At 71.6% G+C, this 102,665-nt stretch carries 92 protein-coding genes and 2 pseudogenes (1 of these 94 running past the window's edge); 53 read left to right on the forward strand and 41 right to left on the reverse strand.

Going from position 1 to position 102,665, the window contains the following annotated elements:
• On the forward strand, nt 1-244 hold the end of the coding sequence (proP, locus tag ACZ69I_RS24410; RefSeq protein WP_470834549.1) for a glycine betaine/L-proline transporter ProP. 1,226 nt of this gene lie to the left of the window's left edge; 244 of the gene's 1,470 nt are visible here — the last part of the coding sequence; its start codon lies off the left edge, out of view; its stop codon occupies nt 242-244.
• Nucleotides 245-275: 31 nt separating this feature from the next.
• Here the strand turns inward: proP and ACZ69I_RS24415 are convergent, their stop codons facing one another.
• The 5 genes from ACZ69I_RS24415 to ACZ69I_RS24435 all read right to left on the reverse strand — a co-directional run bounded on the left by ACZ69I_RS24415 (nt 276) and on the right by ACZ69I_RS24435 (nt 2,740).
• Nucleotides 276-452 (reverse strand): hypothetical protein, encoded by a 177-nt coding sequence (locus ACZ69I_RS24415; RefSeq protein ID WP_470834550.1) that lies wholly within the window; start codon nt 450-452, stop codon nt 276-278.
• Nucleotides 449-784, reverse strand: coding sequence for a hypothetical protein (locus tag ACZ69I_RS24420; protein ID WP_470834551.1), 336 nt, complete (start codon nt 782-784; stop codon nt 449-451). Before ACZ69I_RS24420 ends, ACZ69I_RS24415 begins: the two co-directional genes overlap by 4 nt.
• Nucleotides 785-920: 136 nt before the next feature.
• Complete coding sequence (locus tag ACZ69I_RS24425) at nt 921-1,610, reverse strand: response regulator transcription factor (RefSeq protein ID WP_470834552.1); 690 nt, start codon at nt 1,608-1,610, stop codon at nt 921-923.
• Nucleotides 1,611-1,661: 51 nt separating this feature from the next.
• Nucleotides 1,662-1,910 carry a DUF397 domain-containing protein gene (locus ACZ69I_RS24430; RefSeq protein ID WP_470834554.1) on the reverse strand — a complete coding sequence of 83 codons (249 nt, stop codon included), beginning with the start codon at nt 1,908-1,910 and terminating at the stop codon, nt 1,662-1,664.
• Entirely contained in the window at nt 1,910-2,740 is an 831-nt protein-coding gene (locus ACZ69I_RS24435) for a helix-turn-helix domain-containing protein (protein WP_470834556.1), read from the reverse strand. Before ACZ69I_RS24435 ends, ACZ69I_RS24430 begins: the two co-directional genes overlap by 1 nt.
• A gap of 155 nt (nt 2,741-2,895) precedes the next feature.
• Here ACZ69I_RS24435 and ACZ69I_RS24440 point away from each other — a divergent pair, with 155 nt between their 5' ends.
• Both ACZ69I_RS24440 and ACZ69I_RS24445 read left to right on the forward strand, forming a co-directional pair.
• Nucleotides 2,896-3,360 (forward strand): ATP-binding protein, encoded by a 465-nt coding sequence (locus ACZ69I_RS24440; RefSeq protein WP_470834557.1) that lies wholly within the window; start codon nt 2,896-2,898, stop codon nt 3,358-3,360.
• Between the two features lie 133 nt (nt 3,361-3,493).
• Nucleotides 3,494-4,798, forward strand: coding sequence for a phytase (locus ACZ69I_RS24445; protein ID WP_470834558.1), 1,305 nt, complete (start codon nt 3,494-3,496; stop codon nt 4,796-4,798).
• Between the two features lie 16 nt (nt 4,799-4,814).
• Here ACZ69I_RS24445 and ACZ69I_RS24450 read toward each other — a convergent pair whose 3' ends face one another.
• Nucleotides 4,815-6,266 (reverse strand): MFS transporter, encoded by a 1,452-nt coding sequence (locus ACZ69I_RS24450; RefSeq protein WP_470834560.1) that lies wholly within the window; start codon nt 6,264-6,266, stop codon nt 4,815-4,817.
• Between the two features lie 104 nt (nt 6,267-6,370).
• On the opposite strand from ACZ69I_RS24450, the gene ACZ69I_RS24455 reads away from it, so the two are divergent.
• The 5 genes from ACZ69I_RS24455 (at nt 6,371) to ACZ69I_RS24475 (ending at nt 12,232) form a co-directional block, all read left to right on the forward strand.
• Nucleotides 6,371-6,766: a winged helix-turn-helix transcriptional regulator gene (locus tag ACZ69I_RS24455; RefSeq protein ID WP_470834562.1), complete on the forward strand. Its 396-nt coding sequence runs from the start codon at nt 6,371-6,373 to the stop codon at nt 6,764-6,766.
• Between the two features lie 107 nt (nt 6,767-6,873).
• Nucleotides 6,874-7,188 carry a hypothetical protein gene (locus ACZ69I_RS24460; protein ID WP_467678460.1) on the forward strand — a complete coding sequence of 105 codons (315 nt, stop codon included), beginning with the start codon at nt 6,874-6,876 and terminating at the stop codon, nt 7,186-7,188.
• A gap of 5 nt (nt 7,189-7,193) precedes the next feature.
• Nucleotides 7,194-11,519, forward strand: a complete 4,326-nt coding sequence (locus ACZ69I_RS24465) for a DUF6531 domain-containing protein (protein WP_470834564.1) — start codon at nt 7,194-7,196, stop codon at nt 11,517-11,519.
• A 41-nt stretch (nt 11,520-11,560) separates the two neighbouring features.
• The gene (locus tag ACZ69I_RS24470; protein WP_470834565.1) at nt 11,561-11,791 is read left to right on the forward strand and encodes a hypothetical protein; all 231 of its coding nucleotides are present in this window, start codon (nt 11,561-11,563) and stop codon (nt 11,789-11,791) included.
• Entirely contained in the window at nt 11,792-12,232 is a 441-nt protein-coding gene (locus ACZ69I_RS24475) for a contact-dependent growth inhibition system immunity protein (protein ID WP_470834567.1), read from the forward strand.
• Nucleotides 12,233-12,579: 347 nt separating this feature from the next.
• On the opposite strand, the gene ACZ69I_RS24480 is transcribed toward ACZ69I_RS24475, so the two are convergent.
• A complete protein-coding gene (locus tag ACZ69I_RS24480) occupies nt 12,580-13,278 on the reverse strand; it encodes a DNA-binding response regulator (RefSeq protein WP_470834568.1) in 699 nt (232 codons plus the stop codon).
• A 97-nt stretch (nt 13,279-13,375) separates the two neighbouring features.
• Here ACZ69I_RS24480 and ACZ69I_RS24485 point away from each other — a divergent pair, with 97 nt between their 5' ends.
• Nucleotides 13,376-14,296 (forward strand): aldo/keto reductase, encoded by a 921-nt coding sequence (locus ACZ69I_RS24485; RefSeq protein ID WP_470834570.1) that lies wholly within the window; start codon nt 13,376-13,378, stop codon nt 14,294-14,296.
• Here ACZ69I_RS24485 and ACZ69I_RS24490 read toward each other — a convergent pair.
• On the reverse strand, nt 14,259-15,071 hold the full coding sequence (locus ACZ69I_RS24490; protein ID WP_470834571.1) for an endonuclease I family protein: 813 nt from the start codon (nt 15,069-15,071) through the stop codon (nt 14,259-14,261). The two genes, ACZ69I_RS24485 and ACZ69I_RS24490, sit on opposite strands and share 38 nt — an antisense overlap.
• A 310-nt stretch (nt 15,072-15,381) precedes the next feature.
• Here ACZ69I_RS24490 and ACZ69I_RS24495 point away from each other — a divergent pair, with 310 nt between their 5' ends.
• From ACZ69I_RS24495 to ACZ69I_RS24505, 3 genes are read left to right on the forward strand one after another with little or no spacing between them, the layout of a single operon-like run.
• A complete protein-coding gene (locus tag ACZ69I_RS24495; protein WP_470834573.1) occupies nt 15,382-16,941 on the forward strand; it encodes a sodium:solute symporter family protein in 1,560 nt (519 codons plus the stop codon).
• Between the two features lie 28 nt (nt 16,942-16,969).
• On the forward strand, nt 16,970-17,563 hold the full coding sequence (locus ACZ69I_RS24500; RefSeq protein WP_470834574.1) for a SigE family RNA polymerase sigma factor: 594 nt from the start codon (nt 16,970-16,972) through the stop codon (nt 17,561-17,563).
• The gene (locus ACZ69I_RS24505; RefSeq protein ID WP_470834575.1) at nt 17,560-17,829 is read left to right on the forward strand and encodes a hypothetical protein; all 270 of its coding nucleotides are present in this window, start codon (nt 17,560-17,562) and stop codon (nt 17,827-17,829) included. Before ACZ69I_RS24500 ends, ACZ69I_RS24505 begins: the two co-directional genes overlap by 4 nt.
• A gap of 3 nt (nt 17,830-17,832) precedes the next feature.
• Here ACZ69I_RS24505 and ACZ69I_RS24510 read toward each other — a convergent pair whose 3' ends face one another.
• A complete protein-coding gene (locus ACZ69I_RS24510) occupies nt 17,833-19,758 on the reverse strand; it encodes a LuxR C-terminal-related transcriptional regulator (protein WP_470834576.1) in 1,926 nt (641 codons plus the stop codon).
• Nucleotides 19,759-20,096: 338 nt separating this feature from the next.
• Between ACZ69I_RS24510 and ACZ69I_RS24515 the strand changes: the two genes are divergently transcribed.
• The 6 genes from ACZ69I_RS24515 to ACZ69I_RS24540 all read left to right on the forward strand — a co-directional run bounded on the left by ACZ69I_RS24515 (nt 20,097) and on the right by ACZ69I_RS24540 (nt 28,024).
• Nucleotides 20,097-21,551, forward strand: coding sequence for an MFS transporter (locus tag ACZ69I_RS24515; RefSeq protein ID WP_470834577.1), 1,455 nt, complete (start codon nt 20,097-20,099; stop codon nt 21,549-21,551).
• 129 nt (nt 21,552-21,680) lie between these two features.
• Nucleotides 21,681-22,862 (forward strand): 3-deoxy-7-phosphoheptulonate synthase, encoded by a 1,182-nt coding sequence (locus tag ACZ69I_RS24520; RefSeq protein ID WP_470834578.1) that lies wholly within the window; start codon nt 21,681-21,683, stop codon nt 22,860-22,862.
• A gap of 32 nt (nt 22,863-22,894) precedes the next feature.
• On the forward strand, nt 22,895-23,665 hold the full coding sequence (locus ACZ69I_RS24525) for a 2,3-dihydro-2,3-dihydroxybenzoate dehydrogenase (protein ID WP_470834580.1): 771 nt from the start codon (nt 22,895-22,897) through the stop codon (nt 23,663-23,665).
• 49 nt (nt 23,666-23,714) lie between these two features.
• Nucleotides 23,715-24,338 carry an isochorismatase family protein gene (locus tag ACZ69I_RS24530; RefSeq protein WP_470834581.1) on the forward strand — a complete coding sequence of 208 codons (624 nt, stop codon included), beginning with the start codon at nt 23,715-23,717 and terminating at the stop codon, nt 24,336-24,338.
• The gene (locus tag ACZ69I_RS24535) at nt 24,335-26,227 is read left to right on the forward strand and encodes an anthranilate synthase family protein (protein WP_470834583.1); all 1,893 of its coding nucleotides are present in this window, start codon (nt 24,335-24,337) and stop codon (nt 26,225-26,227) included. Before ACZ69I_RS24530 ends, ACZ69I_RS24535 begins: the two co-directional genes overlap by 4 nt.
• 78 nt (nt 26,228-26,305) lie before the next feature.
• Entirely contained in the window at nt 26,306-28,024 is a 1,719-nt protein-coding gene (locus ACZ69I_RS24540) for a class I adenylate-forming enzyme family protein (RefSeq protein ID WP_470834584.1), read from the forward strand.
• 7 nt (nt 28,025-28,031) lie between these two features.
• On the opposite strand, the gene ACZ69I_RS24545 is transcribed toward ACZ69I_RS24540, so the two are convergent.
• The 8 genes from ACZ69I_RS24545 to ACZ69I_RS24580 form a co-directional block, all read right to left on the reverse strand.
• Entirely contained in the window at nt 28,032-28,664 is a 633-nt protein-coding gene (locus tag ACZ69I_RS24545) for a hypothetical protein (protein ID WP_470834586.1), read from the reverse strand.
• A 66-nt stretch (nt 28,665-28,730) separates the two neighbouring features.
• Nucleotides 28,731-29,624, reverse strand: coding sequence for a TIGR03619 family F420-dependent LLM class oxidoreductase (locus ACZ69I_RS24550; RefSeq protein ID WP_470834589.1), 894 nt, complete (start codon nt 29,622-29,624; stop codon nt 28,731-28,733).
• Between the two features lie 55 nt (nt 29,625-29,679).
• Nucleotides 29,680-30,285 carry a histidine phosphatase family protein gene (locus ACZ69I_RS24555; protein ID WP_467678501.1) on the reverse strand — a complete coding sequence of 202 codons (606 nt, stop codon included), beginning with the start codon at nt 30,283-30,285 and terminating at the stop codon, nt 29,680-29,682.
• Nucleotides 30,286-30,395: 110 nt separating this feature from the next.
• A complete protein-coding gene (locus ACZ69I_RS24560) occupies nt 30,396-31,184 on the reverse strand; it encodes a hypothetical protein (RefSeq protein WP_470834592.1) in 789 nt (262 codons plus the stop codon).
• The gene (locus tag ACZ69I_RS24565; RefSeq protein WP_470834593.1) at nt 31,184-32,485 is read right to left on the reverse strand and encodes a VWA domain-containing protein; all 1,302 of its coding nucleotides are present in this window, start codon (nt 32,483-32,485) and stop codon (nt 31,184-31,186) included. The genes ACZ69I_RS24560 and ACZ69I_RS24565 overlap by 1 nt, the downstream gene beginning before the upstream one ends.
• A gap of 102 nt (nt 32,486-32,587) precedes the next feature.
• Nucleotides 32,588-33,814 carry an FAD-dependent monooxygenase gene (locus tag ACZ69I_RS24570; RefSeq protein WP_470834670.1) on the reverse strand — a complete coding sequence of 409 codons (1,227 nt, stop codon included), beginning with the start codon at nt 33,812-33,814 and terminating at the stop codon, nt 32,588-32,590.
• A gap of 35 nt (nt 33,815-33,849) precedes the next feature.
• Nucleotides 33,850-34,455 carry a peptidase gene (locus ACZ69I_RS24575; protein ID WP_470834671.1) on the reverse strand — a complete coding sequence of 202 codons (606 nt, stop codon included), beginning with the start codon at nt 34,453-34,455 and terminating at the stop codon, nt 33,850-33,852.
• A 53-nt stretch (nt 34,456-34,508) separates the two neighbouring features.
• Nucleotides 34,509-35,720 carry a pyridoxal phosphate-dependent aminotransferase gene (locus tag ACZ69I_RS24580; RefSeq protein WP_467678509.1) on the reverse strand — a complete coding sequence of 404 codons (1,212 nt, stop codon included), beginning with the start codon at nt 35,718-35,720 and terminating at the stop codon, nt 34,509-34,511.
• Nucleotides 35,721-35,804: 84 nt separating this feature from the next.
• Between ACZ69I_RS24580 and ACZ69I_RS24585 the strand changes: the two genes are divergently transcribed.
• Nucleotides 35,805-36,437 (forward strand): winged helix-turn-helix transcriptional regulator, encoded by a 633-nt coding sequence (locus tag ACZ69I_RS24585; RefSeq protein ID WP_470834595.1) that lies wholly within the window; start codon nt 35,805-35,807, stop codon nt 36,435-36,437.
• 27 nt (nt 36,438-36,464) lie between these two features.
• Here ACZ69I_RS24585 and ACZ69I_RS24590 read toward each other — a convergent pair whose 3' ends face one another.
• From ACZ69I_RS24590 to ACZ69I_RS24610, 5 genes are all read right to left on the reverse strand, one after another.
• Nucleotides 36,465-37,409 (reverse strand): aldo/keto reductase, encoded by a 945-nt coding sequence (locus ACZ69I_RS24590; RefSeq protein ID WP_470834596.1) that lies wholly within the window; start codon nt 37,407-37,409, stop codon nt 36,465-36,467.
• Between the two features lie 87 nt (nt 37,410-37,496).
• Complete coding sequence (locus ACZ69I_RS24595; protein WP_470834598.1) at nt 37,497-38,501, reverse strand: PI-PLC domain-containing protein; 1,005 nt, start codon at nt 38,499-38,501, stop codon at nt 37,497-37,499.
• A gap of 215 nt (nt 38,502-38,716) precedes the next feature.
• Nucleotides 38,717-39,529, reverse strand: coding sequence for a putative protein N(5)-glutamine methyltransferase (locus ACZ69I_RS24600; protein WP_470834600.1), 813 nt, complete (start codon nt 39,527-39,529; stop codon nt 38,717-38,719).
• A gap of 78 nt (nt 39,530-39,607) precedes the next feature.
• The gene (locus tag ACZ69I_RS24605; protein ID WP_470834602.1) at nt 39,608-42,028 is read right to left on the reverse strand and encodes a GMC oxidoreductase; all 2,421 of its coding nucleotides are present in this window, start codon (nt 42,026-42,028) and stop codon (nt 39,608-39,610) included.
• Nucleotides 42,025-43,155: an alpha/beta fold hydrolase gene (locus ACZ69I_RS24610; protein ID WP_470834604.1), complete on the reverse strand. Its 1,131-nt coding sequence runs from the start codon at nt 43,153-43,155 to the stop codon at nt 42,025-42,027. Before ACZ69I_RS24610 ends, ACZ69I_RS24605 begins: the two co-directional genes overlap by 4 nt.
• A gap of 259 nt (nt 43,156-43,414) precedes the next feature.
• Between ACZ69I_RS24610 and ACZ69I_RS24615 the strand changes: the two are divergent.
• From ACZ69I_RS24615 to ACZ69I_RS24635, 5 genes and pseudogenes are all read left to right on the forward strand, one after another.
• Nucleotides 43,415-43,591: pseudogene (locus ACZ69I_RS24615) on the forward strand (helix-turn-helix domain-containing protein); the annotation flags it as partial.
• 2 nt (nt 43,592-43,593) lie between these two features.
• Entirely contained in the window at nt 43,594-44,553 is a 960-nt protein-coding gene (locus ACZ69I_RS24620) for a WD40 repeat domain-containing protein (RefSeq protein WP_470834606.1), read from the forward strand.
• Nucleotides 44,550-45,416 carry a WD40 repeat domain-containing protein gene (locus ACZ69I_RS24625; RefSeq protein ID WP_470834607.1) on the forward strand — a complete coding sequence of 289 codons (867 nt, stop codon included), beginning with the start codon at nt 44,550-44,552 and terminating at the stop codon, nt 45,414-45,416. Before ACZ69I_RS24620 ends, ACZ69I_RS24625 begins: the two co-directional genes overlap by 4 nt.
• 143 nt (nt 45,417-45,559) lie before the next feature.
• Nucleotides 45,560-46,441: an SDR family oxidoreductase gene (locus ACZ69I_RS24630; protein ID WP_470834608.1), complete on the forward strand. Its 882-nt coding sequence runs from the start codon at nt 45,560-45,562 to the stop codon at nt 46,439-46,441.
• Nucleotides 46,442-46,508: 67 nt separating this feature from the next.
• Nucleotides 46,509-47,987 carry an aminotransferase class I/II-fold pyridoxal phosphate-dependent enzyme gene (locus tag ACZ69I_RS24635; RefSeq protein WP_470834609.1) on the forward strand — a complete coding sequence of 493 codons (1,479 nt, stop codon included), beginning with the start codon at nt 46,509-46,511 and terminating at the stop codon, nt 47,985-47,987.
• 38 nt (nt 47,988-48,025) lie between these two features.
• Here ACZ69I_RS24635 and ACZ69I_RS24640 read toward each other — a convergent pair whose 3' ends face one another.
• The gene (locus ACZ69I_RS24640; RefSeq protein ID WP_470834673.1) at nt 48,026-49,279 is read right to left on the reverse strand and encodes an APC family permease; all 1,254 of its coding nucleotides are present in this window, start codon (nt 49,277-49,279) and stop codon (nt 48,026-48,028) included.
• A gap of 452 nt (nt 49,280-49,731) precedes the next feature.
• On the opposite strand from ACZ69I_RS24640, the gene ACZ69I_RS24645 reads away from it, so the two are divergent.
• Both ACZ69I_RS24645 and ACZ69I_RS24650 read left to right on the forward strand, forming a co-directional pair.
• The gene (locus tag ACZ69I_RS24645) at nt 49,732-50,277 is read left to right on the forward strand and encodes a DUF1360 domain-containing protein (protein ID WP_470834611.1); all 546 of its coding nucleotides are present in this window, start codon (nt 49,732-49,734) and stop codon (nt 50,275-50,277) included.
• 284 nt (nt 50,278-50,561) lie between these two features.
• Nucleotides 50,562-53,120 carry a catalase gene (locus ACZ69I_RS24650; protein ID WP_470834613.1) on the forward strand — a complete coding sequence of 853 codons (2,559 nt, stop codon included), beginning with the start codon at nt 50,562-50,564 and terminating at the stop codon, nt 53,118-53,120.
• Nucleotides 53,121-53,134: 14 nt separating this feature from the next.
• Here ACZ69I_RS24650 and ACZ69I_RS24655 read toward each other — a convergent pair whose 3' ends face one another.
• The 3 genes and pseudogenes from ACZ69I_RS24655 to ACZ69I_RS24665 form a co-directional block, all read right to left on the reverse strand.
• Nucleotides 53,135-54,763 carry an FAD-dependent oxidoreductase gene (locus tag ACZ69I_RS24655; protein WP_470834615.1) on the reverse strand — a complete coding sequence of 543 codons (1,629 nt, stop codon included), beginning with the start codon at nt 54,761-54,763 and terminating at the stop codon, nt 53,135-53,137.
• A gap of 120 nt (nt 54,764-54,883) precedes the next feature.
• On the reverse strand, nt 54,884-56,068 hold the full coding sequence (locus tag ACZ69I_RS24660; RefSeq protein ID WP_470834617.1) for an FUSC family protein: 1,185 nt from the start codon (nt 56,066-56,068) through the stop codon (nt 54,884-54,886).
• 176 nt (nt 56,069-56,244) lie between these two features.
• Nucleotides 56,245-56,724, reverse strand: a pseudogene (locus ACZ69I_RS24665) (SDR family NAD(P)-dependent oxidoreductase); the annotation flags it as partial.
• Between ACZ69I_RS24665 and ACZ69I_RS24670 the strand changes: the two are divergent.
• The 3 genes from ACZ69I_RS24670 to ACZ69I_RS24680 all read left to right on the forward strand — a co-directional run bounded on the left by ACZ69I_RS24670 (nt 56,717) and on the right by ACZ69I_RS24680 (nt 59,949).
• Nucleotides 56,717-57,094: a MerR family transcriptional regulator gene (locus ACZ69I_RS24670; RefSeq protein ID WP_470834618.1), complete on the forward strand. Its 378-nt coding sequence runs from the start codon at nt 56,717-56,719 to the stop codon at nt 57,092-57,094. The pseudogene ACZ69I_RS24665 and the gene ACZ69I_RS24670 overlap by 8 nt on opposite strands.
• A gap of 272 nt (nt 57,095-57,366) precedes the next feature.
• On the forward strand, nt 57,367-58,953 hold the full coding sequence (locus ACZ69I_RS24675; protein ID WP_470834620.1) for a M4 family metallopeptidase: 1,587 nt from the start codon (nt 57,367-57,369) through the stop codon (nt 58,951-58,953).
• 90 nt (nt 58,954-59,043) lie between these two features.
• A complete protein-coding gene (locus tag ACZ69I_RS24680) occupies nt 59,044-59,949 on the forward strand; it encodes a HipA family kinase (protein ID WP_467678548.1) in 906 nt (301 codons plus the stop codon).
• Between the two features lie 62 nt (nt 59,950-60,011).
• Here the strand turns inward: ACZ69I_RS24680 and aceB are convergent, their stop codons facing one another.
• Both aceB and ACZ69I_RS24690 read right to left on the reverse strand, forming a co-directional pair.
• Nucleotides 60,012-61,631 carry a malate synthase A gene (aceB, locus tag ACZ69I_RS24685; RefSeq protein WP_470834621.1) on the reverse strand — a complete coding sequence of 540 codons (1,620 nt, stop codon included), beginning with the start codon at nt 61,629-61,631 and terminating at the stop codon, nt 60,012-60,014.
• Between the two features lie 225 nt (nt 61,632-61,856).
• Nucleotides 61,857-62,534 carry a nucleotidyltransferase family protein gene (locus ACZ69I_RS24690; RefSeq protein ID WP_467678552.1) on the reverse strand — a complete coding sequence of 226 codons (678 nt, stop codon included), beginning with the start codon at nt 62,532-62,534 and terminating at the stop codon, nt 61,857-61,859.
• A gap of 219 nt (nt 62,535-62,753) precedes the next feature.
• On the opposite strand from ACZ69I_RS24690, the gene ACZ69I_RS24695 reads away from it, so the two are divergent.
• Nucleotides 62,754-63,047, forward strand: a complete 294-nt coding sequence (locus ACZ69I_RS24695) for a DUF5955 family protein (RefSeq protein WP_470834675.1) — start codon at nt 62,754-62,756, stop codon at nt 63,045-63,047.
• A gap of 23 nt (nt 63,048-63,070) precedes the next feature.
• On the opposite strand, the gene yczR is transcribed toward ACZ69I_RS24695, so the two are convergent.
• On the reverse strand, nt 63,071-64,558 hold the full coding sequence (gene yczR / locus ACZ69I_RS24700; RefSeq protein ID WP_470834622.1) for a MocR-like transcription factor YczR: 1,488 nt from the start codon (nt 64,556-64,558) through the stop codon (nt 63,071-63,073).
• A 112-nt stretch (nt 64,559-64,670) separates the two neighbouring features.
• On the opposite strand from yczR, the gene ACZ69I_RS24705 reads away from it, so the two are divergent.
• Nucleotides 64,671-65,237, forward strand: coding sequence for a universal stress protein (locus ACZ69I_RS24705; RefSeq protein WP_470834624.1), 567 nt, complete (start codon nt 64,671-64,673; stop codon nt 65,235-65,237).
• A gap of 56 nt (nt 65,238-65,293) precedes the next feature.
• Here the strand turns inward: ACZ69I_RS24705 and ACZ69I_RS24710 are convergent, their stop codons facing one another.
• Nucleotides 65,294-66,109 (reverse strand): IclR family transcriptional regulator, encoded by an 816-nt coding sequence (locus ACZ69I_RS24710; protein ID WP_467678559.1) that lies wholly within the window; start codon nt 66,107-66,109, stop codon nt 65,294-65,296.
• Between the two features lie 360 nt (nt 66,110-66,469).
• Between ACZ69I_RS24710 and allB the strand changes: the two genes are divergently transcribed.
• Nucleotides 66,470-67,843 carry an allantoinase AllB gene (allB, locus tag ACZ69I_RS24715; RefSeq protein WP_470834626.1) on the forward strand — a complete coding sequence of 458 codons (1,374 nt, stop codon included), beginning with the start codon at nt 66,470-66,472 and terminating at the stop codon, nt 67,841-67,843.
• 2 nt (nt 67,844-67,845) lie between these two features.
• Entirely contained in the window at nt 67,846-68,961 is a 1,116-nt protein-coding gene (gene alc, locus ACZ69I_RS24720) for an allantoicase (RefSeq protein WP_467678563.1), read from the forward strand.
• A 71-nt stretch (nt 68,962-69,032) separates the two neighbouring features.
• Here the strand turns inward: alc and ACZ69I_RS24725 are convergent, their stop codons facing one another.
• Nucleotides 69,033-69,773 carry an SDR family oxidoreductase gene (locus tag ACZ69I_RS24725; RefSeq protein WP_470834627.1) on the reverse strand — a complete coding sequence of 247 codons (741 nt, stop codon included), beginning with the start codon at nt 69,771-69,773 and terminating at the stop codon, nt 69,033-69,035.
• Nucleotides 69,774-70,033: 260 nt separating this feature from the next.
• On the opposite strand from ACZ69I_RS24725, the gene ACZ69I_RS24730 reads away from it, so the two are divergent.
• Entirely contained in the window at nt 70,034-70,447 is a 414-nt protein-coding gene (locus tag ACZ69I_RS24730; protein WP_467678567.1) for a guanyl-specific ribonuclease, read from the forward strand.
• A gap of 21 nt (nt 70,448-70,468) precedes the next feature.
• Here the strand turns inward: ACZ69I_RS24730 and ACZ69I_RS24735 are convergent, their stop codons facing one another.
• Complete coding sequence (locus ACZ69I_RS24735) at nt 70,469-70,675, reverse strand: hypothetical protein (RefSeq protein ID WP_467678569.1); 207 nt, start codon at nt 70,673-70,675, stop codon at nt 70,469-70,471.
• Between the two features lie 157 nt (nt 70,676-70,832).
• On the opposite strand from ACZ69I_RS24735, the gene ACZ69I_RS24740 reads away from it, so the two are divergent.
• The 4 genes from ACZ69I_RS24740 (at nt 70,833) to ACZ69I_RS24755 (ending at nt 74,507) form a co-directional block, all read left to right on the forward strand.
• Nucleotides 70,833-72,104, forward strand: a complete 1,272-nt coding sequence (locus tag ACZ69I_RS24740; protein WP_470834629.1) for a sensor histidine kinase — start codon at nt 70,833-70,835, stop codon at nt 72,102-72,104.
• On the forward strand, nt 72,101-72,772 hold the full coding sequence (locus tag ACZ69I_RS24745; protein WP_467678573.1) for a response regulator: 672 nt from the start codon (nt 72,101-72,103) through the stop codon (nt 72,770-72,772). The genes ACZ69I_RS24740 and ACZ69I_RS24745 overlap by 4 nt, the downstream gene beginning before the upstream one ends.
• Before the next feature lie 81 nt (nt 72,773-72,853).
• On the forward strand, nt 72,854-74,056 hold the full coding sequence (locus ACZ69I_RS24750; protein ID WP_470834631.1) for a cytochrome P450 family protein: 1,203 nt from the start codon (nt 72,854-72,856) through the stop codon (nt 74,054-74,056).
• A gap of 10 nt (nt 74,057-74,066) precedes the next feature.
• Entirely contained in the window at nt 74,067-74,507 is a 441-nt protein-coding gene (locus tag ACZ69I_RS24755; protein WP_467678577.1) for a PaaI family thioesterase, read from the forward strand.
• Nucleotides 74,508-74,609: 102 nt separating this feature from the next.
• Here the strand turns inward: ACZ69I_RS24755 and ACZ69I_RS24760 are convergent, their stop codons facing one another.
• A complete protein-coding gene (locus tag ACZ69I_RS24760) occupies nt 74,610-75,632 on the reverse strand; it encodes a Gfo/Idh/MocA family protein (RefSeq protein ID WP_470834633.1) in 1,023 nt (340 codons plus the stop codon).
• 154 nt (nt 75,633-75,786) lie between these two features.
• Between ACZ69I_RS24760 and ACZ69I_RS24765 the strand changes: the two genes are divergently transcribed.
• The 8 genes from ACZ69I_RS24765 to ACZ69I_RS24800 all read left to right on the forward strand — a co-directional run bounded on the left by ACZ69I_RS24765 (nt 75,787) and on the right by ACZ69I_RS24800 (nt 84,178).
• Nucleotides 75,787-76,524 carry a GntR family transcriptional regulator gene (locus ACZ69I_RS24765; RefSeq protein WP_470834677.1) on the forward strand — a complete coding sequence of 246 codons (738 nt, stop codon included), beginning with the start codon at nt 75,787-75,789 and terminating at the stop codon, nt 76,522-76,524.
• A 120-nt stretch (nt 76,525-76,644) separates the two neighbouring features.
• The gene (locus tag ACZ69I_RS24770) at nt 76,645-77,646 is read left to right on the forward strand and encodes a sugar ABC transporter substrate-binding protein (protein WP_470834634.1); all 1,002 of its coding nucleotides are present in this window, start codon (nt 76,645-76,647) and stop codon (nt 77,644-77,646) included.
• 95 nt (nt 77,647-77,741) lie between these two features.
• Nucleotides 77,742-78,761, forward strand: coding sequence for a sugar ABC transporter substrate-binding protein (locus ACZ69I_RS24775; RefSeq protein ID WP_467678583.1), 1,020 nt, complete (start codon nt 77,742-77,744; stop codon nt 78,759-78,761).
• Nucleotides 78,758-79,813, forward strand: a complete 1,056-nt coding sequence (locus tag ACZ69I_RS24780) for an ABC transporter permease (protein ID WP_467678585.1) — start codon at nt 78,758-78,760, stop codon at nt 79,811-79,813. Before ACZ69I_RS24775 ends, ACZ69I_RS24780 begins: the two co-directional genes overlap by 4 nt.
• A gap of 8 nt (nt 79,814-79,821) precedes the next feature.
• Nucleotides 79,822-80,643, forward strand: coding sequence for an ATP-binding cassette domain-containing protein (locus ACZ69I_RS24785; protein ID WP_470834636.1), 822 nt, complete (start codon nt 79,822-79,824; stop codon nt 80,641-80,643).
• Nucleotides 80,644-81,049: 406 nt separating this feature from the next.
• Nucleotides 81,050-82,207: an ROK family glucokinase gene (locus ACZ69I_RS24790; protein ID WP_467678589.1), complete on the forward strand. Its 1,158-nt coding sequence runs from the start codon at nt 81,050-81,052 to the stop codon at nt 82,205-82,207.
• On the forward strand, nt 82,208-82,816 hold the full coding sequence (locus ACZ69I_RS24795; RefSeq protein ID WP_467678591.1) for a sugar kinase: 609 nt from the start codon (nt 82,208-82,210) through the stop codon (nt 82,814-82,816). It abuts the gene before it with no gap.
• An 81-nt stretch (nt 82,817-82,897) separates the two neighbouring features.
• Nucleotides 82,898-84,178 (forward strand): sulfite oxidase, encoded by a 1,281-nt coding sequence (locus ACZ69I_RS24800; RefSeq protein ID WP_470834639.1) that lies wholly within the window; start codon nt 82,898-82,900, stop codon nt 84,176-84,178.
• Nucleotides 84,179-84,183: 5 nt separating this feature from the next.
• Here the strand turns inward: ACZ69I_RS24800 and ACZ69I_RS24805 are convergent, their stop codons facing one another.
• On the reverse strand, nt 84,184-85,149 hold the full coding sequence (locus tag ACZ69I_RS24805; RefSeq protein WP_470834640.1) for an ornithine cyclodeaminase family protein: 966 nt from the start codon (nt 85,147-85,149) through the stop codon (nt 84,184-84,186).
• Nucleotides 85,150-85,253: 104 nt separating this feature from the next.
• Between ACZ69I_RS24805 and ACZ69I_RS24810 the strand changes: the two genes are divergently transcribed.
• Nucleotides 85,254-85,706 (forward strand): SRPBCC family protein, encoded by a 453-nt coding sequence (locus ACZ69I_RS24810; RefSeq protein WP_467678597.1) that lies wholly within the window; start codon nt 85,254-85,256, stop codon nt 85,704-85,706.
• 294 nt (nt 85,707-86,000) lie between these two features.
• Here the strand turns inward: ACZ69I_RS24810 and ACZ69I_RS24815 are convergent, their stop codons facing one another.
• Entirely contained in the window at nt 86,001-86,933 is a 933-nt protein-coding gene (locus ACZ69I_RS24815; protein ID WP_470834641.1) for a LysR family transcriptional regulator, read from the reverse strand.
• A gap of 407 nt (nt 86,934-87,340) precedes the next feature.
• Here ACZ69I_RS24815 and ACZ69I_RS24820 point away from each other — a divergent pair, with 407 nt between their 5' ends.
• Nucleotides 87,341-87,832, forward strand: a complete 492-nt coding sequence (locus tag ACZ69I_RS24820) for an ATP-binding protein (protein WP_470834643.1) — start codon at nt 87,341-87,343, stop codon at nt 87,830-87,832.
• A gap of 216 nt (nt 87,833-88,048) precedes the next feature.
• Here the strand turns inward: ACZ69I_RS24820 and ACZ69I_RS24825 are convergent, their stop codons facing one another.
• From ACZ69I_RS24825 to ACZ69I_RS24845, 5 genes are all read right to left on the reverse strand, one after another.
• Nucleotides 88,049-89,212, reverse strand: coding sequence for an LLM class flavin-dependent oxidoreductase (locus ACZ69I_RS24825; protein ID WP_470834644.1), 1,164 nt, complete (start codon nt 89,210-89,212; stop codon nt 88,049-88,051).
• 85 nt (nt 89,213-89,297) lie between these two features.
• Complete coding sequence (locus ACZ69I_RS24830; RefSeq protein ID WP_470834646.1) at nt 89,298-90,554, reverse strand: SfnB family sulfur acquisition oxidoreductase; 1,257 nt, start codon at nt 90,552-90,554, stop codon at nt 89,298-89,300.
• A gap of 40 nt (nt 90,555-90,594) precedes the next feature.
• Entirely contained in the window at nt 90,595-91,149 is a 555-nt protein-coding gene (gene ssuE, locus ACZ69I_RS24835; protein ID WP_470834647.1) for an NADPH-dependent FMN reductase, read from the reverse strand.
• A gap of 66 nt (nt 91,150-91,215) precedes the next feature.
• Nucleotides 91,216-92,352, reverse strand: coding sequence for a dimethylsulfone monooxygenase SfnG (gene sfnG, locus ACZ69I_RS24840; RefSeq protein WP_470834648.1), 1,137 nt, complete (start codon nt 92,350-92,352; stop codon nt 91,216-91,218).
• Between the two features lie 277 nt (nt 92,353-92,629).
• On the reverse strand, nt 92,630-92,716 hold the full coding sequence (locus ACZ69I_RS24845) for a putative leader peptide (protein ID WP_470834678.1): 87 nt from the start codon (nt 92,714-92,716) through the stop codon (nt 92,630-92,632).
• A gap of 369 nt (nt 92,717-93,085) precedes the next feature.
• Here ACZ69I_RS24845 and ACZ69I_RS24850 point away from each other — a divergent pair, with 369 nt between their 5' ends.
• From ACZ69I_RS24850 to ACZ69I_RS24870, 5 genes are all read left to right on the forward strand, one after another.
• Nucleotides 93,086-94,627 carry a sigma-70 family RNA polymerase sigma factor gene (locus ACZ69I_RS24850; RefSeq protein WP_470834650.1) on the forward strand — a complete coding sequence of 514 codons (1,542 nt, stop codon included), beginning with the start codon at nt 93,086-93,088 and terminating at the stop codon, nt 94,625-94,627.
• Between the two features lie 179 nt (nt 94,628-94,806).
• Complete coding sequence (locus tag ACZ69I_RS24855; protein ID WP_470834651.1) at nt 94,807-97,188, forward strand: non-reducing end alpha-L-arabinofuranosidase family hydrolase; 2,382 nt, start codon at nt 94,807-94,809, stop codon at nt 97,186-97,188.
• Between the two features lie 42 nt (nt 97,189-97,230).
• Nucleotides 97,231-99,420, forward strand: a complete 2,190-nt coding sequence (locus ACZ69I_RS24860; protein ID WP_470834653.1) for a WD40/YVTN/BNR-like repeat-containing protein — start codon at nt 97,231-97,233, stop codon at nt 99,418-99,420.
• Nucleotides 99,421-100,055: 635 nt separating this feature from the next.
• Nucleotides 100,056-100,634, forward strand: a complete 579-nt coding sequence (locus ACZ69I_RS24865; RefSeq protein WP_470834654.1) for a hypothetical protein — start codon at nt 100,056-100,058, stop codon at nt 100,632-100,634.
• Between the two features lie 24 nt (nt 100,635-100,658).
• On the forward strand, nt 100,659-101,030 hold the full coding sequence (locus tag ACZ69I_RS24870) for a hypothetical protein (protein ID WP_470834656.1): 372 nt from the start codon (nt 100,659-100,661) through the stop codon (nt 101,028-101,030).
• Nucleotides 101,031-101,333: 303 nt separating this feature from the next.
• Here ACZ69I_RS24870 and ACZ69I_RS24875 read toward each other — a convergent pair whose 3' ends face one another.
• Nucleotides 101,334-101,675 (reverse strand): hypothetical protein, encoded by a 342-nt coding sequence (locus ACZ69I_RS24875; protein WP_470834657.1) that lies wholly within the window; start codon nt 101,673-101,675, stop codon nt 101,334-101,336.
• Nucleotides 101,676-102,665: the final 990 nt, after the last annotated feature.

Raw genomic sequence — 102,665 nt, forward strand, 5'->3', positions numbered from 1 at the left:
CATCGGCTTCAACATCTCCGTCTCCCTCTTCGGCGGTACGACGCCGCTGGTCGTGGCGGGCCTGATCAGCGCCACCGGCAACGACCTGATGCCCGCGTTCTACACGATGCTGGCGGGCCTCGTCGGCATCATCGCCGTCGCCGCGATGAAGGAGACGGCCCGCCAGCCGCTGGAGGGCTCCCCGCCGTCGGTGGGTTCGGACGAGGAGGCGCGGGAGCTGGTGGAGTCCCAGCGGCTGGCGTAGGGCCTTTCGTTCGGATCAGGCCCGACGACGGTCAGTCGCCGTCCCGCGAGCCCGCTCTGTCCAGGGCGACGGCCATCGCGACGGCGGTGACGACGGTGAACAACAACCGCGCCCAGCCCGGCGCGGAGACCAGCCGGTCGAACCCGACGAGCACCGCCGTCCACGTGGCCAGCACCATGACCTTCTTGGCGTTCACGAGGCCGCTCACTTCAGCATGCTGGTCAGACACCCGGCGGCCCCGGCCCCGGCGATGTTCACGGCGATCTCCTTGGCCGCCTTCTTGTTCACCTTGCCGACGACCAGGGCGGTGGCGCCGCCGATCCCGGCACGGACCAGGCAGTCCTTGGCGGCCTTGGTCATCGGCTTGCCTTCGAGCGCCTTGCAGTGCTTCTCCTTCGCCTTGGCCGACTTCGACTTGTCGAAGTAGCAGTTGGCGATGTGGTGCTCCTGTATGGGGTCCACCGCATGGGCGGCGGCGGGTGCGCCCACGCCCAGCGCGAGCGAAACGAGCACGGCGGCGGAAACAGACTTGATCTTCACTTGGAACCCTGTGGTCTCGTCAGGCCGGTTCACCGGGCTCTCGTCGTCCCGGCCCCGTCACCTGATCAGGGCGCTCATCAAATCCCTGAGCCGGTGCGATGCACATCCCGCCGACCGGCGGGGTGGACAGGGGCCGCTATGGGTGCTTCTGAGGGCCCCGGCCCGGGGACAGCCACGTGCTGGGCCCACCCTGCGCGAGCAGGCCCGCGCGGTCGGCCAGGACGGCTGCCTGGACGCGGCTGGTCGCGCCGAGTTTCGCCAGTACCGAGCTGACGTAGTCCTTCACCGTCGGGACGCTGAGATCCATGCGTGCGGCGATGGCCGCGTCGGACCGCCCCGTGGCCAGGTGGGCGAGGACCTCGCGCTCGCGCGCGGTCAGGACGTCCAGCGACACGGCCGCCATCCTGCGGACGCCCCCGGCCCGCAGGCCGTCGACCAGGTGGCCGCGCGCGTGGGGACCGACCGCCGACCAGCCCTGGTCGAGGAGTCTGACCAGGGGGACGATCACTTCGGACGGCGCTTCTTTCGGCACGAAGCCGCGCGCTCCCGCGGACAGCGCGAGCTCCACGTGCTCCGGCGCCGTCGAGCGGGACAGGACGCACACCACCGGCGGCTCCGGCACGGCCCCGAAGCCCGCGGCCAGGATCTCGGCGTCACCCGTGCACGCGTCCAGGAGCACCACCCGCGGCCCGGCGTCGCCAACCGCGTGAACGGCATCCGCGACCGGCACGGCCCCGGCGACCGTGAGGTCATCCGCCTGCCCGAGGGCGGAACGGAGCCTTTCGCGCATCGGAAGCTCGTCGTCGACCACCAGCACACGGACCACAGCGCATCACCTTTGTCCGGTATGCGCCAATGGTAACTCTGAAACAGCGGGTCAGCGCGGTCTGGGTGCGGCGACGACGAACGCGGCCCAGGCGGCGGGCGTCAAGGCGAGCTGGGGGCCTTCGGGGCGTTTGGAGTCGCGGATGTGGATGGTGGTGGGGCAGGGGGCGATCTCTAGGCAGTCGTCGCCGGAGCCGCCGCTGTAGCTGGACTTGCGCCAGGTGAGGGCGACCTCGACGCAGTCACCGTCACCACTGCTGCTGAAGCTGCTCTTGAACCAGGCCAGTTCGGGGGTGCCCATTACGCTCCTCGCATCCGCTCCAGCAGGCTCACCGAGTCCTCGAACGAGAGAGCCTGTGCGCGCATCCTGACATACCGCATCTGGAGCATGCTGACCACTTTCGGGTCGGAGATGAACTGGCCGCTCTCCTGCCCCTCGGCGTACGCGAACCACTTGTTCTCCGATGTCTCCAGCAGTCGGATGGGACCGTCCAGCCCCGCATGGCTCTCCCGCACCACCGGCATGATCTGAATCTCGATGTTCCGGCGCTTGGCGAGCCCCAGAACATGGTCGATGAGTTCCATGGTGACGTCATGCCCGCCCATGCGACGCAGGAACAGATGTTCCTCAAGGATGAAGCTGAATGCGGTGTTCGGCCGCTCGGTAAGCAGCCGTTGACGTGTGACTCGTGCCTCCAGCTGCGCCTCGATCTGCTCGTCGCCCATCGGGGGGAGCTGATTGACGAACAGCGTCCGCGCGTAGGCGGCCGTCTGCAACAAACCCGGAATCAACCGGCATTCGTACGTGCAGAGAGCCACCGCCTCCTGCTCCAGCTGGGCCCACCGCCGAAACCAAGAAGCCAACCCCCGCTGCCGCGACAACTGCGTCACGGTCACCCGCAACGTCCCGAACGCGTCCAGCGACGCCTCGCACCGGTCGACGAAACGGGGCGGCGGGAAGCGTCTGCCCTGCTCGATCGAGGCGAGGAAATGGGCCGAGTAGCCGATCTCCGGGGCCAGGGACTCCTGCGTGTACCCGGCGTGTTTGCGGAAGCTCTTCAGGACCGCGCCGAAGGCCTTGAGCCCATCGGTCGGTTCTGGCTCGTTACTGCTCGACGTACTTGACGACATCACGGGTATCCCCTGACGCTCGCTTACCGGTCCCCGCCAACTCGCCCATGGTCACGTTCGGTTACCCGTACTGTCCACCGTTCGCACTCGTACAATTACGGAGCGTACGAGTTTTGTACCTGGTGGCCCCCGGTGCGTGCGGCCACCGTGGGTGCATGCCGACCGAAGCCCAACCCGCCGCCGCGCTCCGCGAGGCCACCGAACGCCTGAGCGCCACCCCGCGAGGGGCCCGCCTCGCCCGCAGGCTGGCCAGGTATCACCTGGACGGCTGGGGGATTCCGTACGACAGCGAACTCTCGGACGCCGCGGAGGCGGTCGTCGCCGAGCTCGCCGCGAACGCCGTGACCCACGGCCGCGTGCCGGGCCGCGACTTCGAGCTGCGCGTGACGCTCCACGCGGCCACGCTCCGTATCGAGGTCGCCGACACCCGTGCCGAACGCAGGCCGCCGGACGTGCCCGAACTCCCGGAGGCCGAAGGGGAGTCGGGCCGGGGGCTCGTGATCGTGGCGGCGCTGGCCGCGGAGTGGGGCGTGGAGGGGCGGGGCGTCGGCAAGACGGTCTGGGCGAGGCTGGCCGTCGCGGAGGGGGAGAGGCGGCTCGCGGAAACCCAACACGACTGAGCCGCACGGGGGTTGGTTCACCGTGTGTACATTCGGGTGGGGTGTTACCGGACGTGTGGCGTATGCCTGGCCGACACGGAGGAGCCCCAGTCTCACGCAAGATCCATCCGTTCCCGGAACGAGGAGCCACCGCGTGACCAGACATTGTCCGACCCGTCGAACGATCGGTTCGGTCGTCCTCGCCCTGACGACCGTCCTCGCGGGGGCCTCCGCCACCACGGCGGCGGCCGCCGGCCCGCTGCCGGGGATAGCCCCTCGGTCCGAGACCCCCGTCCTGCACGACGACGACGCCGGCGGCAACGCCGATGCCGACGACCCGGCGATCTGGCGTGACGCCACCGACCCGGCGCGCAGTCTGGTGATCGCCACCGCCAAGGAGGGCGGCCTGCGCGCGTACGACCTGGACGCGCGCCCCGTGCAGTCGGTCGCGGCGCCGCCCGCCACCGGCCCCGACAACGCGCCGGGCCGCTTCAACAACGTCGACCTCGTGCACGGTCTGAAGCTGTCGTCGGGCCGCGCCGACCTCGCCGTCACCAGCGACCGGGGCAACGACCGGCTCCGCTTCTACCGCATCGACCGCGACCGCCCGGGCGGCCCGCTCACCGACGTCACGGACCCGGCGGCCCCGCCCGTGTTCTCCGCCGACCAGGCCGAGATCAACGAGCAGCGCACGGCGTACGGCCTCGCGACCTGGCAGGACAAGGCGAGCGGCCGCTCGTACGCCCTGGTCAGCCGCCGCGAGCGGACCAGGGTGGCGCTCCTCGAACTGATCCCGGGGAGTGGCGGCAAGGTCTCGTACCGCACGGTCCGCACGCTGGACCTGCCGTCCTCGTTCCGGCTGCCGAACGGCACGTCGTGGAGCCCGTGCGCCGAGCCGGGTGAGCTCCCGCAGGTCGAGGGCATGGTCGTCGATCCGTCCAACGGCACGCTGTACGCCGGACAGGAGGACGTCGGCATCTGGCGTCTTCGCGCGGATCTGACCGGCACGCCCCAACTCGTCGACAAGGTGCGGGAGTACGGCGTCCCCGGCGTCTACGACGAGGAGACGGAGGAGTGCACGCCGGGCGCCGACCCCGGCTACGGCGGCAAGCGGATCGCGTCCGACGTGGAGGGTCTGACCCTGGTCGCCGAGGCGGACGGCGACGGCTACCTGCTCGCCTCCAGCCAGGGCGACAACACCTTCGCCGCGTACGACCGCGAGCTGAGCGACCACAACGAGTACGAGGGCGGCTTCCGCGTCACCCCGGCGGGCGGCGCCCTCGACGGCTCCGAGGAGTGCGACGGGGCGGCGGCCCTGAACGAGCCGCTCGGTCCGCGGTACCCGCACGGCCTGCTGGTCGTCCAGGACGGTCACGACGCGCCCGGCGACGGTGACCGCCCGGCGACGAACTTCAAGTTCGTGGACCTGGGGAAGGTCGTGAAGGCGCTGGACGACTGACCGGATCAGCACCGTGTCAGGGGCGTCGCGGGCCGGGCCGCAGGACCGTCGCCGCCAGGGCGAGGCCCGCCGCCGCGATGCCCGCGGCGACCCAGAAGGCGAGTCGGTAGCCGTCGGCGGCGGCGGTGACGGCGTCCGTGCCCCGCCCGGCGAGCGACTCCGTGCGGCTCGCCGCGAGGGTCGTCAGGACCGCGAGGCCGAGTGAACCGCCCACCACCTGGGTGGTGTTGAAGAGACCGGACGCGAGCCCGGCGTCCTCATCGGACGCGCCGCCCATGGCGAGCCCCGTCACCGCGGGCATCGCGGCCGCGAATCCGGCGCTGATCAGCAGCATCCCGGGCAGCACGTCGACGGCGTACGAACCGTCGGCGGGCAGCCGCCCGAGGAGCGCGAGGCCCGCCGTGATCAGGGTGAGGCCCGTGAGGAGCGTGCGATGGGCGCCGAAGCGGCCGATGACCCGCGCGGAGAGCCCCAGCATCAGGACCCCGATGACGACGGGCGCGGGCAGGAACGCCGTACCCGTCTTCAACTCGCCGAATCCCAGAACGCGTTGGAGGTAGAGCGCCCCGATGTACTGGAAGCCGTACATCCCGGCGATCATCGCCATCTGCACGGCGTTGGCGCCGGTCAGGACGCGGGAGCGGAAGAGGCGGAGCCGCAGGAGTGGCCGGGCCGCGCGGGCCTGGCGGACGGTGAAGGCGACGTGGAGGAGGAGGGAGGCGGCGGCGAGGAGGACGGTCGTCGCCGCGCCGTGCTCGGCGGCGGTGACGATGGTGTAGACGGTCAGCATCAGCGCGCCGGTGATCAGGGCCGCGCCGGGATAGTCCGCGCCGCCGCCGAGGCCCGTACCGCGATCGGCGTCGAGCACGCGCACCGCGGCGACGAGCGCGACGACCCCGATGGGCAGATTGATCAGGAAGATCCAGTGCCAGTTCAGGGTCTCGGTCAGCGCCCCGCCGAGGAAGGTGCCGATCGCCCCGCCCGCCGCGCCGACCGCGCTGAACACGGCGATGGCCCCGGCCCGCTCGCGCGCCTCGGGAAAGAGGGCGACGAGCATGCCGAGCACCACCGCGGACGTCATCGCGCCGCCGACGCCCTGCAGCGCACGGGCCGCGACCAGCAGCGTCCGATCGGTGGCGATCCCGCACAGCACGGAGGCGGCGGTGAAGACCGCGAGCCCCGACACGAACATCCTCTTGCGCCCGACGAGGTCGCCGAGCCGTCCGACGAGCAGCAGCAGCCCGCCGAAGGCGATGAGGTAGGCGTTGACCACCCAGGCGACCCCGGCCGCGGAGAACCCCAGATCGCTCTGGATGGACGGCATCGCGACGGTGACGATGTTGCCGTCGATGATCGTCATCAGCGCACCGGACGACAGCACCGCGAGCGAGGCCCAGGGCGACGCGGGCCGGCGGGCCGACGGCCGGGGCGGCGCCGGGGTGTTGACCTCGTACACGGTCTGGGACATGGTGACGACCTCCGTATGCGGCGCCTTTGACCTGCAAAGGTGCATGACTTGTAACGGGGCTCATCGTGGATGCCCGCGAGGGCGGGACGTAAGGAGGCACTTTGATGTCCCAGGGGAACACCGGTGTTACCTCGCAGGTGGTGAACGCGGAGGCGTGCCCGGTCCGCGAAGTCATTGACAGGGTCGTCGGCAAATGGAGCGTCCCGATCATCATCGCGGCCGCGCACGGCCCGATCCGCTTCACCGAACTGGAGCGCGCCATCGAGGGCATCAGCCGCCGCATGCTGACGCTCACCCTGCGCAACCTGGAACGCGACGGGCTCCTGCAGCGCACCGTCCACCCCACGGTCCCGCCGAAGGTCGAGTACGAACTGACACCCGTCGCCCGCTCGTTGCACGGCACGCTCCTGCAACTCACCGGATGGGCGGAACAGCATCGCGTGACGATCGCGGAGTCGCGGGCGGCGTACGACGCGGAGAGGGGGCTGGTGGAGCCGTAGGCTTTGCTTGTACATGACCGTACGGAGTCGCTCCGGTTACGCGGAGCGGCTACTGTCACGCGTTGGCTTGTGCACATTGCAACGTGAGGTATCGGGGGACGTCGGACATGGGGGATCTGGGCAAGGACTCGGAGTCGATCGCGAAGGCGGCGCCGTTGTTGCGCAAGGCGCCGCACCACATCGCGAAGCCGCTGCACGACTTCAAGGCGGCCTCGCACGACCTGTCCGCCCTGGGCGCGCTGGGTGCGTTGATGAGCGCGACCGATGACGTGCGCGAGGGCATGGAGACGCTCGCGGAGGTCGCGGACGACCTCGTGGACGAGTGGCACGGCGAGGCGAAGCTGATGACCGACCTGTCCGAGGCGTTCGACGTCCTGGACGTGCTGCTCGAAGCCGCGGCGCGCGGCAAGAAGCAGGGCTGAGCCCCGTGGTCGACCTCAACCCCCTGCACTACATCAACAAGTTCAACCACATGGCCGGCGACAACATGGCCTCCATGATGGAGTTCCTGGGCATCTCCGACCCGGCCGTCGACCCGGACGGCGTGCGCGAGATCGCCAAGAAGTGGCGCAGCCTGGCCAAGGCCGTGGACGCCTCGGTCAAGGACGCCGAGTCCGCCCTGAGGGACGTCACCTGGGAGGGCAAGACCGCCACGGCGTTCAACAAGCGGGCCAAGAAGACCCGCACGCAGGCCACGCAGATGGCCGACTCGCTGCGTGACGGCGCCGACGCGCTGGACAAGTACGCCGACGAGGCGCACGAGCTCCTCACCGAGCTCAACGTCATCATCGTGGAGATCATCGAGGTGGAGATGGCGGGCCTGGCCCTGTCCGTCCTCACCGGCGGTGCCTCGGCCGTGGTCAGCAGCCTGGCCGCGGGCGCCCGCTTCGCCAAGGTCATGGCCCTGATCGGCCGGATCGAGCACGCGGGCACGGCGATGGCCCGCACCATCCGCGCGGTTCTGGAGGTCATCCGGGGTCTGCGCCGGGCGCTGAAGGCGCTCAAGGAGATCAAGACGATCGCGCGGGTGGGGAAGATGGCGGGCGAGGGCGCCAAGTTCGCCGCGCTGGACACCCTGTTGAAGGACCCAGCCACCTTCAAGGACCCCGAAAAGCTCGCCGAGACCCTCGCGCTCGGCGCGGCCCTCGGCGTCGGTCTTGGCGGTCTGGGCACCCTGCTCGGCAAGGGCCTGGGCAAGCTCAAGCCCAAGGACCTGGCCAGGCTGCGCGGCGCCATGAAGCTCAACTGCGCCTCCTTCCAGCGCCTTTCGATGCGGCCCGGCTTCGACAAGCTGCCCGCCTCGGTGCGCAACGCGCTCAAGAAGTTCGTCCGCGACCCGATCGACGTGGCCACCGGCGACATGGCGCTGTCGCGCACGGACGTCCAACTCCCCGGCGTGCTCCCCCTCATCCTGGAGCGCACCCACCTCTCCTCCTACCGTTTCGGCGGCTGGTTCGGCCCGTCCTGGGCCTCGACGCTGGACCAGCGGGTGCAGGCGGACGAGGACGGTTTCGTCTACGCGGCCGCCGACGGCGCCCGCCTCTGCTTTCCGATACCGGACCCGGAGAGCGGGGTGGCGGCCCGCCCCGACACCCCCGGCTCCCGCCTGACCCTGTCCTGGGTGGACGGCTTCGACGGCGCGATATGCGTGAGCGACCCCGACAGCGGCCTGACCCAGGTCTTCCACAGCCCCGTCCCCGCCGCCGCGGGCGAGGCGGTCGACCTCCCGCTGCAGTACGTTCAGGACCGCAACGGCAACCGGATCACCATCGAGTACGCCGAGGGCGACCTCCCCACGGCGGTCACCCACACCGGCGGCTACCGCATCGCACTGGACCGCGACGACGCGGGCTCCCGCATCACCGGCCTGCGTCTGCTGGACCCCGATGCTCCCTCGGGCCCCGGCACGACCCTGCTCACCTTCGCCTACGACGCGTCCGGCCACCTCAGCGAGGAGACCAACTCCTCGGGCCTGCCCATGCGGTACACCTACGACGCGGACGGCCGCATCACCTCCTGGACCGACCGCAACGACACGACGTACTGGTACGCCTACGACGAGCGCGGCCGCGTCACCGCCACCGGCGGCACCGGGGACGCACTGGCCTCCACCCTCACCTACGAGGACGCGACGCGCATCACACGGGTGACGGATTCGCTGGGGTACGTGCGGGTGTACGAGCACAACCAGGCGTACCGGCTGGTGCGGGAGACGGACCCGCTGGGGCACGTCACGGAGCAGGAGTGGGACGAGGAGCTGCGGCTGACCGCGGTGGTCGATCCGCTGGGCCGGGCAACCCGTTACACGTACGACGGGGAGGGGCGCGTCTCACGGGTGGTGCGTCCGGATGGAAGCGAGATCAGCTACGCGCACAATGAGTTGGGTCTGCCCACGCTGGCTGTGTTTCCGGACGGATCGCGTTGGGCCCGGGAGTACGACGGGGCGGGTAACCCGGTGGCCGTCACCGATGCGGCGGGCCGTACCACTTGCTTCTCCTACGACAGGCGCGGCGGGCTCAGTCGCGTCACCGATGCCCTCGGGCACAGCACCGACATCCGCAGGGACAAGGCGGGCCTGCCCGTCCGGGTCACGGACGCGCTCGGCGCGACGCGCTCGTGCGAGCGCGACGCCTTCGGACGGCCCATCGTTCTGACGGACCCGTTGGGCGCGGTGACCCGCATGGAATGGACCGTCGAGGGCAAGCCCGCACGTCGCGTCGCCGCCGACGGCACGGAGGAGCGCTGGCTGTACGACGGGGAGGGGAACCGGACGCACCACACGGACGCCAACGGTGGCGTGTCCCGATTCGAATCCACCCACTTCGACCTGATGTCGGCACGCACCGGCGCCGACGGCGTGCGCTACGCGTTCACGTACGACACCGAGCTCCGGCTCGTCACCGTGACCAACCCCCTGGGCCTGACGTGGGATTACGACTACGACGCGGCGGGCCGACTGGTCGCGGAGTCGGATTTCGACGGCCGCGTCCAGCGCTACGCGTACGATGCGGCCGGCCGGCTGACCCGACGCACGACGCCCCTCGGCGAGGTGATCAGCTACCGGCGCGACGCGTTCGGACGACTGACCCAGAAGGACGCCGCGGGGCGGGTCACGGACTTCACGTATGACGCGGCGGGCCGCATGCGGCGTGTGTCGGGGCAGGACGCGGCCGTCGAGTTGCTCTGGGGCGAGGACGGCCTGCTGTACGCGGAGACCGTCGCTGGACGGGAACTGCGCTACGGCTACGACGAGTTGGGCCGACGCATCCGTCGTGTCACGCCGTCCGGAGCGGTGAGCACCTGGTCGTACGACGCCGTCGGCAACGGGAGCGAGTTGCTGACCGGCGGACGGAACCTGCGCTTCGAGCACGACGCGGCGGGGCAGGAAGTCACGCGCCACATCGGCGAGCACCTCACTCTCACGCATGCCTTCGATGAGATCGGCCGCCTGGAGCACCAGGTTGTCACGGGTTCCGAAGGCCGCCGGATCCAGCAGCGCTCCTATCGCTACCGAGCGGACGGGTACCTGACGAGTCTGGAGCAATCGGCGGGTGACACACGGGACTTCGAGCTCGACGCGGTCGGCCGGGTGACGGAGGTCCGGGCAGCGGAGTGGCGCGAGACGTACGCCTACGACGCGGTCGGCAATCAGACAGAGGCGTCGTGGCCCGCCACGCACCCCGGCGGGGAGGCGCGGGGACGGCGTGAGTACGACGGCACGAGAGTCCTGCGGGCCGGGAGCTTCCGTTACGAGTACGACCTCGCTGGGCGCACTGTGCTGCGCCAGAAGGTCCGCCTCTCGCGCAAGCCCGATACGTGGCGGTACACGTGGGATGCCGAGGACCGTCTCACGTCGGCCATCACCCCGGACGGCACGGAGTGGCGTTACCGGTACGACGGGCTCGGGAGGCGCATCGCCAAGGAGCGGATGACGGCCGACGGATCGGTCGCGGAACGAGTCGACTTCACCTGGGACGGCACGACGCTCTGCGAGCAGACCACCTCTGCTTCCGACCTCCCGCGGCGGACGACCCTCACGTGGGACTACGACGGGCCGCGCCCGATCGCACAGACCGAACGGGTCACCGTGGCGGACGCGTCGCGGGAAGAGATCGACTCCCGCTTCTTCGCGATCGTCACCGACCTGGTCGGGACCCCGGCCAGTCTTGTCGACGAGTTCGGCGAGGTCGCGTGGCGGAGCCGTGCCACGCTATGGGGGCTCGCGTCGGGGGAGGACTCCACGACGGCGTCCACGCCCCTGCGATTCCCGGGCCAGTACGCGGATCCGGAAACCGGCCTTCATTACAACTACTTCCGGTATTACGACCCGGCGACCGCACGCTACGTAACCCGCGACCCGCTCGGGCTCGCCGCGGCTCCCGACCCCGTCACCTACGTACACAACCCCTGCACCTGGACCGATCCGCTGGGCCTTGCGCCGGAATGCGAGACCGAGCACGCCGCGGTGACGGAAACGCGGGACAGGATGGGCGACGGGAGCATCGTCAGCCGGCATCCGATGAATGGGGACGAGGCGTTGGACGAGGCCGGGAAGTTCCTGGGCGACGGCTACAGGGAACTGGGCAAGAACCGTGGCGTGTTCCGAAGTGCGGACGGACAGCGACAGTTCCGGATGGACCCGGACTCCATGCAGGGAAACCACTGGCCCGACATTCCGCACGTACACTTCGAGATCTTCGCACCGGGCGGAAAGAAGGCCGTTGTCAATAATCACGTTCCCTTGGTGGAATGAGTGATGGGGCTCAGGCGTCGCGAGCATGTTTCGGAGGATCGGTGATCGAGTTCGAGAAGGTCGGGTGGATCCGTTCCGGGGACGACGCGGAAAAGTACGTCAAAATCCAGGAACTTCCCGACTCCCCGCCCAGCTACCTGATTCTGCTGGCCCATGACCGAGAGTTCGAGAGCGGCTGCGGCGACTACTGGGTCGAGGACTACGCGTCGCTGGAGGACTTCTTCCGCGAGGGGAACTGGGTCGTGGACTGGTCCGGGACGGGGGGCTCCTGAGTGCGCACCGCTCCCGAGGACTCGGACCCGCACGAGCCGTACCGCGGCAGAACCCTCGACGAACTGGAGGGCCGGGCCTGGCCGGATCCGCCCGCGGCCGCGACCTCCATGGTCAGGAACGTGCACGAGCTGCGGCGCCGCCCCGTCGGGTCCTTGGAGCCGCACGAGCTGGCTCGGCTCATCCGGCAGGACGTCGGATTGCCCTGGCTGCTTCCGCCGGCCGTGGAGATCCTGCGGGACACCGCGCCGAAGCAGGCTGAGGGCGACTGGTTCGACGACGACCTGCTGTACGCGGTCGTCACCAGCAAGCCGGAGGTCTGGGCCGCCGCCCCCGAGCTCGCCCGGGAACTCCGCGACACCGTGGCCGTCCTGACCGGCCTGTCGCGCTACGTCCAACAGGAGATCGAGGCGTTCCTCGCGGCGGTTCCCGGGGATGACTGAGACGAGTCTCGCCAAGGCCGACAGTCGGAGCATCCTCTCCGGTTCCGGCCACGGCCCAGGGTGTTTTCGGCGGGAGTGGCCGAGGACGGCTTCCTTCGGCTGAGGCCCTGGCCGGGCCGGCGGGACTCACCCGACGGGGAGTTCCTGATCGTGCTCCCCGACGGCACCGGGGCACTTCTCGTCAGCGGCAAGGGGTACGGGCTCTTCGCCGCGCCCTCGATGACTACGTCATCGACCCGGACCTGCGGGACGCGGACGATCTGACGAACGAGCAGCTCCGGTCGCGGGTCCGTGAAGGCCTCGCCGACCTCGACGCCTCCGTGCGCGGGCGATAGGGAGCCGCACATTCAACGCGCCGCCACCCCGCCCCCCTCCCCGTACTCCAACTCCCGCGCCCGCAACCCCGCCTGGAAGCGCGACGTCGCCCCGAGCGTCGTCATCAGGTCCGCCACCCGCCTGCGGTACGTGCGCAGGGACATGCCCAGTTCGCGTGCCGTCACCTCGTCCGTGTGGCCCGCGCCGAGCGCGCGGAGGATGCGGCGGGCCTCCTCGTCCAGTACGGGTGGCCGCGTGCGGCGGTAGTCCGCGAGGTCCGTGGCCGTTTCCCAGGCCGCGTACACCAGGGCCCTGACGCCCTCGACCGCGATCGGGGACTGGATCACCGTGAAGGTCCGTACGCCCCGGACCGGGGCCCCCGCGAGGATCGCCACGCGCCGGTCGATGACGATCGCCTCGTGGGCGAGCGGCGCCGCCGAGATGCGGACCTGCGCGCCCGACTCGGCGATCCGCAGCAGCCGCTCCTCGGACTCCTCGTCCGCGAGCGCCCGCGGCGTGTACAGCTTGCGCATCGTCAGGCCGCCGGGGGTGAGCGGAGGCCGCCTGCCCCCGGCGAACGCGGCGTTCACCCCGGGCGAGAACGTCACCAGGTCCGCCGCCGCGCACAGGAACTCCTCCCTGGCCCCGGTGAACAGGTCGCCCGCCCGGCGCACCAGTTCCCGCTCGCCCCGCAGGGACACGATCTGATCGTTGTTCGATGTGCTCGGCATGGTGGCGACAGTCTGCGCTGCCCCGCGCAAGGGGTCAACGCTGGCAGCAACTGGCCATGTGTTCGCGTACGAAACGCGTACGCCGGAGGATCTGGCCATGGCGATCACCGACAGCACCATCAGGAACACGGGCGGCACCGCCGCCCCCGCCGGGCACTTCCGCATCGGCGGCGACCTCACCGTCCACCGCATGGGATTCGGCGCGATGCGGCTGCCCGCCGCGCACTGGGACGGGCCCGCGCACGACCCGGACCGGAGCATCGCGGTGCTGCGCCGCGCCGTCGAGCTCGGCGTGAACCACATCGACACGGCGGCCTTCTACTTCTTCGAGGACATCGCGGCCAACGACCTGATCCGCAGGGCCCTGCACCCCTACTCCGACGACCTGGTCATCGCCACCAAGGTCGGGCCCGGCCGCAACCCGGACGGCAGCTGGATGAATCCCGCGGACCCGGCGGAGCTGCGCGCGGCCGTGCACCGGAACCTGCGCGAGCTCGGACGGGACCACCTCGACCTGGTCTACCTCCGGTTCCTGCGGAGCGACGGCCCCGGCGGTGACCGTTTCGCCACGCTGGCCGCGCTGCGCGAGGAGGGACTCATCCGGCACCTCGGCGTCAGCAACGCCACGCCGGAACAGCTCGCCGAGGCCCAGGAGATCGCGCCGGTCGCCGCCGTGCAGAACAGGTTCAGCCCACTGGCGCGCGAGCACGGGGAGCTGGTCGGGCTGTGCGAGCGGCAGGGCATCGCGTACGTCCCGTACTTTCCGTTCGGCGGCGCCGGAGCACCCGACCTGGAGGCGCTCCGACGCGTCGCCGACCGGCACGGGGCCACACCGGCCCAGCTCACGCTGGCGTGGCTGCTCGGCATCTCCCCGGCGATGGTGGTGATCCCCGGGACGTCGTCCCCGGACCACCTGGAGGAGAACGTGGCGGCGGCCGGGCTGCGGCTCGACGCCGCCGATCTGGCCGAGCTCGCCGCGACTACCAGACCTCTTCCACCCACTCCGGGTGATCGATGAACGGGTTCCGGTTGTGCTGGAACGTGTCGAATATGACCTGGTTCCGGTTCTTCTCGAACGCGTCCGGCGGGTCCTCGTCGCTCCACTGCTTCAGGACGGAGAGGCGGCCGATGGCGGGCGCGCTGCCGTTGTCCACCTTGTCGTTGGGCTCCAGGTCGGGGAAGCCGCCCTCGCCGTCGTACCGCACGGCCATGTAGAGGATCATGCGGGCCACGTCGCCCTTGACCGCGTCGCGCGGCTCGAAGGAGTCGCCGTCGGTGAGGTTGCCGGGGGCTCCGTCGACCGCGCCGCCGCCGTTGTCGAAGTCCTTGTTGCCACGGATGCTGTTGACCGTGACGTCCTCGGGGCGCAGGTGGTGGATGTCGGTGCCGGGCCCGGTGGCCGTGCCGAAGTCGCCGTGGGACTTGGCCCAGACGTGCTCGCGGTTCCAGTCGCCCTGGTCGCCGCCGCTCGCGCTCTTGCTCCGTGAGGTGCCGCTGTAGAGCAGGATCACGTTCGAGCTGTTGGCGGGGTCCTGGTCGGTGGTCTTGAGCGCGTCCCAGACCTGGTCGTACGTGAGCTTGGTCTGCTCGCTGATGATCGTGTGCAGCGCGGACTTGAGCTCGGGGCCCGTCTTGCCGAGCGCGTCCTTGTAGTACGTGTCGTCGTACGTCACGTGAGGGGCGGGTGCGGTGGAGGGCGTGGCCGTGGCGGTGGCCGGCAGGGTGATGCCGACGAGTACCGCGGCGGCGGTCAGGGCCAGTGGTTTCCAGCGGTGTACACGCGGGAGGGGCATGTGGGGGTGTGTCCTTTCCCGGAGGTCTCGCGCGCGCCGTGCGCCGGGCCGGGCGGCCAATCCGCAGGGGGTCTACGCGAGTTGACTAATCAACCATCGGGAGAGTGGCACGGATGAGTGGACGACCGCGTGAACGAGATGGGGTGGTTGGGTGACGATGTCATGGACACGGTCGTCTGCGTCGCGCGGAGGTTTTCCCCTCCATTCCGCATTGCGGAAACAATATTCCATAAAATAGTTGCGTGGGCCACGGAGTCGGTCTACCGTTCTGACCGTCCGCACGTGACGGGGAGGGGCGGTGGGAAGGCTGATGTCCGACAACGCTTCCCACGCTTCCTTCCTGGCCTTCGCCGCGCTCGTGACCGTCGCGGCCACCGCCGCTCGGGCCTTCGCGCGCCGAGCGGCCCCGCACGAGCTCCCGCACCCGAACGGCTGGGCCCTGGCCGGACGCGGGCTCGGTACGGGCGCGACGGCCGTGCTCCTCGGCGGCACCGTCTACACCGCCTACACGGTCACCGCCGCCCCCGGACTGGCCCACGCCACCGGCGGGTTCGGCCTCTACGCCCTGACCTACACCCTGCTGCTCGCCCCCATGGCGCTCGTCCTCCTGCCCCGCATGCGGGAGCTCGCGGACCGCGGGGACCTCGTGACGACCGCGGACTTCGCGCTGGCCAGGCACGGTTCGCACGCCCTGGCCCTCGCGGTCGCCCTCACCGGCGTCCTCGCCGCCATGCCCTACCTCGCGCTGCAGGCGCTGGGCCTCGAAGCGGCCGTACGGGCCATGGGCATCAGCCCGCGCGGCCTCGCCGGAGTGCTCGTCCTCGTCGCGGTCTTCGTCGTGCTCACCGCGGTCCTCCTGCCGGGCGGGCTGCGTGCCTGCGCCGAACTCGCGCGCCACAAAGCGGTGTTGCTGGCCGTCATGCTCGCCACGGCCCTCCTCCTCTCCGGCCGACGGGCGGGCTCGCCCCGGCAGGTCTTCGCCGCCGCCGGTCGCGCACTGGCGGACGAGCAGCTCTCCCTGCCGATGCCGCACGGGACGTACACCGCGTACATCACGCTCGCCCTCGGATCCGCCCTCGCGCAGCTGATGTATCCGCAGCTGCTCCTCACCGTGCTGGCGGCCCGCAGCCCCGACGTCGTGCGCCGCGCCGTCCTCGCGCTGCCGCTCTGGACGCTCGCGCTCGGCCTCTTCGGCTACCTCGGCTTCGTGTCGCTCGCCGCCGGGATCAGGACCCCGCCGGGCCACGCGGAACAGGCCGTCCCCCTCCTGCTCCAGGGGCTCGGCGCGCCCTGGCTCGGGGGGCTCCTGCTCGGCGCGCTCGCGGTCGCCGCGCTGCTGCCCACGGCGGTCATCGCCCTGGGGGCGGCGACCCTGGTGGCGCGCAACATCTACAGCGAGTACTTCAACCCCACGGCCACCCCGAAGCACGAGGTGCGCGTCGCCCGGTTCGCCGCGCTCGTGATCACGGTGGGCGCGCTCGTCTTCGCGCTCGACCTGCACCCGCAGGACGCGGTCAACCTCCATCTTCTCGGCGGTGTCTGGATCATCCAGACGCTGCCCGCGGTGGGGCTCTCGGCCTTCACCCGGTGGTTCCACCACAGGGCGCTGCTCGTGGGGTGGGGCGCGGGCATGGCCCTGGGGACGGCCCTGACCGTGAGCCGGGGATTCTCCTCCGTGGTCGACGTCGGGGCCGGGGCGCTCCACCTCCCCGTCTACGTCGCGCTCACCGCGCTCGTGGTCAATCTCCTCCTGGTCGTGACGCTCACGCCGCTGCTCGACCGGGCGGGGGTGCGCAGGAGAGGGGACGCCCTCGCCGGGCGTACCGCGGTGCCGCGCAGAGGCTCCCCGTTCTCCGTGCGCGTCGACTGAGGCCGGGACCCGAGCAGAGGGAGGGTGTGTGGAGGAGACGAAGGGCGTGCGTTCCGTGGCCGGGCCGCGGCGCGGCGCGGACGTGTCCGCGAGTGCCGATGCGCGGGGCGGCTCGGACCTGGAGCACGCCGACCGGGACGCCGCCATCGCCCATCTCTTCGCCGCGCACTACCAGGGCCTCCTGCGCCTCGCCTTCCTCCTGGGGGCGGACGGCGAAGCGGAGGACGTCGTGGCCGAGGCGTTCTATCAACTGCACCGCAAATGGGGGCGGTTGAGCACGCCGAACGCCGCGCTCGGCTATCTCAGAGGGACGGTGTGCAATCTGGCGCGGATGCGGTTACGTCATCTCAGGGTGGTCCGGCGCCACGCGCAGCGCCACGTCGGCGGCCTCGAACTCTCCGCCGAGCACCACGCCCTCCTGCGCGACGAACAGCGGTCGGTGGTCCGCGCGCTCCGCTCCCTGCCCGTCCGCCAGCACCAGGTGCTCGTCCTGCGCTACTGGCTCGACCTCAAGGAGTCCGAGATCGCCCGCACCATGGGCATCTCGACCGGCGCGGTGAAGTCGCACGCCTCCAGGGGGATGGCGAAGCTGAGCCGGGTCATGAAAGGGGGCGAGACGTGAACGTGGACACGTCCGCCGAGGACCGTCTGCGCTCCGCCCTCGCGGACGCGGCGGAGACCGTGACCGAAGCCCCCGATGCCTATCGGCGGGCCCAACGCCAGTGGCGGCGGCTGGAGTTGAGGCGCCGGGCCGTCATGGTCTCGCTCGTCCTCGTCCTGGTCGTCCTCGCTTGCGCGGCGGGGATCTGGGTCCTGTCCGGGGCCTCCCCGGCCGAGCACGTGGTCTTCGACGACCGGACGCACGGCACGCGAGGCATCGGCCCGTAGCTCTCACCGCGGCCGCGGTGCCGGGAAGGTCCGGGCCAGTTCCACCCGCGAGCTCACGCCGAGCTTCCGGAAGATCTGGCGCAGGTGGTAGTTGACGGTGTGCGGCGAGCGCCCCACCTGCTTGGCCACCTGCTGGTTGGTCAGCCCCGTGGCCACCAGCCGGGCGATGCGCGACTCCGCCTCCGTGAGCGCGGCCGCCGGGACGGGGGGTACTTCCGCCGGGGCGGCAGCCGGTACTCCCGCCGGTACTCCCACCGGGGCGGCAGCCGGTACTCCCACCGGGGGAGCGGCCCGTACGCCCGCCGTCGCACCCGGCGGAGCCGATGACGCCCCCGCCCCTGCTCCCGCCGCCCCGCCCAGCTCCCGCAGCCGCGTCTCGACCCGCTCGGCGTCCGCTCGCGCGCCGATGTCGGAGTACCGCTCCCAGGCGCCCCGCAGGCAGTCCCTGCCCGTGCCGCCGTCCCCCGCCCGGCCGCCCGCCAGGTGCAGCATCCCCAGATCCTCGCTGGCCATGGCGGCGGCCCAGGGATCGCCGTGCGTGCGGGCCGCGTGCTCCAGCGCCGCCGCGTCGCCGCGCAGCAGCCCCCGGGCGTGCTCGACCGTGGCGAGGAGGGACGGCTGCGCCGCGTTCCGTGCCGCGAGCCGTTCCACCTTTCGTACGACGGCGGCGGCCAGGGACGCGTGACCGGCGGCCCGGGCGAGGCGGACCAGCTGTGCGGCCGCGCCGTGGTCCCGCAGGAACAGCGAGGGTCTGATCAACGCGTCCTGCTGACCCGCGAGGAGCCTTCCGGCGCTCCGGGGGTCCGTCCCCGCGGTCGTCACCAGGAAGTCGACCCAGGCGTGCCGGAGGGAGGGGAACACGGCCTGCTCCGCGGCGAGTTCGGCCCGGGCGCGCCGCACGTGCCCCGCCGCCTCGTCCACCGCGCCGCGCCGCAGCGCCGTCACGGCGAGCAGCGACAACCCCTGCGAGACCGTCGTGGCGGTGCCGAGCCGGTCGGCCAGGGCGACCCCCACGGCCAGGTCGGTCTCGGCCTCCGTGATGCGGCCCGTGCCGAGCAGCAGCCGGCCGTGCTCGATCGTCGAGTCGGCGATCGCCTGCCGGTTGCCCTGCCGCTCCGCCTCCACCCGCAGCCGGGCCAGCTCCGCCCGCCCCTCACCGACGCGGCCGACCTGGATCAGCTTGACGGCCAGGGCGAGTTGGGGGTACGGGCGCCAGGCGGTCGGCAGCGATCCGTCCGTCATGCGCAGCGCCGTGCGGCCCCACAGCAGCCCCGCGTCCAGCCGGCCCGCCGCCCATTCGAGGTTCGACAGGACCGTCGCCGCGACCACCGCCGCGGGCCCGCGGTCGTAGTGGGCGAGGACGGCCCGCGCCTGCTCCCGCTCCCCGCGCTCGTCGTCCAGGCACAGCCCGAGGATCCGGGCCGCCTCGTCCTCGTGGCCCGGCAGTGCCGTGACGAGCGCGTCCCACAGCTGGGCCCGCGTCCGTGCGGGCAGCGGTCGGGAGAGGCTCTCCTGCGCCAGGAGGAGGGAGGCCACGAGGGGTGGGGTGCCGGGCGGGGAGGGCGCCGCGGGGGTGGGCGCGGCCGGGGCGGGGGGCGCCATCACGACGCGCCGCAGCATCTCCCGCAGTGGCGTGGGGATGTCCGCGCTGAGCCTGTGGCGTACGGCCGGGGACCGGAAGGCGAGCCGGTCCCCGTCGAACCGGATCAGGGAGGCGGCGACGGCTTCGTCGAGCGCGGGCAGCAGGGACAGGGTCGTCACCGAGAGCACCCGTGCCACGTCGTGCAGCACGAAGGTCTCGCCGACGAGGGCCGCGCCCCGTACGAACTGCCGGGCGGCTTCGGACAGTTCGCGGGGCCAGGCCGGTACGGCGGCCGCCGTCCGCTCCGCGGTGCGCCCTCGTGTCCCGCATGTTTCGTTCTTGAACATGAAGTACCCATCAGCGTCGGCTGGTCGAGGCCGGATGCCCGCGGGTCCCTCCCGTCGGTTCCGGCAGTCCCTATTGGTTGCCCGGCCCGGCCGCGCGGTTTACCTCGGATGCGGCCGGGTCGTGTGACCTGCGCCACGAGGGTGCCGGACTACTCGGTCGAGTAGGTGCTCCGGTGCCCGGCCTACCTCATCGAGTAGTTCCGCGGGCGGACGACGACCGATAGTTTCAAGCCGCCGGGAAGAAGATCGACTGGCGCTGTCAACCGATCCGGTGCACCGGGCAACTTGATGTACGAACGGAACGGAACGCGTACGGGAAATTGTTCTAAGGAGCCACGTTGATCGACCATCTCTCCGTCGCAGGACGCGGCAGGAAGTCGAAGTCGTCGGCGCCCGGCGGCGCACTTGTCGTCGGAGTGCTGCTTTCGGCGATGTTCATCGTCCAGTTCGACTTCTTCGTCGTCAATGTGGCCGCGCCCTCGCTGGAAAGCGACCTGCACGCCAGTGCGGGAATGCTCGAACTCGTCGTGGGCGGTTACGCCTTCGCCTTCGCCAGCGGAATGATCACGGGCGGCAGGCTCGGCGACATCTACGGACACCGCCGCCTCTTCGTCATCGGAATGGCCGCCTTCGGCGTCTCCTCCCTGCTGTGCGGCATCACGGCCACCCCCGGACAGCTCGTGGCGGCCCGGCTCGTGCAGGGCGCGGCGGGCGCCCTGATGGTTCCGCAGGTGCTCGCCGTGATCACCGCTCACCTCTCGGCCGCCGCCAGGCCGCGGGCCATCGCGGGCTACGGAATGGCCAGCGGACTCGGCTCCATCGCGGGCCAGGTACTCGGCGGCGGGCTCCTGGAACTCCACCTGTTCGTGCCCGGCTGGCGGTTGATCTTCCTGATCAACGTGCCGGTCTGCGCGGTCGCCGCCGTCCTGGCCGCCCGCCACCTGCCCGGCCCCGTACCGAAGCGGAATGTCGGGCTCGACCCCGTCGGCGCGGTCGGCGTCAGCCTCGCCCTCGTCCTCGTCCTGCTGCCGCTCTCGCTGGGCAGGACCGAGGGTTGGCCCCTCTGGTCGTGGATCTGCATGGGCGCGGCCGTGCCCGTGGCGGTCGCCACGCTGCTCTGGGAACGCGCGCTGACCCGCGGGTCGGGCAGCCCCGTGCTGGACCTGACGCTGTTCCGGAGTTCCTCCTTCAGCTCCGGGATGATCGCGGGCATCGCGTTCCAGCTCTACTTCGGCAGCTTCATGTTCACGCTGACGCTGCTGCTCCAGTCCGGGCTCGACCTCGGCCCGCTCGGCGCCGGTCTCGTCTTCGCGCCCATGGGCGTCCTCTTCGCGGGGAGCTCGCTGCTCGGCCGCGGGCTCGGGGACCGGTTCGGTACGAGGGTCCTCATCGCCGGGAGCGCGGTGACGGCGTCCGGGCTGCTGCTCCTCGCGGTGCTGCTCCACGCGTACGGGCAGGACATCGGTGTCCCCATGGTCGTCGGCTGCCTCTGCCTGGTGGGCTTCGGCAACGGCCTCGTGCTGCCCGCGCTGATCGGCGCGGCCCTCGTCAAGGTGCGCCCGGAGAAGGCCGGGGCGGCCTCCGGAGTGCTCACCACCACCCAGCAGTTCGCGAGTTCGGCGGGTGTCGCCGTCGTCGGCGCGACCTTCTTCGGAATGCTCGGGGAAAAGCCGGGGCCCGATGACTACGCCCGCGCGATGACGGGTTCCGCACTGATCGATCTGGTGCTTGTCGCCGCCGTTTTCTGTATGTGCTGGATCATCAAGCACATCGCTGAATCCGCGCGTTCCTGACGGACAGGGAGTGAATTCGCCTGATCCGCCGTACTGCCCCCATGCCTTTTTCCTTCCCTCCCCCCATGAATCCCTCCCCCTTTGAATCACTGCCCCTTATCCCGGCTCCACCGGTCAGAGGAGAGTCCATTGAACGACATGTTGCTCGACGTCACAGGTGCGGGACCGGCACCGCAGCAGCCGCCGTGGGAGGACGCCGCGCAGGTGCTGCGGGTGCGGCAGGACCTGGCGGGCCGGCCCGCGCTGGTGCGGGCGGCGGACGTGCGTGCACTGCGGGCCCGGCTCGCCCGCGTCGCGGCCGGGGAGGCCCATGTGCTGCAGGCGGGTGACTGCGCGGAGGACCCGGACGAGTGCACCCCCTCCCACGTGGCCCGCAAGGCGGCGCTCCTCGACCTCCTCGCGGGCACGCTGAAACTGACCACCCACAAGCCCGTCCTGCGGGTCGGCCGCATGGCCGGTCAGTTCGCCAAGCCCCGCTCACGCCCGACCGAAACCCTCGGCGGCGACGAACTCCCCGTATTCCGGGGGCACATGGTCAACGGCCCCGAACCGGACGCCGAGAGCCGACGCCCCGACCCGCTGCGCATCCTCACCAGTTACATGGCCGCGAGCGACGTCACCGACCACCTCGGCTGGCGCGGGGACACGGCCGGGCGCACCGGCATCGACCCCGTCGTATGGACCAGCCACGAAGCGCTGCTCCTCGACTACGAGGTGCCGATGCTGCGCCGTGACGAGGAGGGCGGGCTGCTCCTGTCCTCGACCCACTGGCCGTGGATCGGCGAGCGCACCCGGCAGTTGGACGGCGCCCACGTCGCGCTGCTCGCCCGGGTGACCAACCCCGTGGCCTGCAAGGTCGGTCCGACCATGACGGCCGACGCGCTGCTCGCCCTCTGCGAGCGCCTGGACCCCGGGAGGGCGGCGGGCCGCCTCACCCTCATCGCCCGCATGGGCGCCGACGCCGCGGCCGAGCGGCTGCTCTCCCTCGTGGCGGCCGTCCGTTCGGCCGGGCACCCGGCCGTCTGGCTCTGCGACCCGATGCACGGCAACACCGTCACGGCCCCCGACGGCCGCAAGACCCGTTTCGTGGACACGGTCGTACGCGAGGTGACGGCCTTTCAGCACGCGGTGCGGGAAGCGGGCGGCGCCGCGGGCGGCCTGCACCTGGAGACCACACCGGACGACGTGCACGAGTGCCTGGCCGACGACCGGGCCACCACCGACCGGACGGCCGAGCGGTACACCACCCTCTGCGACCCCCGGCTCAACCCCGCCCAGGCGATGACGGTGGTCGCCGCCTGGCAGCACTGACCCCCACACCGCAGCGAACCGAGGAGACCCTCATGGAGCACAAGATCGCCCTCGTCACCGGAGCCGCGGGCGGTATCGGCGCCGCCGTCGCACGGGCGCTGGGAGAGGACGGCACGGTCGTCGCGGCCGTCGACCGGGACGCGGGCCGGCTGGGCGAGACCGTGGAGAAGCTGACGGCGGACGGCCTCGCCGTCGAGGCGTTCCCCGCCGACGTCACGGACGGCGCCGCCGTACGCGAACTGGTCGACGCGGTCGAGCGGGACCTCGGCCCCGTCGACCACCTCGTCAACGCCGCGGGCATCCTCCGGGAGGGTGCCGTGGCCGACTTCCGCGACGAGGACTGGCACGCCACCTTCGCCGTCAACGTGACCGGCGTGTTCCAGGTCTCCCGGGCCGTCGTCGCCCGCATGGTGCCCCGCCGCCGCGGCGCCATCGTCACCGTGGCGTCCAACGCCGCCTCCACGCCGCGCGCCGGTATGGCCGCCTACGCCGCGTCGAAGGCCGCCGCCTCGATGCTCACGAAGTCCCTCGGCCTGGAGGTCGCGGCGCACGGAATCCGCAGCAACGTCGTGGCGCCGGGCTCGACCGACACCCCCATGCTCCGCTCGATGTGGCACGACGACTCGGGGCCCCGGGCGACGATCGAGGGCCGGCCCGAGGCGTACCGCCTGGGCATCCCGCTCGGCAGGATCGCGGGCCCCCGTGACGTCGCCGACGCCGTCGCCTTCCTGCTGTCCGGGCGGGCTGCCCACATCACGCTGCACGAACTCACCGTCGACGGCGGCGCGACCCTCGGCGCCTGAGCCGCGCGCGAGACCCCCGCCCACCGCCCCACAAGAGCCGAGGAGAGCCATGTCCGGCATACCGCCCATCGCGCCCTACCCCCTGCCGACGGCGGGCGACCTGCCCGCCCCCGTCCCGGCGTGGACCGTCGACCCGCAGCGCGCGGTCCTGCTCATCCACGACATGCAGCGCTACTTCCTGCGGCCGCTGCCCGAAGAGCTGCGCGAAGAACTCGTACGCAACGTGACGCTGCTGCGCGAACGGGCACGCGCGCACAACGTCCAGGTCGCCTACACGGCACAGCCCGGCGGCATGACCGACGAACAGCGGGGCCTGCTCAAGGACTTCTGGGGCCCGGGCATGCGCGTCGACCCGGCCGACCGCGAGGTCGTCGCACCGCTCGCCCCGGCCGCCGGGGACTGGCACCTCACCAAGTGGCGCTACAGCGCCTTCTTCCGCACCGACCTCCTGGCACGGATGCGCGCCGCCGGGCGCGACCAGCTCGTGGTGTGCGGCGTGTACGCGCACGTAGGGGTGCTGGTCACCGCCGTCGAGGCGTACAGCCACGACATCGAGACGTTCCTGGTGGCCGACGGCGTCGCCGACTTCTCGCCCGCGTTCCACCGGCAGGCCGTCGAGTACGCGGCCGCGAACTGCGCGGTGGTCACCACCGCCAAGGAGGTCCTGGCATGACGGACCCGGACCCGCTGTCCCACGTCCTGGCGCCCCACCCGCCCCCGTTCGCCCTGCTGCACCGCCCCGAGCGGACGGGCACGGAGGTCTTCGACCTGCTGCGCGGCGACGTCTCGTACCCCGCCTCGCTGCTCGACCTGCCCCTCTCCGAAGGCGAATCGGCCGCCGGGCCGCGCCACGAGACCCTCGCCGTCATTCCCTACCGGCAGCTCGCCGAGCGCGGGTTCACCTGCACCGACGACGGCTCCCCGCTCATCGCGCTGTCCGTCACCGACCAGCACACGCTGTCCGTCGCGGAGGTGCTCGCCCGAATCCCCGACGTCGCGATCGAGCTGTCCGACGGGCACTTCGACGTGGACGACGCGACGTACGCCGAGACCGTACGGAAGATCATCGCGGATGAGATCGGCACGGGGGAGGGGGCGAACTTCGTCATCAAGCGCTCCTTCGTCGCGGACATCACCGACTACGGCACGCACAGCGCCCCCACGGTCTTCCGACGCCTCCTGGAGCGGGAGTCCGGCGCGTACTGGACGTTCCTCGTCCACACCGGGGAGCGCACCTTCGTCGGCGCCTCGCCCGAACGCCACGTCAGCCTGCGGGGCGGCACGGCGGTGATGAACCCCATCAGCGGCACCTACCGCTTCCCGCAGTCCGGCCCCACGCTGACCGGCGCCCTGGACTTCCTCGCCGACCGCAAGGAGGCCGACGAGCTCTACATGGTGGTGGACGAGGAGCTCAAGATGATGGCCCGGATCTGCGACGGGGGAGGCCGGGTGGTCGGCCCGTTCCTCAAGGAGATGACGCGGCTCGCCCACACCGAGTACTTCATCGAGGGCGAGACCACCAGGGACCCCCGCGAGATCCTGCGCGAGACGCTGTTCGCCCCCACCGTCACGGGCAGCCCGCTGGAGAGCGCCTGCCGGGTCATCGGGCGGTACGAGCCCGGGGGGCGCGGCTACTACAGCGGGGTAGCGGCGCTCATCGGCCGGGACGCGCGGGGGCAGCACACGCTCGACTCGGCGATCCTGATCCGCACGGCCGACATCGACAGCGCGGGCAGGCTGCGGATCGGTGTGGGTGCCACCCTCGTACGGCACTCCGACCCCGCGTCGGAGGCCGCGGAGACACGTGCCAAGGCGGCCGGTCTCATCGGCGCGCTCAGCGGCAGCCGTCCCGGACAGCTCGGCGCCCACCCCGCCGTCCGCGCGGCACTGGAGCGGCGCAACGAGTCCATCGCCGACTTCTGGCTGGCCGGGGAGGACGAACGCGGGCGGCGGGACCCGCTGCTGGCGGGGCGACGGGTCCTTGTCGTGGACGCCGAGGACACCTTCACGGCGATGATCGGGCAGCAACTGCGTTCGCTGGGACCTGATGTGACGATCCGTCGCTTCGACGAGCCGTACGCCTTCGACGGATACGACCTGGTGGTGATGGGGCCCGGGCCCGGCGATCCCCGCGCGAGCGCGCACCCGAAGATCGACCGTCTGCGGTCCGGGGTGCGGGCCCTGCTCGCGCAGCGCACGCCGTTCCTCGCGGTGTGCCTCAGCCACCAAGTGCTCGCCGCGGAACTGGGGTTCGGCCTCGTCCGCCGCGACGTCCCGAACCAGGGCGTGCAGCGGGAGATCGACCTCTTCGGCGCCACCGAGCGCGTCGGGTTCTACAACACGTTCGCCGCGCGGAGCCTCGCGGACGAGGTGGAGCACCCCGGCACCGGTTCCGTCCGGGTGAGCAGGGACCCGGCGACCGGAGAGATCCACGCACTGCGCGGGGAGCACTTCGCCTCGCTGCAGTTCCACCCCGAGTCGGTCCTCACCAAGGACGGGCCGCGCATCATGGGCGCGCTGCTCGGCGCGCTCCTCGCCGTTCCCCAGGCGGCCCCGGCCTGATCCGGCCGACGGACCCACCGCACGCCTGCACCGCACGCCTCCACCCACCCTCTTCCCCGATGAGGAGTTCCTGGCGCCATGCTGCTCCAACGCCTTGCCAACCGCGGTATCCGACTGGGCACGCTCTTCGAGCGAGCGGCCTCCCGGCACCCGGCGAACGTGCTGATCCTCGACCACGACCTCGACATCGCGCCCGGACTCGGCCGCCGGGCCACGATCGCCGAGGTCGCGGAACTCGTCGACGACTTCGCCGCCCGGCTGTGGGCCGCGGGGGTCCGCCCCGGCGAGCGCGTCGTCGTCCACAAGTCGAACAGCTTCGACATCACCCTGCTGGCCTGCGCGGTGGCGCGCACCGGCGCGGTGCCGGTGCTGCTCTCGCCGTCGCTGGACGGTGCGACCGTCACCGAACTGGTCACCAGGGCCGACCGGCCCTTCCTGGTCACCGACGAGGCCAAGCTCAGCGAGGAGCTGCCCGCCGCCGTCCTCGACGCGGCCCGCCGGGTGCTGCTCACCTCCGGCACCCACGAGGGCGCCACGCCGCTGGCCTCGTTCGCCGGGGCGGAGCGCGTCGCTCCCGTCACCATGCCCCCCGAGCACCCGACGCTGATCACCCACACGTCGGGAACGACCGGCACCCCGAAGCTCGCCGTGCACACGGGGCGCAGTCTGCAGGCCCGCTACCGGCCCCAGGCGTCGATCCTCGCGCCGATCGTGCCCAAGCGGGAGATGACGGCCCTGCACGTGTCGTTCGTGCACTCCCGGCTCTTCACCGCCCTGGCCATCTCCCTGCTCCGCGGCTTCCCCGTGCTCGTGCTCGCCGACTCCGGACCGGAGCAAGTCGCCGACCTCTTCGCCCGGTTGCGCCCCGGCATCCTGGAAGCCCATCCCAACTCGTTCATGGAGTGGGAGGAGCTGGCGGACGACCCGCGGCGGCCGCTGGCGAACGTCAAGCTGTTCAGCAGCACGTTCGACGCGATCCACCCGCGCACCGTGCACCGGCTCCTGCACGCGTCGCGGCGCAGGGCCCCGCTCTTCGGGCAGCTCTACGGGCAGAGCGAGATCGGCCCCGCCGTCGTACGGGCCTTCACGAGGCGACGCACCCTGAACGACGACGGGCGCTGTGTCGGCATGCCGTTCCCCGGCATGACCGACGCCCGCGTCGTCAGCCGCGACGGGAATCCGCCCTCCGAGGAGAACCCCGGTTACATCGAGGTGCGCAGCGACGGCCGGATCGTGACCTATCTCGGCGAGCGGCAACGCTACGACCAGCAGGTCTCCGAAGGCGGCTGGTGGCGGATGGGCGACGTGGGCTACCGCACCAAGTGGGGCTGCATCCATCTCCTCGACCGCGAGGTCGATCTGATCGAGGGGTTCGGCAGCACGCTGGCCGCCGAGGACCACCTGATCGGCAGGCTCGATCGGCTCGCCGAAGTCATCGTGGTGCGGGGCGCGGACGGCACGGCCGTACCCGTCGTGTGCACCAAGGGCGACGAGCCGCTCGACCTGGCCGCCTGGGACGCGGCCGCCGCGGCCCTCGCCCCCATGGCGCGCCCCGTCCAGTGGCGCCTGGCGGACCTGCCGCAGACCGCCACCACGAAGATCAAGCGCCTCGAACTCGCGAGGCTGCTGGCGTCGGGCGGCGGGCGCGCGGCCACGGAGGGCGGTCCCGCGGCCACGGAGGCCCGGCCGGTGGCCCCGGGCGGCGGCTCTGCGGTCGAGGGCGACGGTCCCGTGGTCGAGGGTGATGGCTCCGCGCCCACGGACCGCGACCCCGGAACCCCGGAGCGGGCGGCGTGAGGCGCGCTCACTTCCGCCGCGGCGACGCGAGGAGATAGCGCTCGCCACCGCGCGGTCCGGCGTGTTCGCCGACCTGCCAGCCCGCCCGGTCCAGGGCCGCCCCGCAATCCCGCAGCCCTTCCGGCGTCGGTTCCCGTACGGCGACGGCCTCCGGCTGCGGGGTCTCCGTGACCCGGTAACCCGCACGGCCGGGGCCCGCCGGCCGGCACCCCGCCGCCTCCAGGGCCAGCGCGGCCGCCCGCACCAGATGCGTGCGCTCCCAGCCGCAGGGGCGGTCCCGGGCGCCGTCGGGGTTCGTCATGCGGCGCAGTTCGACCAGGCCCTCCCAGGCGCTGCGCACCTCCCGCGCGCGGGCCGGGCCGTCCGCGCCGGACGGCGCCGTCTCCGTGCCGGTGCGCGCGGCGAAGGCGCCGGAGGCCGCCGGGGGAGGCGGCTCCGGGGCGGCGGGGGCGGCGTCGCCCTCCTCCCGTACGCGATGCCCCGCGGGCGTCAGGAAATACGCGTGGGGCGGCCGGGGATGGCGGAAGGCCAGGCGCGCCCGCACCAGGCCCGTCAGCTGGGCCTCGCTGCCGGACAGGCGCCCGGTCCGCGGCTCCGCGGCCTCGATGATCCGTCGCTGTGCGGCTGTCAAGGGCTTCACCGCGCACGCACCCCTTCCCCGGCCGGTTCCTTCACCTGCCTCCGATGGTGCCCCGTGCCACTGACATCAGGTGGCCGGGGCCACCGACATCAGGAGTTCGAGGACGCGGCGGTCCTCGTCCGCGCCCGCCCGCTCCCCGGGGCTGCCGGGGTAGGTGTCCAGGAGCACGTCCGTGGCGCCGAGACCGGCCAGCGTCTCCAGGTCACCGCGGACCTGGTCGAGGTTGCCGTGGCCGAGCGGCCGGTCCGCGGTGTCGGGGCGCTGCCCCAGCCGGATCTGCAGGCGCGGCACCAGGCCGGGCGCGGGGCGGCCCGCCGCCTCGGCCTCGGCCGCGATGCGGGGCAGCGCCGCGGCGAGCAGTTCCCGGCTCGGCATGAACGGGTGCCAGCCCTCGCCGAGGCGGGCCGCGCGGCGCTGCGCCGCGGGGGAGTTGCCGCCGACCCAGACGGGGAGGCAGGGGCTCGTCGCGGGGGCGGGCGCGGTGCGCACACCGTCGTACGCGACGTACCTGCCGTGGAAGGACGCCGGGTCCTCGCGCCAGGCGGCACGGATCGCGGTGAGGTACTCGTCGGTGATCGCGCCCCGCTCGCGGAACGGCACGCCGAGCACCTCGTACTCGGCGGCGGACCAGCCCACACCGGCGCCGAGGATGAACCCGGCCTCGTTGAGCCGGTCGATGTTGGCCGCCAGGCGCGCGGTCTGCAGGGGGTGCCGGTAGGGGATCACGGTGATGGTGGTGCCGAGCCGCAGCCCCGGCACGCGCCCCGCGAGGTGGGCGGCGAGCACGAACTGGTCGTAGAACGGCGCCGGATAGACCTCGTGGACGTCGGGGGTCACCGCGATGTGGTCGGAGATCATCGCGAACTCGCAGCCGAGCTCGCGGGCGTCGGTCGCCTGCCGCACGAGGGAGTCGGGGGTGGTGCCGGAGCCGAAGTTGAGGAGATTCACGCCGTATCGCATGGGCGCAGTCTTGATGATCATCATCGAGGCTGTCGAATGCGGAGGGCGTCGTGCCTCAACTCACCAGCTGCGGACGGAGGTTCCAGCTCGCCACCACGTGCCGCCGGTGCTCCGTGGACAGCCGGCTCACCGTGCCGGTGGCGAGCAGGAACATCGATCCGCCCGACGCGGGCAGGCCCAGGCGCCGGGCCGTCAGGACGCGCAGGAAGTGGCTGTGGGCGAAGAGGACGACACTGCCCTCGTTGTCGGCGAGCGCCGCGTCCACCTTGGCGAGCATGCGGTCGGCGCGCTCGCCCACCTGCTCGGGGCTCTCGCCGGGGTGCTCCGGCGGGCCGGGGGCGACGCCGTCCGTGAACAGGTACCAGTCGGGGCGGGTGCGGTGGATGTCGAAGGTCGTGATGCCCTCGTACGCGCCGTAGTCCCACTCGCTCAGGTCGGGGTCCACCCGCGCGTTCCCGAACCCGGCCAGCTCCGCGGTCTCCCGCGAGCGCTGCCGGGGGCTGGTGAACGCGGCCCCGATCCGGAACCTGCTGATGAGCGGGGCGAGCGAGCGGGCCTGTTCCCTGCCGTTGTCCGTCAGGGGAATGTCCGTCGAGCCCGTGTGCTGCCCCGTAAGGGACCACTCCGTCTCGCCGTGCCGGACGAGGAGCAGATCACCCATGGTCGCGCCGATCCTGTTCTTCCGGTGGTGGCGGAACCGTCCGGCACCGCCACCACCGAGCCTGCCACGCCCCCCGGGCGGCGCGCCCGGCGGGACCCGGCAAGCGGGTCCTACAGGCCCTGCGGCACCCGTGCCGGACGGCCCGAGCCGCGGGTCAGGGCGTAGCCGCCGACGCCCGCGAGCGCCGCGAGGACGCCACCGGCCGCCGTCCAGAGCCAGCGCGACGACCACCAGCCGCCCGACCAGCCGTCCTCCGGTTCCACGGCGGCCGCGGTGCGCCGCTCGTCCGAGCCCGCGCCCGGCACCAGCGGCTCGCCGAGCGAGCCGTCCACCGCCTGCGCGCCGCCCGCGTCGGTCGCGGTGACCTTCGCCTCGGCCCGCACCGGCAGACCCAGGTCGTCCGCCTTGAGGCCGGTGACCGTGAGCCGCGCGTAGTAGGTGCCCGGCAGCGGATCGTTGGCCCACTCCTCGGACCAGGCCCTGACGGTGCGCAGCGTGCAGGAGAGCGACACCGACGCGGCGTCCTGCGCGGCCGTCCTCGCCGGGGTGCCGAGCCGGCAGGCCTGGCGGCGCCGCAGCCCGTCGTACACGTCGACCCGCCAGGTCGACGCGGCGTGCCGGGCGGCGGCGTCGGGGAGCTTCACCGTCGCGTGCACGGTGGCGCGCTGCCCGGTGTCCACGGGGAACGCCCAGTACAGGTAGTCGCCCGTGGACGCCTCCGCCGAGGCCTCCTGGCCGATGCGGAGCGCGGTCGCGGTACGGAACGACGTGCCCGCCTCCGTGACCTTCTCGGCGGGCTCGTCGTCATCGGCCGCCGCGACTCCCGCGGCGCCCGTCAGGGCCAGCAGGGCGGCACCGGTCACCGCGGCGAAGCGCCGCACCACACGTGTCGTACGCATCAGTTGGTCCTCCAGACCGCGAAGCGCCAGCGCGAGACCCAGCCCCAGACCAGACCGGCGAGGAAGCCGACCAGGACGAGCAGACCGAGCAGCCACCAGCCGTGGCCGAGCCCGAAGAAGGCGACGTCCGAGGCCTCGTCGGGGGAGTCGACCAGGTCGACGGCGAGCTCGACCGGCAGGCCCGGCGCGCTCTTCACGGACGCGGGGGCCGAGAAGGAGTTGCTGACGCGCAGACAGACGGTCTCGGCCGCATCGTCAGCGTCCTCGCCGTCCTCGTCGTCCGCCTCCGGCGTCGGATGGCGCAGGCCCGTCGAGATCACGTCGGTGCGCCCGTCGCCGGACTCCTGGCCGCGCACGAGTTCACGGCCCCGCGGTGTCTCGGCGCGCAGCAGCACGCCGTAGTCCTGGTTGACGGCCCGGTCCGCGGACACGCTCACCGAGGCGCGCAGCTCCTTGCCCGCCGGGACGTTCACGCGGTACCAGCGGTGCTCGCCGAACTTCTCGCGGTCGGTGTAGAGGCCGGACTTCAGCTCGGGGGCGTCGGTGCACTGCGCGGCGCCCTTCGCCTCGACGGGCGTGACGACCGGGTCGGCCGCGCGGTCCACCAACTGCTTGACGCGGCCGGAGAGTTCATCGGTGTGCCGCACCGACGTGTACGTGCCGCCGGTGGCCTCCGCGATGCAGCTCAGCTGGTCGCGGGTCTTGGCGTCGGGCACCAGGCCCAGCGTGTCGATGGTGAGGTGGATGCCCTTGGCGGAGATGTCGCGGGCGACCACGCACGGGTCGAGCGGCTGACAGGTGTCCTCGCCGTCGGAGATCAGCACGATGCGGCGGCTGCGCTCGGCGGTGTCGTCCGTCAGGTCGTGGGCGGCCTTGAGCAGCGTCGGGCCGATCGGGGTCCAGCCGGTCGGCGCGAGCGTCGCCACGGCGGTCTTCGCGTCGGTGCGGCCCGCCTTGTCGAGCTGCTCCACGGGGTAGAGCAGCTCGGTGTCCTTGCAGCCCGTCCTGCGGTCGTCGCCGCGGTAGTTGGCGCCCAGGGTGCGGATGCCGAGGGCGACCTCGTCGGGGGTCGCGTCCAGGACCTCGTTGAAGGCCTGCTTCGCGGCGGCCATCCGGGACTTGCCGTCGATGTCGCGGGCCCGCATGGAGCCGCTGACGTCGAGGACCAGCTCGACCTTGGGGGAGGGCTGTGCCGGTTCGTCGTCGTCGGCGGCCGCCGCGGGGCCTGCCGTGACGAGCCCGGCGGTCAGGGCGGCGAGCAGGGCGATGGCCCAGGCCGCCGGCCGTTGTCTTGTGATCATCGCCGGATACTATTGATCTCGGGCGCGCATCCCCAAAACGAGGCCGGAACGGCACGCACAGCCACCGCCTGACCACGCGTCACGCCGATCCGCGCGGGCGGTTCAGCGCTTCAGCTCCCGGCCCCCGAACGCCCCGGACCCGTCGGCCCGCCGCCACCACGACTCCATCGCCGACTGGTCCATGGTCCGCCAGTCCGGGGTCGCCTGGACGAGCGCGCCGCCGAGGCGCCGCCCGAGCTCCACCATCGAGCGGCCGGACGCGGTGCGGTCGGCGTCGTACGCGGCCAGGGCGTCCGCCCAGGTGTCCGCGGCGGTGAGGGCGGCCTCCAGGGCCGTGGCGTCCTGCAGCGCCTTGACCGCGCCGGCGCCGGTGTGCGGCCGGGCCACGGCCGCCGCGTCGCCGGTCAGCAGGACGCCGTCCGCGGTGCAGCGGGGTGCGGTGAAGTCGTACATCGGCTGGAGGAAGAGCTCCTCGGGTGCCGTCTCGCGCAGCAGCGCACCCCAGTAGGGCGGCAGCAGTTCGTCGGCGACGTACGCGAGATGTCCGGCGAGCGCCCGGGTGAGGCCGCCGGGCGGCAGGCTCGTGGGGCCGGTGAGCCGCAGGTCGCGGCCGAGTCCGAGGTCGAGGTCCGGGGGTGGGGCGGTGTACAGGACCCAGTTGACGCGGTGGCCGCCCGCGCCGTCCGGGATGCGGTAGATGATGACGTGGCCGCCGGGGAAGACCGCGTACACGCAGTCGTCCTCGGCCCACCGCTCCGGGTCGTTCAGCCGGGACGCTGGGAAGGCGCCGCGCCAGGCGAGGTAGCCCGCGTACTCCGGGCGGACGTCGCCGAAGCGGGCCGCGCGGACCGCCGAGCGGTAGCCGTCGGCGCCGATGACGAGGTCGTGGTGGGTGCTGCCCGCGTCGGTGCTCACCTCGACGCCGTCGGAGCCCGGGAGCACGGTCCGCACCGTGGCGCCCGCGCGGAAGTCCACACTCTTCGGGATGCGGCGGCGCAACTCCCGCCACAACGGGCCCCAGTTGTACGTACGGAAGGGGAACGGCATCACGGCGATCTCCCGCCCCACGGGGGCTGCGGTCGCCTCGTCCCGCACGTACCAGCGCCGCCGCACGAGCTGCACCCACGGCATGCCCGCGTCCAGATATCCGGCCGACTCCAGCTCCACGTAACGGGAGTCGTGCACGGCGAGCCCCACGCCCCGGTCCGCCAGGTCCCCCGCCGCACGCTCGTACACCGTGATCTCGTCCGCGCCGCCCCGGTGCGCGGCCAGCGCCGCGGCGCACCCGGCGATGCTGCCGCCCACGACGGCGACCCTGCCTCCACGCATCATGGCGCCATCCTGGCAGCCTTCGTGACCACCTGTCAGCGCAGCGAGACCCCGCGTCCCGCGAAGAACGGCTCGAACTCGTCGGCGGGGAGTTCGGCGGTGCGGGTGGCTGCGTCGATGCCGGACGGGTTGTGGAAGTGCAGCAGCCCTTCGGGCGTACGCCGGGTGAGCAGGACCAGGTGGCCGCCCCTGCCCGGCGCGGGCCGGTGCGGGCGGCGGATCTCGAAGTGCACGGAGGCGATGACCTGCCACCCCTCGTCCAGGAGCGTGCCGATCTCCTCGACGGCCAGGTGCCGGTGGACCTCGGCGCCGAGGCCGAACTCGGCGCGGGCGTACGCGGCGAACGGGGCGTAGATCATGCCCTTGATGACCCCGCCCTCCTCGGTGTAGGCCCCGTACTTGAGCGCGCCGTCGCGCAGGGCGAACAGGGGCGGGGCGGAGGCGCCGAGCGCCATCTGGAAGCAGGTGAGCCCGCACAGGTGCCCGCACCAGCGTGCGTAGTCGTCGAGGGTGGCCGCGCCCGACGTGCGCCACGCGGGGTCGGCGGCGCGGTCGAAGCCGTCGTACACGATGGGCGCGACGAGTTCGGGCGAGGCGAACTGCGTGTGGACGGGCGCGGCGCAGGCGGCGCAGGGCGGCACGGTGCTCCCGGGGGTCGGTGTCAGCGGCGTCAGCGGCGCCGACGGGCGTGGGATCACTGACGATAGCTGCTCAAGAAGCGGCCGATGCGGCTGATCGCCGCGTCCAGGTCGTCCGCGTGGGGGAGCGTGAGGATGCGGAAGTGGTCGGGGCGGGGCCAGTTGAAGCCGGTGCCCTGGACCACCTGGATCTTCTCCTGGAGGAGGAGGTCGAGCACGAACTTCTCGTCGTCGTGGATCGGGTGGACCTTCGGGTCCAGGCGCGGGAACGCGTACAGGGCGCCCTTCGGCTTGACGCAGGAGACGCCGGGGATCTCGTTCAGCTTCTCCCAGGCCCTGTCGCGCTGTTCGTGCAACCGCCCGCCCGGCGCGGTCAGTTCGTGGATCGACTGGCGCCCGCCGAGCGCGGCCTGGATGGCGTACTGCGCGGGCGCGTTGGGGCACAGCCGCATGGAGGCGAGCATCGTCAGCCCCTCCAGGTAGTTCCTTGCGTGCTGCCGGGGGCCGGTGACGACCAGCCAGCCGGACCGGAAGCCCGCCACCCGGTACGTCTTCGACAGGCCGCAGAAGGTGAGGACGACGAGGTCGGGGGCGAGGGCGGCGACGCTGTGGTGCACCGCGTCGTCGTAGAGGATCCGGTCGTAGATCTCGTCGGCGAAGACCATCAGGCCGTGCCGGCGCGCCAGGTCGAGGATGCCCTCCAGGATCTCCTTCGGATAGACCGCGCCCGTGGGGTTGTTGGGGTTGATGATCACGACGGCCTTGGTGCGGTCGGTGATCTTCGAGGCCATGTCGTCGAGGTCGGGGTACCAGTCGGCGGACTCGTCGCACACGTAGTGGACGGCCTTGCCTCCGGAGAGGGTCGTCACCGCCGTCCACAGCGGGAAGTCGGGGGCCGGGACGAGGACTTCGTCGCCGTCCTCCAGGAGGGCCTGTACGGCCATGGTGACGAGCTCGGAGACGCCGTTGCCGAGGAAGACGTCGTCCACGGAGACGTCGGTCAGGCCGAGCGCCTGGTAGCGCTGGGCGACGGCGCGGCGGGCGGAGAGGACGCCGCGCGAGTCCGTGTAACCGTGCGCGTCGGGGAGCATCCGGATCATGTCCTGGACGATCTCCTCGGGCGCCTCGAAGCCGAAGAGCGCGGGGTTGCCGGTGTTGAGGCGAAGGACGCTGTGGCCCGCCTCCTCCAGGGCGTTGGCGTGCTCGATGACGGGGCCCCGGATCTCGTAACAGACCTCGCTGAGCTTGCTCGACTGCCGGAACTCCATGCGGTGCGCCTCCCGTGACGTGTGTTGCTTGGTTTTACCAAGTCACCGCTTGGAAAGTCCAACAACTTGCATAGACTATGCCGCATGCCACCTCGCCGAAGCTACGACCAGTACTGCGCGGCAGCCCGGGCGCTGGACGCCGTGGGCGACCGCTGGACCCTGCTGATCGTCAGGGAACTGCTGGTCGGCCCCCGCCGCTACACCGACCTCCACGCCGATCTGCCGGGCGTCAGCACCGACGTGCTCGCCTCGCGTCTGAAGGACATGGAGCAGCGGGGCCTGGCGACGCGCCGCAGGCTGCCCCCGCCCTCGGCGGCGTACGTCTACGAACTCACCGGCAGGGGAGGCGAGTTGTTGCCCGTCCTGGAGGCCCTCGCCGCCTGGGGCGCGCCCGGCCTCGACGAGCGCGCTCCGACGGACGCGGTGCGCGCGCACTGGTTCGCGCTGCCACTGCTGCGCCGTCTCGCGGCGGCGGGGGCCGAGGGAGTGGTGGAGGTGCGGCTCGCCGAGGGCCCCTTCCACGTACGGCTCGCGGGCGGCGCCCGGACCTACGGCGACGGGCCCGCGCCCGACGGGGCCGACGCCCACGTCACCCTGGACGCGGGCACCTGCCTGGCGGTGAGCCGCGGCGAACTCACCGTCGGGCAGGGTGCGCGGGAGGGCAGGATCGAGATCACCGGCGATTCGGTGCTCGCCAAGGCGCTGCGCGAGACGTGACGCGGGAAGCGCCCGGGAGGCAGGCTCTTACGGCAGGGGCACGCCGCGGGCGGTGACCCACAGGTCGTACCACTCCTCGTGGGTGAGCTCCGGCTCGCGCGTGACGGCGTCGCGGCAGGCCAGGATGCGCTCGGGCCTGCTGGTGCCGATGACCGGCGCGATCCCGGCCGGGTGGCGCTGGAGCCACCACAGCAGGATCGTCTCGGGCGTCGTCCGCTTGCGCTCGGCGAGGTCGGCGACGAGCCGCGCCGTCGGTGAGTCGGCGGCGCCGGTGAAGCGGCCCTGGGCCAGGGGCCCCCAGGCCTGGAGCTGGATGCCCCGGTCCACGCAGTACTCGACCGTTCCGTGCGGAAAACCGTTCGCGGTCGCGTCCCGCGTGTTCAGCACGACCCCCGCCTCCACCCAGTCCCGGCTGCCGAGGCTCATCTCCAACTGGTTCACGGCCAGCGGGAGTTCGAGATGTGCCTGCAGCGCCTCGATCTGCGCGGCGCTCATGTTCGACACGCCGAAGCGACGTACGAGCCCCTGCCGGTGCAGGGACGTGAGCGCCTCCGCGATCTCCGCGGGGGCGGCCAGCGGGTCGGGCCGGTGCAGGAGGAGCACGTCGAGCACGTCGGTACGGAGCCGGGTCAGGCTCTCCTCGACGCGCCGGACGATGCTCGGCCCCCGCAGGTCGTACCTGCCCGGCAGGCCGTCGGCGGCCTGCCGGATGCCGCACTTGGTCTGCAGGACGATGCGGCTCCGGAGGTCGGGCGCCCTGGCGAGCAGCTCGCCGAAGACCGCCTCGGCGTGGCCGCGCCGGTAGATGTCGGCGTGGTCGAACGCGGTGATGCCGATGGCGAGGGCCGCCTCGACGGCGGCCTCCGCGTGGGCGATGTGCGACGCGGTGTTCGGCACGCCGTCCGAGGTGCCGCCGAGCCCCATGCATCCGTACAGCGGCTGCCCGGTGGGCATGTCGAGCTGTGCAGTCATGTCTCTCCCTCCGTGGTGAACCCCGTCATCGGGTGAACCCCGTCATCGGTGCACCCCGCCATCGTCGCGCAGGACCGCGCCGTTCGATCAGCTTCCGAAGGGAACGTCCTGCGTCGTGGCCATCCGGCGCGTGTCGTCGTGGGACCGGACGAAGTCCTGGATGTGGCCGAGCGCCTGCCGCGCGGACGATTCGTCCGTGCCGCAGCCGCCGGTGCCGGAGACGCCGTCGGGGTAGCAGGAGGCCCGGTGGCCGTAGATCAGCCCGTCGGCGTCGCCGCCCGACTCCTCCAGGAGGCGGTCGGTCGCCTCGCGGTCGCCCGCCGCGGTCGTCCAGCCGAAGGTGCGCGCCAGTTCGCCGCGGTCGCGTGCCTGGGAGCCGAGGCGCACCTGGTCCCGCACCTTCCCGAGGACGGTCGGCAGGTTCAGGTTGAACAGGCCCTTGTCCATGACCCGTTGGTTGTGGGCGATGGCGCCGCCGGACTCCCCGTACTGGCGCAGCACGTCTTCGGTGTCCCCGCTGATGTCGACGCCCTCGCGGTCCGTGAGGCCGCCGCTGACGTCCTTCCAGCCCGCCCCGCCCGCGGTGCCGTAGAACCCGTAGAGGACCCGGACACCGGCGCTCTCCAGCTTGGTGCGGGCCAGGTCGCGCAGGGCCGCGACCGAGCAGTGGCGCCACTTCGCGTCACCGCTGTCGCAGTAGTCGGGGTTCTTGATGTCCAGCCAGACGAACCCGACGTTCTTGCCCGCCCTGCGCTGCTCCGCGATCCGGTCGAACATCTCCGCCATGGTGTTCCCGCCGCTCGTGGGCAGCCCGTCGTGATCCGCCCACCAGCCCTTCTTCCAGGCGGTGGCGTCGATCTCCAGCGCGTTGGCCCCGTGCTCGAGCGCCTTGTCGACGCCGCCGACGGTCAGCACCCGGTGCGCGATGGCCCAGACGGGCCGCTTGTCCTTCTCCCGGGCACCGGACGCGGTGGCCCCGTGCGCGGTGGCGGCGAGGGCGGAGGGGCCTGCGAGCCCCACCACCAGGGCACCGCACGCGGCGGTCAGCGTCGCGGCCCGGGCGGTCGAGCGGGTGCGGGCACGAAGTATCACGGTTGTCTCTCCATCCGTTCCTGTGCGCCCCGCCCGGGCACGGCAGCACGAGGAGGCGGCACCGCGGGAGGAGGCGCGCCGGACCCCTGGTCCCGGGATCCGGCTCAGCTACCGCACCTGCCCACCCCGCACCGTACGAAACACCCCCGGCGTCCGACCCGTTGAACCGGCCCCACCTGCGGTGCCCCCCGCGCCACCCCCGTCGGCGCGGGGCGTCAGGAGAGGGACGCGACGATCACGGTGGCGTCGAGCTCGTCGTCGGTGGTGACCCGCGCCCGCAACCCGGCGGCGGTGACCGCCGCGACGGCCTCGTCGGCCTGCCGCTCGCTGGTCTCGAACAGCAGGACCCCCTGCGGGGCCAGCCACTCGGCCGCACCCGCGACCACGCGCCGCAGCACCTGAAGGCCGTCCGCGCCACCGTCGAGCGCCACGCGCGCCTCGTGCTCGCGGGCCTCGGCGGGCAGCAACTCGATCTCCACCGTGGGCACGTACGGGACGTTGGACAGGAGCACGTCGACGCGGCCCCTCAGCGCGGCGGGCAGCGGATCGAAGAGGTCGCCCTCGTACGCCGTGCCGCCCGCGGCCGCCACGTTGCGCCGGGCGCAGCGGACGGCGGCGGGATCCACGTCCGAGGCGTACAGCTCGACCTCGTCGAGCCGTTCCGCGAGCGCCACGCCGAGCGCGCCGGAGCCGCAGCACAGGTCCACGACGACTGCCCGCGACGGCGCTAGCGCGGCGGCCCGTTGCACGAGTGCCTCGGTGCGCCGCCGGGGCACGAAGACCTCGGCGTCCACCTCGATGTGCAGGCCGCAGAACTCCGCGTACCCGACGACGTGCTCCAGCGGCAGGCCGACGGCCCGGCGTTCGACCATCTCCGCCAGCTCGGCGTCGTCCCGCGCCGCAGACATGATCATCTCCGCCTCGTCCTCGGCGAACACGCACCCTGCGGCGCGGAGCCGGGCGACGACGTGGGCGGCGGACACGGAGGCGGACGCGGACGCGGACCGGTCCAGCGAAGGAAGCGACATGAAAGCCTTTCAACTGCGGAGACAGCGCGACTCTTTCGACACCGTCGGGAGGATTTTCCCTGATCCCGACGGAAGGCCCTAGCCCCGGGGACCTCCGTGCCATCCGTAGAGCCGCCGCAACTGGTCCAGGAAGAAGACATGGAAGCGCGCGAGCGCGGCCGACCCGCGCGGCCCCGTGACGCGGAAGGTGCCGAGCTGCCGGAGAAGGGCGGCCGGGGAGATCGACAGGGTCCCCGCGGCGACGATGCCGGCCTCGCCGTCGCGGTCCTGAAGCCCGTGGCCGTCCAGAAGCACGAAGGGCAGGGTGGTGGTGGCGGCCCACAGCCGGGAGGGCGGCGCGGGTGCGAGGTCCTTCACGCCGACCAGGGTGCGGGGCGCGCCCGTGGCGTCGGAGACGAACAGCCGGTAGCGCAACTCGCGGTGGCGTGGCGTGCGGCCGGGGGCGAACACCTGGACCTCTCCGCCCGTCACGGGGCGACGGCCGCCGAGACCGTGCGCCCGGATCCAGCCGTCGACGCGCGCGGGGTGCTCGGGGTCCGTCAGGAACGCGTCGATGTCGTCGACGGTGACGGTGAGCCTTGCCGCCAGCGGCTCCTTGGACGTGGCGCGCCGGGCGGTCGCCGGATCGCCGTGGCCCGGTGCGCAGAGGCCCCTCATGGTCTCGGTGAACTGCACGGAGCCGCGCGGGGAGTACGTGTCGAGCGTCCGGGGAAGCGGCCCGGCCTGCCGATGCCGGGACACCGCCTCGCTCCGCTCTCCGTCACGTGCCCGGCGCCGCTCGAGGAGCCGGGTGCAGGCGCGGTCCGCGAGGGCGGCGACCGTCAGCGCCGGGTTGGTTCCCACGGAGCCGGGCAAGGCCGCGGCGTCCATGACGTACAGGCCGGGATGGCCGTACACCTCCCCGTACGCGTCGCACACTCCCTCCGCGGGGCCACGGCCCATGGGCGCGCCGCCGCAGGGGTGCACGGTGATGATCCGCTCCAGCAGCCAGTGCGGGCTGTCGGCGTAGCGCCCGTCGAGCGCCTCGGACACCGCGCGCATCGCGGTGCGTATCCGGGCGTAGTGCTCGCGGCTGTCCGCGGGGGACCACCGGGCGTCGAGGGTGTCGCCGCGCAGGCGCAGGACGCCATTGGGCGTGTCCCTGCCCATGCCGAGCAGGGGCAGGGAGGTGTCGGACAGGGCGCCGTCCCCGAGGAACCGCGCGAGGTCGCCGGACAGCCGGCGATTGCCGGTCCCCGCGAGGTGGGGGAGCACCTGCCGCAGCAGGAAGCGCCCCGCGCGCCCCGCGTCCTGCGGCAGACCGGCCGCCTCGACCAGCCAGCCGACGAAGCCCGGATAGCCGCCGTCCTGGATGTAGGCACCTCGTCCCGGCGGCACGGCACCGTCGCTTCCCGCGCCTTCGAGGTCGTCCGGCAGCCGGATCGCGCTGGTGATGACCGGGCCGCGGCTCGGGTCCACCCCGGCGGTGACGGTGCCGTCACCGCTCTTGGTGCGGACGGCGAACGACAGGATGTCGCCGTTGGCCGAGAAGCGGGTGCCGAGCGTCGGACCGATCGACGCCAGGTTCCGCCTGCTGCGCAGCAACAGGTGGGTGGTGCCGTAGGTGCCCGCCGCGAGGACGAGGCGGTCGCAGCCGACGGTTCGGACCGGCAGGTGCCGGGCGGGTGCGCCGTCGCGGCGTGGGGCGTGCTCCGTGCGGTGCCGGACGTAGTCGACCTCGTAGCCTCCCCGGGCCGACGGCCGGATCGCGCGCACCTCGTGGCCGGTCCGCAGTTCCGCGCCGTAATGCCGGGCCGCCGAGAGGTAGGTGAAGTCGAGGCTGTTCTTGGCCCCTTCGTTACAGCCGATGTTGCACTCGCCGCAGAGGCGGCACGTCCTGCGGGTGACCCCGTGCAGGTTCCCGTACGGGGCCGGGGCGACGGGCAGCCCGATGCCCGGCTCCGCCCCCGGTTCCGGTGCGAAGCTGATGGCGAGTGGGGGCAGGGAGTGCTCCAGGCCGAGCCGCTCGGCGGCCGCGCGCAGGGCGTGGGCTTTGGGCACGTCGTCGTGGCCGGGCCGGTCCAGCGGGTAGGGAGTGGGGGTCAAGATCCGTTCGACGGCGTCGTAGTGCGGGTCGAGGTCCGCGCGCGTGAGCGGCCAGGTCTCGTATCCGCCTCCCGGCAGCGACTGCCGCTGGACGAACCAGTGTTCGTCCTTCCGCAGCAGCACGTTGGCGTAGATCAGTGAGCCGCCGCCCAGCCCGCTGGAGACCACCGAGTCGAAGTGCCGGAAACCCCGTACGTCGAACAGGCCGTGGGACCCGGCTTCGGGGGCCCAGAAGGCGCGGGAGGCCTGGGCGGGGGTGCGGGCGAAACTGCCGGGCGGATAGGCCCGGCCGCGCTCCATCACCAGCACGCCGAGCCCCGCCTGCGCGAGCCGGTACGCGGCGACGGAGCCGCCGAATCCGGACCCGACGACGAGGACGTCCACGTGTTCGGCCGTCGCACGCTCCGCGCTCATGCCGTCGGCTCCGAGGGACCATGCCGCTCCGGTTCACCGGTTCGTCGCCTGATGAAGTCGGAGACGAGCGGAAAGACGTCCCGGTGCGCGTCCTTGCCGATGATCGGGTCGATGTAGCCGTATCCGGGCAGCACCGCCAGCTCGTACCGGTCCGGGTCGTGGCGTGCGAACTCCCGGTGGCAGACGACGTTGGCGTCACCGAAGACGTGGTTGTGCTCCCCGGTGAGGAAGAGGATCGGCGTGCGGACGGCGGCGGCTCGTGCCAGGTAGTCGACCGGCAGCGCGGCATGGCGCGGCTCCGCCGGGTCGTAGCGCACGGCCCGCCCGGCGCGTGCCATCTTCCGGATGTGCCGGTAGTAGTGCATTCCGGTGGGCCCCAGGAGATCGGCGATGCGCTCGTGCGTCTCCGGCGCCAGGTTCCCGTGGCTGTACAGCGCGGGCCACCCCGCCCCCCACATGAAACTCACCAGGTTGCACGCGGGGTTGTCGCACTCGGGGTGCCCCAGGGACACCAGCCGTGCCAGGGCCCAGGCGCGGGTGAACGGCGCGGCGTCGGCCATGCGGGGGTTCACCGCCGACATCCCCAGCACGTGTTCGAGGAGCGTCGGCGCGAGCGCCAGCTTCCACCGGGACCAGCTCGGCACCCGTACGGCCAGGGCGACGCTCTGCGACACCATGCTGGAGACGCCAGTGACCGTGCCCGCCGCCAGACTCATGGCGAAGGTCGTGGAGCCGAGACAGTGCGCGAAGACGTGCACCCTGCGCTGTCCGACGTGCCGCCGCAGTTCGGCCAGCGCGGCCGGGTGGTCGTGCAGGACGACGTCGTCGAGCGTGTGGTCCCCGGGCTCGGTGTTGTACGGAAAGCGATTGCTCATCCTGAAGTCGAGGGTCCACACATCGGTGAACCCGTCGTCCAGCAGGTGGGTCGCCAGGTTGCGGTGCTCGGGCATGATGAACATGTCGCTGGACCCGGTCAGACCGTGCAGCAGCAGCACCACGTCGTCGCAGTCGCCCCGGTGGAAACGGGTCAGGTGCAGAGTCAGTCCGTCGGCGGTCGTGAACGGATACGTCGATACGCGCGCGTCCGGCACCCCTTCGACCGTGTGCCGCGCTATGCCCTGCCGCATGGATCCCCCCCCGTGCTCGTGCCGCACCTCGTACCGTGCGGGTCCCGCGCAGCCGTCCCGCGCGGTGGTTCCCTTCGATTGCACCGTGCCGGGGGTTGTTCAGCAGCCCGGTTCCGGCCGGCGAACAATCCGCCGCGCCCGGCACGGGCCCGCGGGTGCGCCTGCCGACGTGCGGCAGGGCAGGCCGAGAGTGCCCTTGTGACCGTTCTCCGCGCGTCCGTAGGTTGTGATCGCCACGAACGGATCAGGGGGGCCGGGCATGGGGCGACGAGAGAAACCAGTGGATCCGGCGGCCGGCCCGGTGTCCCGTCTCGCCTACGACCTGCGCAAGTTGCGGCAGGAGGCGGAGGGCCTCTCGTACCGGACGATGGCCCAGCGGGCCGGTTACTCGGTGACCGCGCTGTCCCGGGCGGCGGCGGGGGAGAGGCTGCCCTCGCGATGGGGCTGAGCCCGGACGGGAAGAAGCCGGCGCTCGACGGTCCCACGGGGATCAGCCTCTGGGACCTGGAGTCCGGCTGGCTGGACGGCGACCCGGTGCCGAACTCCCTCGGTGGGGTGGCGGACTTCAGCCCGAGCGGCCACCTCCTCACCGTCGCCGAAACCGACGGAGACGGGGCCGGGCCCGGGCAGACCGTCCGGCTGTGGGACCTGGCCCACCACCGGACGCTCCTGAAGGTCAGGACCGAAGGACCGTCGTCGCGGGCCGTCAGCGCGGACGACCGGCAGACGGCGATCTGCGGACCCGGCGGGGTCATACAGGTCTGGGACATCGCCCGACGCAGGAGGACCGCCACCATCGACTCCGGCGGAAGGTGCGGATCCGCCCGGTCCGGCCCGGGGCTCCTCCCCGGCGGCCTGGGGTTCTCTCCCGACGGGACGACACTGGCACGCATGGGCGACGGCGGGGTCGAGGCGTGGCGGCTCCCGGGCGGAGAGAAGTCCTGGAGCATCGACGGGCCGGACCTCCGGGAAGCCGCCTTCAGCCCCGACGGCAGGTTCCTCGCCGGCGTGCTGGACGGGGAGATCCGGATGTGGCGCACCACCCGGCCGGCCACGCCGTCCCTCCGTTGTCCGCTGAGGGGCCGGAGCACGGCCCGCGCGCTGCGGTGGGGTGCCGACGGCAGGACCCTGCGGTTCCAGACCGGGGGCTCCTGGCGAGAGGTCCGGTCGATCGACGTGGCCGACGTGGCCGATGCCACGTGGAGCGCGGACCCGGTCGACGCCGCCCTGTTCAGCCCCGACGGCGGCCTCCTCGCCACGGTCCGCCGGAACTCGGGAAAAGACACGCTGGGTTTCCGGCACCCGGACACCGGCGCGGTCCTTCGCTCGGTCACGGGCTCGTGCCCTCGGCGCCACCCCACCACAAGCCGCCGCGTCGCTCCGCCCCCGCCTCCATGACGTTCAGCCCGGACGGCGGCACCTTCGGATACGCGGCAGCCTTGCCCGACGCCCGGCACCCCACGGCCTTCACCACGTGGGACGTCGGGAAGAACTACGAGAGCCGTTCGACGAGCTTCGGGGGCATTCCCGTCGTCGACGGCGCCGGCGCGGTCGTACTCGGTGCGGGCGCGGGCCGTCTCCGGGTCCTGCGGTCCGACGGCCGACGTGTCGAGGAGTGGGACACCGAGAAGGACAGGCGTACGAGCAGAATGGCGTACCAGGGCTCCGCGCTGGTCGTCACGGGCGGCGGTGGAGTGGCCCTGCGGCCCGACGGCAGAGTCCTGGCCACCACGCGGAACAGGGTCGCGAGGACCGGCATCCAGCAGTTCGCGGACCGCACGCTCAGCGATGAAGCGCCGCGCTCCCTGGCCTTCAGCCCCGGCGGCAGGTACCTGGCGGTGGGTGACGTGGCGGGCCGCGTGACCCTGTGGGACGGGGACGTCAGGAGGCGCCAGGGAGTTCTGGCCGGGCCGCCCGCCCCCGACCGGCGCAACGACTCGCTGCCCCTCCGCGCCCTGGTGTTCTCGCCCGACGAGCGCACGCTCGCCGTGGGGGACGGGGCGGGGGCCGTCCACCTGTGGGACATCCCCTCCCGCACACAGCTGGGCACCCGGGTGCTGACCCCCGGAGGCGCCGTGCTCGCGCTCTCCTTCAGCCGCCGGGGAGACGTGCTGCGCGTCTCCGGTGAGCTCGCTCCCGTACAGCGGTACACCGTCGCACCGGACCGGATGACCGACGCCGCGTGCGGACGCGGCGGCTCGCTGTCGCCGGGGGAGTGGAAGGCGTACGTCCCGGACGTCCCCTACCGGTCGATCTGCTGACGCGGCGGGACACCCGATGCTGCCAAGACGTGCGTGCACGCCGTCCGGCCGCCGTGGGCTGCGGGCGTTCGCGCCTCCGTCAGGTACGGCGCAAGCTGGGAACACGAGCTGGAAACAGGGGACGCGAGGAAGGGACCGCACTCATGGGCGAGGCCCCGCAGGATCCCACGACCAAGCATCCGCAGCCGGAGTTCGCTCAGCAGGATCAGGAGCCGCCGGGCTGGACGGGCCCGATGGACCCGCCCCCCGACCACGGCGAGGACTCCTACCGGGGGAGCGGGCTGCTGGCGAACCGGGCCGCGGTGGTGACCGGCGGGGACTCCGGCATCGGGCGGGCGGTCGCTCTCGCCTACGCACGCGAGGGCGCGGACGTGCTGTTCACCTACCTGCCCGAGGAGGCGGGCGATGCCAGAGAGACGGTACGTCTCGTCGAGGAGGCAGGGGTTCGCGGTCTGGCGGTGCCGTGCGACATCCGTGAAGAGGAGCAGTGCCGCCGCCTCGTCGAGCGGGCCGTCGCGGAGTTCGGGCGCATCGACGTACTCGTCAACAACGCGGCGTATCAGATGTCGCAGCCCGAGGGCATCGGGGAGATCTCCACGGAGCAGTTCGACCGCGTCGTGCACACGAATCTGTACGGCATGTTCTGGCTGTGCAAGATGGCCGTGCCGCACATCCCCGCAGGCGGGTCCATCATCAACACCACCTCGGTGCAGGCGTACAAGCCGAGCCCGCACCTGCTCGACTACGCCATGACCAAGGGCGCCATCGTCACGTTCACCCAAGGTCTCGCGCAGATGCTGGTCGAGAACGGCATCCGGGTCAACGCCGTGGCTCCGGGGCCGGTGTGGACGCCCTTGATCCCGGCCACGCTGCCGGACACCGTGGAGTTCGGCAAGCAGGCGCCGATGGGGCGCCCGGCGCAGCCCGCCGAGATGGCGCCCGCGTACGTGTTCCTGGCCTCGGAGCACGCGAGCTTCATCACCGCGGAAATCATGAACGCCACCGGAGGCACGCCGCTGCCTTGATCCGGCCACGTGAAGGCGACTGCGGTGCGCAGTGTTTTCGCCCCTCTGAAAGGGAAATCCGCACACCATGGATCATTCCGAAGCCCCTGTACTCGACGCACTGACGGCGTATCAGGCGCAGGAGCAGCTGCCCTTCACCCCACCGGGTCACAAACAGGGCCGGGGAGCCGACCCGAGGGTTCGGGCCGCTCTGGGGGACGCCGTCTTCGCCGCGGACGTGCTGGCCGTCTCCGGTCTTGACGACCGGACCACGTCCCAGGGGGTCCTGGAGCGGGCGCAGGAGTTGATGGCCGACGCGGTCGGCGCCGAGCACACCTTCTTCTCCACCTGCGGCAGTTCGCTGTCGGTGAAGGCCGCCATGCTTTCCGTCGCCGGGCCGCACGAGAAGCTGCTGGTCGGCCGTGACGCCCACAAATCCGTCGTCTCGGGGCTGATCCTCGCGGGCATCCGTCCGGTGTGGGTCGACCCCCAGTGGGACCCCGGCCTCCACCTTGCCCACCCGCCGGCCCCCGAGGCTTTCCGGGCCGCGTTCGAGGAGCATCCGGATGCGCGGGGGGCCCTGGTCACCAGCCCCACGCCCTACGGGACCTGCGCCGACATCGGAGCCATCGCGACGCTCTGCCACGAGCGGGGCGTGCCGCTGATCGTGGACGAGGCGTGGGGAGCCCACCTGCCCTTCCACCCCGACCTGCCCACCTGGGCCATGGACGCGGGCGCCGACGTGTGTGTGACGTCGGTCCACAAAATGGGCAGCGGGCTGGAACAGGGATCTGTCTTCCACCTGCAAGGTGACCTGGTCAGCGCGCGGACCCTCGCTGCCCGCGCCGACCTTCTGGACACCACAAGCCCTTCGGTTCTCATCTACGCCGGTCTCGACGGATGGCGCCGCCAAATGGTGGAGCAGGGCCGGGAGCTTCTGGGCGAGGGCCTTGCGAGGGCGCGGCGGGTACGAGCGGCCATCGAGGAGATCGAGGGTCTGCACGTCAACGACCGCGACGACTTCTGCGGCGAAGCGCGCGCCTTCGACATGGACCCCTTCCAGATCTTCATCGATCTGAGCGAGGTCAAGTTCAACGGGTACGACGCCGCCGACTGGATGCGCCGGAACCACCGCATCAACCTGCACACCTCCGATCACCGGCGCATCAACGCCCAGCTCACCCACGCCGACGACGAGACGACGACCGCGCCACTCCTCGACGGCCTGCGCGACCTCGTCGCCCACGCGGACGAGCTGCCACCTGCCCCGGACATCCGCATCCCGGCGCCGGGCGACCTCCGCCTCCAGCAGGTGACCCTCCCGCGCGACGCCTTCTTCGGCGCGGTCGAGCAGATCCCCGCGGACCAAGCGGTCGGCAGGACCTGCGCCGAGATGCTCACGCCCTACCCCCCGGGGATTCCGGCGGCCCTCCCCGGCGAACTGCTCGACCAGGCAGTGGTGGACTACCTGCGGACCGGCGCCGAGGCGGGGATGCTCATTCCCGATGCCGCCGACAGCAGTGCCGCCACCATCCGTGTCTCCGTGCACGACGTGGACGCCGACTGACCGGTCAGCGGCCTGTGGCACGCCGTCCGAGCCGTCGTTCAGCCGGTGCGGCGCAGGCGCACCGCGGCGACCGCCCCCAGTGCGGCGCCGACGGCCAGGACGATGAGCCCCCTGATCCATACGTCCCGTTCGATCTGCGTCGCGAGCAGGACGCAGGAGGCGGCGCCCAGCACCGGAACGGCGGTCGGCGCCCGGTAGTGGTCGTGCGAGACGCTGTCGCGCCGCAGGACGAGGAGCGAGGTGTTGACGAGGAAGAAGACCACGAGGAGGAGCAGGACCAGGGTGGAGGCGAGGGTGTCCACGTCCCCGGTCAGCGCGAGGAGCAGCGAGAGCGCCGTCGTCGCGGCGATCGCCGCCCAGGGCGTGCGTCGGTCGGGCAGCACCTTCGTCAGGAAGGCGGGCAGGAGGCCGTCCTGTGCCATTCCGTAGGCCAGGCGGGAGGACATGATGCCGGTGAGCAGGGCGCCGTTGGCGACGGCCACGAGGGCGATCGCGCTGAAGAGCTCCGTGGGGACCCCGCCGGCCACCCGGACGACCTCGAGCAGCGGCCCGCTCGATCCGGCCAGCTTCGTGGTCGGTACGGCTGCCGCCGCGGCGGCCCCGACCAGGGCGTACACCGCACCCGCGGTGATCAGGGCGCCGAAGAGGGCTCGGGGGTAGGAACGGCGAGGGTCCCGGGTCTCCTCGGCCACGTTGACGGACGTCTCGAAACCGACGAAGGAGTAGTAGGCGAGCACCGCCCCGCTGAACAGAGCCGCCGCGGGGCCCTCGCTCGCGGTGCCCAGGTCCGTCAGCCTCCCCAGGTCCCCGTCGCCGCGCAGGACGATCCAGCAGCCGAGCCCGATCACGAGCAGCAGCCCGCTGACTTCGATGACCGTGGCGACGACGTTGGCGCGCGTCGACTCGCTGATGCCGCGCGCGTTCAGCAGCGCCAGCGCGGCCAGGAACACGATCAGCACGAGCACGAGGGGAAGGGTGACGAACTCGGCCAGATAGTCCCCGCCGAACCCCCGGGCCAGGGCCGCCACCGAGACGATGCCGGCGGCCAGCATGCAGAATCCGGCAAGGAACCCGGTGAACGGTCCGAACGCCCGGGTCGCGTAGTGGGACGAACCACCGGCGCGCGGGTACTTGGTGACCAGCTCGGCGTAGGAGGCGGCGGTCAGGAGCGCCAGGCACAGCGCGGCGACCAGGGGGGCCCACACCGCACCGCCGGAGTCGGCGGCGACCTGCCCGACCAGGACGTACACGCCCGCCCCCAGGACGTCTCCGAGGATGAAGAAGTAGAGCAGCGGCGTGGTGAGCGCCTTCTTGAGCGGCGTGGAGGACGGGGACGTCGAGGGCTGGGACGTCGCTGACTGGTCGGCGGGTGTTTTCACGTGATCTCGTATACCCGCCCCGGTGGCCGGCAGACGGCTCCCTCCCTCGGATGCGGGGCAGCTGGGGCGGCGCGCCCGGGGGTGGCCTCTGGTACGTGAGGGCCGGGGAGGCGCAGGGAGGGCGCCGGGCTCGGCGGCGCCTGTTCGTCCATAGGGGGCCAAAGGCGGGTGTGGCGCGGGCGCGAGGCGGCCGGTGTTCATCCCCGCCGGAAGACTGGGGCAAGCGTTTGCGTGCAAGTCGTGCGTACCGGGGTACTCCGGCGGCTCGCGAGTTTCGACAGCTGACCGCACCGGACGAGCAGCACGCGCACCGTCCTTGCAGGCCCCCAGCCACGCCCCACCACGACCACCGCAGGGAGGATGCCGTGCACCACGAGGCACACCACGGCAGGACCGGTTTCGACAGAATCAAGGCGGCGGCCCGGCGAGCCGGCGCTGCCTACGCGTCACAGGAGCAGAACGGACTCAAGGGCCATGCCGCGGCCGTTGTCGCCTTCAGCGTGTACACCGCAGCCTGGGGCGTGGCGGCCGCGCGGGGCACGAGGAGGGCCCCGGACCGCTACGAGCCCTGGGAGGTGCTGTGCACGGCCGCATCGGTGTTCCGGTTGAGCCGCCTGCTCAGCAAGGGCTCTGTCACCAGTCCGCTGCGGGCCCCTTTCACACGTTTCGAGTCGGCGACGGGCCCGGCCGAAGTCAACGAGAGTCCCCGCGGAGGGGGCGTCAGGGCGACCGTGGGAGAGCTGGTCACGTGCCCGTTCTGCCTGAGCGTGTGGCTGACGACGACGTTCGCCGGCGCCCGCCGCCTGTGGCCCGCCACCACGCACACCGTCACAGGCGCCCTGACCTGCCTGGCGCTCGCCGACACCATGCAGCTGGGATACGACTGTCTGGTGCAGAAGAACGCCGAGTAGGCCGGGGTTCTCAGGTCGCTGCCCTTGAGCGCCTCTTCCGGCGCCGTCGTCCGAGGCGCGCCGCGGACGCGCCGGTGCACGGCGTCTCCCGAGTGGTGGGCCGACCCGAGGCGGGGGAGTCTTGATCCGAACTGGCTGTCGCGTGACGCGATTCCTGAGCACCCCGACCGGCACGGAGGACCTGTGATCCCTACGGCACTGCGCGAGCCGGTGGGCGACCCCGTGCCGTAGCGGACACCACGTGCACGGCAGAACCCACGTACACCTCAACGGTTGGAGAACGCATGCCGAGCCAGAAGCCTGCCAGGAAGTCGTCGAAGAGGACCGCCAAGGAGGCAGCCGAGAAGGCAGCGCCGACGGCCAGGACCACCGGGACCAAGAAGACCGCGACCAAGAAGACCGCGACCACGAAGTCGCCAGCTGCCGCGAAGAAGACGACGGGATCAAAGAAGACGGCAGCGGCGGCCAAGAAGACCGCCCCGCCGTCGAAGACGGCCACGACCAAGAAGACCGCGGCAAAGAAGACCGCGGCAAAGAAGACCAAGGGCGGACGCACCAGAAACCCCCTGAAGTCCGTGGCCGCCAAGGCCGTTGCCGCGCTCGCTCCGAGCCACGTCGGCCCCGCCGACGGCGTTCCCGGCAAGCCCGGCGCGGAGTCGCCCCCGGTCGCCGAGCCCACCTCCCCGCGCCCCCCGCTGCCGCCCAAGCCCGACCAGAGCGGCCCCGCCGCGGTCGGCCCGACCGGAATGGTCACTGCCGGGTCCCCCGATGAGCTGGCTCAGGGAGACATGTACCTGACCACCGCTCAGGGTGCGCGGCTGTACGAGACCGACCACTCCCTCAAGGCGGGCCCGCGCGGCCCGGTGCTGCTCCAAGACCACCACCTGCGGGAGAAGATCACCCACTTCGACCACGAACGCATCCCCGAGCGCGTCGTGCACGCCCGGGGCGCCGCGGCCCACGGCGTGTTCCAAGGCTACGGAACCGCCGCCTCCGTCACCAAGGCGGCCTTCCTCGGCGAGGGCGTCGAGACCCCGGTCTTCGTGCGGTTCTCCACCGTGCTCGGCTCGCGCGGCTCCGCCGACACGGTGCGCGACACCCGCGGGTTCGCGACGAAGTTCTACACCGCCGAGGGCACCTTCGACCTGGTCGGCAACAACATCCCGGTGTTCTTCATCCAGGACGGCATCAAGTTCCCCGACATCATCCACGCGGGCAAACCGCACCCCGACCGCGAGATCCCCCAGGCCCAGAGCGCGCACGACACCTTCTGGGACTTCGTCACCCTGCACACCGAAGCCACCCACCACACGCTGTGGAACATGTCCGACCGGGGCATCCCGCGCTCCTACCGGATGATGGAGGGCTTCGGCGTCCACACCTTCCGGCTGGTCGCCGCCGACGGGGCGACCTCCCTGGTGAAGTTCCACTGGAAGCCGAAGCTGGGTGTGCACTCCCTCGTCTGGGAGGAGGCTCAGATCGCGGGCGGCGTGGACCCGGACTTCCACCGGCGCGACCTCGCCGACGCCATCGAGGCGGGCGCGCATCCCCAGTGGGAGCTGGGCATCCAGGTGTTCCCGGACACCGCCGAGCAGACCTTCGAGGGCATCGACCTGCTCGACCCGACGAAGCTCGTTCCCGAGGAGCTGGCCCCGGTCCAGCCGGTGGGCCTGCTCACCCTCAACGCCAACCCGACCAACTACTTCGCCGAGACCGAGCAGGTCGCCTTCCACGTCGGACACCTGGTGCCCGGCATCGACGTCACCGACGACCCGCTGCTCGCCGGTCGTCTGTTCTCGTACCTCGACACCCAGCTCACCCGGCTCGGCGGGCCCAACTTCGGCCAGCTGCCCATCAATCGCCCGCACGCGCCCGTCAACGACATGCTGCGCGACGGCATGCACCAGACGGCGGTGCACAGCGGCGCGGCTCCGTACAGGCCCAACTCCCTCGACGGGGGCTGCCCCTTCCTGGCCGGGGAGGACGTGGGGGCCTATGTCGAGCGGCCGGTGGTGGTCCCGGAGGACCGCAAGGTCCGCGAGGCTCCCGCCTCCTTCGACGACCACTTCAGCCAGCCCCGGCTGTTCTGGCTGAGCATGACGCCGGTGGAGCGCGAGCACATCATCGCGGCGTACACGTTCGAGCTGAACAAGTGCTACGAAAAGTCGGTCAAGGAACGCGCGCTCCAGGTCCTCGCCAACGTCGATCCCGTCCTGTGCGAGCACGTGGCGACCGGTCTCGGCCTGCCCGCCCCGTCCGCGACGGTGAAGCTGGTGGACTCCGCACCAAGTCCCGCGCTGTCCCAGGTCGGAGGCGGCTGGCCGCTGGACGGCCGGATCATCGGCGTCGTCGCCGACGCGGGCTGCGACCTCGCCGGGGTCCGCGCGGTGCGTCAGGAGATCCTGGACGCCGGAATGGTCCCGCTCGTCATCGCCCCGGCCGGTGGCGAACTGGACGCCTCGGGCGACCCGGTCACCGTGCAGCGCACCTACACCACCGCCCGGTCCATCGAGTACGACGCCCTGCTCCTTGCCGGGGCGCCCGGCCCGGGCGCGGACGCCTTCGGCGCCAGGGACGCGAAGGCGGGCAAGGGCCGCAAGAGCGCCCGCAGGACGACCGGGGCCACCACCGACCCGCGGGTCCTCCTGCTGCTGTCCGAGGCGTTCCGGCACGGCAAGGCGATCGGCGGCTGGAACGGCGCGGAGACCACGCTGGCCGCAGCGGGCATCCCCGCGGACGCGCCGGGTGTGGTCAGCGGCGACACCGGTACCGGCGCGCTGGCGGGTCTGACCGACCTGATGGGCGCGCACCGGGTCTGGGAGCGCTTCCCGACGCAGGTCTGACCGCCTTCGTGGCCTCAGCTCCGCTCGACGCCTCCGCCCGCATCTCCGCCCGTGTCCGCGTCCGTGTCCGTGTCCTTGTTCTTGTCGGTGTGCAGGCGCACGCGTTCCAGTGGCCGGACCGCGGGCCCCTGGAGCACCGCACCCTCGACGTCGAACCTCGACCCGTGGCACGGGCACTCCCACGACGTCTCCGCCGCGTTGAACGACACCAGACAGCCCAGGTGGGTGCAGCGCGCGGAGACCGCGTGCGCGGTGCCGTCCGGGTCGCGGTACACCGCGCACCGCTTGCCCTCGACCCGTACCACCGCTCCGCAGCCGGGCGCGACCTCCGCCACCGAGTCGACGTGCCCGGTGGCCAACCGGTCCCCGACGAGGTGCTTGGCCACCTTCGCCTGCGCCGAGAGGAAGCCCGACGCCTCCCGGACCACGCTCTTCAACCGCCGGGGGTCGTACAACTCCGCCCAGGGCGGGGGTGATCCGGCGATGAGAGCGGTGAGGAGCTGCCCGGCCAGGATGCCGTTGGTCATGCCCCAGCCGCCGAAGCCGGTGGCCACGTAGGTGTGCCGGGATCCCTTGTGGAGGGGGCCGATCAGCGGAACGGTGTCGGTGGAGGAGTTGTCCTGGGCGGCCCAGCGGTACGCGGTCGGTTCGGCGGTCGGGAACCGCTCGTGCAGCCAGGCGTCCAGGCGGGCGAAGCTCCGTGCGGGGTCTCCGGTGCCGGGCGTGAAGCCCTCCCCGGTCACGATGAGCAGCCGTCGCGAGCCGTCCTCGCCGTACGGTGCCGTCCGTACCGACCGCTTGCCCTCGTCCTCGGTGATGTACATGCCGCCGGGATCGTCGGCCACGGGCAGGGGGGCCGCCACCACCAATTCGCGGGAGGGGGTGAGCCGGGAGAAGAGCAGGGCCCGGTCGAAGACCGGGTAGTGGGTGGCGACCACGACGTGCCGGGCGGTGACGGCGTGCCCGGACTCCGTGGTGACCTTGCAGGGGCTGCCCTCTGAGAGGCCGGTGACCCGGGTCCGTTCGTGGATCACACCGCCGAGTCGGCGGAAGTCCTCCGCGAGTGCCACAAGGTACTTGCGGGGGTGGAACTGTGCCTGGTCGACGACGCACACGGCACCGCCGGCCGCGAACGGCAGCCCGGTCTCCTCGACGTACGTGGCCCGCAGCCCCGCCTCCGCGGCGGCCTTCGCCTCCGCCCGCAGGGTCTTCGCGCCCTCCGCGTCCCCCGGTTCGGCCGCATAGGTGAACGAACTCAGCTGCTCCAGATCGCAGTCGATGCCCAGCTCCGCCACGATCTCGCGCAGCCGGTCGAGCGCGCCCTGCTGGGACCGGGCGTAACCGCGGGCGGCGGCGGGGCCACGCGTGCGGCGCAACCGGTCGTAGATGAGCGTGTGCAGCACGGAGACCTTGGCCGTGGTGTGACCGGTGACCCCGGCCGCGATCCGGTCCGCCTCCAGTACGGCGACGCTGTGCCCCGCCCTCGCCAGCTCCCATGCGGTGCTCAACCCCGCGATGCCGCCCCCGACGACGGCGACGTCCACCTCGGTCGCGGCGTCCAACGGGGGGTGGGCCGTGGCCGGACAGGTGTCCATCCAGAAGGACCGGTCCCGGCCCGGGAGTGCGTCGTCGCGGTGCGTCATGGGTGTGCCTGCTTTCCGTCCGGGAAGGGTGTCGCCTCGGCAGGCTCGGGTGCCCAGCGACGGTCAGCACCAATCCACCACGCCGGTCCGGACCGCGCGAGCGGGGCACCCGCCGAGGACCTACGCCTCGACCCAGGTGCGGAGGGTGTCGCTCGTGTGCTGGACCTCTTCCATCAGGCGGGTGGCCTCGACGACCAGGACACCGTACGGACGGGTGGGGTCGGCCAACGGCAACCGCTGGGCCTCGGCCTCGTCGGTGACCTCTCGGCGCCGTGTCCGGGCATCGCGGGCGAGTCCGGCCAGTCGGCGCGACTGCTCGGGCAGAGTCTTCTCGTCCAGCGTGCTGAGCGCCCGCGCGAACTCCGAAACGGCCTCCAGGAAGGCCGCGTACCGGTCCAGGAAGTGGCGGTAGAGATAGTCGTTCTCCGCCTCCTGCCACTGGTCGAGGCTCCGCGTCAGAGAGGCGAGTTGGTGCAGTGTCCGCTCCAGTGCGTTCAGCACCGTGTCGTAGCCCTGGAAGGTGATGGGCCCGCGATGGCGGCGGAGCAGCCGACGCGGGTTGTAGTGAACGCTCTCCTTGGCGGTGACCACGCTCGCCCTGGCCTGAGCTATCAGCTGGTCGGTCCGGGTGACCCGCTCGCGCCACCGAGCGATGGTGTCCGCGTCGGGCGCCCCTCGACGCAGGGCAGGGGGCATGTCGGCGCTCAGGTCGTAGAGGGCGCGGGCGAGGATCTGGACACCGTGTTCGGCGCTGCGGTAGCGCATCGGTGGGGCGATCGTGACGTTGACGGCGATGCCGATGGCACAGCCGATGAGGACAAGCAGCACGATCTCTCCCAGCCGCGTGATCCGGGTCGAGTCGTCACTGGCGCTGCTGTACGTGGAGAACGCGAAGAACGCGGCCGTGGCCACCTGCGGCCCCTGCACCCCGAGCACGTGCGAGCGCCCGATGGTCAGCGCGATCACCGCCACCAGCACGAAGGTCAGCAGATCGGGCCCGGCGAGGAAGCCGAGAGCGGCCTGAACCGCCACTCCCGCGGCGACCGCGCCGACGTAGCGCAAGGACTGCGTCACCGATCGATAGACCGTGACGTACATGATGGTCACCGCGGAGAACGGCGCGAACGCCGGCGACAGCGCGTCGAGGGCGTAGTAGGAGACCACCCAGGCGAGCGTGGCGGCCAGGGTGCTCTTGCCGGTCAGGAGCAGTACGTGGCGTTCGGAACCGTCGTCGTGAAAGGCCCGGCCCCACCACCGCCGCACCCGCACGAGCCACCCGGCCCGCTCCTGAGCGTCCGCCGCCATGCCGCAACCACTCTCTTCCTGTTCCTCGGGGACGAGCCGCTCCGGGTCCACGGCGAAGGGCCAACTGCCTCCCGGCCAGCAGCATCTGCTGTCGGGGGCGCCGCAGGGTGGGTAACCCTCTTCCCCAACCCGTAACCCCCTGTTTCACAGCCCTTGCGCCAGGCCCCCAGGCCCCCTCAGACGGCCGTCAGCGCCGCCAGGGCGCGGTCCATCGCGGCGTTGAACTCTTCGGGCGTCAGCGGCAGTCGGGACTTGACGTCCCGGCTCCACCGGTCGGCGAGGACCTCGGCGGAGCCCGCCTCGACGCCGTCGAGCGCCGCGTCGGCCAGGTCCGACGGTGCGATCTTGGCCACGGGCCGGCCCGCCGCCATGTCGGTGTCGGCCAGGCCGAGGTGGACCGCTGTGACGAGCGTGCCCTGCTCGGCGAGCTCCAGGCGGACGCCGTTGGTCATGGCCCAGGCGGCGGCCTTGGCCAGGTGGTAGGCATTGGCGCCCTTGCCCCCGAACCACGACATGGCGGAGAGGACGTTGACGATCGCGCCCCCGCCGTTGTCGGCGAGCGCGGGCGCGAACTCCCGGATCATTCCCGGGTGGCCGAACATGTTGGTCTCCAGCTCGTGGCGCACCGCGTCGAGCGAACCGGTCACCATGACCGTCGCGGAGGCCGTGGCCGGGCGGTTGATCCGTATCGGCGAGGTGGCCCGAGGCGCCGGTGTCTCCGTGCGCGCCGTGCGCTACTACGAGCAGCAAGGGCTGCTCGTAGCGGAGCGCAGCCCGTCCGGCCGGCGCCTGTACCGGCAGGACGCCATCCCCCTGGTCCGCTTCTTCCAGCAGATGTTCGCCGCGGGCCTCACCAGCCGGAGGATCAGCGAACTCCTGCCGTGCTGGGACTCCGGCCACACCGACGCCGAGCAGCGGGCCATGCTGCGCGCCGAACGCGAGCGCATCCAGGCCAGGATCGACGACCTGCAGGCCGCCCTGGACCACCTCGACGAGGTCATCGCGATCACGGACACGCACCCGTAAGGATTTCCCTATGGGGTGACAGGAAAATCCTTACCAGTTCTCTTTCCTGGCCTCGAGTAATCCGCGGCCATGCACCTCCAGTTCTTTATTGCGGTCCATTGCGTGCGCGTGAAGAATGCCCGTCACTTTTACCGCTGCCCCCATGAATTCCGGCGGGAGAGGGGTGACATGGCGATGCGCATCCGGCTATGTTCGCCATTGCTCGGGCGAACCGGCCCGAATGCAGGCGCTTTTGACGCCATCAAACATTCCCCTCCACACAGGAGAACTCTGTGTCTTCCTCCATATCGCGGCGCACCACCGCTGTCTCCGTTGCCGCCGCCGTCGCGGCGACCCTGCTGACGGCCACGGGAGTTGCCTCCGCCGACACCGTCCCCTCGGCCTCGCCGTCGGCCGCCTCCCCTGCCGGCACAGCCGCCGCGCTCGGCCTCGACGGCAAGGAGAAGCTGATCGTCCGCGACGTCGTCAAGGACGCGGACGGCACGACGCACACCCGCTACGACCGCACCTACGCCGGACTCCCCGTGCTCGGCGGCGATCTCATCGTCCACCGCGACGGCAACGGCACGATCAAGAGCGTCACCCGCGCCTCCGCCCGGCCCATACGCGTCGGCTCGCTGTCCGCGAGGGTGACGCCGACCGCCGCCGACAAGGCCGCGGTGAAGGCGGCTGCCGCCGCTCACGTGGACCGGCCGACCACCGACGGCGCAGGCCAGGAGCCGCGCAAGGTCGTCTGGGCCGCCGACGGCACCCCCGTCCTCGCCTACGAGACCGTGGTCGACGGCACCCAGAAGGGCGGCATACCGAGCCGCCTCCACGTCATCACGGACGCGACCACCGGGGCAACGCTCCACGAGTACCAGGCGATCGACAACATCGCCGACGACACCAGCCAGTACAGCGGCAAGGTCGACCTCGCCACCACGCGTGCGGGCACCGGCTACCGGCTCATCGACACGTCGCGCGGCAACCACCGGGTCATCGACGCGCGCAACACCGAGAAGACCGACGGCACCCTCTTCACCGATGCCGACGACATCTGGGGAGACGGCACCCCGGCCAACCGCCAGACCGCCGCGGTCGACGCCGCCCACGGCTTCGCCCAGACCCACGACTTCTACAAGAACGTCCTCGGGCGCGACGGCATCCGCGACGACGGCTCGGCCCCGACCTCGTACGTCCATTACGGCGACAAGCTGGACAACGCCTACTACGACGACGACACCTACTCCATCCAGTACGGAGACGGCGCCGCGGGCAACAACCCCTGGACCGAACTCGACATCGCCGGGCACGAGTTCTCCCACGGCGTCACCGCCGCCACCGCCCGTCTGGTGTACGCGGACGAGTCGGGCGGCCTGAACGAGGCCACCTCGGACATCTTCGGCACCGCGGTCGAGTTCAACGCCGCCAACCCTGCCGACCCCGGCGACTACTTCCTGGCAGAGAAGGCCAACTCCCGCGGCGACGGCAAGCCGCTCCGTTACCAGGACACCCCCAGCCGCGACGGGCACTCCCAGGACTTCTGGGACGCCACCACCAAGACCAAGGACCCCCACTACTCCTCCGGAGTGGCCAACCACTTCTTCTACCTGCTCGCCGAGGGCAGCGGGAGCAAGACCATCAACGGCGTACGGCACGAAAGCGCCACCAAGGACGGCTCCACGCTCAGGGGCATAGGGCGGGAGAAGGCCGTCAAGATCTGGTACAAGGCGCTCAGCGCCTATTTCACCTCCACGACCGACTACAAGGACGCCCGTACGGGCACGGTGCGGGCCGCCTCCGACCTCCACGGCGCGAACAGCGCCGAGGTCGCGGCGGTGAAGGCCGCCTGGACCGCCGTCAACGTCAAGGGCTGACGCCCGAGGACCACCCGGCAGCACCCCGTGGCCGGCGAGCCTAAGATCGACCGTGGACGGCAGGGCTGAAGAAGGGGATGGCCGGAGTTCATGCTGAGAGAGGTCACCGCAACCCGCTACGTCGAGCCCCTGCGCACCGGCGGCTCCGTCCCCGGTGTCGTCGAGGCCGACGACCTCGGTACGTATGTCGTGAAGTTCACCGGGTCCGCCCAGGGGCGCAAGGCGCTCGTCGCCGAGATCGTCGTCGGGGAACTGGCGCGCCGTCTCGGGCTGCGCTTCCCCGAGCTGGTCCTCGTGCACTTCGATCCGGCCGTCGCCGCCGACGAACCGCACCAGGAGGTCCAGGACCTGCTGCGCGCCAGCGCCGGTCTCAACCTCGGCATGGATCTGCTGCCGGGGGCGAAGGACTTCACCCCGGACGCCGTCGACGTCGGCCCGCTGGAGGCCGGCAAGGTCGTCTGGCTCGACGCCCTCACGGCCAACGTCGACCGCACGGTGCACAGCTCGAACCTGATGGTCTGGCCCACCTTCGGCGTCCGGCCGCCGAAGCTGTGGCTCATCGATCACGGGGCCGCGCTGGTCTTCCACCACCGCTGGGGTGCCTCCGCGCCCGAGAAGACGTACGACTTCCGCCACCACGCCCTCGGGGTGTACGGGCCGGACACGGTGGCGGCCGACGCCGAACTGGCGCCGCTCGTCACGGAGTCGGTGCTCCGCGAGATCGTCGCTCTCGTGCCGGACGCCTGGCTGGCCGACGAGCCCGGTTTCACCTCGCCTGACGAGGTGCGCGAGGCGTACGTCGGCCATCTGCTGGCCCGCGCCCGCTCCTCCGCCGCGTGGCTGCCGACCGACTTCCCCAGCAGGGGTGAGCTGGCGGCCGCCGACGCGCGTCGTGCCGAGGCCACCGAGAAGGGCCGGCCCGCCTGGCTGAAGCGGGTCCCCGACCTGCACGGCAAGCCCCCCGCGGAGCAGGACTGGTCGCGGCACGTCGGCTGAGCACGCCGAAGCCCCCGGCGCTGTGCGGTGCCGGGGGCTTCGTCCTGCGCTGCCTGCTCGGATCAGCGCAGCCGCTCGTACGCGGGGAGGGTCAGGAAGTCCGCGTAGTCCGCGTCCAGGGAGACCTGGAGGAGGAGGTCGTGGGCCTGCTGCCACTTGCCGGCCGCGAAGGCCTCCTCGCCGATCTCGGCGCGGATGGCGGCCAGTTCGGCGGCGGCGACCTCGCGGGCGAGGTCGGCGGTGGCGGTCCTGCCGTTCTCGAAGACGACGCCCGCGTTGATCCACTGCCAGATCTGCGAGCGCGAGATCTCGGCGGTGGCCGCGTCCTCCATGAGGTTGAAGATGGCGACGGCGCCGAGGCCCCGCAGCCAGGCCTCGATGTAACGGATGCCGACCTGGACGGCGTTGACCAGGCCGTCGTAGGTGGGCTTCGCGTCGAGGGAGTCGATGGCGATCAGGTCGCCGGGGGCGACGTTCACGTCCTCGCGCAGGCGGTCCTTCTGGTTCGGCTTGTCGCCGAGGACGGCGTCGAAGGACTTCATCGCGATCGGGACCAGGTCCGGGTGCGCGACCCAGGAGCCGTCGAAGCCGTCGCCCGCCTCGCGGTCCTTGTCGTTCTGGACCTTCTCGAACGCGACCTTGTTGACCTCCGCGTCCTTGCGGGACGGGATGAACGCGGCCATGCCGCCGATCGCGTGCGCGCCGCGCTTGTGGCAGGTGCGGACGAGGAGTTCGGTGTACGCCCGCATGAACGGGGCGGTCATCGTCACCAGGTTGCGGTCCGGCAGGACGAACTTCGAGCCGCCGTCACGGAAGTTCTTGACGATGGAGAAGAGGTAGTCCCAGCGGCCGGCGTTCAGCCCGGAGGCGTGGTCGCGCAGCTCGTAGAGGATCTCCTCCATCTGGTACGCGGCGGTGATCGTCTCGATCAGGACGGTCGCGCGGACGGTGCCCTGCGGGATGCCGACGTAGTCCTGCGCGAAGACGAAGATGTCGTTCCAGAGGCGGGCCTCCAGGTACGACTCCGTCTTCGGGAGGTAGAAGTACGGGCCCTTGCCGAGCTCGATGAGGCGCTTGGCGTTGTGGAAGAAGTACAGACCGAAGTCGACGAGCGCGCCGGGCACCGGCTTGCCGTCGACCTGGAGGTGCCGCTCGTCCAGGTGCCAGCCGCGCGGCCGCATGACGACCGTGGCGAGCTCGTCGGCGCCCTTGAGGGCGTACGACTTGCCGCTGCGCTCGTCCGTGAAGTCGATGCGGCGCTCGTAGGCGTCGGTGAGGTTGAGCTGGCCGAGGATCACGTTCTCCCACGTGGGGGCGGACGCGTCCTCGAAGTCGGCGAGCCAGACCTTGGCGCCCGAGTTCAGGGCGTTGATGGTCATCTTGCGGTCGGTCGGGCCCGTGATCTCCACGCGGCGGTCGTTCAGCGCGGCCGGGGCCGGCGCGACCTTCCAGGAGTCGTCCTCGCGGATCGCGGCGGTCTCCGGGAGGAAGTCCAGGGTGGAGGTGCGGGCGATCTCGGCACGGCGCTCACCGCGGCGGACGAGGAGCTCGTCACGCCGGGGCGTGAACAGCCGGTGCAGCTCGGCCACAAAGGCGAGGGCCGCGTCGGTGAGCACCTCTTCCTGCCGGGGCAGGGGCTCTGCGTCGACGATGGCCAGCGGCGACGGCGCTAGTGCGGACATGAGCTGTCACTTCCTTCAGAGAGCTGCACGGACGGTGCCCGCCGAGCCGCCGGGCAGACACGGTGGCACTGGGTGCCACAGGAGCCGAGGTACGGCTGAGGGCCCCGTCCGAGGTAACGGGCCTTCTGGTCAGTGGATACTAGTTTCCTCATGGTGGAAGTTCAATGGTTTGTTGATGTCGAGATTCTTCTCGTCGACAGAACGTGTCGCTGAGTGCCACGCCGGTCACTCCAGGTGGGCCGGGGCGCCGGGCGTCCCGGAGGCCGTCGTTCCGGGCGCGGGCTCCAGCCGATGGAGATCCTCGGCCGTGTCGATGTCGTACGCCTGCGCCACGTCCCCGCACTCGACGAGAGAGATCTCACTCGCGTGCTCCCGCACGTAGTCGCGTGCCCCGCGGTCGCCCACGGCAGCCGCCCCGATCCCCGCCCAGTGGGCGGACCCGAACAGGACCGGATGGCCCCGGCGCCCGTCGTACGCGGCCGCCGCGAGTGTCGAGGGCGAGCGGTACGCGGCGCGCACGCGGGCGGTGGCCGCGGCGCCGATCCCCGGCTGGTCGACGAGCGAGACCAGCGCGGCGGCCGCGCCGGTGCCCCGCAGCGAGTCGAGGCCCGCCCGGAGCGAGGAGCCCATCCCCTCCTCCCACTCCGGGTTGTCGATCAGTACGCAGCCGGGCAGCGAGGCCCGTGCGCGCACGGCGTCGGCGGCCGCCCCGAGGACCACGTGCACCCGCGCGCACCCGGCCTCGCGCAGCACCCGTACGGCGTGCTCCACCAGCGGGCGGCCCCGGTGCTCCAGGAGGGCCTTCGGGCGCCCGCCGAGGCGCCGCCCGCCCCCCGCGGCGAGCAGCAGCCCGACGACCTCCCCCACCCCGTCGGCCCGCGCGTTCGTCGCTTCAGTCGTCATGCCTCCTGGATACACCCCACGGGGTCCGCGCGTGCGTGGCAGTGGTCACGTCCCTCACAGCCTTCGCAAAGTGGCGCATCACTATCGGGGAAGGTTTACTGACCCGCGGTCCTCACGTGCCCGACCAGCACCGCGAGGACCACCGGAACCAGCACGACAAGCACGACAGGCACGAGAACGTGCGCGAGGGGGAGAACGGTGTTGCCGAGTGTGGAGCAGATGCGAGTGAGCGGCGGCGACGAGGACCCGCGGGCGGCGGAACTGCGCGCCGCCGTGGCCCGGCTGCGCCGTGAACTCGCCGCGCACCCGGCGGAGTTCACGGACCGCGGGATAGCCGAGGACGAACTGGCCGCGCTCGCCGAGATGGCGTACGGCGGCGCCCCCGAGATCCCCAGGATGCGCCGGTCCCTGCTGCTCGTGGCGGGCGCGATCGGCTCGGTCAGCGCCCTCGCCGCGGGTCTCGCGGGGGTGCGGGGCGCGATCGAGATGTTCGGGGAGCCCGGGCAGGGCTGAGAGCCTCTCTCCGAGAGCCCGGTTCAGGCCACCCAGTGGCGGCGGTTCGCGTCCGTCCCCTGGGTGCCCGTGGTCCGCAGGTCGCCGGAGAGCGCGGCCGCGAGACGCAGCACGGCCTGCTCCGAGCGCTCCGGCGACAGCGTGTACGGAATGCGCAGCCGGTGCTCGTGCGTCCCCGGGTCCGCGCCGAAGCGCGAACCGCCCTCGATCCGTACGCCGTGCGCGAGCGCCGCGCGGGCCAGTGACGACGCGACCGGCCGGCCCAGGTCCACCCAGAGGGAGAGCCCGCCCGGCGGCACCTGCCAGCGCCACTCCGGCAGATGCCGCGCGAGCGACGCGGCGAGGGCGTCCCGCTGCGCCCGCAGCCGGGGCAGCCGCTCGCGCAGCACGTCGTCCATCCCGCGCAGCAACTGGAGCGCCACCAGCTGCTCGATGACGGGGGTGGCCATGTCGCTCGCCACGCGCTTCGTCGCCAGTTCGGTGATCAGCCCCGACCCGGCCCGCACCCAGCCGATCCGCAGTCCGCCCCAGTGCGTCTTGCTCAACGACCCTACGGTGAGCACCCGTTCGCCCATCCCGTGCGGTGCCAGCGAGGCGAACGGGGCGGGCTGCGGCACGTCGAGGGCGATGTCCGCGATGGTCTCGTCGATCAGGAGCCAGGTGCCCGTGGCGCGGGCCGTCTCCAGGATGCGCAGCCGCTGCTCGCGCGGCATCAGCCCGCCCGTCGGATTCTGGAAGTCCGGCACGAGGTACGCGATGCGGGGCGCCGCCTGCCGCAGCGACGACTCGACGAGATCGCTGTCCCAGCCGTCCTCCGTGACCGGGACCGGCACCGCGCGCAGCTGCGCGTCGCGGATCGCGTCGAGGGCGTTCGGGTACGACGGGTTCTCGACGAGGACCCGGTCGCCCTGCCTGCCGAGGAGGGACAGGATCAGGGACACCGCGTGCTGGGCGCCGGTGGTGATGAGGATCTGGTCAGGCAGCGTGGGCAGCCCGCGCCGGGTGAAGCGGTCGGCGACGGCGGCCCGCAACTCCGGTATCCCGTACGGGTGGTAGCCCGGCGTCGGCGCGTGCCGGGCCAGCAGCGCGCCCGCCGAGGCCAGTGCCGCCGCGAGCTCCGCCTCCGGTGCGCCGGGCGCCGCCACCGCCAGGTCCAGGACGTCGTCGCCCGCGGGGAACGCCGCCACGCTGGACGGCCGGCGCCCCTGCGGCAGCTCGGTCCAGGTGCCCGCGCCGCGGCGGCTGCGCGCGTAGCCGCCCTCGCGCAGCACGTCGTACGCCGCCGTGACGGTGGCGCGGCTGACGGCCAGGGCCGAGGCGAGCTCGCGCTCGGCGGGCAGCCGGGTGTGCAGCGGGATGCGGCCGTCGAGCAGGAGGGCGCGTACGCCGTGCGCGAGGGCGCGGTAGCCGGGGCGCTCGCCGCAGGTGCCGGTCAGGAGTACGGCGAGCTGACGGCTGCCGAGCCTCCGGTCCACCCTGTCCACGGGGTGGACCACGCGTCTGTCTTCCATGCCAACTCCCGCTGATTGGCCCTGCCTTCCAGGCCAATCAGCGTACAGACTCCCGCTCGGAGATCTTCGGACGAGCCGGAAGGCTGCTTTGGCCTGGGAAGGGGTACCACTGATGGCGCGGCACGGAGCGGGAGCGGGGACCGGAGCAGAGGCCGGGTCGGGAAGCGGCTCGGGGGAGGAGCGGCGCGCGGGGCGCGTCGTGGTCGGGGTCAGCGGGTCGCTCGCGAGCCTCGCTGCGCTGCGGGCGGGCGCGGAGCAGGCCCGGCGCGGGGGCCGGGTGCTGGTCGCGGTGCTGGCCTGGGAGCCGCCGGAGGGGGAGGGGCGGTATCTGCGCCGTCCCGATCCGGAGTGGGCGAGGCATTGGTGGACGGAGGCGCGGGCCCGCCTCGACCGCGCCTTCGACGAGGCCTTCGGCGGCACGCCGCCCGGCGTCGTGGTCGAGCGCCGGGTGATCAGGTCCCGTCCGGGTCCCGCCCTGTGCGGCCTCGCCACGGAACCGGACGACCTCCTGGTCCTCGGCACGCGTCCGGCCCGGCACGGCACGACCGGCACCCACCGCTACCTCCGCGCCCACGCGCCCTGCGCGGTCCTCACGGTCCCGGCCCCCCGCAAGCCGCGCGGGTTCCGCCGGACCCTGCGGAGGATGACCCCGCAGGACTTCGCCCTGGTGAGTCGCTGAAGGCAGGGCTCAGCCGAGAGCAGGCCCGAGGGAGCAGGCCCGGGGAGAGCAGGGGCTCAGGAGCCGGACCCCGCGCTGGCCAGCGCCGCGGACAGTTCCACCGCCACCTGCTGCAGCACCGGCACGATCTTGTCCGTGGCCGCCTCGGTGACCCGGCCCGCGGGGCCCGAGATGGAGATCGCCGCGGCCGTGGGGGAGTCGGGGACCGGCACGGCCAGGCACCGGACGCCGATCTCCTGTTCGTTGTCGTCGACCGCGTACCCGGTGCGGCGGACGTCCTCCAGGGCCGCGAGGAAGCCCTCGGGCGTGGTGATCGTCTTCTCGGTGGCGGCCGGCATCCCGGTGCGGGCGAGCAGCGCCCGTACCTCGTCGGGCGACGTGTGGGCGAGCAGCGCCTTGCCGACTCCCGTGGAGTGCGGCAGGACCCGCCGGCCGACCTCGGTGAACATCCGCATGGAGTGCTTGGACGGCACCTGCGCGACGTACACGATCTCGTCGCCGTCCAGCAGGGCCATGTTCGCCGTCTCGCCGGTCTCCTCGACGAGCCGGGCGAGGTAGGGCCGGGCCCACGTGCCGAGCAGGCGCGACGCGGATTCGCCGAGGCGGATCAGGCGGGGGCCGAGGGAGTAGCGGCGGTTGGTCTGCTGGCGTACGTACCCGCAGGCGACGAGGGTGCGCATGAGGCGGTGGATGGTGGGGAGCGGCAGGCCGCTGCTGGCGGAGAGTTCGCTGAGACCGACCTCGCCCCCCGCGTCCGCCATCCGCTCGAGCAGATCGAAGGCGCGCTCGAGGGACTGGACGCCGCCGCTCGCGGCGGGGGTCTTGGTGGCGGCGAGTTCAGCAGGGGCGTCGCTGGCGCTTGACGTCGGCACGGCGCGTTCCTTTCGGTGCTGGCGGGCAAGGAAGCAGCCTACCGGTCGGTTCTTCCCGAGCGCTGTTGCCCGGCCTGCCGTCGTCGCCGGTCAGGGGGCCTTTGTCCGCGTCTTCGCAGGGTTGTCCCGGCGCCCCTCGACGCTCGCGTTGTGCGTAGCCACGTTCTGGTAGGCGGAATTCTAATTCCACTTTGTGGAAACGTCCAGTGCGGGGCGGAATCGGGGTGTCCCGGCGGCGAGGTGCCGAAGCCCACCCTTGACGCCGTGGGCACAAGCGTGAAAACTCCTTCAACAGAACGTTGAATTCCGTTAAGCGGAAGCAAAAGGTCTGTGTAGCGGAACAGAAGAGAGGGGACGCGGGTGTCCGGACAGGACGTGGACGTGGACGCGACGGCGGGCGCTGGGGTGGAGCTGGTGCTCCGCTCGACCCGCGTCGTCACTCCGCAGGGGACTCGGGCCGCGTCGGTCGCCGTCTCCGGCGGCCGGATCGTGGCGGTCGCCCCGTACGACGCCGAAGTGCCGGACGGCGCGCGCCTGGAGGACCTCGGTGACGACGCCCTGCTGCCCGGCCTGGTCGACACGCACGTCCACGTGAACGACCCGGGCCGCACCGAGTGGGAGGGCTTCTGGACCGCCACCCGCGCCGCGGCCGCCGGTGGCATCACCACCCTGGTCGACATGCCCCTCAACTCCCTGCCGCCCACGACGACGGTGGACAACCTGCGCACCAAGCAGGAGGTCGCCCGCGCCAAGGCCCATGTCGACGTGGGGTTCTGGGGCGGCGCGCTGCCCGACAACGTGGCCGACCTCAAGCCGCTGCACGACGCCGGTGTCTACGGCTTCAAGTGCTTCCTCTCGCCCTCGGGCGTCGACGAGTTCCCCTCGCTGAACCAGGACGAGCTCGCCTCCTCCATGGCCGAGATCGCCGGGTTCGGCGGGCTCCTCATCGTGCACGCCGAGGACGCCCACGAGCTGGACGCCGCCCCGCACAGGAGCGGGCCCAAGTACGCGGACTACCTGGAGACCCGGCCCCGCATCTCGGAGGACACCGCGATCGAGGGGCTCGTCGCCCTCGCCAAGCGGATCGGCGCGCGGGTCCACGTCCTGCACCTGTCCTCCTCCGACGCGCTCCCGCTCATCGCCGCCGCCAAGCGCGAAGGCGTCGAGCTGACCGTCGAGACGTGCCCGCACTACCTGACCCTGACCGCCGAGGAAGTCCCCGACGGCGCCAGCGAGTTCAAGTGCTGCCCGCCCATCCGCGAGGCCGCCAACCAGGACCTGCTCTGGGACGCGCTCGCCGACGGCACCATCGACTGCATCGTGACGGACCACTCGCCGTCCACCGCGGACCTCAAGACCGACGACTTCGCGACCGCGTGGGGCGGCATCTCCGGGCTCCAGCTCAGCCTCCCCGCGACCTGGACCGAGGCCCGCAAGCGCGGCCACAGCCTCGACGACGTGGTGCGGTGGATGTCCGCACGCACCGCGGAACTGGTCGGACTCGACCGGAAGGGCGCCATCGAGGCCGGCCGCGACGCCGACTTCGCGGTCCTCGCGCCCGACGAGACCTTCACCGTGGACCCCGCGGCGCTGCAGCACCGGAACCGGGTCACGGCGTACGCGGGCAAGACGCTCAGCGGCGTCGTGAAGTCCACCTGGCTGCGCGGCGAACGCATCCTGCACGGCGGCGAGTTCAGCGAACCCGCAGGCCGACTTCTGGAAAGGAACAACTGAACGTGACGGCGATACCTCACTTCACCGGCGACGCCAGCCCCTACGGCGGCGGCGAGCCCTACGCCGACTACCGCACGGCCGACTTCCCCTTCACCCAGTACGCCAACCTCGCCGACCGGCAGCTCGGCGCCGGTGTGATCGCCGCCAACGACGAGTTCTTCGCGATGCGCGAGAACCTGCTGCTCGCGCACCCCGCCGTGTTCGACCCCGAGCACTTCGGGCACAAGGGCAAGGTCATGGACGGCTGGGAGACCCGTCGTCGGCGCGGCGTCTCCGGCGAGCACCCCTGGCCCACCGCGGACGACCACGACTGGGCGCTCGTCCGGCTCGGTGCCCCGGGCGTCGTGCGCGGCATCGTCATCGACACCGCCCACTTCCGCGGCAACTACCCGCAGGCCGTCTCCGTGGAGGGCACCAGCGTCGACGGTTCGCCGACGCCCGAGGAGCTCCGCGGCGACGACGTGAAGTGGACGACCCTCGTGCCGCGCACGCCGGTCGGCGGCCACGCCGCCAACGGTTTCGCCGTCGACGTCGAGCAGCGCTTCACGCACCTGCGCGTCAACCAGCACCCCGACGGCGGCATCGCCCGCCTGCGGGTGTACGGCGAGGTCGTCGCCGACCCCAAGTGGCTGGAGGCGCTCGGCTCGTTCGACGTCGTCGCCCTGGAGAACGGCGGCCAGGTCGAGGACGCCTCCGACCGCTTCTACTCCCCGGCCACCAACACCATCCAGCCGGGCCGCTCCCGCAAGATGGACGACGGCTGGGAGACCCGCAGGCGCCGCGACAACGGCAACGACTGGATCCGCTACCGGCTGGTCCAGCAGTCCGAGATCCGCGTCGTCGAGATCGACACCGCCTACCTCAAGGGCAACTCGGCCGGCTGGGCCGCCCTTTCGGTGCGCGACGGCGAGTCGGGCGAGTGGACCGAGGCGCTGCCCCGCACCCGCCTGCAGCCCGACACCAACCACCGCTTCGTCCTCGACGCGCCGGTCGTCGGCACGCACGTACGCGTCGACATCTTCCCGGACGGCGGCATCTCCCGTCTGCGCCTGTTCGGTTCGCTCACCGAGCACGGCGCGGCCAAGCTGGCCGCCCGTCACCAGGAGCTGGGCGGCTGATCCGCCCCCCTTGAACGTGGGGCGCACCGGGTGGACAGCCCCGGTGCGCCCCACACCCATGCCCAGGCGTCTCAGGCGGCGTGACCGCCGTCCACCGACAGCTCGGTGCCGGTGACGTACGCCGCGTCGGCCCCGGCGAGATAGCCGACCAGGGACGCCACCTCGTCGGCGGAGCCGAAGCGGCCGAGGGCGGTCATGGCGCTCTGGCCGTCGGCGAAGGGGCCGTCCGCCGGGTTCATGTCGGTGGCGATCGGGCCCGGCTGCACCAGGTTCGCGGTGATCCCGCGGCCGCCCAACTCCCGGGCCAGCGCCTTGTTGAGGCCGATCAGCGCGGCTTTGCTGGTCGCGTACAACGTGCCGCCTGGACCGGGGACGCGCTGGGCGATGCAGCTGCCGATGGTGATGATCCGGCCACCGTCACGGAGCCGGGCGGCCGCGGTCTGCGAGGCGAGGAACACCCCGCGGACGTTGACGGCGAGGACCCGGTCGATATCGGCGAGCGTCAGATCGCCCACCGGGCCGAGGACCCCGATGCCCGCGTTGTTCACCAGGATGTCCAGGCCGCCCAGGTCGTCGCACGCCCGGTCCACGGCCCCGGCCGCGTCCCCGGCGTGCGCCGCGTCGGCCTTCAGCGCGATGCCGCGCCGCCCTATGGACTCGATCTTCGCGACGATCTCGCGGGCCGCGTCCTCGCTGTGGACGTAGGTGATCGCCACGTCCGCGCCCTCCTCGGCCAGGCGCAGCGCGATCGCCGCGCCCATGCCGCGGCTGCCGCCGGTGACCAGGGCGGTCCTGCCGTTGAGAGAAGACATGTCCGTACCTCTTCCGCATGTGTATCGATGGTTCCGCGCCGCTCCGGGCGAGAAGTGCTTGCGGGTTCAATGAAAGTCGTCGAGGCGGACATCGGCTGGCGGCAATCGGACACGGCTCTCCATCCCGTTCCGGGCCGCGCCCCACGACTCCCTGATCGGGCACGGCCTGAGAGGGACGGTCGGCGGTGCGGGTGAACTCCCGGAAAACTTCACAGACTTGACGTTGACACGCCAACCTCTACGCGCGTCACACTGGACCCATGCGAATCCCCCCACGAAGCCGGTTCCTCGGCGCCACCGCCCTCGCCGCCGCCCTCCTCGTCGGCGGCCCCGTCGCCGCCACCGCGAGCGCCGCGCCGGTCGCCCCGGTCGCGCACTCCGTCACCGCCGTCGGCAAGATCTGCTACTCCGCGCTGCCCTCCCAGGCACACGACACCTTCGACCTGATCAAGGCGGGCGGCCCCTACCCGTTCCCGCAGGACGGCACGGTCTTCCAGAACCGCGAGAACGAGCTGCCGCGGCAGAGCTCCGGCTACTACCACGAGTACACGGTCATCACGCCGGGCTCGGACGACCGCGGTGCCCGCCGCATCGTCACCGGCGAGCAGAGCCAGGAGGACTACTACACCGCCGACCACTACGCCTCGTTCGACCGGGTCGACCACGGCTGCTGACCCCTCGTGGGGCACAGGCTCTCAGTGCCTGCCCCGGCTCCCCACCACGGCGAACAGCGCGAAGGCCAGTACGGTCAGGGCCACGCTCGCGTAGATCTCGTGGCCGTCGAGGAAGCCGAGGCGCTGCACGAGGCCCCAGCCGCGCAGTCCGCCGGTGAGCTGGTTGACCAGCCCGACCGCGCCCTGGAACAGCAGGAACACGCCGAGAAACTCCAGTAGCTGCTTCATGGGGAGATCGTCGTCCCGCACCCTTCGCGCGGACATCCGCCGCGGGGCGAGGATCTCCCCTGTCAGCGGTCCGAAAGTCGATGACCTGCGCGACTTTGGTAGACGATCACGCGCGGAGCGGGCCGCGCGCGGCCACCGGTGCGTAGATTTGTCGACCATGAGCGGCACTGACCCCACGCGAAGGGCCGGGCCGGGGCCCGAACCCGGTCGCACGCCCCTGGCCGCGAGCCCGTGGGCGCTGCCCTCCGCCGTCGCCCGGGAGTTCGACCCGGGCCGCGCGGGGCGCAGATCACGGCGGACCGCACGCGACTGGGTCACCGACTTCGGCTGCTTCCTGGCCGCCGTCCTGATCGGAATGCTCGCCGCCGACGCGGTCGGCGCCAACCCGCACGTCTCCGAGGGAGCCGCCGAGCTCGACCAGGTGGTCGGCGCGCTCGCCTGCGCCGCGGTCTGGCTGCGCAGGCGCTGGCCGCTCGGCCTCGCCCTCGCGATGGTGCCGGTCTCGCTGATCTCCGACACGGCGGGCGGCGCCTCGGCGGTGGCGCTCTTCACCCTCGCCGTGCACCGGCCGTTCCGGTACGTCGCGTGGGTCGGCGGCGCCTCGATCGCCACCGTTCCCCTCGTCTTCCGGCTGCGGCCCGACGCGGACATGCCGTACGGGGTCGCCATCGGCTTCGGCGTCGTGCTGAGCGCGGCGGTCATCGGCTGGGGCATGTTCGTACGCTCCCGGCGCGAACTCCTCATCAGCCTGCGGGACCGCGCCGTCCGCGCGGAGAACGAGGCCGCGCTCCGCGCCGAACAGGCCCAGCGGCTCGCCCGCGAGGACATCGCCCGCGAGATGCACGACGTGCTCGCGCACCGCCTCACCCTGCTCAGCGTGCACGCGGGCGCCCTCGAATTCCGCCCCGACGCACCCCGCGCGGAGATCGCCAGGGCGGCCGGCGTCATCCGGGAGAGCGCCCACGAGGCCCTGCAGGACCTGCGCCAGGTGATCGGCGTCCTGCGCGGCGGCGACGCGGACGCCTCGGGCCGCCCGCAGCCCACGCTCGCCGCCCTGGACACCCTGGCCGCCGAGTCCCGCGAGGCGGGCATGAAGGTCGTCCTCGACAACCGCGTCCCCGACCCCGCCGCCGTCCCCGCCGCCCTCGGCCGCACCGCCTACCGCATCGCGCAGGAGGGCCTGACCAACGCCCGTAAGCACGCCCCCGGCGCCGAGGTGACGGTGACCGTCACGGGCACGCCCGACGAGGGCCTGACCCTGTCCGTGCGCAACCCCGCACCGCCCGGCGAGGTGCCCCACGTGCCCGGCTCCGGACAGGGCCTGATCGGACTCGCCGAACGCGCCTCGCTCGCGGGCGGCCGGCTGGACCACGCGCCGGGCCCCGACGGCGGATTCCACCTGGAGGCCTGGCTACCGTGGGCGCCATGAAACCGATCAAGCTGCTGCTCGTCGACGACGATCCGCTGGTGCGCGCCGGACTCTCCTTCATGCTCGGCGGCGCGGCCGACATCGAGATCGTCGGCGAGGCGGGCGACGGCACCGAGGTCGCCGCGCTGGTCGGTGAAGTGCGCCCCGACGTCGTCCTGATGGACATCCGCATGCCCACGATGGACGGCCTCGCCGCGACGGAGGCGCTGCGCAGGCGACCGGGCGCCCCCGAGGTCATCGTCCTCACCACCTTCCACGCCGACGAGCAGGTCCTGCGCGCCCTGCGCGCGGGCGCGGCGGGGTTCGTCCTCAAGGACACGGCACCGGCCGAGATCGTCGCGGCGGTGCGCGCGGTGGCCGCCGGGGAGCCGGTGCTCTCGCCGACGGTGACCCAGCAGCTGATCACGCGGGTGACCGGCGTGGACCCCCAACTGGACCGCAGGCGGCGGGCGCTGGAGCGCCTCGACTCGCTGGGGGAGCGCGAGCGCGAGGTGGCCGTCGCGGTCGGCCGCGGCGGATCCAACGCGGACATCGCGGCGGAGCTGTTCCTGAGCGTCGCCACGGTCAAGGCGCACGTCTCCCGGATCCTGACGAAACTGGACCTCAACAACCGCGTCCAGATCGCCCTGTTGGCGCACGACGCGGGACTTCTCGACCAGGACGGCTGAGAGTGCGGGAACGAGGCGGGTGAGGGGAACAGAACGCCTCGCCCGGCGCGTTGACCACCTGAGCCTCTGGAGGAGACCTGCATGGCGGACACGATCGACCTGGCGACGTACGGCCCGCGGTTCAGACAGGACCCGCACTCCGTCTACGCGGAACTGCGCGCCCTCGGGCCCGTCCACCGCGTGCGCCTGCCACCCCCGGAGGACATGGGCGACGCCTACCTGGTCGTCGGGTACGAGGAGTGCAGGGCCGCGCTGACCGACCCCCGCTTCGCCAGTTCGTCGGCGGCGGCCGGCTTCGCCTTCCACGAGGAGGAGCTGATCGGCACGCACCTGCTGATCGCCGACCCCCCCCACCACACGCGCCTGCGGGGGCTCATCTCCCGCGAGTTCACCGCCCGCCGGGTCGAGGCCCTGCGCCCCCGCATCCAGGACATCACCGACGGCCTCCTCGACGCGATGCTCACCGAGGGCGCCACGGCGCGCGACCGCCGCGGCGACCTGCTCGAAGTCCTCGCCTTCCCGCTGCCGATCACGGTCATCTGCGAGCTGCTCGGCGTCCCCGACATCGACCGCGAGGCCTTCCGCCGCATGTCGAACGGCGTGGTGGCCTCGCCGAACCAGGAGGAGGAGCGCGCCGCCTTCGTGGCCCTGGCCGGCTACCTCGCCGACCTGGTCGAGGACAAGCGCTCGGCGCCCGGCGACGACCTCCTGAGCGCCCTGATCCGCGCCACCGGCGACGAGGACGGCGACCGCCTCTCGCCCGCCGAGCTGCGCGCCATGGCCTTCGTGCTGCTGATCGCCGGGCACGAGACGACGGTCAACCTGATCTCCAACACCGTGCACGCCCTCTTCACCCACCCCGGCCAACTGGCCGCGCTGCGCGCCGACATGAGCCTCCTCGACGGCGCGATCGAGGAAGGCCTCCGCTTCGAGGGCCCGGTGGAGGGCGCCACGTACCGCTTCGCCACCGAGGACACGGAGCTGGGCGGCCTCGTCGTCCCGCGCGGCTCCGTCGTCCGGATCTCCCTCGCCGCGGCCGACCGGGACCCCGCCCGCTTCCCCGACCCGGACCGCTTCGACATCCGCCGCGCCCCGCGCGGCCACGTCGCCTTCGGGCACGGCCTGCACCACTGCCTGGGCGCGCCGCTGGCCCGGCTGGAGGCGCGGATCGCGCTCGGCTCGCTCCTGTCCCGCTGCCCCGGCCTCGCCCCGGACGGGCCGCCGGGCGAGTGGCTGCCGGGGACGCTGATCAGGGGGGTGCGCCGACTTCCCGTCCGGTGGTAGTAGTTCGGTCATGAGCGAACCACCGCCCGCGCAGCCGACCGACCCCCTCGACCTCGCCAGGGCCCAGAAGGTCCTGGACGCCCAGCCGTTCAGCGCTCTGGTGCGGGCCCGCCTCACGCGGTTCGGCGAGGGGGCGGCCACGCTGGAGATCGACGTCCGCGAGGAACTCCACCAGCAGAACGGCTTCGTGCACGGCGGCGTGCTCGCGTACGCCGCGGACAACAGCATCACGTTCGCGGCCGGTACGACCCTCGGGCCCGCCGTGCTGACCTCGGGCTTCTCCATCCAGTACGTACGTCCCGCGACGGGCGTCAGACTGGCCGCCCGCGCCGTCGTCGTCCACTCGGGCCGCCGCCAGGCGGTGGTCCGCTGCGAGCTGTCCGCGGTGGGCGACGAGGGTGCGGAGACGCTGTGCGCGATCGCGCAGGGCACGGTGCTCTCCACGGGCTGAGAGCTCGTCCTTGGCCCTCCCGGCCTCCCAGCCCTCCCGACCTCCCAGCCCTCCCGGCCTCCCGACCTGCCAGCCTCCGGGCCTCCCGTCCCCTGCGGGCGCTCAGCCCTCGTAGCCCTCCGGGTCCCGCGGGATCTCGGACATCCGCACCGGCCGCCGCTCCCGCCGCGACAGTTCGCAGGCCTCCGCGATCCGCAGCGCGTGCAGCGCCTCGCGGCCGTCGCAGGGATTCGCCCGCTCTCCGCGCACGACGTCGACGAAGGCGGCGAGCTCCGCCTCGTACGCGGGGGCGAAGCGCTCCAGGAAGCCGGGCCAGGGCTTGACGGGGGCGGGCGGGCCCGCCGGTTCCGCCGAGGTGAGGGGCGTGCGCTCGTCCATGCCGACCGCCAACTGGTCGCGTTCCCCGGACAGTTCCATGCGGACGTCGTAGCCCGCGCCGTTGGTGCGGGTCGCGGTCGCCGTGACCAGCGTGCCGTCGTCCAGGGTGAGGACGGCGGCCGCCGTGTCGACGTCACCGGCCTCGCGGAACATCGCGGGACCCCTGTCGGAACCGGTCGCGTAGACCACCGCCACCTCGCGTCCCGTGACCCACCGCAGGATGTCGAAGTCGTGGACCAGGCAGTCCCGGTAGAGACCGCCGGAGAGCGGCAGGTACGCGGCGGGCGGCGGCGCCGGGTCCGAGGTGATCGCCCGTACCGTGTGAAGCCGTCCGAGGCGGCCCGAGCGCACCGCCTCGCGCGCCGCCGCGTACCCCGCGTCGAAGCGCCGCTGGAAACCGAGCTGCAGCACGGTGCCCGCCGCCTCGACCTCGGCGAGCGCGGCCAGCGTGCCCGGCAGGTCGAGGGCGATGGGCTTCTCGCAGAACACCGGGAGCCCGGCCCGCGCCGCCCTGCCGATGAGCGCGGCGTGCGCCGAGGTCGCCGCCGTGATCACCACGGCGTCCGCCCCTGCGGCGAAGACCGCGTCGACCGAGGGCACGGCCGTCGCGCCCGTCCGCGCCGCGAGGTCGGCCGCTCTCGCGGCGTCCACGTCGGCGACCACGAGGGACGTCACCGCCGGATGGCGGAGCAGGGCCGCCGAGTGAAAGGTGCCGATCCGGCCGGTTCCGATCAGTCCGATGCGCATGGCCCCACCCTCGCGACGCCCGCCCGCGCTGTCAATGGTTTGTCCGGACAACAGAACTTAAGAACTTCCCGTCATCCTCTCCTGGGACTACGCTCGCCCCGTGTCCAAACCAGTCGCCAAAGCAGCCCAGGACAAGCCGGTCCAGGACCCCACCGTGGACCTCCGGCTCGGCGTCGACCGCAGCAGCCCCGTCCCGCTCTACTTCCAGCTGGCCCAGCAGCTGGAGGCGGCGATCGAGCGCGGCGCCCTCACCCCGGGCAGTCTCCTCGGCAACGAGATCGAGCTCGCCGGGCGGCTCGGGCTCTCCCGGCCCACCGTCCGCCAGGCGATCCAGTCCCTCGTCGACAAGGGCCTGCTCGTGCGCCGCCGCGGCGTCGGCACCCAGGTCGTGCACAGCCAGGTCAAGCGGCCCCTGGAGCTCAGCAGCCTCTTCGACGACCTGGAAGCCGCCGGCCAGCGCCCGCAGACGCGCGTCCTGCGCAACACCGTCGAGGCCGCCTCCGCCGAGGTCGCGGCGGCCCTCGGCGTCGCCGAGGGCGACGACGTGCACCTCGTCGAGCGGCTCCGGCTCGCCCACGGCGAACCCATGGCGCACCTGCGCAACCACCTGCCCACCGGACTCCTCGACCTCGACACCGCACGCCTGGAGGCCACCGGCCTCTACCGCCTGATGCGCGCCGCGGGACACACCCTGCACAGCGCGCGCCAGTCCGTCGGCGCCCGCGCCGCCACCGCCGACGAGGGCGAACTGCTCGCCGAGCCCGCCGGGGCGCCGCTGCTCACGATGCGGCGCACGACCTTCGACGACACGGGCCGGGCCGTCGAGTACGGCGCGCACGTCTACCGGGCCTCGCGCTACTCCTTCGAGTTCCAGCTCCTCGTACGGCCGTAGCGACCCGGCGCCGCGCCAGCCGTCAGAATGTTCTGACAAAGCCATTGACGCTTCCGCGCGCACCCCGCTAGAACTCCTCCAGCCGCACCGAGGCGGCCGGAAGAAGAGGGGTGGTCCACCATGCGCACATCCCGTACGGCGAGGGGCGTCACGGCCTGTCTGGCGGTGATCGCGCTCGCCGCCGGCTGCAGCAGCTCCGGCGGCAAGGACGACGAGGACGGGTCGGGGGACGGCGGCGGGAGCGGCAACGGCGTCGGCACCCCCCGCCTCAAGATCGCGATGATCACGCACTCCGGCGAGGGCGACACCTTCTGGGACATCGTGCGCAGCGGCGCGCGGCAGGCGGCCCGCAAGGACAACATCCAGTTCCTCTACGCCAACGACAAGGAGGCCAAGGGCCAGGCCGAGCTCGTCCAGTCCTTCGTCGACAAGAAGGTCGACGGGATCGTCGTGACGCTCGCGAAGCCCGAGGCGATGCGGGCCGTGCTCGCCAAGGCCGGGGCGGCGGGCATCCCGGTCGTCACGATCAACTCCGGCGGCGAGTTCTCCGCGCGGTTCGGCGCGCTCGGCCACATCGGCCAGGACGAGTCCGTCGCGGGCGAGGCCGTCGGCGACGAGCTCAACACGCGCGGGAAGAAGAAGGCGCTCTGCGTCATCCACGAACAGGGCAACGTCTCCCTCGAACAGCGCTGCGCCGGCGTCAGGAAGACCTTCGAGGGATCGGTCGAGAACCTGAACGTCGAGGGCACCAACGCGCCGGGCGCCCAGTCCTCCATCAGCGCGAAGCTCCAGGCCACCAAGGACATCGACGCCGTCGTCACGCTCGGCGCGCCGATCGCCGCGTACTCGGTGAAGGCCAAGGACGAGACGGGGAGCAAGGCGGAGGTCGACACGTTCGACCTGAACGCCGAGGTCGTCAAGCGCCTGAAGGCCGAGGAGGTCGGGTTCGCCGTCGACCAGCAGCCCTACCTCCAGGGCTACCTCGCCCTCGACGAACTCTGGCTGTACAAGACCAACGCCAACGTCCTGGGAGGCGGCAAACCCGTCCTCACCGGCCCCGCCATCGTCACCGAGAAGGACGTGCCCGAGCTGGAGAAGTACACCGCTCGCGGTACCCGATGAACACACGCGTGATCCGCGTGGTCGATACTTGGGCGGCTGGGGCCGGGGATCCGGACCGGCCGCACAGAGCAGCAGAGCAAGAAGGGCACGGCGTCGTGGCAAGGGTGAAGACAGGGGTACGAGCGGTAGGCGCCGTGCTGGTGGCGGTGCTCGGTGTGACCGCCGGGCTGACCGGATGCAGCAGTACCGGCGGAAAGCGCGCCGAGGACGCCCGCAAGGCGGCAGCGGCGGGCGGGAAGGCCGCGGTGGACACGCCGCGCTGGACCTTCGGCATGGTCACCCACTCGGGCGACGGCGACACCTTCTGGGACATCGTCCAGAGCGGCGCCAAGCAGGCCGCGGTCAAGGACAACATCAAGTTCCTGTACGCCCACGACGACGAGGCGCAGCAGCAGGCCCAGCTCGTGGACTCCTACATCGACAAGAAGGTCGACGGGATCATCGTCACCCTCGCCAAGCCCGCGGCGATGAAGGGTGCCCTCGCCCGCGCGAAGAAGGCCGGCATCCCGGTGATCACCGTGAACTCCGGCTCTGCGGAGTCCAAGGAGTTCGGCGCGCTCACCCACATCGGCCAGGACGAGACGATCGCGGGCGAGGCCGTCGGCGAGGAGCTCAACAAGCGCGGCAGGAAGAAGGCGCTCTGCATCCTGCACGAGCAGGGCAACGTCGGCCACGAACAGCGCTGCGCGGGCGCCAAGAAGACCTTCGACGGCACGATGCAGAACCTGTACGTGACCGGCACCAACATGCCCGACGTGCAGTCCTCCATCGAGGCCAAGCTGCAGTCCGACAAGTCGGTCGACGCCGTCGTCACGCTCGGCGCGCCGTTCGCGGACACCGCGGTGCAGGCCGCGGACAGCGCGGGCAGCAAGGCCGAGGTCGACACCTTCGACCTCAACGAGAAGGTCGCGGCCGGTCTGAAGTCCGGCGACCTCGGCTTCGCCGTCGACCAGCAGCCCTACCTCCAGGGCTACGAGGCCGTCGACCTGCTCTGGCTGTACAAGTACAACGCCGACGTCCTCGGCGGCGGCAAGCCCGTCCTCACCGGCCCGCAGATCGTCACCAAGGACCAGGCCGCCGAGCTGGAGGACTACGCGAAGCGAGGGACCCGATGACCGCGACAGCACCCGCGCCCGCCCCCGACGCCAAGGCCGACGAGCGCCTGGTCAAGGCCTCACCGCTGAAGAAGCTGATGGGCCGACCCGAGCTCGGCTCCGTCGTCGGCGCCATCGCCGTGTTCCTCTTCTTCTCGTTCGTCGCGGACAGCTTCCTGCAGGCCACCAGCCTGGCGACGGTCCTGTACGCCGCCTCGACGCTCGGCATCATGGCGGTGCCGGTGGCGCTGCTGATGATCGGCGGCGAGTTCGACCTGTCGGCGGGCGTGCTCGTGACGACGTCGGCCCTCGTCTCGTCGATGTTCAGCTACCAGATGACGGCGAACGTCTGGGTGGGCGTCGGCGTCTCGCTCCTGGTCACGCTCGCCATCGGCGTCTTCAACGGCGTGATGCTGACCCGCACGGACCCGCCGAGCTTCATCATCACGCTCGGCACGTTCCTGATGCTGACCGGTATGAACCTCGGCTTCACCAAGATGATCAGCGGCACGGTCTCCACCAAGTCGATCGCCGACATGGAGGGCTTCTCCTCCGCCAAGAAGATCTTCGCCGAGACGATCACGATCGGCGGCGTCGACTTCAAGGTCACGATCCTCTGGTGGCTCGCCCTGATCGCGGTCGCCACCTGGATCCTGCTGCGCACCCGCGTCGGCAACTGGATCTTCGCGGTCGGCGGCGGCGAGGACGCGGCCCGCGCGGTCGGCGTCCCGGTCGCCAAGACCAAGATCGGCCTCTACATGGGCGTCGCGTTCGGCGCCTGGATCTCCGGCCAGCACCTGCTGTTCTCGTACGACACCGTGCAGTCCGGCGAGGGCGTCGGCAACGAACTGATCTACATCGTCGCGGCCGTCATCGGCGGCTGCCTCATCACCGGCGGCTACGGCTCCGCGGTCGGCGCGGCCGTCGGCGCGCTGATCTTCGGCATGGTCAGCAAGGGCATCGTCTTCGCCGAGTGGAACTCGGACTGGTTCAAGTTCTTCCTCGGCGTGATGCTGCTCCTGGCGACCCTGCTCAACCACTGGGTCCGCAAGCGCGCGGAGGCGACGAAGTGACCACGGACATGACGAAGACCGACGCGGCCCCCGAGGACGGCAGCGGACGCACGCCGCTCGTCGAGCTCGACGACGTCAGCAAGTACTACGGAAACATCCGCGCGCTCGAAGGCGTCTCGCTCGAAGTGCACGCGGGGGAGATCTCCTGCGTGCTCGGCGACAACGGCGCGGGCAAGTCCACCCTCATCAAGATCATCGCAGGGCTGCACCGGCACGATGCGGGTGCCCTGCGCATCGAGGGCGAGGACATGCGGCTCGGCTCGCCGCGCGCGGCCCTGGACCTCGGCATCGCCACGGTCTACCAGGACCTCGCGGTGGTCCCCCTGATGCCGGTCTGGCGGAACTTCTTCCTCGGCTCCGAGCCGACGAAGGGCACGGGTCCCTTCCGCCGCATGGACGTCGACCTCATGCGCAGGACGACCCGCGCGGAGCTCCTGCGCATGGGCATCGACCTGCGCGACGTCGACCAGCCCATCGGCACGCTCTCGGGCGGCGAGCGCCAGTGCGTGGCGATCGCCCGCGCCGTGTACTTCGGCGCGAAGGTCCTCGTCCTCGACGAGCCGACCGCGGCGCTCGGCGTCAAGCAGTCGGGCGTCGTCCTGAAGTACGTGGCCGCGGCGCGGGACGCGGGCCTGGGTGTGGTCCTGATCACCCACAACCCGCACCATGCCTACCTGGTCGGCGACCGTTTCGTACTCCTCAAGCGCGGCACGATGTTCGGCAGCTACGCCCGCGACGAAACCAGCCTCGACGAGCTGACCCGCCAGATGGCGGGCGGCTCGGAACTGGATGACCTCCGTCACGAACTGGAGGGCCGAGAGGCCCTGTAAGGGGCGCGGGGAACTGCGCGAGCGACCACGCACGGCCCGCGGCCGCGTCTGCCGGGCGCCCGTGCAGTGGCGCCTGCGGCTTTTCGTGGGCGGGGCGCGCAGTTCCCCGCGCCCCTGGGGGGGGAGGGCCGCAAGGCCCTGTCAGGGGCGCGGGGAACTGCGCGAGCAACCACGAACCACCCGCACCCGCATCTACCCAGTCACCCAGCAGACGCGACTGCGGCTCCCCGCGGGCCGAGCGCACAGCCCCCCCGCGGGCCGAGCGCCCAGCTCCCCGGGCCCCCGGCGTGGCCGAGCGCACCGCTCCCCACCCCCGACACCCTCCGGCCCAGGGCCACCGAACCGGGCCCCCGGCCCCGGGGTCCCGTTGTGCGCGCCCCCGCGACCGTGAGGCAGAATCGCCGCAATGAGCACCTACCGCGACCTCGCGCACCGCGGCTCCGCACGAGCCACCGTCCTGCGGACCGTGGGCACCCGCGAACGCCGATCGCACCTCACGGCGCCACGCGTCAACACCGTCGGCATCGACATCGGCGGCACCAAGGTGATGGCGGGCGTCGTCGACCCCGACGGCAACATCCTGGAGACCCTCCGCACGGAGACCCCGGACAAGTCGAAGAGCCCCAAGGTCGTCGAGGACACCATCGTCGAGCTCGTCCTCGACCTCTCGGACCGGCACGACGTGCACGCCGTCGGCATCGGCGCCGCAGGATGGGTCGACGCGGACCGCAACCGCGTGCTCTTCGCGCCCCACCTCTCCTGGCGCAACGAGCCCCTGCGCGACCGGATCTCAGGCCGCCTGGCCGTCCCCGTCATGGTGGACAACGACGCGAACACCGCCGCCTGGGCGGAGTGGCGCTTCGGCGCGGGCCGCGGCGAGGACCACCTGGTCATGATCACGCTCGGCACCGGCATCGGCGGCGCGATCCTGGAGGACGGCCAGGTCAAGCGCGGCAAGTTCGGCGTCGCGGGCGAGTTCGGCCACATGCAGGTCGTCCCGGGCGGCCACCGCTGCCCCTGCGGCAACCGCGGCTGCTGGGAGCAGTACAGCTCCGGCAACGCCCTGGTCCGCGAGGCCCGCGAGCTCGCCGCCGCCGACTCCCCGGTCGCGTACGGCATCATCGAGCGGGTCAAGGGCAACGTCCCCGACATCACCGGCCCCCTCATCACCGAGCTGGCCCGCGAGGGCGACGCCATGTGCGTCGAGCTCCTCCAGGACATCGGCCAGTGGCTGGGCGTCGGCATCGCCAACCTCGCCGCCGCCCTGGACCCCTCCTGCTTCGTGATCGGCGGCGGCGTCTCGGCCGCCGACGACCTCCTGATCGGCCCGGCCCGCGACGCCTTCCGCCGCCACCTCACCGGCCGCGGCTACCGCCCCGAGGCCCGCGTCGCCCGTGCCCAGCTCGGTCCCGAGGCCGGCATGGTGGGCGCCGCGGACCTCTCCCGCCTGGTCGCCCGCCGCTTCCGCCGCGCCAACCGGCGCCGCGTGGAACGCTACGAACGGTACGAGCGCTACGCCGAGGCGCGCCGCACCAACGACCGCACCTCCCAGGGAACCCAGTAGATGACCGTGCCCCGCCAGCCCTCGTCCCCGGACCTCCCCGGCTCGCCCGAGCCGGACCGCGACGGAGGCAAGGCCAGCAAGCCCGAGGACCGCCGCCACATGATCCGCCGCCGCTGGCTGACGGCGATCATCATCGTGCTGCTCATCGGCGTGCCCGCCGGCTACCTGGTGATCTCCGCGAACCAGAGCCGCAACAGCGGCCGGGACAAGGAGGACAAGTACTCCGCGACCGGCCTCACCGCGGGCTGGCCCTCCAAGGTGCAGCGCCGTCTGTACGACGTGCCGGTCCAGCCGTACTCGGCGGAGGTCGCCTACTACGAGACGAACAACTGGCGCACCAGCCGGCTCTACGTCCAGTTCCTCACCAGCAACGAGGGCCTGCGGAGGTTCCTCAAGCAGATCGGCACCACCGAGGACGAGCTCGAACCGAACGAGATCACCATCAGCAAGCGCGACCGCAAGGTGGTCGGCTGGGAGTTCACGGGCCCCGGCCCCTGGTCCGGTCTGACCCACGACCGGAAGAACCCGGCGCCCACCCAGGACGTGGTCGTGGACCGCTCGAACGCGCAGCACCCGATGGTGTACGTGGTGTCGTCGACGACGCCCTGAGCCCTCGCGCGATTCTTTCGCGCCGGTGAAGATCAGGGCGTTCTCCGGTGCGCCTCAGTACGGCCCTCCTAGCGTGTGGCCATGACCAGAATCCCGGAATCAGAAGCCGCGTACGACCGGCGCAGGCTGCACCAGTGGCTGGACGGCGGGGCCCGCGCCGACGGGGTGGCGCGCCGTGACCTCCTGCGGCTCCTGGCGGCCGCGGGCCTCGTCTCCGCGGCGCCGGTCGGCCTGTCGGCGAACACGGCGAGCGCGGCGGGTGCCTCGGGCACCGCGGGGGAGGGCGTCGTCAAGCCGCTGCCCCCGGAGCGGTTCATCGTGCACGGCACGAACGCGGAGACCCGCTTCGAGGCCCTCGCGGACACCGGCCACCTCACCCCCGCCTCCCACTTCTTCGTCCGCAACCACACGACGACGCCGCGGATCGACGCCGCGACCTGGCGGCTGAACGTCTGGGGCGACGGTCTGAAGGGCGGCGCGCACCACTTCAGCCTCGCCGACCTGCGGAACCTCCCCCCGGTGACGCGCACGGCGTTCGTCGAATGCGCGGGCAACGCCAGGAACTTCTTCAAGACCCAGCAGGACCAGCCCGCCTTCGGCACGCCCTGGACCACGGGCGCGATCGGCACGGCCCGCTGGCGCGGCGCACGCCTCTCCGACGTCCTGCGCAGGGCGGGCCTCTCCCGCCGGGCGGTGGACGTGATGCCGCGCGGCCTCGACGACGACTACGTCACCTCGAACGGCACCAACTACGGCCGCGTGCGCCGCCCCATGCCGGTCTCCAAGGCCCTGGACGACGTCCTCCTCGCGTACGAGATGAACGGCGAGCCCCTTCCCCCCGACCACGGATACCCGGTCCGGGTCCTCGCCCCGTCCTGGGTGGGCATCTCCTCGATCAAGTGGCTCGGCGACATCGAGGTCTCGACCGTGCCCCTCTACTCGCCCTGGAACACCGACTTCTACCGGCTGTACGGCGACGCCTACCCGCCCGAGGGCAGCGCCCCGCTCACCCGCCAGACCCTCAAGTCGGCCTTCGAGCTGCCCTGGAACGCGACCCTGTCCGCGCACACCGAGCACCGGCTCACCGGCCGCGCCTGGTCCGCGTCGGGCGCGATCACCCGGGTCGAGGTCAGCACGGACGGCGGCGCCTCCTGGCGCCGGGCCCGCCTGCACGATGCCTCGCACCCCGGCTCGTGGACCCGCTGGTCGACGCCGTGGACCCCCGGCAAGCCCGGCCCCGTCGAACTCCTCTCCCGCGCCACCGACTCCACGGGCCGGACCCAGCCGGAGACGACGGTGCCCAACACGCAGGGATACCTGTTCGACGCGGTGATCCGGCACGCGGTGACGGTCGGAGCCTGACGCTCTCACCCGGCGGCCGCCCACCCCTCGTACACGGCGGCCGCCACCGCCAGGTCCTCCCAGGCCATCCCCGCCGACTTGAACAGCCGGGGCATGCCCTCCGCCGGCCGCACCTCACCCCGGACCAGGGCGTCCAGCGTGTGGAGCCGCTCCATGGCGAAGGCCCCTTCGGCGGCCGCGAGGACCAGGTCGCCGCACTCCCGCTCCGCGACCTCGCGGGACTCCGCCACCACCGTGGCGCGGCCCACGAGCCGGGCGTCCACCTCACGGGCGTCCGGCTCGTGCGAGCCGACCGCCGCGACCGTCGCGTGGCCGGGCAGCAGGGAGCTGTCGAAGAGGGGCTCGCGGGCCGTGGTGCAGCAGCAGACCACGTCGGCACGGGCCACCGCGTCCGCCGTCGCCGCGGTCGCGGAAAGCCCCGCGGCGCGACAGCGGTCGACGAACGCGGCGACCCGGCGGGCGTCGCGCGCGACCACGTCGACGTGGCGCAGGGCCGGACGCACCGCCCGTACCGCCTCGACGTGGCCCCACGCCTGCGGGCCCGTCCCGAAGACGAGCAGCCGCTCGGCTCCGGGGACCGCGAGCCGCCCGATCGCCACCCCGGACACGGCAGGAGTGCGCAACGACGTCAGCGCGATCCCGTCCAGGAGGGCCACCGGCGTGTGGGTCAGTCCGTCCAGGAGCAGGTAAAGCCCCTGAACGCGCGGCAGACCGCGCTCCGCGTTGCCCGGCGTGACGGTGGCGACCTTCACTCCGGCGTACGAGGCGGTGGCGGACGGCATCAGGAGCAGCTGACCGCCGGGCACCTCGACGACCGAGCGGGGTGCTTGTGCCGCCGGGTCGAGCCCGTCGGCGAGGACGGCCTCCAGCGCGCCGATCGCGGCGGACATGGGGACGAGCCGTTCCACGGTCTCGGCGTCGAGGTACGGCGTGGCGGGGGTCGGGGCCGGTGCGGGGGTCGGTGCGTTCATGGGGTTTCCCTACCCACTGGGCGGGACGTGAGTGAAAACAGAGGCCCGGGGCACTCGCGGAGGTGAAGAACGAAGGCGCACGTCCACGAAGAAAGGTGTCATCCGTGTCGCAGGTCGAAGAGTCCATCGAAGTCAACGTGCCGGTCCGCACGGCGTACAACCAGTGGACCCAGTTCGAGTCGTTCCCCCGGTTCATGGAGGGCGTGCAGCGGATCGAGCAGCGCACCGACAAGCTCACCCACTGGGTGACGAAGATCGACGGCGTGGAGCGCGAGTTCGACGCGGCGATCACCGAGCAGATCCCCGACGAGCGCGTGGCCTGGACCACCGTCGAGGGCCAGGCCAAGCAGGCCGGCGTCGTCACCTTCCACCGCCTGGACGACAGCCGTACCAAGGTCATGCTGCAGATGCATTACGACCCCGACGGCCTGGCCGAGACCGTCGGCGACAAGCTCGGTTTCGTGAAGCGGCAGGTCACGGGCGACCTGGGTCGGTTCAAGGAGTTCATCGAGGAGCGCGGTGGCGTGGAGACCGGTGCGTGGCGCGGTGAGGTCTGACACGCACGATGACTCGGCACTGCGAGTGCTACCGGCCGTTGTCGGTATGGCCGGCGCCGTAGCCGGGCACCGCGGCCGCCAGGACCTCCTCGGCGACCTTCCATAGTTCCGGGAGGTACTCCTGGTCGCCTGACCACGAGCCGGTCGACGCGATGGGCAGCGCGTCGGCCGGTCAGTGGTCCTACGAGGGCTCGCGGGCGTCCGCAATCGCCGGAGCGTTGTAGATGCGTGCTGCACGCCACGGCCGAGTCATGTGCGCAGGCCTTGTTCCAGCGACGCGGCCGCGTGGCGTGTCTACAGCCGCTCCTTCTTTCGTGCAGGCCGGTTCGCGCGGCGTCTTTCGGCTTGGCGTACCAGGATGCTGTGCAGGGCGTGCGCGGCTGTGCGTGCCGTGTGTGCGTGGCGTTGCTGGAGCATGACGCGGAATTCGGTGTTGTCATCGGCGAGAGGGCGGTAGGTGATGGTGCCGCTTCGTTCCAGTGGGTCGCCGTGCACGCTGTAGTCAGGCAGGACGGCGGCGCCGAGCCCTTCCGCAACCATGAGTTTTCCCATTTCGGCGCCGTCGGCCGAGTAGGAGAAGAGGGGTGTGCTGCCGCTGAGGAGGCGGTGGATGTAGCGGTGCATGACGTAACCGGCCCGCATCGTGATCAGCGGGTGGGTCAGCAGGTCGGCGACGGTGATCGCTCCGAGTGCGGCCAGGGGACTGTCCTGACGGATGCACACGACGGGTCGTCCACGCAGTAGTTCAGTGGTGTGCAGGCCGGGCGGGAGGTCGTCGTCGCGTAGGTAGCTGACGATTCCCAGGTCGAATCCGCCCTCGGTGAGGTGTTGTTGGATGCCGTCGTGCCGGTCAGCGATCACTTCCACCTGGGTCGACGGGTGGGTGGTGCGGAACTCGCGGATGGCCGGTGTCAGGAGGGTGACGGTGGCGGCATTGACCGTGCCCAGCCGTAGCGCGCGGTTGGTGTGGTGCTGTTCGTCGGCTGCTTGGCGCAGACGGTCGACTGCGTCAAGGACTGCGGCGATGTGCGGCAGCAGTTCTCGCCCCTCGTGACTGATCTTGGCTCCGGAGCGTTTGCGCTCCATGAGTTCCACTCCCAGTTCGCGCTCCAGTTTGCGCAACGTCTCGCCCAACGCCGGCTGAGACATGTGCAGTGCCTCGGCGGCACGGCGCAGTGACCCGAGCCGCGTGACTGCCACCAGATATTCCAACTGTTCTACACGCATGGCGAGATACCTCCGACCCGCATAGTAATCCGTCCACTTGGGGGGCGAGGTGAGAGGTCTTCCCTGTCCCCATATCCGAAATTCGCGCTGGACCGCAATCGGAAACGCTGTTTAGGCTCGGGTTGCGAAGGCCTGGCTGCCCTCCCTGATCCCCCTCATCGGTGGCTGGCCAGGCCTTTGCTCATAGGCGCTTTTGTCACCGCAGTGGGCGCTATTCATCGGCACACTGATCAGCAGCACCTTGTCCTTCCTGGCCAACGCCAGATGGTTGCGCGGAAGGGGCGAAGGTCCTTAAGCGCCTGTCCAGAAGTCCCGTAAATTGCCAAACCTTGGCCCCTACCGTTGAAACATCAAGCTTTGTGATGTTGGGGTGAGATAGACAACTTTCCTGCGAAACGGAAAAAGCAATGCCCAACACGGCACAGGCGTCGACTTCATGGCGTGTACCTCTGCCTCACGCACCTGCCGCCGTCTCGATAGCCCGAAGGCTGGTTCGCGCGGCCCTAATGCACCCCACTGCACATTCGACCCAAGCCCGTCAATCTCCGGCCTGTACACCAGCTGCTGTGGACCATGACGTGGCTGAATTGCTCACTTCTGAATTGGTCACGAATGCGGTGGAGCACACCACGGCACGAGCTCCACTGGAACTGCTTCTGGAAGTTCAGCATTCGGGATTTCGTGTTGAAGTCCGGGACCATGATGCGGGCGCCGTGGAAGAGCTGATGACTGAGGGGATGCCCCACCACGGGCCCGACCCACGGAGTGAGAGCGGACGAGGCCTCCTTCTTGTCCGCGAGCTCAGCTCATCAGCTGGGTGCAGCCTCAGCGAAGGCGGCAAGGGCGTCTGGTTCACCCTTTCGTCCGGCCAGGCCCAGGACGTGTGTCGGGCAGGCTGAGGCCTAGGCCCAAGACGCTGGGGAAGGGCGCGTGTTCGGCAGGCCGCGAGCCGCGGCCAGCCGCAGTGCGTCCACAGCACAGCCGGGTTCGCGCGCCGCCTGACCCCTGGCTGCGACGAACACTGCCGCGCAGCCGATGAACGACTCGCTGGCGCCGACCCGCCTGCAAGCCCCGCCCCGCCCCGCCCCGCCCCGTCCCGGCTTCCGTGGAGCCGCTCAGCTCCGCCCCGCAAACGGGACTTGCGCCTCAGGCTCCTCAAGCTCTATCGCCGACTCCGTCACCCCCGGCCGCCGCCACAACTTCGCCTCCGCCAGGAGCGGGAGCACGCCCTCTCCGAACCAATACGCTTCCTCGATGTGCGGGTGGCCGGACAGGACGAACTCTTCGATGCCGAGCTGCTGGTATTCGACGATCCGCGCTGCCACCTCGGCGTGGCTGCCCACCAGGGCGGTGCCCGCGCCGCCGCGGACCAGGCCGATGCCGGCCCAGAGGTTGGGCGCGACCTCCAGCCCGTTCGTGCTGCCGCCGTGCAGCGCCAGCATCCGCCGCTGGCCCTCGGATTCACTGCGGGCCAGCCCTTCCTGTACGGCACGGATCGCCTCTGGCGCGAAGCCGTCCAGGAGGCGACGGGCCTCGGCCCAAGCCTGGTCGGCGGTGTCCCGTGTGATCACGTGCAGCCGGATGCCGAAGCGCACCGAGCGCCCCGCTTCGGCGGCCAGCCGCTGGATCCAGGCGATCTTCTCGGCCACCTGCTCGGGTGGTTCGCCCCAGGTCAGGTAAACATCGCTGAACCGGGCGGCGACCTCCCCCGCCGCTGCCGAGGACCCGCCGAAGTAGACGGGCGGTACGGGGTCGGGCACGCGGGCCAGCCGCGCCTGCTCGACCCGCAGGTGCTCCCCGTCGAAGTCGACCGTCCGCCCTTGCCACAGGTCCCGCACGACGCTCAGGAACTCGCCGGTGCGGGCGTAACGTGCGTCCTTGCCCAGGAAGTCGCCGTACGCGCGCTGCTCGTGGCTCTCGCCGCCGGTGACGATGTTGAGGAGCAGCCGTCCGGGTGCGTGCCGCTGAAAGGTGGCCGCCATCTGGGCGGCGAGGGTGGGCGCGATGATGCCGGGCCGGAGAGCGATGAGGAATTTCAGGTGCTCGGTCTCCCGGGCGAGCATCGCCGTGGTGAGCCAGGCGTCCTCGCACCAGGCCCCGGTAGGGGTCAGGGCGCCTTCGAAGCCGAGTTGTTCGGCGGCACGGGCGATCTGGGTGAGATAGCCGAGCGTGGCGGGGCGCTGCCCGCCCGCGGCGCCGGCGGGCAGGCCGTGGCCGCCGCCGACGATGTGCCGGCTGTCGCCGTAGGTCGGCAGGAACCAGTGGAAGGTGAGGCTCACGGAATCTCCGGAAACAAGGAAGAAGCAGGGAAGGAGGGTGCAGCGGGAGAGGAAGGAGAAGTGGGGGAGGAAGGAGAAGCGGGGGTCACAGAAGGCCGTGCCGGGGTGGCCTGGTGCCGTTGAGCACGTACCGGCCGAGGTGCTGCACCTTCCAGCGCACCGGGTCGTGCAGCGTGTGGGTGCGCGCGTCGCGCCAGTGCCGGTGCAGGTTGAGGCCGTCCAAGGCGGCCCGGGTACCCGCCACTTCGAACAAGGCGCTCCCCGTTTCTACGGCTGTCTCCGCCGCGTACGCCTTCGCCGCGGCGACCGCGATCGACGCTTCGGCGGCCGTGTCGTCGGTGAGGTGGGCGGTGGCGGTGTCCACGGCGCGGGCCGCGGCCTCCAGGAGTGCCTGTGCCGCCCGGACGCGCAGTTCGAGCGCGCCGAAGCGCTGGACGAGCAGAGGGTCCTCGGCGGCCGTCGCGTAGCCGCTTTCGAACCAGGGGCGACTCTTCGTACGGACGAAGTCGGCCGCTTCGTTCAGCGCTGCCCGGGCCACACCACTGTCGATGGCCGCGTGTAGCAACTGGGCGAAGGCGCCGTGCAGTTGGGGGCCCTCGAAGGTGAGGTGGTGCGGCACGACGCGGTCGGCGGGTACGGCAACGCCCTCCAGACGCACCGTGCCGCTGGCGGTGGTGCGCTGCCCCATGCCGTCCCAGTCGTCGACGACCGTCACGCCGGGCGCGCCGTGCCGTACGTACGCGACGTGCAGCTTGTCCTCGGCGCCACGGGCCAGCACCGGGATCCAGTGGGCGAACAGGGCGCCGGTGCAGTAGTGCTTGGTTCCGTTGAGTATGTATCCGCCGTGGCCGTGGCCGTGGCCGTGGCCGTCGACGCCCGGCTCCAGGCGGGTGCGAATGTCCTGGGCGTGCTGGGTGCCCGCCTCCGCCTGCGCGTTGCCGAAGCGGCGCCCGGCCAGCACTTCGCGGAAGAAGAACTCCTGCTGGCCTGCGCTCCCCTGGGCGCGCAGGACGTTGACGTAGACGAAATGGCTCTGCGGAATTTGGGCGATGCTGGGGTCGGCGGTGGCCAGCAGTCGGAAGACTTCGGCCGCCGTCCCGGCGGTGACGTCGGCGCCACCGTATGCGCGCGGCACGGTGATGCCGAGAAGGCCACTCGACGAGAGCTGGTCGATTTCGGCGCGCGGCAGCTGTCGCCGGGCGTCCCGTTCCGCCGCACCGGGGCGGAAGGCGTCCGCCAGCGCGGCCGCCACTGCGAGTGCTTCGGCGTCGTCGGCGATGACATGGACGTGGTCGGGCGCGGGGTGGTCCGGTTGCGTTGCTGTGGGGGAGGAGGGGGTCACGGGGATTCCTTACGGTGGTGGCCTCAGCAGGGTGGTGGCCTCAGCTCGCGGAGGCGAGCAGTGGAGCCCGGTCGAGGGCGCCGGAGAACTGGTCGAGGACCCGGTGGAGTGCTTCGGCGGTACCCGACTCGATGGCGAGCGTGCCGTCCTCCCGCAGGCCGAGATGGCGGTCAAGGACGAACCAGCCCTGGACGATGTGCGCGGCGCCCATGGAGGAGAGCACCGGCCGCAGCGCGTAGTCGATGGCCAGGACATGAGCCGTGCTGCCGCCGGTGGCCAGTGGCAGCACGGTCTTGCCCGCCAACGCGTGCTGAGGCAGCAGGTCGAGCAACGACTTCAGGAGGCCCGAGTAGGCGGCCTTGTAGATGGGCGTTCCGATGATCACGCCGTCGGCCTGCGCGAACAGCTCGGTGACGGTGACGATGTCGGGGTGCTGGAAGTCGGCGCCGAGCAGCGCCTGGGCGGACAACGTGCGGACGTCGAGTTCCACGACGCGGTGGCCGTCCGCGATGAGCCTGGTGTCCAGGTGCCGCAGCAAGCGGGCGGTCCGGGAGGTGGCGGAGGGGCTTCCGGAGACGGACAGGATGGTGGACATGGCGGGGACCTCGGTTGTAAGGGGCGGCGGTGCGAGGTGGATTGGCCGGCGGGGCAGGCCGCTCGGTCAGGCCACGGCCGGAGCTGAGGGCGGCGCCTGCTCGTTGGGCACTTGGGCCTCCAACTCGCGTACGAGCGGCAGGACGCGCTTGCCGAAGTACTCGACCTCTTCCAGGTAGTGCAGGAACCCGAGGAGGAAGAGGTCCACGCCGAGACGCTTGTAGGCGACGATCCGTTCGGCGATCTGCTCCGGGGTGCCGATCAGCCCCGTACGGAACCCGTCGTTGTACTGGATGAGGTCCTCGAACGAGGAGTCCTGCCACATGCCCTTGCCATCGGCGGTGGACCGGCCCGCCTGCTTCACGGCTTCCCCGAAGCCGCCCACGGCCTCGGTGTCCGCCTTGGCGACGATCTCCCGCAGTACCTCGCGTGCCTCTGCTTCGGTGTCCCGCGCGATCAGGAAGCCGTTCAACCCGAAGCGGGGCGCGGGTCGCCCGGCCGCCGCGGCCGAGGCCCGCACGTCAGTGAGCTGTTCGGTGACCCCGTCGAAGTCCTTGCCGTTGCTGAAGTACCAGTCGGAGACGCGTCCGGCCATGGCGCGGGCGGCGGTGGAGTTGCCGCCCTGGAAGATCTCCGGGTGCGGGCGCAGTGGAGAGGTGACCGGCTTGGGCTTGAGCGAGAAGTCGCGAATCCGGTAGAAGTCACCGGCCAACTGGGCGTGGTCCTCGGTCCATATGCTGCGCAGCGCGGTGATGAACTCCTCGGCCCGCCGGTAGCGTTCGTCGTGCTCCAGCCAGGGCTCACCGAGCGCGGTGAACTCGCCCTTGAACCAGCCGCTCACGACGTTGACCGCGAACCGGCCGTCGGACAGCTGGTCCGCGGTGGCCCCGAACTTGGCCAGCACGCCGGGGTTCCAGAGGCCGGGGAGGACGGCGGCGATGACCTTCAGCCGCTCGGTGGCAAGCAACAGCGCCAGGCTGAAAGAGGTCGATTCGTGCTGGTACTCGGCGCCGTAACTGGCCATGTATCGGACCTGGGTGAGCGCATAGTCGAAACCGTTGTTCTCGGCCAGGACAGCGAGTTCGCGGTTGTAGTCGTAACTCCAGTCGGTGCGCTGCTCGATGGTGCTGGTGACCAGGCCGCCACTGACGTTGGGCACCCAATAGGCGAAGCGCAGCGGATCAGAGGGGGAGGGGACAGGCATGGGGTACTCCCAGTGGGTCTGTGAGAGCGGAGCCGGTGCCTCTACGGGTACGGGCACACGGCAGCTTCCGCGGAAAGAGCAGGCGAATACGGCACCGGTCCACGAACGTTCCGCACGCCTCCATGATCGGAGAATCGACGCACGAAAACAGTGGACGGGCCAAGCCTTGAGGCAACCGCTCCGAAGGTGAGGCAGAGGAATTGCGGCAGGGAACGGGCGAGCCAGGAAAGGAAAGGAAGAATCCAGGCTGCTCGGAAGAAGAGGGTCGGCGACTTCGCTACCGGCCGACGCGCCGACACAGGGCGCTGGAGACGCGTACGAGGTCCACATGACGCCTTTGAGTGAGCCGTTCGGTCCTCTTCATCAACACGTCACCTCCTCGCGGTAATTGGGCGGTGCGGGCGCCACTGGTCAGCTGTTACCCGCCACGTCCAGAGGAGCTTATCCAGGTTGCCTCCCAGGTCGGCAACTCGTTCGCGAGACGGCGATAGGGTTTCCCTTCCGCCGGGCCGGAGCGGGCAATGTGCCGTATCCAGCCAGAAGTCCCGCCGCCAGCAGGCCAAATTTGCTCGCGAGAATCCCCCGATCTTTGTGTGCGGAGCCGGCCGAAAAGGGCGACTGACCCGCGCCCCTCGTGAGCGTCGCCCCTCGTGAGCGTCGGCCCTCCTGAGCGTCGCCCCTGGGAGATGACGCCGTGGTCCACACGGTTAGGGTGTGGCGCTCTACTCGGCGGATGACTTCCCTGGAAGAGAGGGGACCGGTGCTCATGGACGCGGATCACGTGCGGCTGGTCGTCGCGGCGCAGCGCGGTGACCAGCGGGCGCGCGAGGAGCTCGTCTCCGCATATCTGCCGTTGTTGTACAACATCGTCGGACGGGCGTTGAGCGGCCATGCCGACGTGGACGACGTGGTCCAGGAGACCCTGCTGCGCGCGGTACGCGACCTGCCCGCGCTGCGGGCTCCGGAGAGTTTCCGGTCGTGGCTGGTGTCGATCGCGCTCCGGCAGGTCAACACGTACTGGCAGCGGCAGCGCACCCTCGCCGACCGGACCACGCTCCTCGACGAGGCGCTCCCGGTACCCGACGCCGCCGCCCCGCTGGAGGACGCGACGATCCTGCGGCTGCGCATGTCGGGCGAGCGCGGTCAGGCGGTCGAAGCCGGTCGTTGGCTCGACGCGGAACACCAGGTCCTCCTTTCACTGTGGTGGCAGGAGTGCGCCGGGCTGCTCAGCCGCCAGGACATCGCCGACGCGACGGGGAACAGCGTCGCCCACACCGGGGTCCGCCTGCACCGCATGCGCGAGCAGTTGGAACTGAGCCGGACGATCGTCGCCGCGCTCGCGGCCGAACCGCGCTGTCCGGGGCTCGATGTGACCGTCTCCGGATGGGACGGAACGCGAACATCCGTGTGGCGCAAGCGGATTGCCCGGCACATACGAGACTGCGCGACGTGTACGGGGACGGCGGCCGAGCGGGTTCCGGCCGAGTTGCTCCTGGCCGACCTCGCGCCGCTGGCCGTGCCGGCGGCGCTCGTCGGGGCGCTGATCGCGAAGGGCCTGCTGTCGGGTACGACGGTGACGGCGGCAGCGACCGCGAGCGCTGCGGGTACGACGGCAGGGGGCGGCGTCCTGCTCGGCAAGCTCCAGGCGGTGACCGCCCATCCGATCGCGGCTCTCGCCACGGGCGCGGTGCTCGTCACCGGGACCGCCGCGTACGTCGCCTGGCCGGAACCCGAGCACCGGGTGCCCCGTGCCGTCACCGCGCCGACGGCCGGTACGACCACCACGGCTCCGTCGGCCACGCCGGATCCGTCGATCACGCCGCCCCCGCCCTCGTCCCCGTCGCCGCCGACGCCGTCGGGTCCTGCCGTGGTTCCGCTGGGCGTACGGTCCCTCGAGTCCGTGGACCGGCCCGGCCAATTCCTCACGTACGACGGGGACTTCGCGACGCTCGGCAGCGCGGCGGCCACTTTTACCGTCAGCAAGGGGCTCGCCGACAACCAGTGCGTCACATTCCGGGCAGCCGACGGCCGGTATCTGCGCCACTACTATCTGCGGCTGCGTCTGAGCGCCGACGACGGCAGCCGGCTGTTCCGGGAGGACGCCACCTTCTGCCCGCGCCACGGGACGGTCGACGGATCGGTGACACTGCACGCGCACAACTACCCGGGTTCCGCCCTGCGCCCCCGCGACGGATCGATCCGCCTCGACGGCTCCAACGGCACACGCACCTTCACCGGCCAGGCCTCCTTCGTCGTCCGCGCGCCGATGAGGTGAGTGCGGGGGCCGCCGACTTCGGAACCGCGCCCCGCATTACGCTTTTCTGCTGCGAGATCCCTCACTGCGCGGGCGCGCACTTTTTTCGTTACGCCGTCCCGCCTTGCACAGCCTCCTCTTCAGGGGTGCCCTTCACCGGCGTCCCCCGCTGACCCGTCCCCTGAAGAAGGCGACTCTCCATGACCAGACACACCGCCGAACCCCGCAAGGGCCTGCACCGGCTCCGCCGGCCCCGCAGGGCACTGGCGATCGGGCTGACCGGCTCCGCGCTGGTGGCCGGTGCTCTCACGCTGCTTCCGAGCTCCGCAGGGGCCGCGAGCCTGGAGGCCGAGGCGTCCTCGTCGGGCCGGTACTTCGGCACCGCGCTGGCCGCAGGGCGGCTGAGTGACTCGACGTACACGTCGATCGCCGACCGGGAGTTCAACATGATCACCCCGGAGAACGAGATGAAGTGGGACGCGGTCGAGCCGTCCCGAGGCAACTTCCGGTTCACGGCCGCCGACAAAATCGTCAACCGGGCCCTGGAGCACGGCAAGCGGCTGCGCGGCCACACCACGGTGTGGCACTCGCAGCTGCCGGACTGGGTGAAGGCGATCAACGACCCGAGCACGCTGCGCAGCGTCATGAACAACCACATCAAGACCACGATGGGCCGCTACAAGGGCAAGATCTACGCCTGGGACGTCGTCAACGAGGCCTTCCAGGACGGCCCCAGCGGCGCGCTGCGCGACTCGGTGTTCAAGCGGGTGCTCGGCAGCGGCTTCATCGAGGAGGCGTTCCGCACCTCCCGAGCGGCCGACCCGGCCGCGAAGCTCTGCTACAACGACTACAACATCGAGGACTGGTCGGCCGCCAAGACCCAGGGCGCGTACCGCTTGGTCAAGGACTTCAAGGCGCGCGGCGTCCCCATCGACTGCGTCGGCTTCCAGAGCCACTTCGGGGCGGGCGGCCCCCCGGCAAGCTTCAAGAAGACCCTCGACAGCTTCGCCGCCCTCGGCGTCGACGTGCAGATCACCGAGCTGGACATCGCCCAGGCGTCCCCCACGCACTACGCGAGTGCGGTCAACGCCTGCCTCGCCGTGCAGCGTTGCACCGGCATCACGGTGTGGGGCGTACGCGACAGCGACTCGTGGCGCGCGGACGAGAAACCGCTGCTCTTCGACGCGGCGGGCAAGCCGAAGCCCGCGTACGACGCGGTCAAGAAGGCGTTCGGCGACGGCATGGGTACGACCCCGGCCGACCGGGGCGACGGCACCGGCCGGATCAAGGGCGTGGCCTCCGGCCGCTGCATCGAAGTCCCGGGCTCCTCGACGGCCAACGGCACTCAGGTACAGCTGAGGGACTGCGACGGGCAGTCCCACCAGAGCTGGACGTACACCGCCGCCAAGCAGCTGAAGGTGTTCGGCGACAAGTGTCTGGACGCGAAGGCGAAGGGCACGACGAACGGCACCGAGGTGGTCATCTGGGACTGCAACACCGGCACGAACCAGCAGTGGAACATCAACACCAACGGCTCGATCAGCGGCGTGCAGTCCGGTAAGTGCCTCGACGCGATCGGCGCGGGCACCTCCAACGGGACCAGGATCCAGCTGCACACCTGCGCCGACGTCGACAACCAGAAGTGGACCGCCCCCTCCGGGGCGGCCGGTGGTACGTGCGCGCTGCCGTCCACGTACAAGTGGAGGTCGACCGGCACCCTCGCGCAGCCCGCGAACGGCTGGGCCGCGCTGAAGGACTTCACTCACGTCACGTACAACGGCAAGCACCTCGTCTACGGGTCGATGTCGACGGGCACCTCGTACGGCTCGATGGCGTTCGCCCCGTTCACCGACTGGTCCGGCATGGGGACGGCCACGCAGACGAGGATGAGCCAGAACGCGGTCGCGCCCACCCTCTTCTACTTCGCGCCGAAGAAGATCTGGGTCCTCACGTACCAGTGGGGGGCCTCGCCCTTCAGCTACCGCACCTCGGCCGACCCGACCAACCCCAACGGCTGGTCCGCGCCGCAGGCCCTGTTCACCGGCAAGCTGCCCGACCCCGGGACCGGCCCGATCGACCAGACGCTGATCGGCGACGACCAGAACATGTACCTCTTCTTCGCCGGTGACAACGGCAAGATCTACCGGGCGTCCATGCCGATCGGGAACTTCCCCGGCAACTTCGGCTCCTCGTACACGACGGTCATGAGCGACACGGTCAAGAACCTCTTCGAGGCTCCGCAGGTCTACAAGGTCCAGGGCCAGAACCAGTACCTGATGATCGTCGAAGCGCGGGGTGCCAACGAGAACCGCTACTTCCGCTCCTTCACGGCCACCAGCCTGAACGGCACGTGGACCCCGCAGGCCGCCACCGAGTCCAACCCCTTCGCGGGCAAGGCCAACAGCGGTGCGACCTGGACCAACGACATCAGCCACGGTGACCTGATCCGCTCCAACCCGGACCAGACGATGACCGTCGACCCGTGCAATCTGCAACTGCTCTACCAGGGCAAGTCCCCGAACGCGGACGGCCCTTACGACGCGTTGCCGTACCGGCCCGGTGTTCTGACCCTGCAGCGCTGAGCCGTTCCACAGACAGTCATCCGCAAGGAGCACACCTTCCCCATGAACCTCTCACCCCCCACCCGCACGGGCTCCCGGCGGCGCGGTCTGCACCGTCGCCGCCGGGGCGCCATCGCCCTGCTGCTCGCGGTGCCCGCCGCGGCCGTGCCGTACCTGCTCCTCACGCAGGACGACTCCCAGGCCGCGAAGGCCCGGACATCAGCCGCAGCACCGTACAAGTGGAGGAACGCGCGGACCGTCGGCGGCGGTTACGTCCCTGGCCTCGTCTTCAACCAGCGTGAGCGGGGTCTGCTGTACGCCCGCACCGACATGGGCGGCGCGTACCGCTGGGACGCCCGCGCCCGGAAGTGGATCCCGCTGACCGACTGGCTCGGCGAGAAGGACTGGAACCTGCTCGGCGTCGACTCCCTCGCCACCGACCCCGTCGACCCCGACCGGCTCTACCTCGGCGCGGGTACGTACACCAACGACTGGGCGGGCAACGGCGCGATCCTGCGCTCCACCGACCGGGGCCGCACCTTCCAGCGCACCGAGCTGCCCTTCAAGATCGGCGGCAACGAGGACGGCCGCGGCGCCGGTGAACGCCTCGTCGTCGACCCGTCGGACCACTCGAACCTGCTCCTCGGCTCCCGCAAGAACGGCCTGTGGCGGTCCACGGATTACGGGGCGACCTGGCGTCAGGTCGAGTCCTTCCCGGTCAAGGACGGGGCGGGCAGCAGCGGGGGCATCTCGTTCGTGACGTACGGGCCGAAGGGCAGCGGCATCGTGTACGCCGCTGTCGCCGACAAGTCCAAGCCCCTCTACCGGTCGACCGACGGCGGTGCCACCTGGCAGGCGGTCGCCGGGCAGCCGACCGGACAGCTGCCCCAACACGGTGTCGTCACGGGCGACGGCACGCTGTATGTGACGTACACCGACAACCTCGGACCCAACGGCGTCACCGGTGGTTCGGTGTGGAAGTACACGCCGAACAGCGGGAGTTGGAGGGACGTGTCCCCCTCGAAGGGCTCGTACGGCTTCTCGGGGCTCGCGGTCGACCCGCGCAAACCGTCCACAGTGATGGTCACGACGCTGGACCGCTGGTCCCCCGAGGACGAGATCTACCGCACCACGGACGGCGGTTCGACCTGGAAGGCCCTCGCGGACAAGTCCGTACGGGACGCCTCCGGCGCGCCGTACGTCGGCACCCACACCGGTCACTGGATGACGGCCCTCGCGATCGACCCGTTCGACTCCGGGCACGTGCTGTACGGCACCGGCAACGGGATCTGGCGGAGCGAGGACGCCGACGCCCCGACGAGCCATTGGACCGTGGGGGCCGAGGGACTCGAGGAGACGGCGATCCTCGACGCCATCGCCCCGCCCGGCGGCGCGACCGTCCTGACCGCCATGGGTGACCAGGGCGGATTCCGCCACACCGACCTGACGCGGGTGCCGTCCGGGCGGATGACGAACCCGCTGATGAGCAACAGCACCGACATCGACTACGCCGAGAAGAAGCCGTCGGTGATGGCGCGGGTCGGTACGGGCGGCAAGCAGGACGGCGCCTACTCCACCGACGGCGGCGTCACGTGGCGGGGCTTCGCCGCCGAACCGGTGGCCGGCGCCCACAGCGGCCGTATCGCCCTCGCGGCGGACGGCTCCACGCTGGTGTGGACCCAGGCCGGGCAGCCCCCGTACCGCTCGACGGACAAGGGAGCGACCTGGACGAAGGTGCGGGGGCTCGGCACGGGGGCAGAGGTCGTCGCCGACCGCTCCTCCGCCCGCACCTTCTACTCCCTGACCGGCGGCACCCTCTACGCCAGCACCGACGGTGGCGTGACCTTCACCGCCCGCGCGACCGGCCTGCCCGCCGACGGCCGCCTCAAGGCCGTGCCGGGCCGGGCAGGTGACCTGTGGATCGCGGGCGGCGGCAAGGGCCTGCTCCACTCCACGGACGGCGGCGGCACGTTCACCCGGCTCACCTCGGTGACGTCCGCATCCGCGGTCGGCTTCGGCAAGGCGGCGCCGCGCGCCTCGTACCGGACGCTGTACCTGATCGGCACGGTCAAGAACGTCACCGGCGTCTTCCGCTCCACCGACAAGGGCGCCACCTGGACCCGCGTCAACGACAAGGCCCACCAGTGGGGCGCCATCGGCAGCCAGGGCGTCGTCACCGGCGACCCCGACACCTACGGCCGTGTCTACATCGGCACCAACGGCCGTGGCCTCCAGTACGGCGATCCGTCCTGATCCCCGTTATCACCCGTGAGAGCGGGCCGCCCTTCTGGCCGAGGTGACATTAGGGGCAGGGGGCGGCTCGTGGTGTAACCGGCCCGCTGTGTTGCGCGGGTGGGCGGGTTTAGTTCGACCAAGTCCGGTACCCATCGCTGCCGTCGAGCAGCCCATCGAGGTATACGTCGGGACCCGGCGCGTGGCCCTTGAGGCACGACGCCGTTGTCCAGGGAGTTACCGTCCGCGCGTCAGGTCGGGTACTGCTGCCCGCCCCGACCTCGACTGCGGCGCGATGAATTTCCCCGGCCCGGCCCCGCGTGCCATCCATGTGTGCGTGCGCCGCGCTCTGCGAAAGGAGTGGCGCAGGCCGAACCGGCAGCCACGCCCGTGTCGGACCACCCCCAGAAGCTCCACCATGGAAACCATGGTCATCAAGGTGTTCGAGTAGTGATTCCATCGGCGTGCAGGGGGTTGCTTCTTCGATAAGAAAGCGACGTGGATCACAAATGGGTGGTTAAAGGTTGCGTAAACAGGTCTGGACCATAGAAGGTCTTCCTGTCCCGGGATGACCGCCGGGATGCGGGCACGTGCGCATGGTTCCTAGGCCATAAGTGCGCGACCGTGCCCGCATCGTTACCGCAAAGGAATTCTACGTGAACCGCAACACTATCCGTCTGTCCACCGCGGCTGCCCTCACCGCCGCCACGGTGGCCGCAGCCGCGCCTCTGGCGACTGCTGCCGAGGGCCACCACGCTGTCGAGGCCCGCCATGCGCTGCAGACCCAGCAGGTCAAGAGTGCGCAGGACCAGATCGACCTGCTCGCGGCCATCGATGAGGACGGTTTTGAGGACCGGCTGCTGGCCCTGCCGTCGAACCCCTCTCCGCGGCAGATCGTCGAAGCCATGTACCCGGGCAACACCGATGCCCAGCGGGAGGCTCTCCCGCTCCTGACGGACTCCGGCCAGAACTTCGCCTCGCCGAACCCCGAGGGTGTCCGCCTGTATGGCTGGTGGAGCAAGACGAAGCGGATTGCCGCGTGCATCGGGGCCGTCGGGGGCTTCGTCGCAGGCAATGCCCTGCTCATCTCCAAGGCCTCGAAGTACGGCGGGGTCGTCAAGGGCGCCAAGCTGATCGCGCAGGCCGGCAACCGCGAGGAGCGCCTGAAGCTGGCCGTTGCCATCTTCGGCAACGTCACCGGCATCACTGCCCTGGTGAAGGGCTGCGGCGGCTGATCTGTCCGCGAAGGAGGTCACATCATGCAGAACCTGTTCATGGGCGCGTTCGTTCTCGCCGTCGTCGTACAGAGCGTCATCGTCTGCGTGCTTCTCGGCCAGCTCTGGCGCTTCCTGAAGCACAAGGGGCCCGAGCCCACCGCACTGCAAGGACTCGACGTCCTCACCGGCGCTGCGCTATTCGGTGCGGCAACGACCGTTCTCCAGTGGCTGGCGTCCACATGGGACGACGTGAGCTGGTCCGACACGCTCGTGTTCGCCGCAGTGTTCGCCATCGCCACGGCCGGATGCATGACAGCGGCACGACGGACCGGACACACCCGCGCACCACACGTGCTGCTCGTCGTTCCACTCGGCTTCGGAGTCATGGCAGGGGCAACAGGAGCTTCCTTCTGACTCCTCGGAGTTGACCGTGTGGCTCGAAGGCGCGACTCGCTTTCGAGCCACACATGGCCACTTGGAGTGCCGCCCGGCGCACGGTCGACGACGGCTGTTCGGGCGGCACCGGCCCGCCTTCCGCCTGTGCAGGGAAGAGCTCGGTCATGTCCTGCACTCTGCCGGGAGCCCATGTTCGCTGTCGCTGTGCCAGACCTGGCTCTGCCATCGGGGTGGGCGGCAGAGCCCACATCGGACGGCTATCGGGGGTTGCAGGCCCGGTAGCCGATGGGCGGGTGGTGCTGCGCTCGCTCCGCGGCATCCTCATGGCGGCAGCGTTTCCGGAGATCGTGGCGGCCGCTGCGGCGCTGCCCGGCGGCCCGCGGGCGAAGCTGCTGGGAGTTTGTCGGCGGTGCTCTCCGACTGGGCGAGCCGTTCCTTGAGCTTGGCGTTCTCCGTTTTGAGGCGGGCGATCTGGGCTTCGCGGGGGTCGGGGATTTCGTCGGCATCTTGGAGGGCCCGCAGGCGTCGTTCGAACTCGGTGCGGAGGTGAGCGTAGGGGCGGGTGCCGTAGACCGCGGTGCGGTCGACGCCCGCTTCGCGGGCGAGGGTCTTGATGTCGCATTTTCCGCCGGGCGGGATTTCGCCTTGGAGGAGCCGGTCCATGGCGGCTCGGATGCGGTTCTCGTTCTCGGTGCGCTGGGTTGCGGAGATTCTCGTGCAGACTCCTCGTCCGTGGTGGCGCTGGCTGCGTCGATCTCGGCGACGACCCTGAGGGCTCGGTCGTAGTCGGCCTGGAGTCGGGTTCGTTCGGTCTTGTGGGTGGTGTCGAGTTGGCCGATGAAGATCTTTGTTCTGTCGGCGTGTTCGGCCCAGAGGGGGCGGTGGCCGGGGTGGTGGGTGGCCTGCGGGCAGCGGGCGGAGTCACACATCCCGATCAGCGGGCGGTCCGCGGTGAGGGTGCCCGCGAGTTTGAGGCAGAGTGCCCGGGAAGGGTCGGTGAACCAGCAGTAGTTCGCCGGTCCGAGGTGCAGGACGTTGGCGCGTTTGGTCAGGAGGTTGAGGACGTCGCGGTCGTTGCGCTGGGTTCTGGGGGCCGTGGCCGAGGCGGCATCGAGTTGGGCGTCGATGCCGGCGAAGAACTCGGTGAGGCCGCGGGCGCCGGGACCGGCGGGCAGAACGCCTTCCTGGTAGTTTCGGAACTCCTCCAGTGCCAGTTGGAGATTGCGCTCGCTCTCGTGCTTGTTGACCTCGTCCAACAGTTCGGCCTGGGCCCCGCCGGGGCGCGAGGCGTAGCCCGTCGGCTCGCCGCCGCTGTGCCCAGGCGACACCGCCCAGCGCAGGCGCGCCGCCTCCAGCGCCGTGCTGGCCGCCCACCTCCATCAGTCCGCCTCACCCACCCCGCAGGAGGCCGGAGTCGGACACGGCCCCGGCCCTGGCGCAGAACGCGAAGGACGTCCTGGCAGCCACGGAATGCTTCCCCATGGGCCGTGACCGCACCGGACGAGCGGCACTGGCCGGACGGCGGTGACTTCCTGGACGTCGCACTGAGGCTCACGTACCGAGAGGGCGGGCCGAGAGTCACTCCGTGGCCCGCCCTGACGGCGTTTGGGCTTGATCAGTACGAGGCGTTGTTCTTGCCTCGCAGGTCTGCGG

This window comes from Streptomyces sp. NPDC036815, from assembly GCF_055609205.1.

Bases quoted from the DNA above. Each gene is read 5' to 3' on its own strand.
- ACZ69I_RS24430 (WP_470834554.1), bottom strand. From the start codon at position 1,910: ATGGGCACCCCCGAACTGGCCTGGTTCAAGAGCAGCTTCAGCAGCAGT.
- ACZ69I_RS24435 (WP_470834556.1), bottom strand. From the start codon at position 2,740: ATGTCGTCAAGTACGTCGAGCAGTAACGAGCCAGAACCGACCGATGGG.
- ACZ69I_RS24440 (WP_470834557.1), top strand. From the start codon at position 2,896: ATGCCGACCGAAGCCCAACCCGCCGCCGCGCTCCGCGAGGCCACCGAA.
- ACZ69I_RS24450 (WP_470834560.1), bottom strand. From the start codon at position 6,266: ATGTCCCAGACCGTGTACGAGGTCAACACCCCGGCGCCGCCCCGGCCG.
- ACZ69I_RS24455 (WP_470834562.1), top strand. From the start codon at position 6,371: ATGTCCCAGGGGAACACCGGTGTTACCTCGCAGGTGGTGAACGCGGAG.
- ACZ69I_RS24460 (WP_467678460.1), top strand. From the start codon at position 6,874: ATGGGGGATCTGGGCAAGGACTCGGAGTCGATCGCGAAGGCGGCGCCG.
- ACZ69I_RS24480 (WP_470834568.1), bottom strand. From the start codon at position 13,278: ATGCCGAGCACATCGAACAACGATCAGATCGTGTCCCTGCGGGGCGAG.
- ACZ69I_RS24485 (WP_470834570.1), top strand. From the start codon at position 13,376: ATGGCGATCACCGACAGCACCATCAGGAACACGGGCGGCACCGCCGCC.
- ACZ69I_RS24490 (WP_470834571.1), bottom strand. From the start codon at position 15,071: ATGCCCCTCCCGCGTGTACACCGCTGGAAACCACTGGCCCTGACCGCC.
- ACZ69I_RS24495 (WP_470834573.1), top strand. From the start codon at position 15,382: ATGTCCGACAACGCTTCCCACGCTTCCTTCCTGGCCTTCGCCGCGCTC.
- ACZ69I_RS24510 (WP_470834576.1), bottom strand. From the start codon at position 19,758: ATGTTCAAGAACGAAACATGCGGGACACGAGGGCGCACCGCGGAGCGG.
- ACZ69I_RS24525 (WP_470834580.1), top strand. From the start codon at position 22,895: ATGGAGCACAAGATCGCCCTCGTCACCGGAGCCGCGGGCGGTATCGGC.
- ACZ69I_RS24530 (WP_470834581.1), top strand. From the start codon at position 23,715: ATGTCCGGCATACCGCCCATCGCGCCCTACCCCCTGCCGACGGCGGGC.
- ACZ69I_RS24535 (WP_470834583.1), top strand. From the start codon at position 24,335: ATGACGGACCCGGACCCGCTGTCCCACGTCCTGGCGCCCCACCCGCCC.
- ACZ69I_RS24540 (WP_470834584.1), top strand. From the start codon at position 26,306: ATGCTGCTCCAACGCCTTGCCAACCGCGGTATCCGACTGGGCACGCTC.
- ACZ69I_RS24550 (WP_470834589.1), bottom strand. From the start codon at position 29,624: ATGCGATACGGCGTGAATCTCCTCAACTTCGGCTCCGGCACCACCCCC.
- ACZ69I_RS24555 (WP_467678501.1), bottom strand. From the start codon at position 30,285: ATGGGTGATCTGCTCCTCGTCCGGCACGGCGAGACGGAGTGGTCCCTT.
- ACZ69I_RS24560 (WP_470834592.1), bottom strand. From the start codon at position 31,184: ATGCGTACGACACGTGTGGTGCGGCGCTTCGCCGCGGTGACCGGTGCC.
- ACZ69I_RS24565 (WP_470834593.1), bottom strand. From the start codon at position 32,485: ATGATCACAAGACAACGGCCGGCGGCCTGGGCCATCGCCCTGCTCGCC.
- ACZ69I_RS24570 (WP_470834670.1), bottom strand. From the start codon at position 33,814: ATGCGTGGAGGCAGGGTCGCCGTCGTGGGCGGCAGCATCGCCGGGTGC.
- ACZ69I_RS24580 (WP_467678509.1), bottom strand. From the start codon at position 35,720: ATGGAGTTCCGGCAGTCGAGCAAGCTCAGCGAGGTCTGTTACGAGATC.
- ACZ69I_RS24585 (WP_470834595.1), top strand. From the start codon at position 35,805: ATGCCACCTCGCCGAAGCTACGACCAGTACTGCGCGGCAGCCCGGGCG.
- ACZ69I_RS24590 (WP_470834596.1), bottom strand. From the start codon at position 37,409: ATGACTGCACAGCTCGACATGCCCACCGGGCAGCCGCTGTACGGATGC.
- ACZ69I_RS24600 (WP_470834600.1), bottom strand. From the start codon at position 39,529: ATGTCGCTTCCTTCGCTGGACCGGTCCGCGTCCGCGTCCGCCTCCGTG.
- ACZ69I_RS24605 (WP_470834602.1), bottom strand. From the start codon at position 42,028: ATGAGCGCGGAGCGTGCGACGGCCGAACACGTGGACGTCCTCGTCGTC.
- ACZ69I_RS24610 (WP_470834604.1), bottom strand. From the start codon at position 43,155: ATGCGGCAGGGCATAGCGCGGCACACGGTCGAAGGGGTGCCGGACGCG.
- ACZ69I_RS24620 (WP_470834606.1), top strand. From the start codon at position 43,594: ATGGGGCTGAGCCCGGACGGGAAGAAGCCGGCGCTCGACGGTCCCACG.
- ACZ69I_RS24625 (WP_470834607.1), top strand. From the start codon at position 44,550: ATGACGTTCAGCCCGGACGGCGGCACCTTCGGATACGCGGCAGCCTTG.
- ACZ69I_RS24630 (WP_470834608.1), top strand. From the start codon at position 45,560: ATGGGCGAGGCCCCGCAGGATCCCACGACCAAGCATCCGCAGCCGGAG.
- ACZ69I_RS24635 (WP_470834609.1), top strand. From the start codon at position 46,509: ATGGATCATTCCGAAGCCCCTGTACTCGACGCACTGACGGCGTATCAG.
- ACZ69I_RS24650 (WP_470834613.1), top strand. From the start codon at position 50,562: ATGCCGAGCCAGAAGCCTGCCAGGAAGTCGTCGAAGAGGACCGCCAAG.
- ACZ69I_RS24655 (WP_470834615.1), bottom strand. From the start codon at position 54,763: ATGACGCACCGCGACGACGCACTCCCGGGCCGGGACCGGTCCTTCTGG.
- ACZ69I_RS24660 (WP_470834617.1), bottom strand. From the start codon at position 56,068: ATGGCGGCGGACGCTCAGGAGCGGGCCGGGTGGCTCGTGCGGGTGCGG.
- ACZ69I_RS24670 (WP_470834618.1), top strand. From the start codon at position 56,717: ATGACCGTCGCGGAGGCCGTGGCCGGGCGGTTGATCCGTATCGGCGAG.
- ACZ69I_RS24680 (WP_467678548.1), top strand. From the start codon at position 59,044: ATGCTGAGAGAGGTCACCGCAACCCGCTACGTCGAGCCCCTGCGCACC.
- aceB (WP_470834621.1), bottom strand. From the start codon at position 61,631: ATGTCCGCACTAGCGCCGTCGCCGCTGGCCATCGTCGACGCAGAGCCC.
- ACZ69I_RS24690 (WP_467678552.1), bottom strand. From the start codon at position 62,534: ATGACGACTGAAGCGACGAACGCGCGGGCCGACGGGGTGGGGGAGGTC.
- ACZ69I_RS24695 (WP_470834675.1), top strand. From the start codon at position 62,754: ATGCGAGTGAGCGGCGGCGACGAGGACCCGCGGGCGGCGGAACTGCGC.
- yczR (WP_470834622.1), bottom strand. From the start codon at position 64,558: ATGGAAGACAGACGCGTGGTCCACCCCGTGGACAGGGTGGACCGGAGG.
- ACZ69I_RS24705 (WP_470834624.1), top strand. From the start codon at position 64,671: ATGGCGCGGCACGGAGCGGGAGCGGGGACCGGAGCAGAGGCCGGGTCG.
- ACZ69I_RS24725 (WP_470834627.1), bottom strand. From the start codon at position 69,773: ATGTCTTCTCTCAACGGCAGGACCGCCCTGGTCACCGGCGGCAGCCGC.
- ACZ69I_RS24730 (WP_467678567.1), top strand. From the start codon at position 70,034: ATGCGAATCCCCCCACGAAGCCGGTTCCTCGGCGCCACCGCCCTCGCC.
- ACZ69I_RS24735 (WP_467678569.1), bottom strand. From the start codon at position 70,675: ATGAAGCAGCTACTGGAGTTTCTCGGCGTGTTCCTGCTGTTCCAGGGC.
- ACZ69I_RS24740 (WP_470834629.1), top strand. From the start codon at position 70,833: ATGAGCGGCACTGACCCCACGCGAAGGGCCGGGCCGGGGCCCGAACCC.
- ACZ69I_RS24745 (WP_467678573.1), top strand. From the start codon at position 72,101: ATGAAACCGATCAAGCTGCTGCTCGTCGACGACGATCCGCTGGTGCGC.
- ACZ69I_RS24750 (WP_470834631.1), top strand. From the start codon at position 72,854: ATGGCGGACACGATCGACCTGGCGACGTACGGCCCGCGGTTCAGACAG.
- ACZ69I_RS24755 (WP_467678577.1), top strand. From the start codon at position 74,067: ATGAGCGAACCACCGCCCGCGCAGCCGACCGACCCCCTCGACCTCGCC.
- ACZ69I_RS24760 (WP_470834633.1), bottom strand. From the start codon at position 75,632: ATGCGCATCGGACTGATCGGAACCGGCCGGATCGGCACCTTTCACTCG.
- ACZ69I_RS24770 (WP_470834634.1), top strand. From the start codon at position 76,645: ATGCGCACATCCCGTACGGCGAGGGGCGTCACGGCCTGTCTGGCGGTG.
- ACZ69I_RS24780 (WP_467678585.1), top strand. From the start codon at position 78,758: ATGACCGCGACAGCACCCGCGCCCGCCCCCGACGCCAAGGCCGACGAG.
- ACZ69I_RS24785 (WP_470834636.1), top strand. From the start codon at position 79,822: ATGACGAAGACCGACGCGGCCCCCGAGGACGGCAGCGGACGCACGCCG.
- ACZ69I_RS24790 (WP_467678589.1), top strand. From the start codon at position 81,050: ATGAGCACCTACCGCGACCTCGCGCACCGCGGCTCCGCACGAGCCACC.
- ACZ69I_RS24795 (WP_467678591.1), top strand. From the start codon at position 82,208: ATGACCGTGCCCCGCCAGCCCTCGTCCCCGGACCTCCCCGGCTCGCCC.
- ACZ69I_RS24800 (WP_470834639.1), top strand. From the start codon at position 82,898: ATGACCAGAATCCCGGAATCAGAAGCCGCGTACGACCGGCGCAGGCTG.
- ACZ69I_RS24805 (WP_470834640.1), bottom strand. From the start codon at position 85,149: ATGAACGCACCGACCCCCGCACCGGCCCCGACCCCCGCCACGCCGTAC.
- ACZ69I_RS24815 (WP_470834641.1), bottom strand. From the start codon at position 86,933: ATGCGTGTAGAACAGTTGGAATATCTGGTGGCAGTCACGCGGCTCGGG.
- ACZ69I_RS24820 (WP_470834643.1), top strand. From the start codon at position 87,341: ATGCCCAACACGGCACAGGCGTCGACTTCATGGCGTGTACCTCTGCCT.
- ssuE (WP_470834647.1), bottom strand. From the start codon at position 91,149: ATGTCCACCATCCTGTCCGTCTCCGGAAGCCCCTCCGCCACCTCCCGG.
- sfnG (WP_470834648.1), bottom strand. From the start codon at position 92,352: ATGCCTGTCCCCTCCCCCTCTGATCCGCTGCGCTTCGCCTATTGGGTG.
- ACZ69I_RS24845 (WP_470834678.1), bottom strand. From the start codon at position 92,716: ATGAAGAGGACCGAACGGCTCACTCAAAGGCGTCATGTGGACCTCGTA.
- ACZ69I_RS24850 (WP_470834650.1), top strand. From the start codon at position 93,086: ATGACTTCCCTGGAAGAGAGGGGACCGGTGCTCATGGACGCGGATCAC.
- ACZ69I_RS24855 (WP_470834651.1), top strand. From the start codon at position 94,807: ATGACCAGACACACCGCCGAACCCCGCAAGGGCCTGCACCGGCTCCGC.
- ACZ69I_RS24860 (WP_470834653.1), top strand. From the start codon at position 97,231: ATGAACCTCTCACCCCCCACCCGCACGGGCTCCCGGCGGCGCGGTCTG.
- ACZ69I_RS24870 (WP_470834656.1), top strand. From the start codon at position 100,659: ATGCAGAACCTGTTCATGGGCGCGTTCGTTCTCGCCGTCGTCGTACAG.
- ACZ69I_RS24875 (WP_470834657.1), bottom strand. From the start codon at position 101,675: ATGGACCGGCTCCTCCAAGGCGAAATCCCGCCCGGCGGAAAATGCGAC.